This window comes from Rhodoferax sp. LS1P39, assembly GCF_056521425.1.
On record NZ_JBWMAV010000017.1, the window covers coordinates 1 to 111561 of the forward strand.

The following is a 111561-nucleotide window of genomic DNA, read 5'->3' on the forward strand; positions in this document are numbered from 1 at the left end:
CTGCGCAAGGGCACCCCGGTGCTGGAGCGGGCCGACGATGTGTTCACCAACCACATCCATGCCGACGACCTGGCCCGCGCCTGTGTCAAGGCACTGTGGCAGGGGCGGCCACAGCGCGTGTACAACATCAACGACTTGCACAATCGCCACCGTAGGCAAGCCAAACAGTCAAGATTGGATCGGCTCTAACAGTATCGGGGGTATGGCTGACTCAGACCGCAGGTGCCAAGTTCTGGCTCCAGGTCGTCACCGAACTGCGCAACGGTAGCGTACAGGACATCTTCACTGCCTGTGTCGACGGGTTCACAGGCTTCCCCGATGCCATTGAACCCGCATTTCCCAAAGCGGCGGTGCAGCTATGCATAGTGCATATGGTGCGCAACAGCCTGAACTACGCATCCTGAAAGCGCAGGAAGGAGGTGGCGCTACGGCGCATCTATACTTCCACTACCGCTGAAGAGGCCAAACTGCGCTTGGGGGAGTTCGAGACCGAGTGGGATAGCGAATACCGACCCATCGGCCAGTCCTGTCGCCGGAACTGAGGCCAACTGGTGCCGTTCTTTGACTATCCACCGGACATCCGACGGGTGATTTATACGACCAATGCTATCGAGTCGGTCAGCATGGGAATGCGCAAGCTGACCAAGCTGTTTTACTTGACTCTGCGCAACATCGGCCAAAAATGAACCATGCCCATCCGGGAATGGAAGGCAGCCGTCACCCTATTTGCCACTCAGGTTGGGGACTGCATCTCCGCTCACTGAACTCCGACCCGTTTACACAAAGATTCGGACACCCTCTACTGCGGAAATTTCGGAGATACGGCGAAACTCTTTCCGTCAACCGTTAAGCCTTCTGAAGAAAGCTTGGCAGCCGTTTTGTCACTAATGCCAGAAACCCGCGCTATCAAATCTGCCCAGTCTTTAAATCCGCCCCGACTACGCTCCAGCAAAATTTTCCGAGACATGCTAGGGCCGACACCCCGAATTCCATCCAATGCAACTATGTCAGCTTGGTTGACATCGACCTCACTCCATGCGACATCTGCATGCAGCACTAAAACAATTAAAACCGTCATACGCCACATGGCGCGCCTCCTCTTCATGTAAGGCATCGTATCTGCGTTACCGTATGCCGAAGACCAGTTAAGATCAATAGTGTAACGAAACAAGCAAAAGGTAGGTTTATGAAGATTTTAGTGACGGGGGCTGCGGGCTTCATTGGAATGACGGCGGCGCTAAAGCTGTTGGCACGTGGCGACGAGGTGGTCGGACTGGACAACCTGAACGACTACTACGACGTAAACCTGAAACACAATCGTCTACGCCGTTTGACTTTGCACGCAAGATTCCGATTCGTGCAGTTGGACATAGGTGACCGTGCAGCGATAGCGGCTCTGTTTATGGAGGAGAAATTCGATCGAGTGATCCATCTTGCCGCGCAGGCAGGGGTGCGGTACTCTCTGCAAAATCCGCACGCTTATGTAGACAGCAATTTGATTGGTTTTGTCAACATCCTGGAAGGCAGCCGTCATAGCAAAGTACAGCATTTGGTTTATGCATCCAGCTCTAGTGTTTACGGCGGCAATACCAAGATGCCTTTTTCGGAACATGACAGCGTGGATCATCCGGTGAGCCTATACGCGGCCACCAAAAAAGCCAACGAATTAATGGCTCACACATACAGCCATCTATACAACTTACCCACTACAGGCTTGCGATTTTTCACGGTTTACGGCCCATGGGGTCGGCCCGATATGGCGTTATTCTTGTTCACAAAAGCCATAATGGATAACAATCCAATTGACATCTATAACTATGGCAACATGCAGCGCGATTTCACCTATGTGGATGACATCGTAGAGGGTGTGATTCGCGTGCTAGACCGGATTGCGGAACCTGATGCCAAGTATGATGCAGCTACAGCCGATCCCGCCACCAGTAACGCACCATACAGAGTTTTCAATATAGGTAACAATAACCCTGTGCCGTTGCTCAATTTCGTTGCCTGCATTGAAGATGCACTGGGGAAAAAAGCAGAAAAGCGTCTGCTACCGCTACAAGACGGCGACGTGCCTGCAACTTACGCCAATACCGATGCCTTACGAGATTGGGTAGGCTTTGTGCCAAGTACAAGTATCCAAACAGGTATCACCAATTTTGTTACTTGGTATCGTGATTACTACCACGTATAAAAGATGGATTGACGGCGGTATTCTTCATCAGCAGAAGGTGCGACTCAAAATTCCTTCTACGCCCGCTTCGCATAAGTCCAACACCCGTTCAAAACCTTCAAAATTGCCGTAGTACGGGTCAGGCACTTCATCGGCACTCGTTTCCCGATTTAAATCTGCACTTAAAGCAAGAAACATTTTCAACTTAGGCTGTGACTCGAGCGGGCATATACGTTGCAATTCACCATAAATCGCAAAATCCATTGCAAGAATCAAGTCGAATCGCTGGAAGTCTTTCTCTTCTATAGACCGCGAACGCATTTTTTTTACTGAATAACCCCGCCGCTCCAGTACAGCAATAGCACGCGTATCCATACGCATACTATTTCTGCTTGCATGAATCCCTGCAGATTCAAAACGAATCTGCTGCGACACGCCTCCGCGCTCAGCCCGCTGGGTACCCACAATCTGAGCCATGGGGGATCTGCAAACATTGGCCGAACACACCACAAGTATACTAATCATGAAATTTTATATTGCATTCAAAAATACATTATATATTAATCAATAATATTATATCGGCCAGGAGCTATAATATCATCAGGATCCAAATTATCTTTTAAAGAACGCACCACCTTCCAATATGAAGGATCACGAGAAACAATTTCCTCCATAACATCAGCCCGCGCCCTATAAATCTCAAGCCCCTGTTCATGAATATAATTTAATAACGCATCTGCACAATGATGGGCGTTATTTACCTCAGAAATATTAGCGCGATCAAAAAGAATATTAATAATGGCAACAAATGAAGTGGCAGTTTCAATATTGATGGTCATATAAAGTGTATGCCCATATTTTTCTGCTATCCGCGTCATGCCATCAATTAAGCGCACTACAATTTTTCCATCGGGAGGCAGCGCGGGACTGATAAACATCAAGCCACAGTTAGATTGGTCCAACTGATCGGCATTAAGGTCTGTACGGGCATATTTCCACAATAAGTTTTCTATAGCAACGTCCGTAGGGACACCTAAGGCTAGCGCATGCAAAGGTCTTATTGCTGAAATGGCTGCGGCATTTGCACGTGCAAATGGCAAAAATCGTAAATTATGCATTACGGTATATCCAAAATCGAGCAATCCGTCGGTAATAATGCTTACCCTCGCAATGTGCTTCATGCGTTGCTTAATTTCCCTCGTTGCGGCAGCAACTTGCCCCGCATTACCCGTAAGGGCACCAAGGCTCGTCCATTCGTTCGGCGCAACGATTTGGAGAGCTTTTTCAGCTTCAATTAATGCTTTTCCACCGCTAAAACCACAATACTTTTCAAGATAGTTTGTCACGCCAAACATCAGGGATGCTTGACTCCGTGCTTTATTCGCAATATGCGTTACTGACGTCATCAAACCTTCTCTTTTGAGATGCCCTAATTTATCAATAAATAAGCTCAAATTCGCACTGTCGCGTAAAGCAAACGATACCGCAACTTCTTTAGGACGACGAGGAATAAGTCGGAAGCATGCACTAGTTACGATTCCATAATTGCCTTGAAAGAAAAGACCATCAAGCATAGGGCCCAGCCCAAATGGGTGACTATGGGCCAATGGTGAGTTTTCACCTAATCGTCTAAAACCAGTTTTTATTATTTGTCCGGAGCCACATACTACTTCCAAACCAAATAAGTCATCTTTACGCGGCCCAAAATAGCCAACACCACGGTCCAATGCATTGCCTATCAGGCTTGTATTCCGTGCGGAACCAGTGACGTTAAAAGTAAGTTCTGGACATTTTTTTTGCAGAAAATCGTATAACTGACCTTGGGTGACGCCAGGCTCAATTACCGCAACTGGGTTTGAAACTGATATTTTCTCCGCATTAAGAATTCGGTTCATGCCCCCAAGATCCACCAAAGAACAACCAGGTACAACAGGCGATGCCGATCCGTATCCCCAATTTAAACCACATGATATTGGGTAAAGCGGACTTCTAGTTTGGCGCGACCTAAGCACAAGCTCTTGAACCTCTTGCGTTGAGGTTGGTTTATGAACAGACAGCACTGAATGATGGTGACCAGTAACATTCTCGCTTGCTAAACCATTGAGAGGTGTGTGTAGACTCACGTCGAGTTCCCTAAATTGAGGTGTAACACGCAGCAACAAGTTGCCTACATCAGTTTACGGCAGCAGTCGTTCAAAGTTTTAGTGCCGCATAAAAAAAGGGGCCGAAGCCCCTTTTTCGTTACGAACCTTACGGTTCAAGTTATTTCGCGTTACGACGGCGACGCGATGCAGCCAAAGCTACCAAGCCCAGACCCAAGAGTGCTACGCTGGTGGGTTCAGGTACACGGTTGAAGTCAACACCACCAGAGGCGTTGTTGATCGCAGCCATGGTGCCTGCTGCATTCACAACAAAGCCATTTGTTGTGTTGGTAAAGCTGCTGAAGGCCATGTCATAGAAAGGAACTGGGTCAATGAAGAAGGTCTTACCAGCGGCGGTCAGCGCGAAATTCATCGTGGAGTTCAACGAGGTTCCAGCCAAGGGGTTGAGCGACGATACCCCCTGGATAGACACGCCAGAACCCAGCAATACAGTGTCTGCAGAGTGAGCAACAGTGCCGCTCGCAGCATTGGTGTTATCGGCTGCCGTAAACACGCTGTTGTTAGCGATACCGTTGCTAGCTTCGCCGTACAAATTGAAGCTCAAAGCGGTAACGGTATATGTGCTGCCAGGAGCCGCATAGACACCGTCAGCCAATGCCAATGTGTAACTGAATTCAGCCCACATTGCGTAGCCGACGTTGTTAGAAAGAGCCAAACCCGAGTCGAATGCACCTACGCCTTGGAAGGAGGTGAACTGTGTGTAGCCCGTACCAGTTTGGTTAATCAGGTTGGGATTCAAGGTCACCAGCGTGGAAGCCGAACCATTGATGAAGTTGGAGGTGAAGTCAGGGGTGGCGTAGCCGAACAACGAAGTGTTGACGGTGAACGTTGGTGTTGGCGCGGCTACAGCTGGCAGGGAAAAACCAGCAACAGCAACAGCTGCGGAAAGAATAGCGGCTTTAAATGCGTATTTCATGTGAACTCCTTAATTGAACAAACAAGCGACTCGATGGGAGAGTAAAAGCAATGTGTGTGCCATCTTTGTTTTTTTATGTAAATCAAAGACTTACGACTGCAAAGAGGATTCCACCCTCTCAAAGTGTAAAAAAATCCGACTCTCCCCCCATTTACGCCCCCTCCGCCATTGAAGCATTTTTTACATTCGGTCCACACAGGTGACCATAGCGATCTCACAGGAACAGTTTGAATTCCAGGTCTGTCCGCAACAGCGAACACAGCCGGGCCGGACGAAACCTCGCCGCAACAAAACGAAACTTAAAGTTCCTTAACTTGCACATCGGTCACATCGGCCAAGTCGCGGCCAGCACCTTTGGCACGACCTCTGGGTTGTTTGGCTGCAGACTGCCAGCGACTGGCGGTCTGCGATGCCCGGGTCCAGCCTGTGCGGGGATTGACCCGCATGACCCACGGCGTCAAGGGCTGGCCGGTAAGTTTGGCCCATACCGCACGCAAGCCCCATAGCACCGCCAGCGCGAATACCACCACCAACAGACAGGCGGCAAACACCAGACCCATCGCCAGTACCACCGCGCGGACAAGAAACCGCACCATGCTCGTTACAAAATCAGCCACACGTTTCTCCATCGTCTCAGGGCACAAGCCCACAGCTTAGTCTTTGTAGTTGGTGGGGGAAACCTTGAATGCAAGGACTGCCACTATTTACCTACCAAGCGCCCATAAAAAAAGCCACCTTGCGGTGGCTTTTCAAGGCGCAAAGAAAAATTACTTTGCAACAGCAGCGGAAGCAGCGTCTTTTGCAGCTTCGACAGCGGTGCCAGCAGCAGCAGCAGCGCTGGTAGCAGCAGCAGCAGCGTCGGTTGCAGCGGAAGCAGCAGCTTCGGCAGCAGCAGCAACAGGAGCAACAGCAGCTTCAACAGCGGCAGCAGCAGGTGCTTCGACAACAGGTGCGGGTTCTTCTTTTTTGCCGCAAGCAGCCAAAACAACAGCAGCCATCAGAGCCGCGAGTACAAGCGATTTGTTCATTAGAAAATTCCTTAAAGAGATAGGGAGTAGAAACAATTTCCGGAAATTGTCAGCATAACGATAGCGTTGATGCGACCGAGAGAAAGCACTCGAGTTCTTTCAACTCAGCCTTCAATTATAAGCTTCTTCTCCCGCAATGCTCAAAAACCCTTACTCGTAAATACAACATGCAAACTAAAGGCCTAGCGTGGATGACGGGAACGCCGGGCTGCTTTTGCGCAGCCATTCACCCTGCGCCTGCTGCAGCAGGACCCGCCGCTGGGCCTCTTCGCCGCAGATGCCGCTGCTGTGCTCCAGGTCCAGGCGGCGCATGGTCCATACAGGGCTATACAAGGCGCTGGGCATGTCTTGCGGATCGGCGCTGCGGCAGGCACGGCAGTCGATCAGGTGCGACCAGGTGGTGCGCCAGGCCACAAACCGGGCATGGCGGCGCACGACGGCATCAAAGGACACGGCCAACATGGTGAACTGCCGCCCTGGCCGCGCCCAGTTTTGTAAAGAAGTGCAAACCTCCCGTTCACCCAGCGGCCAGTCTTCGAAAGTCGGGTCACTCACAACGATCTCTCGCCAGCCCTCATGCGCCGCGCAGGCCAGCGCGTCGCGCACTACCTGCTGGAAAGCGACCCGACCCAGGAAGCGGCCTGTCGGGCGTTGGGGGGCGGAAGAGTCATCCATGTGAAGACCTTTCAGTGAGAGTGCACCCAGCCATTGGCGCACCACGACAGCACCAGAGAACGCGCGTCGGCACTGGCGCGGGCCAAATCTTTGGCCCCCAGTGTGCGCGCATCGGCCAGGCGGCGCATCAGGGTGGCATCACGCCCGGCGGCACGAAAGCTCTCGCCATTGATGAAGATGTGCTGCGCGTCGTAGAACATGCGGCTGCGCGGGTCCAGCGTGACGGCACCCAGCGGCTCGGACGGCTCGTTGGCCTCGAACCAGACCTGGGCCTTGGGCTCGGTGAGCACCTCGCCCAGTGCGCATTGCAGAGCGACCGGGTCGTCCAGCAGCTCTTGCAGCGCGGTCTGCGCAAAATCTTGCAGCGCTGCCGGAATGGCCCCGGGCGTATCGGTGGCGGGCTGGTCGGGGTCGCTGTACAAGGCCTCGCCAACCGCATCCTCGGCCTCTTCGGCCATGCGCTGCATGAGTTCGCGGAGCAGCTCGGCGCGCTTGGGTGCGCGAAAACCCACCGAGTAGGTCATGCATTCGCCCACCGCCACGCCGTCGTGGGCATAGCGCGGCGGCAGGTAGAGCATGTCGCCGGGCTCCAGCACAAACTCTTGTTCGGGCACAAAGTTCGCCAATATCTTCAGCGGTACGCCATCCACCAGGCTCAGATCTTTTTGCCGCCCGATGCGCCAGCGGCGCTGGCCATGGGCTTGCAGCAAGAACACATCGTAACTGTCAAAGTGCGGGCCCACGCCGCCGCCGTCGGTGGCAAAGCTCACCATCACATCGTCCAGCCGCGCGTCGGGCACAAAACGGAACTGCTGCAACAAGTCGTGCACGGCGGCGGCATGGGTGTCCACGCCCTGCACCAGCAAAGTCCAACCGGGGGTTTTCAGCGGCGGCAGGGCGCGGCGCGGCAGGGGGCCGTTTTTCATCTTCCAGCCGGCATCGGTCTGGGTAATGAGGCGCGACTCGACCTCGTCTTGCTCGGCCAGCGCAAACAGCGCGCTACGGTCCAGCAGGGCTTGGAAGCCGGGAATAGCTTGGCGGATGAGCAAAGGCTTTTTTTGCCAGTAGTCGCGCATGAATTGCTGCGGGCTCAGTCCGCCCAGCAGGGGCAAAATTTGGGTGGTGTCCACAGATATCCTTGGGTGTGTCATGTAGGCAGGTGCCTAAACTGCGACAATTCTCCTATGGAAATTACCCAACAATGTGTGGTCGCTCTGACCTGGACGCTCAAGGACACCCTGGGCGTGGAACTGGACGTGCTCGACGAGCCGGTAGAACTTCTGGTGGGCGGCGGCGATCTGCTCAAGAAGGTGGAAGAAGAATTGCAAGGCCACCGGGTCGGCGATGTGCTGGAGCTGCAGCTGGAGCCCGAGGAGGCCTTTGGCGACTTCAACGACCAGTTGATCTTTCTGGAGGCGCGCAGCCTGTTCCCTGACGTGCTAGAGGAAGGCATGAGCTTTGACGGCAGCGCTCTGCCCGAAGGAATCAGCCCCGAGGTGCCCCGCCACGGCCTGTTCATCGTCTCTGAAATCTACCCCGAGCACGTGGTACTGGACGGCAACCACCCACTGGCCGGCATGGCGCTGCGCCTGAAGCTGGCCGTGGCCGGTGTGCGTGAAGCCACTGAAGAAGAAATTGGCCGGGGCACCACCGGCACCAGCTTCTTCAACGTGTCGTCGGCTGCGCCCGATGGCGATTACCTGCACTGATTTTCAAGTCAAATAGGCCTCCAGCGCTTACTCCATAAGCGCAAGCAGCTATTTAAAACGTAGCATGCGCGTGCGTGGTGCCCGATTCCAGCACCTGCACGCAGCGCAGCCACACGGCATCGGGCGCGGCAATTTTGAAGCCGTAGAAGCCGTCCTTGGCGCGCACCACCATGGCCTGCACGCTGGATTTCTCGCCCTCCCCCAGATGCACCGATACGCCACCCCACACCTGCGGGGGCAGCGTGCTGGCGCATTGCGCCTGGAAACCGCCGTTGGAGATTTCGATCACGTCCAGGGTGTGGATTTCGGTGCCATCGCTGCGCTCCAACCGCAGCTCGGCGGGGCATTTGAGCGAATAGCGCGGATGTGCCCGCAGCGGGTGGCTGGCGTTGGCCGCCAGGGGGATGGTGGGCAACACAGGCTGGTATTCAGGCAGGTTGTAGATGGTGTGCAGCAGGGCTTTTTTGCGCTCGTCCAGCCGCGCAAAGCCCTGGGTTTGCTGGTTGAAAAAATAGTCGAGCAACTCGGGTGTCATCACCGGGTCGTTGGTGGTGAAGTAGCGGCGGCGCGGCAGCTGGATATTGGGCAGCTCCAGCTCCATGAAATAGTTGTGCAGGTTTTTGCGCTGCCGTTTGGGGCCGTAGACGTGTTTGAACAGCTGCGGCGCGGCGTACAGGTCCAGGCTGGCCCCCACGGCGGGCGCGCCGTTGGCAAAGTCGTAGCTGTCTACCGGAGTGGCGCGCAGCCGCTGAAAAAACAGCAGCGACTCGTACATCTCGATGCGGTTGGGATTCACCGCAATCACGATGTGCCGGGTATCGAAATAGGTGGCGCAATAGGTGAACATGAACTTCATCAGCGGGAACAAAATGGCCCCACCGGTCTTGCGAAAGTCCGGGTGCACGGCCAGGGCCGACACCTCGGCGATGTTGCCGCCCACTTCGCGCACCTTGTTCAAATCAAAAATCGCCTGCAGCGGAAAGCCGAACACGCTCTCGCGGATCAGCGAGATGGTGCCAACCACCTGGCCGTCGATCTTGGCGCACAGGGTGGTGGTGGTGGGCAGCGCGTGGTAGAGCGTAACGCGCATGCCACTGGGGTCCGGCTGCATGAAACCAGCGTTCACATAGGCATCGTGCAGCAGGCCAAAGCAGGCCTCCAGTTCCTCGCGGGTTTCGGCAATTTTGAGCACCAGCTTGGCATCGGGTGCGGCATCGCAATCCACAAACGAGCGGTACACCGCGAACCGCAGTGGCCGGGGTGCGGACGCAAACAGCTTGCGAATGCCCATATGCAGGACCTTGCGCACCGACGCGCCAACCGAATGGGGGGCCGCTTTTGCCATGCCTGTGTCTCCGTAAAGGGAATACTTCGGCCCCATCCTACCCAGCCCCCGCCTGCGCCGCTACCGGGAGCGCCCTTATGATGTTTGGGCAGCCCCGCCCCGCCTTTTCTTCAACCTTCCAGTAAGCACCGACTTGAACTCCCTTTTTGAGCACCGCGCCTTCATGCGCCTGTGGATCGCCCGCGTCTTCGGTACCCTGGGCAGCCAGTTGCTGATGCTGGCCGTGGGCTGGCAGATGTACGACCTGACCGGCAGCGCCTGGGACCTGGGACTGGTGGGGCTGCTGCAGTTTTTGCCCGCACTGCTGCTGTCGCTGGTGGCCGGGCACGTGGCCGACCGGGTGCACCGCGGGCGCATCGTGGCCACCTGCATGGCGCTGCAGGCGCTGGTGGCCGTGACCCTGCTGTGGGTCACGCACGAGCAATGGGTGAGCCGCGAATGGCTGCTGGCGGTGTCGCTGGTGCTGGGCGCCGCCCGCGCCTTCCAGATGCCCGCGCAGCAGGCCCTCACGCCGCTGCTGGTGCCCCCGGCCCTGCTGCCGCAGGCCATGGCCATGAGCGCGGCGGGCATGCAGGCGGCCACCATCGGCGGCCCGGCGCTGGGCGGGGCCATCTTTCTGGCCGGGGCCAGCGCGGTGTACGGCACGGGCGTATTGCTGTTTGGCGTGAGTGTGGTGCTGCTGGCGGGCCTGCGCTACGACCACGTACCGCCCCCGCACGAACCCATGACAATGCGCAGCGTGCTGGCCGGGGTGCATTTCATCTGGGAGAAAAAAACCATTCTGGGTGCTGTGTCGCTGGACCTGTTTGCCGTGCTGCTGGGTGGGGCCACGGCCCTGCTGCCGATGTTTGCCAAAGACATTTTGCACACCGGGCCCTGGGGCCTGGGCCTGCTGCGCGCGTCTCCGGCGGTGGGTGCGCTGCTGGTGTCCATTGTGCTGGCGCGCTGGCCGCTGCAGCGCAAGGTGGGCCGCACCCTGCTGCTGGCGGTGGGGTTGTACGGCCTGTGCATGCTGGTGTTTGGCGCGTCGACCAGCCTGGCGCTGTCGATGGCGGCGCTGGGGATTTCGGGCGGTGCCGACATGGTCAGCGTGGTGATTCGGCAAAGCCTGGTGCAACTGGAAACGCCCAACGAGATGCGGGGCCGGGTCAGCGCCGTCAACTCGGTGTTCATTGGCGCATCCAACCAGTTGGGCGAGTTTGAATCCGGGGCCACCGCCGCGCTGCTGGGGCCGGTGGGCTCGGTGCTGCTGGGCGGCATCGGCACGCTGGTGGTGGCCGCGCTATGGTTGAAGCTATTTCCCGGTTTGGCACAAAAGGACAGGTTACATGGACCAGGTTGATGTTGTCGTGATTGGGGCCGGCGTAGTCGGCCTGGCCGTGGCCCGGGCGCTGGCCCTGCAGGGCCGCGAAGTGCTGGTGCTGGAAGCCGCCGATGCCATCGGCACCGGCACCAGTGCGCGCAACAGCGAAGTCATCCACGCCGGTATGTACTACGCACCCGGCTCGCTCAAAGCGCAGCTGTGCGTGCGGGGCAAGCAAATGCTGTACGCCTACTGCGCCGAGCGCGGCATTGGCCACCAGCGCTGCGGCAAGCTCATCGTGGCCACCGATGCCGAGCAACTCGCCCAGCTGGAGAGCATCCGCACCCGGGCCGCTGCCAATGGCGTGGACGACCTGGTTTTGCTGGACCGCGCCGGTGCCCGCGCACTAGAGCCGCAGCTGGAATGCACCGGCGCACTGCTGTCGCCCAGCACCGGCATCGTCGACAGCCACGCGCTGATGCTTGCGCTGCTGGGCGACCTGGAGCACGCGGGCGGCATTTTGGCACTCAATAGCCCTCTAGCGCTTATGGAATCGGCGCAAGCAGCTATTATTTTGGAAGCAGTGGATGGTACCCGGCTGCAGGCCCGCACTGTCGTCAACGCCGCCGGGCTGCAGGCCCCCGCCCTGGCCCGCCGCTGTGCCGGGCTGGACGCGCGCCATGTTCCCACGCCCTACTTTGCCAAAGGCAACTACTTCACCCTGGCCGGACGGGCACCGTTCACCCACCTCATCTACCCCGCCCCGCAAGCCGCCGGGCTGGGCGTGCACCTCACGCTGGACCTGGGTGGCCAGGCCAAGTTCGGCCCCGACGTGCAGTGGGTCGACAGCCCCGACGACCTAGTGGTAGACCCGGCGCGTGGCGATGCCTTCTATGCCGATGTGCGCAAATACTGGCCCGGCCTGCCGGACGGCGCGCTGCAGCCTGGCTACGCGGGTATCCGCCCCAAGATCCAGGCCCCGTTTGAAGCGGCCAAAGACTTCCTCATCCAGGGCCCGGCGGTGCACGGCGTGCCGGGGCTGGTAAATTTGTTCGGGATCGAATCTCCGGGGCTGACGAGTTGCTTGGCGATCGGGGACTACGTCGCGCAGATGGTGTAGATCCAGAATCCAAAGAAAAACCACTGCCTGCGCTTATGGAGTAAGCGCAGGCAGCTCTATTTTCTATAGCACCAAGTCCACCATCGCGTCCCACGGAATCAGCGCACCCCGGTGCTGGATGACGCGGGCCGCCAGGCGGTTGCCTTGGGTGGCGGCGGCTTCTATGCTGCCGCCTTGCAGGCGCACGGCCAGGTAGCCTGCGGCGAAGGAGTCGCCTGCGGCGGTGGTGTCCACCACCTTTTCGACCCGCTCGGTGGCGATCTCTTGCACGCCGCTGGCGGTGCGCACCAGGGTGGCGGCGCGGCCCCGTTTGATGGCGACCTCGGGGCATGGCAGGGCCGATGCGGCTTCCACTGCGGCTTCCAGTGTGGGTAGGCCGCGCAGGGCCTGCTCGTCGTCGGCGGTGACCAAGGCCATGCTGGCCAGGGCGTAGGCGCGGTCGAACCAGGCGTGGGCCTCGGCACGGCTGCTCCACAGGCGGGGGCGGTAGTTGTTGTCGAAGACCACGCTGGCCCCGCGTGCGCGCAGGCGGGCCATCAGGGCCAGCAGACGCTCGCGGCCCTCGGTAGGCAGGATGGCCAGGCTGATGCCGCTGAGGTACAGCGCATCAATCTGGTCTGCCGCCTGCTCCAGTGGGGTGACCGGCGCATCAAAGTACGCCTTGGCCGCGCTGTGGTCGCGCCAGTAGCTGAAGCTGCGCTCACCCTGGGCATCCACCTCGATCAGGTACAGGCCCGGCATGCGGCCCGGCAGGCGCTGCACCAGGGCGGTGTCCAGCTCTTCGGCCTGCCAGCGCGCCAGCAGGCCGCTGCTCAGGCTGTCGTCGCCCAGCGCGGTGGCATAGCCGACCTGCAGCTTGCCCGCCGAACACCGCGCCAGGTAGACCGCGGTGTTCAGCGTGTCGCCACCAAAGCCTTGCTGCATGTTGCCAAAGGCCTGGCCTTGCAGCTCCAGCATGCATTCGCCGAACAGTACGACACGCGGCATGGCTTCAAGCTCCGATCAAACGCCGATGTAGGCCGTCTTCACCGTGGTGAAGAACTCTTGCGCATAGCGGCCCTGCTCGCGCGAGCCAAAGCTGCTGCCCTTGCGGCCACCAAACGGCACGTGGTAATCCACGCCTGCGGTGGGCAGGTTCACCATGACCATGCCGGCCTGGCTGTGGCGCTTGAAGTGCGTGGCGTATTTCAGGCTGGTGGTGGCAATGCCTGCGGACAGGCCAAACGGCGTGTTGTTCGACTCGGCCAGGGCAGCCTCGTAGTCTTTCACGCGGATGACACTGGCCACCGGGCCAAAGACTTCTTCGCGGTTGATGCGCATGGCAGACGTGGTGTCCAGCAGCAAAGCCGGGGCCATGTAGAAGCCTTCGGTCGTGCGCTCCAGCCGTGCGCCGCCAGCAGCCAACTGCGCGCCTTCGGCCTGGCCGATGGCCACGTAGTCCAGATCCTGCTGCAGTTGCGACAGCGACGACACCGGGCCGATGTCGATACCGGCAGCCAAAGCATCGCCGATCTTCAGCGTGGCCATGCGGGCCTGCACGGCTTCCACGAACTTGCCGTAGATGCCGTCGGTGACGATCAGGCGGCTGGACGCGGTGCAGCGCTGGCCGGTGCTGAAGAACGCGCTTTGCACGCTGAGCTCGACGGCCTGGGCCAGGTCGGCATCGTCCAGGATGATTTGCGGGTTCTTGCCGCCCATCTCCAGCTGCACCTTCTTCAGGTTCACGGCGCACTGCTGGGCGATGCGGGCACCCACGCCTTGCGAGCCGGTGAAGCTGATGGCGTTGATGCCGGGATGGTTCACCAGCGGGTCACCGATGACCGAGCCACGGCCCATCACCAGGTTGAACACGCCGGCGGGGATGCCGCTGCGGCTGATGATCTCGGCCAGCGCCCAGGCGCAGCCGGGCACCAGATCAGCGGGCTTCAAGACCACGCAGTTGCCGTAGGCCAGGGCCGGGGCAATCTTCCAGGCGGGGATGGCGATGGGGAAGTTCCAGGGGGTGATCAAACCCACCACGCCCACGGGTTCGCGGGTGATTTCCACCGCCACGCCAGAGCGGACCGAGGGCACGATCTCGCCCGTGAGGCGCAGGCATTCACCAGCGAAGAACTTGAAGATGTTGCCTGCGCGGGTGGCTTCGCCAATGCCTTCGGCACGGGTTTTGCCTTCTTCGCGGGCCAGCAGCGTGCCCAGCTCTTCGCGGCGGGCCAGGATTTCGGTGCCAATCTTGTCCAGCGCGTCGGCGCGGGCCTGCACGTTGCCGGTGGCCCAGGCGGGGAAAGCCGCCTGCGCCGCCTGCACGGCGGCGTCGAGCTGGACCGCATCGCCCTGGGTGTACTCGCCGATCACATCCGCCAGATTCGACGGGTTGATGTTGGGCGCGTAGCTGGCACCAGCGACCCAGGCACCGTTGATGTAGTTGTCGTGTTTTTGTGTCATGGGGACTTATTGTGGGCCGAGTTTCTGGATCAGCACGGCGAGTTCTTCCATCTCGGCGGGCTTGAGGTCGGTCAGGGGGGCGCGTACCGGGCCAGCAGTGTGGCCGACGATGGTGGCACCGGCCTTGATGATGCTCACGCCGTAGCCTTCGACGCGGTTGCGGATGGCCAGGTAGGGCATGAAGAATTCCTTCAACAGCTTGTGCTGCGTGGGCAGGTCATCGGCGGCCACCGCATGGTAGAAGTCCATGGCGGTTTTGGGGATGAAGTTGAACACGGCCGACGAGTACACCGGCGTGCCCAGCGCCTTGTAGGCGGCTGCGTACACCTCGGCGGTGGGCAGGCCGCCCAGGTAGGCAAAGCGGTCGCCCATCTTCATGAAGATGGAGGACATGGTTTCGATGTTGCCCACGCCGTCCTTGAAGCCGATCAGGTTGGGGCAGCGCTCGGCCAGGATGGCCAGCGAGTTGGGGGTGAGCTTGGTGCGGTCGCGGTTATAGACGATCACGCCAAACTTCACGCTGTTGCAGACCTGGGCCACGTGCTCGATCAGGCCTTCCTGGCCCGCTTCGGTCAGGTAGTGCGGCAGCAGCAGGATGCCGTGGGCACCCAGGCGCTCAGCTTCCTGGGCATGGGCAATGGCCATGCGGGTGGGGCCACCGGCACCGGCGATGATGGGCACCACGCCACGGCAGGTGTCTACTGCGGTCTTGACAACCTGGCTGTATTCCTCGCCCACCAGCGAGAAGTATTCGCCCGTGCCACCGGCGGCAAACAGCGCCGACGCGCCGTACGGGGCCAGCCATTCCAGGCGCTTGACGTAGGTCTTGGCGTTGAACTCGCCTTGGGCATCAAAGTCGGTGATGGGGAAAGACAGCAGGCCGGAGCCCATGATGGTTTTGAGGTCTTGCGGATTCATTTTTTTGGGTTCTCTCTCGTTGAAAAATCAGGTACTAAGGATGCGGCGGCTCAGTCGAGCTGGATGCTGGCATCTGCCACCACCTTGGCCCAACGGCTGCGTTCGCGGTTGAAAAATTGGTCTTGCTCGCCCGGCTGCATGGTCACCACCTCGGCCCCCTGGCCGGTCAGGCGGGAGCGGATGTCGGCGCTGCGGATCACTTTGATGAGCTCGGCATTCAGGCGGGCCAGCACGGCAGGCGGTGTGCCGTTGGCCGCCAGCACGCCTTGCCAGGTGCCGGATTCAAAGTCGGTCAGGCCCTGCTCGGCCAGCGTGGGCACATTGCCCACCAGCGGCATGCGGGTCTTCTTGGAGATGCCCAGCACCTTGAGCTTGCCGCTTTGCACATGCGGCAAGGTAGCCAGCATGCCGTTCATCAGCACCTGGGTCTGGCCGCCAATGGTGTCGGAGATGGCTTGCACGCCGCCCTTGTAAGGCACATACACCCACTTGGCACCGCTGGCGCGCTCTACCGCCACCCCGGCCACGTGGGGCGCACTGCCCATGGCGGTAACGGCAAAGTTCAGATCGGTCTTCTTCGACAGTGCCACCAGCTCTTTCAAGTTGTTGGCCGTGACGGAAGGGTGCACCACCAGCATGTGCGGCGAGTAGGCCAGCATGGTCACACCACGCAAATCCTTGCTGGGGTCGAACGCCAGCTTGGTGTAGACCGAGGGGCTGATGGCCAGCGCACCCACGTCGCACAGCAGCAGGGTGTAGCCGTCGGGTGCGGACTTGGCCACAAAGTCGGCCCCCAGGTTGCCGTTGGCACCGGGCTTGTTTTCCACGATGACCGGCTGCTTGAGCGCCTCGGACAACGGCTGGCTGATGGCGCGGGCAATGATGTCCGACGAACCGCCGGGCGGGTACGGCACGATCAGCTTGATGGGCTTGCTGGGCCAGGCCTGGGCCTGGGCCAACAGGGGTGCCGCCAGCGCCAGGGCACCGGTGGCAGACAGAATCACCTGGCGGCGGGATAGGGTCATTTGCTATTCCTTTAATAGCTGCTTGCGCTTATGGAATAAGCGCCAAGCAGTGATTTTTTATAAATTTTGAAAGCGGCTTACTTGAGCAGCAAGTTGGGCAGCCACAGCGAAAACGCGGGCACGTAGGTCACCAGCATCAGCGCGGCAATCAGGGCGCTGTAGAAGGGCAGGATGGACTTCATCACCTGCCCCACCGATATCTCGCCGATGGCACAGCCTACGAACTGCGTCGCCCCCACAGGCGGGGTGTTCAGGCCGAGTGCGCAGTTGATCAGCATCATCACGCCGAACTGGGTGGGGTCCATGCCGAACTGCTGGCAGATGGGCAGGAACACCGGGGTGCAGATCAGGATGGTGGCCGCCATGTCCAGGAAGGTGCCCAGCACGAACAGCAGCACGTTGACCATCAGGAAGATGACCCACGGCGTTTGCGTGATGGAGGCCATCATTTCGCCGGTCTTTTGCGGCACTTCGTACAGCGCCATGAAGTAGCCGAAGGCGGAAGAGATACCGATCAGCAGCAGCACCACACCGGTTGTTTTGCAGGCCTTGGCGCACGACTTGAGGAAGTGCTCCCACGACAGCGAGCGGTACACAAACACGGTGACGATCAGCGCCCACAGCACGGCGGTGGCGGCAGACTCGGTGGCGGTGAACACGCCCGACAAAATGCCCACCAGGATGATGGCAATGATCAGCAGGCCCGGAATGGCGGCTGCCAGCGAACGGGCCACTTCGCCCCAACCCGCGAACGGGCCGCGCACCGGGTAGCCGCGCTTGACGGCCACGCCGTAGGCGGCGGCCAGGTTGCACAGCGTCAAAATCAGCGCCGGAATCAGGCAGGCCACGATCAGGCCCAGCACGCTGACCGAGGCCATGCCTGCGGTGGCCAGCGTGAAGATGATGATGTTGTGGCTGGTGGGCATGAGCGCCCCGACCAGCGATGCGTGGGTGGTGACGTTGACCGCGTAGTCGGCGTCGTAGCCCTCTTTCTTCATCAGCGGAATCATCACCGCGCCCATGGCCGACACGTCGGCCAGGGGGGAGCCCGCCACGCCGCCAAACAAGGTGCAACCCACCACGTTGGACATGCCCAGGCCGCCGCGCACATGGCCGACCAGGCTGTTGGCGAAGCGCACGATGCGGTCGGCAATGCCGCCGTGCAGCATCAGCTCACCCGCAAAAATGAAGAACGGAATGGCCAGGAAGGAGAACACCTGCATGCCCCCCACCATCTTCTGGAACACCACGGCCACCGGCAAACCGGCCACCAAAATCGTGGCGACCGAGGCCAGCCCGATCGAAAACGCCACCGGCACGCCGATGAGCAGCAACAGCGTGAAGCTGATGCAAAGGACTGTTAGTTCCATGCTGGTACTACCTCTTTACCTTGCAGCAGGGCAAGAATGTGTTCTATAGAAAAAAGCACGATCAGCACACCGGCAATCACCAGCGGCAAGAAGTCCATGCCGGACGGCACGGGGAGCATGGGCTTCTGGTCGTTCCACTTCAACGTGGTCCACAGGTAGCCGCTTTGCACCATCAGCACGCCAAACAGGCCCACCAGCAGGTGGATCAATATCTCCAGCTTCAGGCGCATGCGCTCGGGCAGCAGGGTGATAATGGACTCCAGGCCGATGTGGCCCGCATCGCGCACGCCCACAGCCACGCCCAGCGCCGTGACGTACAGCACCAGCAGCATGGCCAGCGCTTCGGCCCAGGTGGGCGTGTCGTTAAAAACATAGCGCCCCACCACCTGGTACTGCACACAGACGATGATGGCGAGCAAACCGACGATGGCCAGGATCAGGCTGATCTTGGACAAGGTGGCACAAAAGCGGGTGAACATGGGGTGTCTCCGGTGGGGATCGCAGGGCCGCGCACCCACCCCGGCAGAGCGCCGGAGTGGGTGTTAGCGCAGGCTTAGTTGCTTGGGGTGTCCTGCACGGCCTTGACCAGGCGCTTCATGTCGGGGGTGGCGGCAAACTTGTCGTACACCGGCTGCATGGCGGCCTGGAACGACTTCTTGTCCACGTCGACGAACTCGGTGCCCGCCGCCTTGACCATGTCGAACTCTTTCTTCTCGTAGGCCGCCCAGGCCGCGCGGTTCACCGCGATCGACTCTTTGGCTGCAGCGCGCACCATGTCTTGCTCGGCCTTGGGCAGCTTGTCGAACAGCACCTTGGAGAACAGCAACACTTCGGGCGCCATCGAGTGCTCGGTCTTGTTGTAATACTTGGCTGCTTCAAAGTGGCGGAAGCCCGAGCCGTACGAGGGGTAGTTGTTTTCTGCTGCGTCCACCAGGCCGGTTTTCAGGGCGGTGAGCACTTCGCCAGCGGGCATGGGCGTGGGGTTGGCACCCATGGCACCGGCCACGGCCACCCACAGATCGGACTGTTGCACGCGGATCTTCATGCCCTTGGTGTCGGCAATCGACTTGACCGGCTTCTTGCTGTAGACCGAGCGCGAACCCGAGTCGTAGTAGGCCAGCAGCACAAAGCCCTGGGCTTCGCAGTCCTTGGCGATCTCTTCGCCGATGGGGCCGTCCAGCACCTTGTGCAGGTGGTCTACCGAGCGGAACAGGAAGGGCAGCACGGGGATATTGGTCTTGCCGCAGATCGAGTTCATGGGGCTGATGTTGACGCGGGTCATGTCCAGCGCGCCAATCTTCACCTGGTCGATGGTTTCCTTTTCAGAGCCCAGTGCGCCCTTGTTGAAGACCTTGATGCTGTGCTTGCCGCCGCTGGCCTTTTTGAGTTGTTCGCTCATGAACTTGACGGCGGTGACCGTGGGGTAGTCGTCGCTGTTGTGCACGTCGGACGATTTGAATTCCGTGGCCTGTGCAGATACGGCTACCAGGGCTGCGGCCATTGCCAACAGAGTTTTTTGCAATTTCATGGTGTCTCCTAATAATTAAACAAACAAAACCAAGCACCGAACGCCTTGCGCCCGGCACCAACAACTCACACGGGAAACTGGTTAAACACGGGCTCGGGCATCCCACGCACGCCGGGCTGCAGGGCAAACACGGCCCCGTTCAAACCGGGCGCAGCGGCATCCACCGTGCCGGGCACAATCGAAGCCACATACAAAATATCCAGGTTGGCACCGCCAAACGCGCACATCGACGGCTTGGCCACCGGCACCTCCAGCGACTGCAGCAGACGGCCCAGCGGGTCAAAGCGGTGCACCAGGCCGGCATCGTTGCCGCAAATCCAGTAGCAGCCCTCGGCGTCCACCGCCGCGCCATCCGGGCGACCGGGCAGCGGGGCCATGTCCACAAACACGCGCTGGTGGCTCAAGTCGCCATTCGCCGCCAAATTAAAAGCCCAGACCTTCTGCACGCTGGGGTGCGAATCCGAGAGGTAGGCGGTGCTGCCATCGGGGCTGAAAGCCAGGCCGTTGGGGGTGATCAGGCCGTCCAGCGGCAGCACGCGCAGGCCATTGCGGTCCAGGCAATACAACTTACCCAGGGGCGAAGCCAGGCCCATGTCCATCACCATGCTGCCCACCCAGAAGCGGCCCTGCGCGTCGCAGCGTCCGTCGTTGAAGCGCATGCCGGGGCCAGCGTGGGTGACGGGGGCTAGGCACTCCAGCATCACCTCGGGCGCATCCAATAGCGTTACCGCAAAAATGCCGGTTTCCATGGCGGCCACCAGTTGCCCGGCGGTGGCTGTCAGGCCGATGCAGCCCACGCGCTCGGGCAGGGTCCAGCTTTGCACTGCATCCGTCTCGGGGGCCCAGCGGCGGATTTGCCGCGCTTCGATATCCACCCAGTACAGGGCCTGCTCGGCCACCGACCACACCGGGCTTTCGCCCACGCGGTCGCGGGTGCTGGAGATAGCGCTCATGCCTCGTACGGGCCCATGCCCACAAACGCGCCACCCTGGTACAGGGCGGCGGGGTTGTTCAAATCGGGGGCGGTAGTGCGGGCGTAGACCGCCTCGCGGAACACGTCCGAGCTGTCTTGCGGCACATAGCCCACATGGCGGGCGCGGCTGTTGTCCCACCAGGTGACGGCGTTGTTGGACATGCCAAAAATGATGCTGTAGCCCAGCGCGGGCGTGGTCAGACAGGCGGTGATCAGGCGGTGCAGATCGTCAAAGCTCAAAAACGTGGCCAACATGCGGCGGTCGCGTGGCTCGATGAAGGACGAGCCAATGCGCACGCAGGCGGTCTCGATCCCGTAGCGGTCGAAGTAGTAGCGTGCCAGGTCTTCGCCAAAAGCCTTGCTCAGGCCGTAGTTGCCGTCGGGGCGGGCCGGGGCATCGGCGGTGATGGTTTCGTCCTGGCGGTAAAAGCCGGTCACGTGGTTGGAGCTGGCAAAAATCACCCGCTTCACGCCATATTTGCGGGCGGCCTCATACAGGTTGTAGGTGCCCAAAATGTTGGCCATCATGATGGGCTCGAACGGGCCGTCCAGCGACTTGCCGCCCATGTGCACGATGGCATCCACGCCCTGCACCATGGCATCCACCTGGGCTGCATTGGCCAGGTCGGCCAGCATGATTTCTTCGCCGTCGGTGGCGGCACCAAAGTCCACCACGTCGGACGAACGCAGCACGTCGCAGTTCTGCTTGAGGCTTTCGCGCAATACCTTGCCCAGGCCACCGGCGGCACCGGTCAATAAAATTTTTGCATGCAGCTTGATCACGGTAATTTTCCTGTTAAACCTGTAGAACCTGTGCGGCAGCCACTTAAAAGGGTTGCTCCGCTAGACTTTTTGAAAAGCTTTGCTAAAGTGACAGCAGCCGAGTAAACATCAGTCATGCGTTGTCAGACAACTAGGATTTTCATAAACACCCCCACCTTGAGTCAAGGCTTTTTTGATGGCATCCGTACAAACCCCTAGTTCTGCATACCCCTCGGCCCTCCTGTCCCCGGCCACCGCCGCCCGCGCCCGCAGGCCGCGCGGCCTGGTGTCGGAAATCGTCGATGCGCTGGTGCTGAACATCCGCCAGGGCCAGCTCAAACCCGGCGACAAGCTCCCCACCGAGGCCGAGTTCATGGCCCGCTTCGAGGTCAGCCGTACGGTGGTGCGCGAGGCCATCTCCAAACTGCAGGCCTCGGGGCTAGTGGAAACGCGGCACGGCATCGGCACTTTTGTGATCGAGCCGCCCGACACCCGCAACTTCAAAATTGCCCCTGAAGACTTCGCCACCGTGGCCGACGTGATCGCCCTGCTGGAGCTGCGCATCAGCCTGGAAACCGAGTCTGCCGGGCTGGCCGCCCAGCGGCGCACGCCCGCCAACCTGGCACAACTGGCGCTGGCACTGAAGCTGTTCCAGGAGTCGATCACCCACGAATCCGACGGCGTACCGGCCGACTTCCAGTTCCACATGGAAGTGGCCCGCGCCACCGGCAACCAGCACTTTGCCGACCTGATGACCTACCTGGGCACCATGATCATTCCGCGCACCCGCGTCAAAACGCTGGAGAACGTGCCCGAAGGCCGCCTGGCCTACCTGAACAAGGTGCATGCCGAACACGAGAGCATCTACCACGCCATCCGCGACCAGGACAGCGATGCCGCCCGCGCCGCCATGCGCACCCATTTGTCCAACAGCCGCGAGCGCCTGCGCAAAAGCCAGCCGGTGGACGGCGCGCCCAGCGCCTGAATTCCCGCACCATCCAAGGGTTAGTGCGAAGCCCGAATTGCGCCTCCAGTTGTAGGATGTCTGGTTAATTAATACCTACAACACCCGGAGACACCGCATGCCCCACACCGCTATTTCCCGTCGCACCGCCGCCAGCTATCTCGCCCTGGGGGCTAGCGGCCTGTGGGCAGGCCGGGCGCTCGCCCAAGCCACCGATTACCCCCACCGCCCGGTGGAGCTGGTGGTGGCCTACGGCGCAGGCGGCGGCACGGATGTACTGGCCCGCGCCTTTAGCGACTCGGCGCGCAAGCACATCAGCCAGCCGCTCACCATCATCAACAAACCCGGCGCCAGCGGCTCCATCGGCCTGACCGACGTGCTCAACGCCAAGCCCGACGGCTACAAGATCGCCATGCTGACGGTAGAGCTGACCACCCTGCCCCACGTGGGCGTGATCAAGTTCAGCCACGACGACTTCGCCCCCATCGCCTTGCTCAACGCCGACCCGGCCGCCATCACCGTCAAGGCCGATGCGCCCTGGAACACCATCGAAGAATTTCTGGCTGCCGCCAAGAAAACCCCGGGCGAATTCCGCGTGGGCAACTCGGGCGCGGCCTCCATCTGGCACCTGGCCGCCGCCGCGCTGGGCGACAAAACTGGCACCAGCTTCAACCACATCCCCTACCCCGGCGCAGGCCCGGCCGTGCTGGCCTTGCTGGGCGGGCATATCGAAGCGGTCTCGGTCAGCGCCGCCGAAGTCACCGCCCATGTGAACTCGGGCAAGCTGAAGATTCTGGCCACCATGGCCGACAAGCGGGTCAAGGGCTTCGAGTCGGCCCCCACGCTGAAAGAGCGCGGCATTGATTTGTCCATCGCCTCCTGGCGCGGCCTGGGTGCGCCCAAGAACACCCCGCCCGAGATCCTGGCCATCCTGAAAAGCACCGCCGTCAAAACCGTGGCCGAGCCCGCCTTCCGCGAGATCATGGACAAACAGAACATGGGCTTTGTGTTCGGCGACGAAGCCGCCTTCAAGGCCGTGATGGTGCGCGACAGCACCTACTTCAAGAACCTGATTACCCGCCTCAACATCAAACTGGTCTGATTTCACATACCTTTTTGGCTTCTAGCGCTTATAGGATAAGCGCTAGCAGCTATTTTTTTGATAGTGGCGGGTATTTTTGGCCGTTCACCAGCATCTTCAGGCGCGCGGCCTCCAACAGATCAATATCCAGCTTGTCGCAGAGCTGCAACAAATACAGCAGCACGTCGGCCGCCTCGGCGGCCACCTCGGCTGTTTGCGGCGCGGCCAGGTTGCGGCTTTGCTCCTCGGTCAGCCACTGGAAGTGCTCCAGCAGCTCGGCCGCCTCCACACTCAGCGCGCTGGCCAGGTTCTTGGGCGAATGGAACGGTGCCCAGTCGCGCGCGGCGGCAAAGTCGCGCAGGGCTTGGGTGAGGGAAGGGATGGTGGTCATGGAGGGCTCATAAAGTTGCGATAGTCTGGAGCCGCTGCAACACCGTGCCGGTACGCGTGCTGTGCGCCACGATGCCTGGCAATGCATTCAAAAATTCCGGGTGCGCTAGCAATGCCGCTACCTGGTTGGCAACATACCGGCGCACGTCCGCTGAGGCCCCCGCCAGCTCGGCCACCGTCTCTGCCCGGCCATCCACTACCGTGATGATGTCCTCCAGATCGTGGCTCAGGTACACATCTCCCAGCCCCCGGTCCTTGAATGCCTCGAACTTGGTGGCCAAGAAATACGGCGCGGATAGATGGCGCAGCCACACGCCCGGCTCGGGCTCGGCCCGCACCGCCGTCTCAAAACCTGCGCGGTACCAGGGATTGGCAAAGCCCATCACCTTGTCATCCAGCGGCACCAGGTCTAGCTGCATGCGCTGCCAAAACCAACGAAACGGCGGCGTGTTGTTTTCCATGGTCTGGCGAAAGCCTCGGGCCACCAGCTCCTGGGTCACCAGGTGGTAGCCCGCCAGGGTAGCTACTTCCACAATGGCATCCACATCCTCCGTAGGGCGAATGTCTGCCAGGGCAGGCTGGCTCATCAGCAGCCCGGTGGCGCAACCCCCGACAAACACCACGCGCTCACGCAACGGCCCCAGTGCTTGCGCCATGGCGATCAACAGGCCCAAATTGGGATTAGCCATGCGTGCTGGCCCCGCTCTTGCCCGCGTCGGACGGGTGGATCAGGGCGGGCAAGCGCTGGGCCGCCATGCCCCGCTCACGTGCTCGGCCTATGCGCAGGGCATCGAACAGGGCCAGCATCTCGTACAAGCGCGCGTCTTGCATGGCGGCATAGGGCACGCTGGGATGCAGAGGCACCAACCCCGTGCCGCGCACACTGCCTTCTGGGTGGGGCCACACATAGTCATCAGACCCCGGCGCGAACACCCCGGCAAATGCCGGTGCGCTGTGGCTGGTCGGCACGCCCACTGTAGGCCCCAAGGTGTCGGCAGCAAACGCATATTTGGCACCATGCAACGCAAATTCCGCCAGATTGCGCGGGTGGGCGCGGGCCGGGTTACCCGCCGCCGCATCGGCCACTGCCCCAGGCAGCGCGCGCCGGGATCGCTTTGGAAAAACATAAATGCCCCCCGCCTCCCGCACACCCTGTGGGGCTTCAGGCAAGGCAAACACCCGGTTGTCCAGCAGCAAGCCCGCATGCAAACCCCGCTTCACGCAGGCATGCACCTCGGAAGCGCTCAGGCCCAGCGCATGCGCCAGGCTGGCGTAAGTCCACCGTTGGTCCGCCCACGCCACCAGCTTGAATGCCACCAGAAAGTCTTGCGGTTTGAGTTGCATTATTCTATATTCGCGATTCAAGAATATTGAATATAGCCAAACCCGCCAGAAAACGCAAGCCCCGTGCAACCTACATGCTTGGAGTCAAACGTGGCCCGATCGCCCCCGCATCACCAGCTCCTCAAACCCCGTTTGCGCATCCATCTCGCGCGTAAACGCCCACTCGGGCAACAGCGCCAGCAGCACCTCCGCCGTGGTCCGCACCATGCAGCCTACCGCCACATGCCCACCCAGCACCGCACCGGTCGCGGTAGACAGCGCCATGTGCAGGTGCGAACAGCTGCGCTCCCCGTCAAACGCCACCGTGCCCGACAAACTGAGGATTTCCATGTCCCCCACCAGCCGCTGCGGCTGCTCCGCACCGGCAAAGCGCAGACCGGCGGTAGACAAGCTGCCGATGCCCGACAGCACAAAGGCCGCCTGGCAGTTCTGGCTGCGCACGGCGGCTTCCAGGGCCTGCCGCAGGTCTTGGCCGGGGCTGAGGCGCAGGGGGAGGGTTTGCATGGGATTTATAAGAAATAGGCTGCTTGCGCTTATGAAACAAGCACGGGCAGCTATGCTTTTTGAAGAAATATCCGCTGACTTCCCCCCGATGTACCCCATCGGTCGCAGGTAGTTTTGACCTTTTCCAACATGAAAGGCTAGCTCTTCTTGGGGACGGTCAGCAGGTCAGGAAACTGGGTTTGCAGAAATTGGCGGGTGTAGGACAGCAGCGCCTGAGCCTGCTGAAGGCATTCGCGCACCACACCGTCGCTGACGGGGTCGCCTTCGTAGTCATTGAGGTTGCGCTGCTTACGCAAGGCATCGAGCACGATGATCACGTCGTTGGGCAAACCCATGGTGAGTGGCAGGGCCTGTAGCGCGGTTTGGTGGTGGCCCGGCTGGCTGGTAGAGGTGCGGTAGCCCCGCGCCCACAGGCCCAGCATGGCGCACTGCAAAATGCATTTGTAGGCGGCATCGAAGCGGTTTTCGGCACTGAGTTGGGTAATCTGGGCATCGGCCAGATTGCGCACGGCGGCGGCAAGCAAGCGCTGCACGCCTTGTGGCGTGGCACTAAACGCCAGCAGGCGCTGAATGGCCAGTAAGTTGGTTAAGGTCATGCTCGGTTCCCATCAGAAAAATTTTGGGCTTGGCCAGCATATCGAGGACGAAGGGGTCTTGCTCGGCCCTGCGACGCTGTAGCTCAGGCACGCTGTAGACCACGGGGTTGATCTCGCGGCCCAGTTCGGCCTGTACGGGATGGGTGGCACGCACCACATCGGCAAAACCCAGGTCGCCGACGATAAACAGGTCCACATCGCTGGCGGCGCTTTCGGTGCCACTGGCGACCGAGCCAAAAATCAAAGCCAGAGTAGGGTGCAAGGGGGTCAACGCCTCACTAAGCAACTCTGCCGCACCCGTGGTTTTGCGCATCAGGCCTGCCAATTCAGGAAACACGGGGCATTGCTGGTTGGCTTGGTAGCGCACCTGGTTGCCCTGCTGTTTGCGCAGCAGCAGCCCGCCCGCCGCGAGCCGCGCCAGCTCTTTGTGCAGGGTGCCCGCGGCGGTACCGGTGAGCCGGGCCAGTTCACGGACGTGGTAGTCCGTATCGGGATGCAGCAGCAGCACACCCAACACTTTTTTTCGGTAGCTTCCAAACAGAAGGTCAGCGAGCATATGTAGCCTTAATTGCTTCAATTGTAGCAAAAAAAGATACTATCGAAGCATTAATAGCTACATAACCAGCAGCCCGCCGACCAACTCCGCTACGCCATTGCCGCCTTGCTCGCCATCGCCTTCGCCAGCCCCCCCCACTGCGCGCTGAACAGCCCCGCGTCCATGGTCTTGACGTTCTTCATGATGGGTTTGAAGCCCATGTGCGCCAGCACGTCGCGCTCCAAATCCACACCCGGGGCGATCTCGGTCAGCTCCAGGCCGTCGGTGGTGAGCTGGAACACGGCGCGCTCGGTGACGAACAGCACTTCTTGTTTTCGCAATGCTGCATCGTGGCCGTTGAAGGTGATTTGCTCGACCTTTTCGATGAACTTGCGCGACTTGCCTTCTTGCAGGATGGTGAGCTGGCCGTCGGCCACTTTCACCTGCAGGCCACCGGCGGTGAAGGTGCCGCAGAACACCAGTTTCTTGGTGGAGCGGGTGATGTTGACGAAGCCGCCGCAGCCTACCGGGCGGCCATTGAACTTGCTCACGTTCACGTTGCCCCAGTTGTCGGCCTGGGCCAGGCCCAGGAAGCTGGCATCCAGGCCGCCGCCGTCGTAGAAGTCGAATTGCAGCGACTGCTCGATGATGGCCTCGGCGTTGTAGACCACGCCGAAGTCGCCCAGCTGCGCGGGGATACCGCCGGTGATGCCGCTCTCTACGCTCAAGGTCAGTTGGTCGGACACGCCCTCTTCGGCCGCCACCGACGGCACACCGGCGGGAATGCCGATGCCGAGGTTGGTGACGGCACCGGGCTTGAGCTCCATGGCGGTGCGGCGGGCGATGACCTTGCGCTCGTCCAGCGCCATGGGCTCCAGCGAATTGAGCGGCACGCGCACGTCGCCGCAGAACGCGGGGTTGAACTGGGTGGCGATGGTCTGCATGTGGTTTTCGGGCTGGCTGACCACCACGTAGTCCACCGACACGCCGGGGATCTTCACCGCCTTGGGGTGCAGGCTGCCCGCCTGCACGATGCGTTCCACCTGGACGATGACGATGCCGCCGCAGGCCTTGGCCGCATGGGCGATGTTGATCTGCTCCAGCAGCACGCCCTCTTTGTCCAGCGTGATGTTGCCGTTTTCATCGGCCACGGTGCCGCGGATGATGGCCACGTCGATCTTGGGGCAGGGGTAGAACAGCCATTCTTCGCCCGCAAACTCCACCAGCTTCACCAGGTCTTCGGTGGACTGGCTGTTGAGCTTGCCGCCTTCGATGCGCGGGTCCACAAAAGTGCCCAGGCCCACCTTGGTCAGCAGGCCAGGGCTGCGGCTGGCGATGTGGCGGGTGAGGTGCGACAGGCTGCCCTGCGGGAAGTTGTAGGCCTCGACCTCGCCCGCAAACACCATCTTCATCATCTCGGCACCTGTCTGGCCGAAGTGGCCCGCGATGGTGCGCTTGATCATGCCGGGGTGGGCAAAGTGGACCATGCCTGCGTCCTTGCTGTTGCCCATGGCACCACAGGCCCAGGTGGTGACGTTGCGCGGGTGGCCGGTGTTCAAGAACGTGTGCTCCACGCCTTTGAGCACCTCCTCTGGCAGGCTGGAGACGGCCAGGCCGCCCAGGAAAATGGTAGCGTTGTCTTGGATGAGTGCGCCAGCTTGGGTGGCGGTGATGATTTGCATGTCAGTCTTTCAAGTATTCAGGGTTTTCGATGAGGAGTGCCATGCCTTGGCCGCCGCCCACACAGGCGGACGAGATGCCGTAGCGCAGCCCCCGGCGGCGCAGTTCGCGGGCCAGGGTGACGGTGAGGCGCACGCCGGTGGCGGCCAGGGGATGGCCCAGCGCAATGGCGCCGCCGTTGACGTTCAGCTTGTCGCGGTCCAGGCCCAGCTCGCGCTCCACCGCAATGGTTTGCGCGCCCTGGGCCTCGTTGATCTCGAACAGACCGATGTCGTCCAGCGTCAGGCCGCAACGCTCCAACAAAGCACGGATGGCGGGTGCGGGGCCGATGCCCATCAGCTCGGGCGGCACACCGGCGGCGGCAGCACCGCGCAAACGGGCCAGCGGCTGGAGGCCATTTTTGCGCACATAGGCGTCGCTGGCGACCAGCGCGCCCACCGCGCCATCCACCAGGGCCGAACTGTTGCCTGCGGTTTGCACGCCGCCGGGGTAGACGGTGCGCAAGCCCGCCAGCGCCTCGATGGGCGAGGGGCGAGGGTGGGTGTCGCGGTCCAGCTGGGCCACCTTGCGCGGCAGCTGGATACCCCGGGTGGCGTAGCCTTCGAGTTCAAATTTCTCGCTGGTGACGGGCACGATCTCGCCCGCTAGGAATCCATCCGCCTGGGCCTTCAGGGCGCGCTCGAACGACAGCGCGGCATACGCATCTACATCGGCGCGGGTGATGCCGTATTTCTTCGCCAGGTTCTCCGCCGTTTCGATCATGGTGACCGGGCCTGCGGTGTCGGTCAGGGCTTCGATCAGGAAGTCTTTGAACTCCACCGGCGCGCCCAGCCGGAAGCCGCTGCGGTGGGTGTAGGCAGCGATGGGGTTGCGCGTCATGGATTCGGTGCCCACCACCAGCGCCAGGTTGGCGTAGCCCAGGGTGATCTGGTCGGCGGCCTGGCGGAACAGCTCAAAGCCGGTGCCGCAGATGCGCTGCACCAAGATGGAAGGCGCAGCGATGGGCACGCCCGCGTACAGGCCGATGTGGCGCGGCAGCACAAAGGCATCGAAGTCGGCCTGCGCCATGGAGCCTGTGACGACCGAGTCCACATCCGCCGCAGACACACCGCTGCGCGCAAACACGGCGCGGGCCACCTTGATGCCCATGTCGGTAGGCGACACGCCGCCCAGGGGACCGCAGTAGTCCACCAGCGGCGTGCGCACGCCGTCCACAATCCACGCGTCTAATTTTGCTGAGAAGTGTTGCATGGCTTATCCCTTGCGGCTGTCGGTCACGCGCAGCACGGTGGCATAGCCGCTGTCGCCCGCTGCGCAGCCGGTGAACAGGCCCACGCCGCCGCCGCGCAGCACCAGCTCTTCGATCAGCTCGATGATGGCGCGCAGGCCGGTGGGGGCTTGCGGGTGGCCCCAGATGATGGAGCTGCCATAGTTGTTCATCTTTTCCCACGCAAAACCGGTGTCGCGGGCCAGCGCAATGTCATTCACGGCGAAGGGGTTGTGGGTCTTGATGGCGTGGATATCGCTGATGGTCAGCCCGGCGTTTTTCAAGGCGTTGAAGGCGGCGGGCGACGGCGCCATGGGCATGTAGCCGGGCTCCACGCGGGCCTGGCCAAAGCCCAGAATTTCCACTTCGATGTTCGGATTGGTGGATACGGCGCGGGCCAGCTCCCGCGTGGTGACGATGGCCCCGGCATTGCCGTCGGCCGGGTGGGTTTGGCCGCCAAAGGTCACGGTGCCGCCCGGCATCACCGGCTTGAGTTTGGCCAGCCCTTCGGCGGTGGTGGGGAAGATGCCTTCGTCGGCGCTGAGGGTGCCGGTTTGTTTGCGGAACTTGGAGTCGGTCAAGGGCACATCGGCCATGTACAGCTTCTGGAACGCGCGGTCGTTGGCCAGCGCCTGCTGGTACTGGCCGTAGCGGTGCAGCTTTAGGTAGTGCTGCTCAGCGGTGGTGATGCCGTAACGCGCGGCCACGTTTTCGCCGGTTTGCAGCATGGGGTTTTTGGCATACGGGTCATGGCCCATGTTGTCGGGCACCCAGTGCTCGCTGGTGCCGTAGCCGCCGGTGCCGCTGGAGTCGGGGTAGTACAGCACCGGGCCGTTGGACTGGCGGTCGGCCATCACCAGCAGCGCGCTGGTGGCGGTGCCGCACTGCACTTCCTGCGCGGCCATCTGCAGGGCGCGCACGCTGGTGGCGCAGGCCTGCTGGAGGGTGGGCCCGGCCACGCGGTCGATGCCCATCAGGCCGGTGACATACGGCAGGCCGTAGAAGCTGCCTTTTTGCGGATTGGTCAGGCCCAGGATGGCCAGGTCGATCTGCCCCATGTCAAAACCACGGGCGGCCAGGGCCTGCTTGCCCACGGCGGCGGCCAGCGGCAAGGCGTTCAGGTGGGCCAGCGAACCCTGCCATTTGGCAAACGGGGTGGACCAGTAAACCCCGTAGGGGATGTATGCGGACATGGCATTTCCTTGCGCCTTGGATTGGCAGTTATTGGGCAAATTTGATTATTTATCATAATCAAATTTCGACCCCAAAAAGCTAGGGAAAGCACCTACGATAGAAGCCCGAATTCCGCTTGTTTTAGTTATTTTCAATAACCATAATCCAACCAACGAAAAGCACACCATGACCATACACAACTCCGACATCTCCCTTGAAATCTGCGGCGACGAGCAAGAGATTGCCGTCATCCGCCTGACCCGTCCCACCAAACGCAACGCGCTGAACGACGGCCTGATCCTGGCGCTGCGCAACCTGCTCGACGGCCTGCCCAGCACAGTGCGGGCGGCGGTAATCGACGGCGAAGGCCCGCACTTTTGCTCCGGCCTGGACCTGAGCGAGCTCAAAGACCGCGACGCAGGCCAGGGCCTGCTGCATTCCCGCATGTGGCACGCCGCGCTGGAGCGGGTGCAGTTCGGCCCGGTGCCGGTGGTGGCGGCGCTGCACGGCGCGGTGGTGGGCGGCGGGCTGGAGCTGGCCAGCGCTTGCCACATCCGTGTGGCCGATGAATCCACCTTCTACGCCCTGCCCGAAGGCTCGCGGGGCATCTTTGTGGGCGGCGGCGGCGCAGTGCGCATCCCGCGCCTGATCGGCACCGCCCGCATGACCGACATGATGATGACCGGCCGCGTGTACAACGCGGTGGATGGCGAAAAAATCGGCATGGCCCAGTACCTGGTGCCCACCGGCGAAGCCTTTGCCAAGGCGCTGGAGCTGGCCACGCGCATCGCCCAGAACGCGCCGCTGACCAACTACGCGCTGATGCACGCCCTGCCCCGCATTGCCGAGCAACCATCGGACCAGGGCTTTATGACCGAAGCCATGATGGCCGCCATTGCCCAGAGCGCGCCCGAAGCCAAGGAACGCGTGCGCGCCTTCCTGGATGGCAAGGCCGCCAAAGTCCAGAAAGCGTAACCGTCTATGTCCGCCCCCACCTACCGCCCCCTGCGCTTCGGCGTGACCCACGTCACCACCCGTGACACGCCAGACGGCGTGCGTTATGTGCGGGCCGCGCAAGACCTGCAGCCCTACCCCACCCGCCTGACCGACCGGCTGGCGCACTGGGCGCAGACCACGCCCAACCAGACCTGGATGGCCCAGCGCGTGAAAAACGCCGACGGCAGCCTGGGCGACTGGCGCCATGTGACCTACGCCCAGGCCTGGCAATCGGCCCGCAACATCGCCCAGGCTTTGCTAGGGATGCACCTCAGCGCCGAGCGCCCGGTCGCCATCCTGAGCGAAAACGACCTGGACCACGCCCTGCTGTCCCTGGGCTGCCTGGTGGCGGGCGTGCCGCAGTGCACCGTGTCCACGGCCTACAGCACCATCAGCCAAGACTTTGACAAGCTGCGCCACGTGGTGGACACCCTCACCCCCGGCCTGGTATTTGCCAGCAGCGGCGAGCGCTTTGGCCGCGCCATCACCGCCACCATGGGCCCCGACGTGCATGTCGTGCTGGGCAGCGGCAGCATCCCGGGCCGCAACACTATTCCTTTCAGCGACCTGCTGACCACCCCGGCCACCGCCGCCGTGGATGCCACGCACGAGGCCATCACCGCCGACCACATCGCCAAGTTCATGTTTACCTCGGGCTCGACCAAGCTGCCCAAGGCGGTAGTGGTGACGCACGGCATGTGGACCGCCAACCTGCAGCAGATGAACCAATCCATGCCGGTGCTGGCCGAGGAGCCCCCGGTGCTGGTCGATTGGCTGCCCTGGAACCACACCTTTGGCGGCAACCACAACTTTGGCACCGTGATCTACAACGGCGGCACCCTGTACCTGGACGAAGGCAAGCCCACGCCCAAGGGAATGGCAGAGACCCTGCGCAACCTGCGCGAGATTGCCCCCACCATCTACTTCAACGTGCCCACCGGTTTCGAGGTGCTGGCCGAGGCCCTGCAGACCGACGCACTGCTGCGCCAAAACCTGTTCAGCCGCGTGAAGATGTTCTTTTTTGCCGCCGCCGCGCTGTCGCAACCCGTGTGGGATGCCCTGTTTGCCAGCGCCGAGCGCGAGGTGGGTGAGCGCATCGTGATGAACACCGGCCTGGGCATGACCGAGGGCACGCCGTTTTGCCTGGCCGTCAACAGCCCCAACGTCAAGGCGGGCCACATCGGCGTGCCCACCCCCGGCCTGGAGCTGAAACTGGTGCCTACCGACGGCAAGACCGAGGTGCGCTACCGCGGCCCCAACATCACCCCTGGCTACTGGCGCAACCCGGAGTCCACCCGTGACAGCTTTGACGAGGAAGGCTTTTTCTGCTCGGGCGACGCGGTGCAGTGGATCGACGCGAACGACTTACACCAGGGCCTGAAGTTCGATGGCCGCATTGCCGAAGACTTCAAGCTTAGCACCGGCACCTTCGTCAGCGTGGGCCCTATGCGCGCCAAGATCATTGCCGCCGGTGCACCCTATGTGCAAGACGCGGTGCTCACCGGCATCAACATGAAAGAAGTCGGCGCACTGCTGCTGCCCACGCCCGCCTGCCGAGCTTTAAGCGGCCTGCCCGACAGCGCCAGCATGGCCGAGGTGCTGCACAGCGCGCCGGTGCAGGCCTACTTCCAGACGGTGGTGAACACCCTGGCCGCAGGCTCCACCGGCAGCGCCACCCGCGTGGCCCGTGCCCATCTGCTGACGGAGCCGCCGTCGCTGGACAAGGGCGAGATCACCGACAAGGGCTCGATCAACCAGCGCGCCGTGCTCAAACACCGGGCCGCCCTGGTCGATGCCCTGCACGACGGCAGCCTGCCCCACACCATCCAACCTACCGGAGCCTCCCAATGAACATCCAAGGACAATCCGCCCTCGTCACCGGAGCCGCCTCCGGCCTGGGCGAAGCCACCGCCCGCGAACTTGCCCGCCTGGGTGCCAAGGTGGCGGTGCTCGACGTGAACATGGCGCTGGCCGAAAAGGTGGCGGCAGAGATCAACGGCATCGCCATCCAGTGCGACATCACCAATGCCGACAGCGTGACGGCAGCCATCGAAAAAGCCGCCGTAGCCCATGGCCCGGCGCGCATTTTGATGAACGTGGCCGGTATCGGCGGCGCCAAACGCGTGGTGCAAAAAGACGGCAGCGCCGCACCGCTGGATGCGTTTGCCAAGGTGATTGCCGTCAACCTCATCGGCAGCTACAACATGACCCGGCTGTTTGCCGCCGCCTGCGCCAAGCAGGAGCCGCTGGACGGTGGTGAGCGCGGCGTGATCATGTTCACCGCGTCGGTGGCAGCGTTCGATGGCCAGGTGGGACAGCAGGCCTACAGCGCGTCCAAAGGCGGGCTGGTCGGCATGACGCTGCCCATGGCGCGCGACCTGGCGCAGCACGGCATACGGGTGTGCACCGTAGCCCCCGGCCTGTTTGCCACGCCACTGATGCAGGAGCTGCCCGAGGCGGTGCAGGCATCGCTGGCCGCCAGCATTCCTTTCCCCTCGCGCCTGGGCAAGCCCAGCGAATTTGCCGAGTTGGCCGCGCACATCGTGACCAACGGCCACCTGAACGGCGAAGTCATCCGCCTCGATGGCGCACTGCGCATGGCCCCTCGCTAGAAATTTAAACAAAAACTGCCTCTACCGCCCATTCCCTGGGCGTAAGCAGCTACTAAATCAGGAGCATCGGTGCGGCTACCAGGCCGCACCCAGGCCTGAGCTACGTCCGCGCCAGGCGCAACCCTTTTCCCCTAACCAGAGCCCCGGAGACTTTTATGACAAAAACCACCCACCGCCTCACGCTGACCGCCATTGCCGCCTTCAGCGCCCTCGCCGCCGCCAGTGCCGTCCAGGCCCAAAGCGTCACCCTGTACGGTGTCATCGACACCGGCATCGAAACCGTGAGCAACACTGCCGCCGGGGGCACCATCACCCGCGTGCCGTCCAACACCGGCATCTTTGCATCGCGCTGGGGCATGCGCGGCCGGGAAGACCTGGGCGGTGGCCTGGCAGCCGTGTTCACCCTGGAATCGGGCTTTGCGCCCGACACCGGCGCCATGGGCCAGGGCGGTCGCCTGTTTGGCCGCCAGGCGCTGGTGGGCCTGAGCGGCGGCTGGGGCGCGGTGACGCTGGGCCGCCAGTACAGCATGCTGTACTGGTCGATGATGGATGCCGACATCGTTGGCCCCAGTGTGTTTGGTATAGGTTCGCTGGACTCCTACATTCCCAACTCCCGCCACGACAACGCCATCGTCTACCGGGGCAAGTTCGATGCCCTGAGCCTGGGTGCCAGCTACAGCCTGGGCCGCGACACGGTGAACGCCGGTCCCTCGCCCGTGGGCACCAACTGCCCCGGCGAGAGCGGTAGCGACAGCCAGGCCTGCCGCGCCTGGTCGCTGCTGGCCAAGTACGACGCCCCCAGCTGGGGTGCCGCCGTGGCCTACGACCTGCAGCATGGCCGCACCGTGGGCGCAGCCCCCGATGCCGTGTTCGGTGGCTTGAACAGCAGCGACAAAACCGATGCCCGCCTGTCCGTCAACGGCTACGCCAAGTTTGGCGATGCCAAAGTGGCCGCCGGTGTGATCCGCCGCGACAACGATGGCAGCACCACCCGCCCCAAGAGCAGCCTGTGGTTTGTGGGCGCGTCCTACGCGGTCACCCCCGCCTGGACGGTGGACGGCACCGTGGCCCGCCTGGCCTACAAGAACGTGGACAACGCCGACTCCACCCTGGTCGCCGTGCGGGCGCTGTACAAGCTGAGCAAGCGCACCACGGTCTACGGCCAGCTCGGCCACATCAGCAACCAGAGCGCCGTGGCGGTGTCCGTCAGCGGCGGTGCCACCGGTAGCAACCCGCTCGCAGGCGGCAGCCAGACCGGCACCATGTTCGGCATCAACCACAGTTTCTAAAAGCATTTGAATCGGAGACCACCATGCAACACCGTCGCCATTTCCTCCATACCGCCGCCAGCGCCGCCGCATTGGCCGCCCTGGCCCCCTTGCGTGCTTTTGCGCAGGGCGTGGACCAGGTGAAGATTTACTACGGCTTTCCGGCCGGCAGTTCGGGCGACAGCGTAGCCCGCCGCGTGGGCGAAAAGCTGGCCGGCACGCCCTACTGCAAGACCGCCGCCGTGGTGGACAACAAGCCCGGCGCGGGCGGCCGCATCGCCCTGGAAACCCTCAAGGGCGCGGCAGCCGACGGCTCGGTGCTGGCGCTGGCCCCGGTGTCGGCCATGTCGGTGTACCCGCACATCTACGCCAAGCTCAGCTACGACCCGAAGGACTTCGCCCCGGTGTCCATCGGTGCGGTGATGCACCACGGCCTGGCGGTTGGCCCGGCCGTGCCACCCACCGTCAAGTCGCTGAAAGACTTCCTGGCCTGGGCCAAGGCCAACCCCGACCAGGCCAGCTACGGCTCGCCCGGCGCGGGCAGCATGCCGCACCTGCTGGGCGCGCTGCTGGGCATCCGCTCGCATGTGGAGCTGAAGCACGTGCCCTACCGGGGCACGGTGCCGGGCATCACCGACCTGGTGGGCGGCCAGATTGCGTCTACCGTGAACCCCAGCGGCGACTACCTGGCCTATGTGAAGGCGGGCAAGCTGCGCGTGCTGGCCACCTCCGGCCCGATCCGCTCGCCCTACTACCCCGACGTGCCCACCTTTGCCGAGCAGGGCTTCCCCGACCTGGTGGTGGAGGAATGGTTTGGCTTCTACGCCCCGGCCAAAACCCCCTCCGCCACCCTGGCCCTGGCCAACGCCGCCATCACCGCTGCGCTGAAAGACAAGGTGGTGCTGGACAGCCTGGCCCTGGTCGGCCTGATCGCCCGTGGTTCCACGCAGGAAGAAATGGCCAAGTCGCAAAAGGCCGAGTTCGAGCGCTGGGGCCCGCTGGTGAAACAGATCGGGTTCAGCGCAGAGTCTTGAGTACACACCGCTGGTGACCGCCCGCCCCCACCCCAACCCTCCCCCGAAGAGGGAGGGAGCCATGCGGAGTCCGGTTGTTGCCCCCTCCCCCGCCGGGGGAGGGTTGGGGTGGGGGCCTGCATTTAAATCTGCCTTCACCGCCCATTCCGTGGGCGGTACAAGCTATCAAAACTAGAGCACGCCCATGGCCGCACTTTCCGACATCGCCTTCATCCTCAAAGACGTGCTGCAAGCCCCCGCCCAGTGGCAGGCCTTGCCGCCGTTTGCCGACACCGATGCCGATCTGGCAATGCAGGTGCTGGAGGAAGCGGGCAAGTTTGTCACCAGCGTGGTGGCACCGCTGCAGCGCGTGGGCGACGAGGTGGGTTGCCGCTTCAACGCCGGGGTGGTGACCACGGCACCGGGTTTCAAAGAGGCCTACCAGGCCTTCTGGCAAGCCGGGTGGCCATCGCTGTCGTGCGCGGTCGAAGACGGTGGCCAGGGCCTGCCTGCGGTGCTGGAGGGCGTGCTGTTCGAAATGCTGGCGGGGGCCAACCACGGCTGGACCATGGCCCCCGGCCTGCTGCACGGGGCCTACGCCTGCCTGAAGCACCACGGCAGCCAGGCGCTCAAAGATACCTATTTAGAAAAAATTGCCACCGGCGAATGGCTGGCCACCATGTGCTTGACGGAGGCCCACGCGGGCAGCGACCTGGGCCTGGTGCGCACCAAGGGCACACCCCAGGCAGACGGCAGCGTGCGGGTGAACGGCAGCAAGATATTCATCTCCGGCGGCGAGCACGACCTGACCGACAACATCGTCCACCTGGTGCTGGCGCGTTTGCCCGATGCACCGCCCGGCCCCAAAGGCCTGTCGCTGTTCCTCGTGCCCAAAGTCTTGCCCGACGGCAGCCTGAATGCCGTGGTCTGCGAGCGCATCGAGGAAAAAATGGGCCTGCACGGCAGCCCTACCTGCGTGATGCGTTTTGACGATGCCACCGGCTGGCAAGTAGGCGAGGCCAACAAGGGCCTGAACGCCATGTTTGTGATGATGAACGCCGCCCGCCTGCACGTGGGCCTGCAAGGCGTGGGCCTGCTGGAAGCGGCCTGGCAAAAGGCCGATGCCTACGCCCAAGAGCGCCGCCAGATGCGCGCGCCTACCGCCGCCAGCGGCCCCAGCTTGATCCACGAGCACCCCGCCATCCGCCGCATCCTCGCCACCCAACGCGCCTGGATCGACGGGGGCCGGGTGCTGGCCTACCACACCGCCCTGCAGCTGGACGTGGCCGCGCACAGCGTGGATGCCACCCAGCGCGCCGCCGCCCAGCGCTGGTGCGCCCTGGTCACCCCGGTGCTGAAGGCCGCGATGACCGACCAGGCCTTTGCCGGTGCCAGTGCCTGCCTGCAGGTGTTTGGCGGCCACGGCTACATCAGCGAATGGGGCATAGAGCAGATCGTGCGCGACAGCCGGGTGGCCATGATCTACGAAGGCACCAACGAAATCCAGGCCATCGACCTGCTGGTGCGCAAGGTGCTGGCCGATGGCGGTGCGGGCATCACCGCGTTGCTGGCCGAGCTGCCCGCCAGTACGCACCGCGATGCGCTCATCCAGACCACTGCCGCGCTGGTACAGGCCGCCCCCGCCGACCCCGAACTCCCCTACTGGGTGGCCGACGACTACCTGCGCGCCGTGGCCCTGGTGCTGCTGGAATCCGCCTGGAGCCGCATCAGCGCCGCCAGCACCGATGCACGCTGGGCCACCCCGGCCCACGCCTTCCGCACCTGGGTGCTACCCGAGTGCGATATGCGCCTGGCCATCCTTCAGCAGCGTTTGAAAATTTAAGCAAAAAGTGCCTCCCGTACTTATTTGACAAGCACGAGCAGCTATTCATTAAGTAGCAAACCGATTTCCCCGCCCGCAGCGTGTACAGCGATGGCCCAGGCCGCGCTGCGGGCTCCCCTGCGCCTGGCCCTTGGAGACAACACCATGACACGAAGATTCCACCCCGGTTGGATGGCGGCATCCGTGCTGCCCGCCGCACTGCTGGTCGGCTGCGGCGGCTCGGACGGCGGGCTGCCCCAGCTCTCGGCGGCCACCCCGGCCACCCTGCAATCCTGCGCCGCCCTGGCCAGCAGCCTGGCTTTGCCCAACACCAGCATCACCTCGGCGGTGGACGTGGCCGCAGGCGGCCTGGTGCTGAACGGGGTCAGCCTCCCGGCGCACTGCCTGGTCAAAGGGAAAATGAACCAGCGCACCAGCACGGTGGACGGTGCCAGCTACGCCATCGGCTTCGAGATCCGCCTGCCCGTGGCCTGGAATGGCCGCTTTCTGTACCAGGCCAATGGCGGGCTGGACGGCAGCGTGGTCACTGCCGCCGGGGCCACCAGCGGGGCCGCGCCCCTGGCACCCGGCCTGGGCCAGGGCTTTGCGGTGCTGAGCTCGGATGCCGGGCACGGCGCACCCACGCCTTTCTTCGGCCTGGACCCGCAGGCCCGGCGCGACTACGGCTACCAGGCCGTGGGCAGCCTCACCCCCATGGCCAAAAGCCTGATCAAAACCGCCTACGGCAAGGCACCCGACCGCTCCTACTTCGCAGGCTGCTCCAACGGTGGCCGCCACGCCATGGTGGCCGCGGCCCGCTACGGCGACCAGTACGACGGCATTCTGGCGGGCAACCCGGGCTTTCACCTGCCCAAGGCCGCCACCACCCAGCTCTGGAAAGCCCAGCAGTACGCCAGCATCTCCACCCTGGACAGCAACAGCCAGCCGGTGCTGACCAGCGCCGTCACACCCGCCGAATTCAAGATGCTGGGCGAGAAGATCATCGCCAAGTGCGACGCGCTGGACGGTGTGGCCGACGGCCAGGTGCAAGACACCGCCGCCTGCCAGGCCGCGTTCAGCCTGCAAAACGACGTGCCCAGTTGCAGCGGTGCCCGCGACGGCAGCTGCCTGAGCCCGGCGCAGAAAACCGTGCTGGCCAACATCTTTGCCGGGCCCAAGAACAGCAAGGGCGAAGCCCTGTACACCGGCACCTGGTTCGACCCCGGCATTGCCGGTGCCAACTTTGCCAGCTGGCACTTCGGCTCGCCCGCCACGCGCGATGCGGGCGCAGTGGCCTTCATCTTTACCACGCCGCCCAGCACCGTGGCCGCCTTTACCGCCACCACCGGCCTTCAATTCGCGCTCAACTTCAGCATGGAGACCGACTACCCGAAGATGTTTGTCACCAACAGCACCTACACCGAGTCGTCGTGGGACTTCATGGTGCCGCCCAATGAAACCAACCTGGCCACGCTGCGTAACCGGGGTGCCAAGATGATGGTCTACCACGGCGTGGCCGACGGCGTGTTCTCGCCGGTAGACACCGCCCAGTGGATGGACAAGCTGCAGACCGCCAACAAAGGCCAAGCCAACGACTTCACCCGCCTGTTCATGGTGCCCGGTATGAACCACTGCTCGGGCGGCCCCGCTACCGACCAGTTCGACATGCTGGCCCCGCTGGTCAACTGGGTCGAAAAAGGCCAGGCCCCCGACAGCGTGCTGGCCCATGTGCGCGGTGCCGGTGCCAACGTGGTCAACGCCGAACTGCCTGCTTCCTGGTCGCCCACCCGCACCCGGCCCCTGTGCGTCTACCCCAAGGTGGCCCGCTACAAAGGCAGCGGCGATGTGGAAAGCGCAGCCAGCTTCAGCTGCCAGTGAGTCATTTTTAAGCCAAATATCCCTCTATCGCCCATGGCATGAGCACAAGCAGCTATTGAATAAATAGCATGCGAGGCCTGCCATGGGTTTTCGTGCACCCCCAACTAGGAGACAACACCATGACGAGAAAATTCCACCCTGGCTTGCTGGCGGCATCCCTGCTGCCCGCCGCCCTGCTCATAGGCTGCGGCGGCTCAGACAATGGCCTGCCGCAACTGGCAGCGGCCACGCCCGGCACGCTGCTGTCGTGCAGCGACCTGGCCAGCAAGATCAACTTTGCCAACACCACCATCACCGCCGCCAGCCCGGTGGCCGCAGGTGCCGTGACGGCTGCGGGCGCGTCCGTGCCGGCGCACTGCCTGATCACCGGCAACATGTTCCCCCGCGTCAGCCCCACCGACGGCAAAAACTACGCCATCGGCTTTGAAATGCGCCTGCCCAACGCCTGGAATGGCCGCTTTTTCTACCAGGCCAATGGCGGCTCGGACGGCCTGATCCAACCCGCGCTGGGCGGCGGTGGCCCGCAGCCCCAGGTGGCGCTGCAACAGGGTTTCGCCGTCATCAGCTCGGACGCAGGCCACACGGGCCAGGGCAACCTGGCCTTTGGCATCGACTTCCAGGCCCGCCTGGACTACGGCTACCAGGCCGTGGCCAAGCTCACGCCCATGGCCAAATCCCTGATCACCACGGCCTACGGCAAAGGCCCGGACCGCTCGTACATCAGCGGCTGCTCGAATGGTGGCCGCCACACCTTCGTGGCCATGACGCGCATGGCCGACCAGTACGACGGCTACCTGGCCGGTGCCCCCGGCTACCGGCTGCCGCTGGCGGCCATCGCCAACCAGGAGCGCGCCAAGCACCTGGCCACCGTGGCCACCAACCCGGCCGACCTCAGCACGTCCTTCAGCAGCGCCGAACGGGCGACGCTGTCGGCCGCCGTGGTGGCCAAATGCGACGCGCTCGACGGTGTGGCCGACGGGATGATCCAGGACGTAGCCGCCTGCCAGGCCAGGTTCGACCTGCAGCGCGACGTACCCACCTGCAGCGGAGCCCGCGACGGTAGCTGCCTGAGCCCGGCCCAGAAGACGGCATTTGCCCCCATGTTCTCCGGCGCGACAGACGGCCAGGGCAAGAAGTTCTACGCCAGCTTTCCGTATGACAGCGGACACAACGCGGCAGATTCGTCGTTTTGGCGCTTCTTTGTGCCGCTGAACATCGACTCGGGCGCGACCGCCTTGATTTGGGGCGCGCCGCCTGCCGACCCGGCCACCTTCAACGGTGCAAGCTATGCGCTGACCACCTCGGTGGACACCAAGCTGGCCGCCGTGGCAGCCACCAACGCCACCTACACCGAGTCGGGCCTGTCCTTCATGCAGCCGGTGGAGCCTACCCAGCTGGGCAAGCTGAAGAACCGGGGTGCCAAGGTCATGGTCTACCACGGCGTGAGCGATGCCATCTTCTCGGTGGACGACACCACCACCTGGTACAACGGCCTGCGCTCGGCCAATGGCGGTGATGCCTCGAACTTCGCCCGCTTCTACCAGGTGCCCGGCATGTCGCACTGCGCGGTGGGCCCGGCAACCGACCAGTTCGACATGCTGACGCAACTGGTCAACTGGGTCGAAAAAGGCCAGGCTCCCGACAACGTGGTGGCCAACGTGCGCGGCGCGGGCAATGGTGCCGGGGCCAATCCCGACGTGCCTGCATCCTGGTCACCCACCCGCAGCCGCCCGCTGTGCGCCTACCCCAAGGTGGCGCGCTACAAAGGCAGCGGCGATGTGGAAAGCGCGGCCAGCTTTAGCTGTCAATAGGTGAAGGCCTGGGGGAGCTTGTAACGGCTGGCAAAATAGCACTATGACCGTCACCAGCCCCCCCAAATTCGCCAGTACCGTCGACAGCACCATGCTGGAGGGCCTGGTGGGCTACAACGCCCGCCGGGCCTACCTGGTCATCCTCGACGTGTTTTTGAAGCGCATGGCGGCATACGACCTGCGCACGGTGGATTTCTCCATCCTGTCGCTGATCACCCACAACCCCGGCATCACCTCGCGCCAGTTGGCCAACACCTTGAGCCTGCTGCCGCCCAATGTGGTGGGCATGGTCAACACCCTGGAAAAGCGCGGCCTGATCGAACGCCAGCCCCACCCTGTGGATGGCCGCGCCCTGGGCCTGCACCTCACGCCCGAAGGCGAAGCCCTGGTGACCGAGGCCGAAAGCACCGTGGAACACCTGGAAATCGAAGCCACCAGCAGCCTCACCACCACCGAGCGCAAAACCCTGATTCGCTTGCTGCAAAAAATATACCGGACGTAGATCAACCCTCAGCGCCCCCATTCGGGGGATGCTTTCCACCGGCCGGATTCGTATGCTGGTTCGCCACCGACAAGGAGAAGGCATATGCGCAACCCCCTCTTGCAGACCCTGGCACGCTGCGGGCCCTTCGCTGCATGGGTACTGGCCAGCGGCCTGGCCTGCGCGCAAACGCCCTACAAAGACAGGCTAAACCCCGGCACCACGCAGGCAACCTGGTTAGCCCCTGACGGCAAGCCCAAAGACTTCGCCCACTACATCCAGGACACGCAAGCCCTGATGACCGAGCGCCACTACGCGATGCCGCCGGGCTCCCCGCCCATCCCCCACGGCGAGCCCCTGGCGCAAGCCATCGGCCCACGCGCCTGGCCGCTGCAAGGCCAGAACTGCACCCCGGCCAACACCGACGGCATGCTGCTGGTGCACGGCCTGACCGACTCGCCCTACCTGATGCGCGACCTGGGCGACGAACTGGCCCGCCAGCCCATCGCCCCGGGCCGCTGCTTGCAAGTGCGCAGCCTGCTGCTGCCGGGCCACGGCACCCGCCCTGGCGACCTGGTGCAGACCGACTACGCACCATGGATTGCCGCCGTAGGCTATGGCGTTGGCAGCTTTGCAGGCGTGGCCGCGCAGGTGCACCTGGTGGGCTTTTCCACCGGCGGCGCGCTGGGCATTTACTGGGCCTACCAGCAACAAACCCAGCCGCTGGCGGCACCGCTGGCCAGCCTGGTACTGCTGTCGCCTGCGATTGAGCCCAAAAACCGGAAAGCTAAAAACCCCTTCCTGCCTTGGGCCAAAGACAAACTCTCTGGATGGATACAGGCGTGGCGCTGGCAAGACACCCATTTGGACCAGGACTTTGCCAAATACGAGTCTTTTGCCGTGCACGCGGCTCTACAAATCAGCCTGCTGGATGCCTCCCTCCGGGACCGGTTGAAAGAGGCCCCCATCCCGCTACCGGTCTATATGGCGCTGAGCTTCAATGACAACACGGTCGAATCCAGCGAAAGCATCCAGGCATTTGTCAGCACCACCGACCCGCGCAACCGCATGCTGCTGGCGGCCCATGGTGCAGATGCTGCAAGCGCACCAAAAGACCCCCTCCAGCGCATCACCGTTGTGCCTGCCGCCCTTGCATTTGCGGGTTTGACGGTAGGCGACTTCTCCCACACATCGTGGCCGGTCAAGCCGGACAACCTGCATTACGGGATCAAGGGCAACTATGCCGACTGCAAGCACTACGCCAAAGATCCAAAGCAAATAGCGCAGTTTTGCGCTTGCAGCACCCCCGCCATGCAAGTCGCCGCCTGCGCCACCCGTGCAACTTTGGCAGTGTTGTACGGCGAAGCACCCGTACCCCCAAGCTTGCCGCCCGCAACCATTCTGCGGCGGCTTAGCTTCAACCCCTACTTTGACCGCATGGCAGGGGAGATACGGATGTTTTTGACCAGCGTCGTCGCCCCTTGACCCGGGGGAGGCCCGAACCCAACACGCCTTTGGCGACCATGCCGAAGCGCACAGCCTTGCCAACAGGTGCCCTACTTCGCAAACGCACGCAGAGTAAAACGCGCTCCCAGGCCGGGTATCGCACCAGGCGGTAGCGCGGCCCCTTTTCTTTGCTGCAAAAACCATATCAGACGTAATTCAGTTACGGCGCAGACACCTCATGCATACAATGCTATTAAACTAGTAGCAATTTTGATTTTTGCGGTATAGTTGGTCCACTGCATTGGCGTGTGAGCGTCTTGCACGGCCCCAACCAATACACCGAGGAGAACACACCATGAGTTCCAAAGAAAACGTCGCCGTCCACCAATTGCTGGCCCTGCTGGAGTCCCGCTACGCCATCCGCGTGCTGTGGGCCCTGCGCGACGGCCACGCCCAGACCTTCCGCCTGCTGCAAGACAGCGTGGGCGGTGTCACCCCCAACACCCTGAACACCCGCCTCAAAGAGCTGCGCGAAGCCGACCTGCTGACCCACGGCTCCGAAGGCTACAGCGTCACCCCCAGCGGTGCCGATTTGCTCAAGCGCCTGAGCGACCTGCAAGCCTTCGCCGGCAAGTGGTCCACCGCCCAGGCCAAGAAGGTCAAGTAAACCGCTGCGGCGGTTACAAAAAAGGGGCTGGGAAGTGATTCCCAGCCCCTTTTTGCGTAGCAAACGCTATCCGGCTGGCGGCGTACCCGAGTTTTGCAACATGGTGGATACTGCTACCACGAACACCCGGGCCTGCTCCACCGCCCAGTGGGCGGTAACCGCCGTCACATCATCACCGGTGTAGTCGGCCAACAAGCGGACCTGCTCCACCTCGTTCAAGGAACGGCCCAGCGCGCGGGGCAGCAAGTTGGTTTGGATGAGTTGGTGCCCAAAGGCTGCGATCAGGCCACGGTGGGTTTTGGTGGTTTTGAAATCCACGGCAGACACCGCCAATAGCGCCGCATGCGCAGCGTCATACATGGCGTAATAGGCGCGGTTGCAAGCACCTTCAACCTCACCAGCCTCCAACAGCAGTTCTGCGCCCCCCAAGGCCCGCTCAGCTTTTTCCAGATACCGGGTGGGCGACATGGGCGCACTCACAAACGGACACCTTCTCGCCGGATGTTGTCGATCAGCGCCGGGTTGCTGAAATGCTCCGGGTAGTCCATATCGTCTTGCCACAAGGGCAAGGCCTGCACCAGGATCCCGGTGTCCAACAGCACATCAAAAGCAATCCCGGCCATGCTAATCGCCGCCTCGGTGCGTTCGCCGTGGACGCCGTGCAACACCACGGCTACGTCGGCATCGCTGTCGGGCTGGTGGGTGTGCCGCGCCCGGCTGCCAAACAAAATGGCGTAGTCCACCGGGTACACCACCGCCACACGCCCCAGAAAAGACTGGACGGCGTGGGCGGTAGCGGCATCAACCGGGGTGGCTAGAGAGGGCATGCGATAAAGCGTACCACGCCCGTCACGCCACCGCCCGCCCAAAGCTGAACTGCCCCGGTGCCTGGATCGGGTCCACGTCCACCGGAATCACATCCTTGGGCAGGAACTTGCCTTCCAGCAGCAGCTTGGACAGCGGGTTCTCGATGCGCTGCTGGATGGCGCGCTTCAGGGGGCGCGCGCCAAACACCGGGTCGAAGCCGACCTTGGCCAGCTCGGCGATGGCCGCAGGCGACACCTGCAGCGTCAGGTCCATCTTGGCCAGGCGGGCTTCCAGCACCTTGATCTGGATGGCGGCGATGGCTTCGATGTTCTTCGCGTCCAGCGCGTGGAACACCACGGTCTCGTCGATGCGGTTCAAAAATTCCGGGCGGAAGTAGTTCTTCAGCTCGTCCTGCACCGCGTCCTTGATGTCCTCGTAGTCCTGGCCCACCATGGTCTGGATGATGGGCGAGCCAATGTTGCTGGTCATCACGATCACGGTGTTCTTGAAGTCCACGGTGCGGCCCTGGCCGTCCGTCAGGCGGCCATCGTCCAGCACCTGCAGCAGCACGTTGAAGACATCGGGGTGGGCTTTTTCCACCTCGTCCAGCAGCAGCACGCTGTAGGGCTTGCGGCGCACGGCCTCGGTGAGGTAGCCGCCCTCCTCGTAGCCCACGTAGCCGGGCGGCGCGCCGATGAGCCGGGCGACGGAATGCTTCTCCATGAACTCACTCATGTCGATGCGGATGAGGTGGTCTTCCGAGTCGAACATGAAGCCCGCCAGCGCCTTGCACAGCTCGGTCTTGCCCACGCCCGTGGGGCCCAGGAACAGGAAGGAGCCGGTGGGCCGGTTCGGGTCACTCAAGCCCGCACGGCTGCGGCGGATGGCGTTGGCTACCGCGGTGATGGCCTCGTCCTGGCCGACCACGCGGTCGTGCAGCTTGACTTCCATCTGCAGCAGCTTGTCGCGCTCGCCCTGCATCAGTTTGGACACGGGAATGCCGGTGGCGCGGGCCACCACCTCGGCGATTTCTTCCGCGCCCACCTGGGTGCGCAGCAGGCGCGGGGCGCTGGCGGAGCCCTTCACCGATTCCTTGGCCTGCGTTTCCTTGAGCTGCTTTTCCAGCTCGGGCAGCTTGCCGTACTGCAGCTCGGCGACCTTGTTGAAGTCGCCCTTGCGCTTGAGTTCTTCGATCTGGAAGCGCATTTTCTCGATGTCGCCCATGACCTCTTTGGAGCCTTGGGCCTGGGCTTTCTCCGACTGCCAGATCTCGTCGTAATCGGCAATCTCCTTTTGCAGCCGAACGATCTCTTCCTGGATCAGGCCCAGGCGCTTTTGCGAGGATTCGTCTTTCTCGCGCTTCACGGCTTCGCGCTCGATCTGCAGCTGGATCAGGCGGCGGTCGAGCTTGTCCATCACCTCGGGCTTGGAATCCATCTCGATCTTGATCTTGGCCGCGGCCTCGTCGATCAGGTCGATCGCCTTGTCAGGCAAGAACCGGTCGGTGATGTAGCGGTGGCTGAGCTCGGCCGCGGCCACGATGGCCGGGTCGGTGATCTGCACGCCGTGGTGCACCTCGTATTTTTCCTGCAGGCCGCGCAGGATGGCGATGGTGGCCTCTACCGTGGGCTCGCCCACCAGGATTTTCTGGAAGCGCCGTTCCAGGGCCGCGTCTTTTTCGATGTACTTGCGGTACTCGTCCAACGTGGTGGCACCCACGCAGTGCAATTCGCCGCGCGCCAGGGCGGGCTTGAGCATATTGCCCGCGTCCATCGCGCCCTCGGCCTTGCCCGCGCCGACCATGGTGTGCAGCTCGTCGATGAAGACGATGGTCTGGCCTTCGTCCTTGGCCAGCTCTTTCAGCACGGTCTTCAGGCGCTCTTCGAATTCACCGCGGAACTTGGCTCCGGCCAGCAGGGCCGCCATGTCCAGCGAGAGTACGCGCTTGCCTTTGAGCGACTCGGGCACCTCGCCCGCCACGATGCGCTGGGCCAGGCCTTCGACAATGGCGGTCTTGCCCACGCCGGGTTCGCCGATCAGCACCGGGTTGTTCTTGGTACGGCGCTGCAGCACCTGGATGGCGCGGCGGATTTCGTCGTCGCGGCCAATCACCGGGTCTAGCTTGCCCATGCGGGCGCGCTCGGTCAGGTCCAGGCAGTATTTTTTGAGCGATTCGCGCTGGCCTTCGGCATCGGCGTTGTCCACACTTTGGCCGCCGCGCACCGCATCAATCGCCGCTTCCAGCGATTTGCGGGTCAGGCCCGCGGCGCGCACCTGCTGGGCAAAGTCGGCCTTGCTGTCGGTCAGCGCCAGCAAAAACAGCTCGCTGGAGACGAACTGGTCGCCGCGCTTGATGGCTTCTTTCTCGGCCCCCTGCAGCAGGCTGACGAAGTCGCGGCTGGGTTGCACCTGGTCTTGCCCGTGCACCGTGGGTAGCTTTTTGAGGGCCGCCTCGGCCACGCCCAGCAGGCTGGGCACGTTCACGCCTGCGCGCTGCAGCAGCGCCTGCGGGCCGTCGTCTTGCCGCAGCATGGCCGCCAGCACGTGGGCCGGTTCGATGTAGCCATGGTCGGCACCCAGTGCCAGGGTTTGTGCGTCGCCCAGGGCTTCCTGGAATTTGGTGGTGAGTTTGTCTTGTCGCATGTGGATCTCCAATGCTGTGACAGATGGGCCAGAGCTCTGCTTTTTCAAGACTCCGCGGTGGCAAAGCTTGCGCCAGATCAAACCCGGGGCTTATAAAAAATCAGCCTCCTGTGCTTATGGAATCAGCACAAGCAGCTATAAAAACAGAAGCAAATGCAAATAGACCCAAAGTCCTAAAATCCACCCATGAACATCCACCAGCTCTCGGCCCGCTACAACCAGGAGCAAGACCGCATTCTGGTACGCATCAACTCCACCGAAGGCACCGAGATGCGCCTGTGGCTGACCCGCCGCCTCACCCTGGCCCTGTGGCCCACGCTGAACAAAGCCGTGGTGGAGCACGTGGCGCGGCAAGACGGCGGCGCCAGCCACTTGCGCGACGAGGCCAGCAAGAAGATGCTGGCCGACTTCCAGCGCGAAGCCGTGCTGCGCGAGGCCGACTTCTCCACACCCTACCAAGATGCACCCGACACTGCTGCCCCTGCCGCCTTGCCCCTGGGCAGCGCCCCCCTGCTGGTGACCGAGGTGCGCATCACCCCGGTGGCCAACGGCCCCCTGAAAATCGCCTTCAACGAGCAGTTGGTGGGCCAGGCCAACGGTCGTGGCTTCCAGGTGGAGCTGGCCCCGCCGCTGGTGCACGGCCTGGTGCAGTTGCTGGAGCGGGCCCTGCAGCAGTCGGCCTGGGGGGAAGGCAGCGAGTTGCTGGGCGCACCGCCGCTGCAGGCCAGCGACGCGCCGGTGCAGGCAGACCGGCCCAAATACCTGAATTAGTTGCGGACCTGGGTGGCTATTTGTCCCCCTTTTGAGGGATGCAGGTAACTGCCAAAGTTCTATTCTTGAACCGTCCCAGGCGCTCCCTGCCGGGGCGCAGGTGCCGCCCATTGGCGCACGGGCATCTGCTCCATTTGCGCCGGATGAAACAGGAGCAACACCATGGCCACTACCACCATCAGCATGCCCTCGGTAGGCAACGTCGTGCGGGTCTCGATCCCGTCCGAAGTCCACAACGACATCGCCAAATTCCAGAAAATCCAGAAAGAGCTGCTGGGCAAACTGGGCTGTCTGGGCTGCTGCTCGGGCTGGGACATTCGCTTCAATGTGCAGCGGCAGTTTGTGCTGGATGCCAAGCTGGGCCTGCAGGAAGTGCTGCGCTGAACCCACAGCCTCGCGCCATGTTCCAGCCGCCGCCGCTGGGCGTGGGGATGGTCTACTTCCCCGCGCTGGCCCCGTTCTACGCCGACTGCGGCGGGCTGCTGGACGTGCTGGAGGTAGAGCCGCAAACCCTGTGGCACAGCGGCGTGGCCGCCCACTCGCTGATGGATGGCGCCTTTGCATCGCTGCTGCGCAGCCCGCAGTGCAAGCTGGTGCATGGCGTGGGCATGCCGCTGGCCGCGTCGGTCGATCCGGATGCGCGGCAGTTTGCGCCGTGGCGCGAGAGCATTGAGCGCCTGCAAGCCCCCTGGGCCAGCGAGCACCTGGCATTTCAGCGCGTGCCCCAAGCCGGTGGCGGCAGCGCCCACAGCGGCTTTTTGCTGCCGCCTCTGCAGTCGCAGGACGTAGTGACGCTGGCGGCGCAGCGCATCCGCGCTCTGCAGCAGCTATCGGGTGTGCCCATCGCGTTTGAAAACGGCCCCAACTACCTGCGCCCGCAGCCCGGCGAGCTGCCCGACGGCCAGTTCTACGCCCAGGTGGCCACGCAGGCCGACTGCGGCATGGTGCTAGACCTGCACAACCTGTGGTGCAACGAGCGCAATGGCCGCCAGTCCATGCATGCCGCCCTGCAGCAATTGCCGCTGGAGCGGGTGTGGGAAGTGCACGTGGCCGGTGGCGAACTGCACGACGGCTACTGGCTGGATGCGCACAGCGGCCTGGTCCCGCCCGAGGTGATGGCCGCGTGCGCCGAGTGGCTGCCCCGGCTACCCAACCTGGGGGCCCTGGTGTTTGAAATCATGCCCGACTACGTGCAGGCCCGGCAGATCGGCTGGGATCTGCTGGCCGGGCAGTTGGAGGCGCTGCAGACACTATGGCGCACCCGTGGCAGCGCCGTGGCAGCCCCCACGATTGCGGTTTTTCCGCCCGCAGGCCCCGCTGCGCTGTCACCCGCCGATTGGGAGCAGACCCTGGGTGCGCTGGTCAACGGCCGCACGCCCGAGCCCCATGCCAGCGCACTGGCCGACGACCCCGGCGTGCCCGTGCTGCGCCACCTGGTGGAGAGCTTTCGCGCGGGCACCCTGGCCGAGGGCCTGGCCCTGAGCTACCGGCTGCTGGTGCTGACACTGGGCGATGCCGCCGCGAATGCGTTGATGGCCGAATTCTGGCGCGGGCAGTGGCCGCAGCCCTTTGTGTCCGACGAGCTGCAGGCCTTCCAAAGCTTTGTGCACGCCCATCCCGAGGCCCGACAGGTGCCGCACCTGCTGCAGGTGCTGGACTACGAATGCCGCTGCGTGCGCGCCCAGTTAACCGGCGTGGAAGACTGGGCCCCGTTCGACTGCGACCCGCTGGCCCTGCTGGGGGCTCTGGCCCGCGGCACGCTGCCGTCGGATCTGGCGCACGGGGCGTTCGAGCTGCAAATTTCGCCCGGTTGACGCTTCAGGCGTTGCTGGCAGCAATGCCCCAACGCTGCAAAGCCGCATCGTCCTGCACCCGCGCATCGACCCAGCGCGCACCGTCCGGGGTCACTTCTTTCTTCCAGAACGGGGCCTGGGTTTTCAGGTAGTCCATCAAAAATTCGCAAGCCTGGAACGCCTGGCCCCGGTGCGCCGAGCTCACCGCCACCCAGACGATCTGGTCCAGCGGCTGCAGCAGGCCCACGCGGTGGATGACCTGGGCGGCGTAGATGTCGAAACGCTCCAGCGCCTGGTCTACCATGGCCTCGATCGCCTTTTCGGTCATGCCCGGGTAGTGCTCCAGCTCCAGGCTCAGCACCTCGCCCGTGACATCGGGGTGCCAGTCGCGCACGGTGCCCAAAAAGCTGACCACCGCGCCCACCCGGCGGTCGCCCTGGCGCAGTGCGGCCAGCTCGGTGCGGGGGTCGAAATCGGCGGTCTGGATGCGAACACGGGGTGAAGTCATGCGGCTATTTTGCATCCAGTACAGTGGCAGTTTTGATTTCTCGGGAGACAACTTTGACCGTTCCATACACCCTTGCCGTCCACGGCGGCGCAGGCACCATCGCCCGTGGCCAGACCGATGCCGCGCCCTACCACGCCGGGCTGCGGGCCGCGCTGGCCGCGGGCGAGGCGGTGCTGGCCCAGGGCGGCAGCGCGCTGGATGCGGTGGTGGCGGCGGTGCGGGCGCTGGAGGACGAGCCGCTGTTCAACGCCGGGCGCGGGTCGGTCTACACCTCGGCGGCGCAGCACGAAATGGATGCCGCCGTGATGGACGGGGCCTCGCTGGCTGCCGGTGCCGTGGCGGGCGTGCGCAGCTTGCGCAACCCAGTGCAGTTGGCGCGCACGGTGATGGATTCCAACTTCGTGCTGCTCAGCGGCGATGGGGCCGAGCAGTTCGCCCGCGACCACGGCTTCGAGGCCATGCCACCGGGCTACTTCCACACCGCGCACCGGCTGGCGCAGCTGCACCAGTTGCAAACCGCCGCCGGTGCGGCGATGCAGATGGACCATGCTGCGCCGCTGGACGAAACCCGCAAGTTCGGCACCGTGGGCGCGGTGGCCCTGGACAGCGCGGGCCACCTGGCCAGCGCCGTGTCCACCGGCGGCATGACCAACAAGCACCCGGGCCGCATTGGCGATTCGCCGCTGGTGGGCGCGGGCATCTATGCCAACGACCAGAGCTGCGCGGTCAGCGCCACCGGCTCGGGCGAGTATTTCATCCGCGCCTGCGTGGCCCACGACATCCACGCCCGCATGGCCTACGCCGGGGCCAATCTGGAAGCCGCCAGCCAGGCGGCGCTGGCCGAGGTGGGGCGGCTGGGGGGCGAAGGCGGGGTGATTGCGGTAGACCGGCAAGGCAACATCGCCCTGCCCTACATCAGCGCGGGCATGTACCGGGGCTGGGTGCGGGCAGGGGAAGCGGCGCAGACGCGGATTTTTGAGGATTGAGGTGTTTTTTGGGGTACTAAAAGTGCCTCTAGCGCTTGTTCCATGGGCGTGAGCCGCTCCTGTTTTTGGCTATCAAAAGGGAAGCAATCTGTGGGGCTGTACGGACGGTAGCCAATGGGGGTCGGATCATCCACGCGCGTCGAAAAATGGAGGCCAACCCTCCCGCCCAGTCGCGCGTGTGCTCCGACCCCTATTGGCGGGTTGGCGTTTACGTTTTCTGGGTGTCTGCCAGCATCCTCGGCCGGGTGATGCGCCCGGCGGCGCAGTAACTTGTTCTTTTGCGCAAAAGAAAAGTCACCAAAAGAAAGGCGCCCCAACTGTCTGCGCCCCTGCGCTAGCGCTACGGGGAACCTGCGGTGCTCGCTTTGGGCGGGGTCTGGCTAAACTCGCTGGCGCTCAAACAGACGCCAGCCCTGATCCGCCCAAAGCTGTGCTCCTCGGCGCATACAGATGGGGAACCCAGGGAGCGGGATCGGCCCGGCTGCGCCGGGCATCGCGCCTAGGGCGCGGGCTGAGGTGTTCTCAGATTTTTTGGCTTATTTTTACCCACAAAATCAGCCTCTAGCGCTTATCCCATGGGCGTAAGCAGCTCCTATTTTTTACTCTTTATTTGAGAGCAATTCCGCCTCAAACCGCTCCATCTCCTCGGCCAAAGTACCGCGGCTGCGGAAGTTACGCTGGGCTTGGTCGTACCAGTATTCGGCATCCTCCAGGTCGCCTTCCTGGATGTGGACGATGCCGTGCAGCCAGTTCGACAACGGGGAGTTGTCGGATTGGACGAGGTTGTGGGCTTGGGTCCAGCGGTTAGCGCGCAGGTGGGCTAACACCTGGGCCAGTTGGTCGTGCAGTGCGGTCATGGGGGACTCCTCCACCGCAAGCTTACGCCCGCAACGCGTCCAGCAGCTGCTCGAAGCTGCCAAACAAGGCATTGCCGGGCAGCAGGCGGCTGCCGGATGCGTCGGTGCGCACCAGGGCGGGCACGCCACTGGCACCCAGGCTGCGCATCAAGCCTTGGGCGTGTTGCAGGCGCAGGGTGTTGGCCTGGCGCAGGTCGGCATCGGCGGCGACCAGGCGGTCTGCGGCGGCGGCCAGGTCGGCACCACGCAGCAGCTTTTCCACCACGGGTACGGCGGTGGTGTCCAGGCCATCGACGTAGCGGGCTTCCTGCAAGAGCTTCAGGGCTTGCAGCTCGCGTGCGGGCTCGGTCAAGGACAGGGCGGTGAGCGCCAGGGTGGCGGTGCTGGAGTCGAACGGGCTGCCGTGCCGGCCCAGCACCTGGGTGCGGTAGGCCTGGGTGAAGGGCTGGCCGGTGAGTTTGGCGATGCGCGTGTCGTTGGACCAGGCGAAGTCGGCAAAAGCCGCATCCATGGTGCGTCCACCGCCTGCGAACAGGCCGGTGGGGGCCAGCGCCAGGGTGAAGCCAGGGTGTTGCCCGAGTTGCTGCATCACTGGCGAAGCGCCGTAGCACCAGCCGCACAGGGGGTCAAAAAGATAGGTCAGGGTGGTGGGCATGGTGCTATTTTCTCGCTCGATCAGGGTTGCAGGCTTTTCGCGCCCGCGTTGGCGACCGCGCCGTCGTCTGCGGGCATGGCACCGCTGGCACCGATGGCGCCGACGATCTGGTTGTTGGCCACCAGCAGCACGCCGCCTTCTACCGGGAAGGCACCGGGCACGGCCAGCAGGTTGAGTTTGTTGTTGCCCAAGATCTGCTCTTCGATGGCTTTGGTGGGGGCTTTGATGCCGTTGGCGGCTTTGGCTTTACCGATGGCGGCATCTACCGTGCCGATGGGGGCCTGGTTGGCGCGCTCCAGGTAGACCAGGTTGCCGCCGGAATCGACCACGGCGATGGTCAGCTCCAGGCGCTTTTTGTGCATTTCGGCGGCAGCGGCCTGGGCGACTTTTTTGGCAGCGTCCAGGCTGATGGGCGCGCCGTAGGGCAGGTTTTGGGCGAAGGCGGTGGCGGATACCAGGGCCAGGGCGGCAAGGCCGAAACGGATCAGGGTGGGTTGCATGGTGTCTCCGGGGTGTGGATGAAAAGGGTTAGCGGGTCTTAGTTTATTGATTCGAAAAAATAGATAAACACCTAGAATTGCAAATATTTGTTGCACTATTCGGGTAAATAGATGGACCGTTTTACCGCCATGCAGGTCTTTACCGAGGTGGCCGACCGCAGCAGCCTGACCGAGGCCGCCACCGCGCTAGACATGTCGCGGGCCATGGTGTCGCGCTACCTGGAAAGCCTGGAAACCTGGCTGGGCGTGCGCCTGCTGCACCGCACCACGCGCCGCGTCAGCCTTACCGATGCGGGCGCCGAAGCCCTGGAGCATTGCCGCCAGGTGCTGGCACTCACCAGCGATGTGCAGGCCTTGGCAGGCCAGCGCAGTGCCGCACCGGGCGGGCGGCTGCGCATCACCTCCAGCGTATCGTTTGCGCAGGCCTGGCTGTCGCGGGTGCTGGCCGACTTTTTAGTGCAGTACCCGCAGACGCAGATCGAGATGATTGCGCTGGACCGCGCGGTGAACCTGGTGGAAGAGCGCATCGACCTGGCGGTACGCATCACCAACACACTGGACGACGGGCTGGTGGCGCGCCGCCTGGCGGACTGCCGCTCGGTGCTGTGCGCTGCGCCTGCGTACCTGGCGCGGCGCAGCCCGCCGTTAGTGCCCGCAGATTTGCGCGGCCATGCCTGCCTGACGCACGCGCGGGTGGGCCAGAGCGAGTACCGCCTGCACTACCAGGGTGAGACTGTGCGGGTGCCGGTGAACGGGCCGTTCCAGAGCAACGAAACCACGGTGTTGCTGCACGCAGCCCTGGGCGGTGCGGGTATCGCCATGCTACCCAGCTACCTGGTGAGCGAGGCCTTGCGCGAGGGGCGGCTGGTACGCCTGTTGCCCGACTGCGAGCCCGAAGTGCTGGGCATCCACGCCAGTTATTTGTCGCGCAAGCACCAGCCGCTGCTGCTGCGCACCTTGCTGGATTTTTTGGCGGCACGCTGCGAGGGCGCGCCTTGGGACCATGATCTACCGGCGGCTACGGCACGGGCACGTACATTGCGCAAGAAGTGAGCGGGCCACTGCTACGGCTGCATCAGCCAGGCCGGATGCCCCTCAAGGCATCCGTGGAACTGGCTTTGCCAGGCCACCAGATGCGCCCCCTGCAAGGGGGTTGGCGAAAAGCGCTTGCGCTGCAGCCTGGGGGTGTGCCTTATTTCTCGGCAAAAGCCCGTTCCACCACAAAGTGACCGGGGGTGGAGGTGTTGCCTTCCTTGAAGCCGCGCTCTTCCAGCATGTGCTTCAGGTCCACCAGCATGCCGGGGCTGCCGCAGAGCATGACGCGGTCGATGGCCGGGTCGAACTCGGGCAGTTCCAGGTCGGTGAACAGCTTGCCGTTGTGCAGCAGCTCGGTGATGCGGCCCATGTTGCGGTAGGACTCGCGGGTGACGGTGGGGTAGTAGCGCAGCTTGCTGCTGACCATTTCGCCCAAAAATTCATGGGCAGGCAAATGCTCGGTCAGCAGGTCGTGGTAGGCCAGCTCTTCAACCTGACGCACGCCGTGGACCACGATGACCTGCTCGAAGCGCTCGTAGGTTTCGGGGTCGCGCACGATGCTCAGGAACGGAGCCAGGCCGGTGCCGGTGGACAGCAGGTACAGGTGCTTGCCGGGCAGCAGGTAGTCGGTGACCAGGGTGCCGGTGGGCTTTTTGCCGACAATGATCTTGTCGCCCACCTGGATGTGCTGCAGCTTGGAGGTGAGCGGGCCCTCGGGCACCTTGATGCTGAGGAATTCGAGGTGCTCTTCGTAGTTGGCGCTGGCAATGCTGTAGGCGCGCAGCAGCGGTTTGCCGTCTTCCTTGCGCAGGCCGATCATGGTGAAGTGGCCGTTGCTGAAGCGCAGCGACGGGTCGCGCGTGGTCGTGAAGGAGAACAGGCGGTCGGTCCAGTGGTGCACGCTCAGCACGGTTTCTTCGTTGAAAGCACTCATGTTTGGTAGCTAGGAAGGTTAGTGAAAATGGAGGCTATTTTCCTACAGCCGCCCGCACCGCCTGTCTATGGGCGATTCCACCTTGCGCGGCCCAGGGTAAATCTAAAAGAAATAAGCTTCTACCGCTTATTCCATGGGCACAAGCAGCTACTGAAATTGTAGCAATCGGGTTTTTCAGGGCTCTGGCGGACTGGAAGTACGCGCCAGTTGCAGTGCAAAAAAAGCCAGCAGCAGCAGCAAAAAAGCCACGCGCGGCACATCCATCACGCTGCTGACCAGGCCCACCAACAACACCCCGCACAGCGATGCCGCCAGGTAGGGTGCCAGCGGCTGGCGGCGGGCGGCGCCCAGCACCAGTTGCCACAGGGCGGTGCCCACCAGCGCAGCCCACAGGATGAAGCCCAGCACCCCGCGTTCGACCAGCACTTCGAGGAACAGGTTGTCGATATGCCAGGGCAAAAAGTAAAAGCGCGCCGCCGGGAACCAGTGCGCCAGATTCTGCGCAAAGTCGCCGTTGGACAGCTGCTCCTGGCCATTGGTGCTCTGCAGGCTGATGGAGCGGAAATCGGCATGCGCGCCCGCGCCCAAAACCGCCGCCGAAAACATGCCCAGGCGCGGGGCGTACCACGGCGTGTCCTTGAAACGGGGCCCCTGCAAAGGCACGGTGATGCGCTGCCAGGGGCTGGCGGCAGGGTCATCCACCGGTTTCAAGGGCAAATAGGCGCTTTGGCAGCGGGCCGGGTACAGCAGGTGGCGTTCGCACAGTTGCAGGTACACGCCAGTGGGCGCATCCACCCGCACCTGCACGCTGGCCCGGTAGCGCGCACCGGGCACGGGGCGCACGCGCTGGGTGGCGGCATACAGGCCTTCCAGGTAGTCGTCGGTATCGGGGCCGGACACGCGCATCACTGGCGGCTCTGCACCCTGCCCGCTTTGGCCACTTTGCCAGGCCACGTGGCCAGACCATTCGCCCTCGGGATAGCTGCGGGCATAGTGCGACGGCAGGCGGCCCAGGCCGATACCGGCGAACCCGTCCACCGGGTCCTGCAGCAGGTCCAGGCCGCGCTGCCAGTGCGCCATGCGGCTGCCGAAATCGCGCTCGGTAGTGGTCAGGCGGCTGGCCATGAAGCTGCCACCGTTGAGCACGCCTACCACCTCGGCCACCAGCACCACCCCCAGCGCCCAGGCGGCCTTGGCACGCCAGCCCCGGGGGCGGCGGCGCTGCCACAGGCTGACAGCCAGTGCGCGCAGGTCCAGGCCCGCCTTCTGCACCCACAGCAACAGCCCCAGCAGCACCAGCGGGGCCAGCATCGACAAATAAACACCGCGCGAAAAGGTGGTAAGCCCCGCATAGGTCACCAGTACAGCCAGCAGCGCCCCCCAGGCCCACTGCCAGGGCCGCCGGGCACTGCGCAGGGCCCAGGCCACAAACGGCGTGGCCAGCGCCATATAGGCATCGATGGCCGCACCGCCCACGTGCATTTCCCAGAACAGCGCGGTGGTGCGGTATTTGCTGGTGAAGTTGAACCAGCCCGGAAAAGCCGCCCGCTCCCACAGCACCACCAGAACCACCACCACCAACCCCACCAGCATGCCCACCGCCAGGCTCTTGCAGCTTTGCACCACCGACTGGCGCAGTGCGTCGGCCAGCAAGGGTAGACACAGCGTGGCCCAGAGCAGGCTTTTGGCGGCACGCAGGCTATTCATCGGGTCGCCGTAGCCCTGGAACATGTCCCAGGTGAGGCCACCCGCATCCAGCAGCCCCCTGACCAGGGAGAGCAGGCTGGCGACGGCGAACAAGGCCACCAGGGCGGTGCTGAAAGAAATGCGCTGGGGCGCGTCGCCATGGGACTGGCGGGCCCGCTGGACATAGCCCGCCGCCAGCACGGCCAGCAGCAGCAGATCGAACTCTTCAAAAACCAGCCAGCCGGTCCAGGGCGCAAAGTTCAGAAACGGCAGGCAGGCAGGCACGGCGAACAGCCAGATGCCGGGCAGCCACAGGGCCACCATGGCCGCCACGTAGAAGCCCGCCAGGGCGAGCATGGGCGACACCGGGTGCGCCAGGGCGAGGCAAAGCCCCGCCAGGCCACAGGCCAGCGCCAGCAGCGCCGAGAGGACCCGGCGCGGGTCCACCTTTTAAACCAGCACTTCCACGCAGGCGGGGTGGCCCAGGAAGTTTTGCGGACTGGCGCTGGCACCGTAGGCACCCGACTGGAACACCACCACCAGGTCACCCTCTTGCGCCGTGGGCAGCACCATGCGGTCGCCCAGCAGGTCCAGCGGAGTGCACAGCGGGCCGACCACCGAGGCGGGCTCCACATCCGCCGCGCCCATGCGGTTGCCGATGGCCACGGGGTAGTTTTTGCGGATCACCTGGCCGAAGTTGCCCGAGGCCGACAAATGGTGGTGCAGGCCGCCGTCGGTGACCAAGAACACCTGGCCGCGCGAGATTTTTCGGTCCACCACGCGGGCCACGTACACGCCCGCCTCGCCCACCAGGTAGCGGCCGAGTTCGATGACGAAAGACGCTTGTGGCAGCTCGGTCTTGGCGCGCTCGGCCAGTGCGGCCAGGTTGTCGCCGATGGGCTGCAGGTCGATGCGCTGCTCGCCCGGAAAGTACGGAATGCCAAAGCCGCCGCCCAGGTTCAGGAATTTCACCGGCAGCGGTGTGGCCTCGGCCAGGCGCACGGCCAGCGCGTAGGATTTTTGCTGGGCTTCGCAGATCGACTCGGGGCGCAGGTTTTGCGACCCGGCGAACAGGTGGAAACCTTCGAATGCCAAGCCCGCGCTGCCAATGGCGGCCATCAGCTCGGGCATTTGCTCCACGTCCACGCCAAATTGCTTGGGGCCACCGCCCATTTTCATGCCCGAGCCCTTGAGCTCGAAGTCGGGGTTGACGCGCACAGCCACGCGGGCGGCCAGGCCCAACTCGTTGGAGATGCCTGCCAGCAGGCCGACTTCGCGCATCGACTCCAGATTCACCAGCACGCCCGAGGCCACGGCCTGGCGCAGCTCGGCATCGCGCTTGCCCGGCCCGGCAAAGCTGATCTCTTGCGGATCGGCACCGGCATCCAGCGCCACTTTCAACTCGCCCGCAGAAGCCACATCGATGCCATCCACCAGCCCGGCCATCAGCCCGACCACCGCGGGCATGGGGTTGGCCTTCATGGCGTAGTGCAGCTTGACGCTGGCGGGCAAGGCGGCGCGCAGCTCGGCCACACGCTGGCGCAACTGGGCGCGGTCGTAGGCGTAAAACGGGGTTTGGCCCACGCGCGCGGCCAGTTGGGTCAACGGAATGCCGCCCACGACGAGCTCACCGCCCTGCACGGGGAATTGGCTTAAAGGGGCGTGGACGGGGATTACACGGTCGGTCATGGGGGTCATTCTTTAGCTAAGGTGGCGCTCGGCCCAGTCGGTGGACAGCCATTTGCGATCGATCTTGCCGTTGGGGTTGCGCGGCAGCGGCCCGGCCACCACTTCCACGTGGGCGGGCAGCATGTAGGCGGGCATGCGGGTGCGGCACTCGGCCAGCAAGGCGGCGGTGTCCAGCGTGCCATCGACGGCATCCACCGGGGCGGTGGCAATCACCTGGATGGCCTGGCCCCAGGCCGGGTGCTCCACGCCAAAGGCCACGCATTCGCCGACCAGCTTGGTGGCGTACAGCACCTCTTCCACCTCGGTGGGGCTGACGCGGTAGCCCGAGGATTTGATCATCTCGTCGCGGCGGCCAATGAAGTACAGAAAGCCTTCCGCATCCATGCGCACGGTATCGCCCGAGAACACGGCGTATTCGGGCAGTTGCAGGCCGCTCTGGCGGCCCGGCACGTCGGCGGCCAGCAGCTTGTAGCGTTCGGCGGTTTTCTCGGCATCGTTCCAGTAGCCCAGGCCAACCAGCGCGCCGCGGTGTACCAGTTCGCCCGGCTCTTCCGGGGCGCAAGGGCTGCCGTCTTCGCGCAGCACCAGGATTTCGGCGTTCGGGATGGCCTTGCCGATGGAGTCGGGGCGGCGGTCTACCTCGCTGGGGGGCAGGTAGGTGGAGCGGAAGGCTTCGGTCAGGCCGTACATCAGGAAAGGCTGGCTGTGCGGCGCACGCTGGCGCAGCAGGTCCAGCGTCTCACGCGGCATGCGGCCACCGGTGTTGGCAAAGTAGCGCAGCTTTTCGGCAATGGCGGCTGGCCAGGCGGACTGGGTGAGCTGGATGTACAGGGGCGGCACGGCGGTCAGGCCGGTGACGCCTTCGCGCTCCATGGCCTTGAGCACGTCGCGCGGCATCAGGTAGTTGAGCAGTACCACGCGGGCCCCCACGTGGAAGGCGGTGGTGAGCTGGCTGAAGCCTGCGTCGAAAGACAAAGGTAAGGCAGCTAAAAGGGTGTCATCGCCGGTGTTCTCTAGATAGCTAGCTACACTTTTTGCACCAGCGACCATGTTGCGGTGGGACAGCACCACGCCCTTGGGCCTGCCGGTGCTGCCCGAGGTGTACAGGATGGCGGCCATGTCGGTGTCGATCACCCGGTGCCCGGCACGGGACGGGGCGGCCAGCAGCTCGCTCCACTGGGACTGGGGCAGCGTGGGTAGCGCCTGGGGTGCGGCATCGGTCAGCACGATGTGGCGCAGGTCCGGGCACTGGCCCAGCACGCCCGCCAGCAGCGCCAGGCGCTCGGGCGAGGTCACCAGCACGCGCACATTGCAGTCTTGCAGGATAAAAGCCACCTGCTCGGGCTTGAGCAAGGGGTTCAAGGGCACAAACACGGCACCGGCGGCGGGCGCGCCAAAGCTGGTGATCACCGTTTCAAAGCGCTTTTCCAGGTAGATCGCCACCCGTTCGCCCCGGCCCAGTCCCAAGGCCATCAAACCGGCCGCGCACTGCCCCACCGCCGCGTCCAATTCGCTGTAAACCATGGACACCGCGCCATAGGTCAGCGCACGGTTTTGCGGAGCACGCTGGGCGGCACAGGCAATGAGTTCATGCAAAAGTGTGGATTCACGCATAGGGGTCACGCAAGAAAAAAGAGGGAAAAGCGCCAAAAACAACCGTTAAAAGTATCGCACAGGGGCCTCCAGACCAAAGCGGCAGGCACCCATCCTAAAATGCGGCCTTCTCACTAGCCGCCACCACCCGTGCCTCGGATATGCCAGGCCACGGGTCGCCCCTCCTGCCAGGAGGACGCTGCCATCTTGGGGGTGCAATTGCTAACAACACAACAGGGGTTCTCATGGATGTGACACAAGAGGTCAAGGCGGTTCTGGACGAAGTGCTGAGCCTGAATGGCCGCAGCGCCGCTTTTACCCGCGAAACCCATCTGCTGGGTGCCATTCCCGAGCTGGACTCGATGGCCGTGGTGTCTCTCATCACCCGCCTGGAAGAGCATTTTGGCCTGACGGTGGACGACGACGACATGGACGGCTCAACCTTTGCGACCGTGGGCGCGCTGGTCGATTTCGTCGACGCCAAACTCGCAGGCTAAGGGGCCAGGCATCCGATGGACGCTTTCTTCTTGCCCGTCGGATCTGGCCAGCGCTTCGCCATCTTCCACCCGGCCCAAGGCGGCACCACGCGCGGGCTGGTGGCCTACGTGCACCCTTTCGCCGAGGAAATGAACAAGTCGCGCCGCATGGCCGCCTTGCAAGCCAAAGCATTGGCCGCCCACGGGTACGCTGTATTGCAACTGGATTTGCTGGGCTGCGGCGACAGCTCGGGCGACTTCGGCGACGCCTCCTGGCAGGCCTGGGTGGACGATGTCGTGCTGGCCTGCCAGTGGCTGCGCCGCCAGGGCGATGCCCCCCTGTGGCTGTGGGGTTTACGCGCCGGTTGCCTGCTGGCGGCCCAGGCCGCAACCCGACTGGACGAGCGCTGCAACTTCCTGTTTTGGGCACCCACGCCTGCAGGCAAGCCGCTGCTGCAACAATTCTTACGCCTCAAAGCCGCAGGCGATCTGGCCAGCGGCAATGCCAAAGCCGTGATGGACGGGCTGCGGGGGCAACTGGCGGCAGGCACGCCGGTAGATATCGCCGGGTACAGGCTGTCGGCAGCGCTGGCCTCGGGTTTGGAGCTAGCCACACTGGCCCCACCCGCAGCGCCAGGTCGGATGGAATGGCTGGACCTGTCCACCCAGGCCGATGCCAGCCTGTCCCCCGCTACCGCCAAACCCTTACAAGCCTGGCAGACCGCCGGGTTTGCCGTGCGCAGCCAGGTCGTCATGGGGCCGGCGTTTTGGCAGACCAGCGAGATTGAAGAAGCACCGGCCTTGTTGACCGCGACACTTTCCGCGCTAGATCCACCCAGCTCCTCTGCCGTATCTACATGAACGAACACGCTTTGCTTTTTCCTTGTGGGCAAGAAACGCTGGTGGGCGTGCTGAGCCTACCCGCTGCGCCCATGGACACGGGAGTCGTCATCGTGGTGGGAGGCCCCCAGTACCGGGTGGGCAGCCACCGGCAGTTTGTCTTGCTGGCCCGCACGCTGGCCGCCGCTGGCTATGCAGTCTTGCGTTTTGACTACCAGGGGATGGGCGACAGCGACGGGCCATACGGCGACTTCCTGACCGCCAGCCCCGGCATCCGTGCCGCCATGAACAGTCTGCAAACCCGTGTGCCGCAGGTAACAAAGTTTGTCTTGTGGGGACTGTGCGATGCGGCATCCGCAGCGTTGCTATACGTGCACGAAACAAAAGACCCCCGCGTGGCGGGCCTGTGCCTCCTGAATCCCTGGGTCCGCTCCGAAGCCAGCTTGGCACGGACCCAGATCAAGCACTATTACACCCAGCGCCTGATGCAACGGGCGTTCTGGACCAAATTGCTGAGCGGCAAAGTGGCGCTGGGAGCGCTCAAAGGTTTGGCGCAGAACGTTCGGCTTTCCAGGGCTAAAGTCGCGTCAACGCACGCGGAGCAGCGGCCATTTCAACAGCGCATGGCGGCAGCATGGATGGATTTCGGCGGGCGTATTCTTTTATTGCTCAGTGACAATGATTACACCGCCAAAGAATTTCTGGAGTACGCTTCTAAGGATACGAACTGGCACGATGTTTTCCGCCATATGCACCTGGAACGGCATGACATCCCTCATGCGGACCATACTTTTTCCGATCCTGCTGCACAAATGCAGGTTGAAAGATTGACCCTGCAGTGGATACAAGCAGGCCAACCCTATTAACCGGATAATAAAATGTTTAAATTAATTCCAGTTATATTCGTATTCTTCTCCAAAATGGCATTAGCCCAACTTGGCGAATCCGAATGCGGCCCCTTGACAAATGGCTATGGCCCTTACGATTACCGAACAAGCAAAGGGCAAATTTTGAGTACCGTGGAAAGTTTTCACTTTACAACCAAAGTGGAAATGCTCATGAAAGCCGACACTGGCTATCTTGGAGCGGACATAGACTATACGCTGCGTGCATTCCCAAACCACCATCGTGCATTAATGTCGGCCATGCGGTATGGCGAAAAAACAAAATCAGAAAAACCGCCCAATATGCGGTACTCTATATCGTGTTATTTCGACCGCGCCATCAGGTTTCGCCCAGACGATGCGATACCACGGATGATTTTTTCCATGTACTTGGCAAAAAATGGTCGAACACCAGAGGCCCTACAGCAATTAGACATTGCAGCGGCGGGCGCAGAGGGCAAAGAAAACCCCTTCACCCACTTCAACTTGGGCCTGAATTATTTTGATTTGAAAGAATACGATAAATCTGAAATTCAAGCGCACAAGGCATATGCATTGGGATTTCCCCAGATGGTATTGAAAGAAAAGCTAAAAAGCGTTGGCAAGTGGACGGAGCCAGCCGTTGAGGCCCCCACTACCGGCACATCAGCCCCCACACCACCCCAATAAATTCCGCGAGAGCATTTTTTTGCCAAGTCATTCAGATGAGTTCAATGGTTTGCACAGACCATTGCCGCGCGGTCCGGTACTCGATTGGAACAGTTTCGGGCGCATGGATGTCCCGGATGTGCACAGTGTTGAAAACCTGAAACACAAAGTACTCACCACCAGTGGGCGCGCCGCTATCCACCAAGCGTTGCTACAACTTGATCTACCGGCATACAGTTCAGTCCTGGTCCCCACCTACCACTGCCCGACCATGGTGGCACCGGTTCTGTTGGCCAATTTGAACGTAGCTTACTTTGGATTGCTACCTAGCGGCTTGCCACACCTTGATGCCATCGAGGAGTCAACGGCTCAAAAGTGCAAAGCCATGCTGGTGCCCCACTATTTCGGACTGGCCAAATCATTGAGAGAAGTACGCGAATGGTGTGATGTCCGGGGAATTGCGCTAATTGAAGATTGCGCCCACTGCTATTTCGGCCAAGCCGGCGAGCGCGCTGTAGGCGAGTGGGGGGATTTTTCCACGGCGAGCCTGTCAAAATTTTTTCCACTACCCGAAGCAGGTTTGTTGGCTTCGGCACGCAGATTGATCAGGCCTTTGAATTTGGAAAAACCTTCTTTGAAGGCGCAGATCAAAGGCTGCGTAGATGTCATAGAACTCGCATCGCGTTACCACCGCTTTGCAGGTATACGGCCGTTTTTGGCATCATTCTTCAAATTAAAAAATATTCGCGGCCAACAATCCGAAGTGTCAGACATCGTTAAAAACCCGGAAGCTGCAGAGATGATGCGGGATTGCGATATGGCCCGTATCAACCAAACGCCGCTGTGGGCCGCGATAGCGCTAAAAATTGCCTTACCCCGGGGTCGCATCATCCTTCAGCGGCAGATAAATTTTGCCCGTTATGCGACATATTTTTCCAATATTTCGGGGGCAAAACCGTTATTTCCCATTTGTGCAGACTCCGTCGCATCTGCAGCACCTTATGTTTATCCATTATGGGTTGACGACCCAGACTCCGTTTACCAAGCTCTCAGAGCCATGAAGCTGCCGGTATTCCGATGGGATCGGATCTGGCCTAAGTCACCGTCTCTTCCGGGTGATATTGGTCCGCTTTGGAGCCACCATGTATTGCAGCTTCTTTGCCATCAAGATCTCGACACCACGGATATAGACCACACAGCACAAGCAGTACTGCATTTATTAAAAACGCAACAGGCGAACCGCCATCCCGTTAGCACATAACGCCTTTTCAAGAGACGCCATGCCATCCCACAAAATCCACTGGCAGAATTTTCCCGCCAGCGCGCTTCCCTCAATGCCAGATTTGCGACCCGAATGGGATCGCCTCAATGGAGAACGCGCGGACCTGCCTTTCATGACAGCTGCCGCCGTTTGCTCCGCTCTCCAGATATTCGGATCGGGTATGGAAAGGCTGCTGATTGGACGAGAAGCCGGCGCAGTGGTTGCCATGCTTTTGGTAACACCTAGCGGCTCGTTCCAATGGCGGACCTTCCAGCCGTCCCAACTCCCGCTAGGGGTATGGGTCGCTGCCAAGCACCTCTCAACCACACACGTTGCGCGCAGTGTGTTGCGTGGCCCTTTAAGGCTTTGTCTAGGTTTTTCCCTGACACAGGTAGATCCGCTGCTCGCCCCTCGAGAAGACGACGATTCGGACTCAAAACATATGGATTACATCGACACAGGATGGATAGATATCGAGGGGACGTTTGAAGATTATTGGGCTGTGCGCGGTAAAAATCTGCGCCAAAACATGCGCAAACAGCGCAACAAACTAGCGACCGAAGGCACCCACATTCACATGCGGACACTCACTGCGCCCGAAGACATGCCAGGTGCCATTGCGCGTTATGGAATATTGGAGAGCTCTGGATGGAAAGCCTCGGAAGGCACGGCAATTCACCCTGACAATCCACAAGGACAGTTTTACGTTCAGCTACTACAAAATGCAGCAAAACACGGACAAGCGGTGGTTTACGAATACTTCTTCAACGAGAAGACAGTGGCACTTAACTTATGTGTGCAACGTTCAGGAACCTTGGTGGTTTTAAAAACGACCTACGACGAAACCATTAAAAATTATTCTCCTGCATTTCTACTCAATCAGGATCAGGTAGAACAAGTATTTGGCCAAGGCATCACAAAACGGCTCGAATACTACGGTCGCATGATGGAATGGCATACCCGCTGGACGGAAAGCAAACGCACCTTATACCATTTAACATGTTATCGATGGGCCTGGCTTAAACAGTTGGCTGAACGTAGACGTAAGAAAATCGAGGAATCTCCTAAACCAACGGCTACCGCTGAAACTGACAACACCCCTGTTACGCCTCCTGCATCGGAAGCTCATTCATGATTACAGTCATCATTCCTTATTACCAAAATAAACCTGGAATACTTGGCAAAGCGCTGAAGAGTATCTCAGCGCAAAAATCGGTTCCCATGCCGGTAAGGGTATTAGTCGTAGATGACGCATCCCCAGTATCTGCCGAATCCGAATTAAAAAGTATTGGTCCGATCGACTGCAGCGTGCAAATCGTGTTGCAGCCCAACGGAGGCCCTGGGGCCGCCCGCAATACCGGCCTCAACCAAGCCCCAACCGGAACGCGTTACATCGCGTTTCTTGATTCTGACGATGAATGGTCCGACGACCACCTATCGCGCGCCGTCGAAGCACTGGGCGCAGGATACGAATTTTATTTTACGGACCACTACCAACTCAATTCGACTGTTGGGGCATTCGCTCGGGCCGGTCGCATCCAACCCAATGCACACCCACAGGTGCCTGGCACCTCAGCCGGCTTACACGCGTACCAAGGTGACTTGCTGGATCAAATCATACGTGGCAATGTGATTGGGACGTCCACCGTGGTATATGATTTTCTACGATTTCCTAAAAATCGCTTTAAAGTCGAGTTTACCAATGCTGGTGAAGATTACTTATTCTGGATGGATATTGCACACAGCGGTGCAAAAGTAGCTTTTTCGAGCCAATGTGAAGCCCATTATGGGTCCGGCGTAAATGTCTATGCCGGAACAGGCTGGGGGAGTGAGAAGCATTTGCTCCGGGTGCACAATGAAATCAAATATAAAAAATTAACCTGCGAGTTATTCCCGGTTACCGAACCACAGCGCGCTCATATTCAAAACAACTTGGATACGTTACGCACCTCTTTCGCGCAAGACTTGCTCCATCGCATCATCCACCGAAAGAAATTACCACTTGGCCTTCTAAAAGACCACTTTCAATTGGACCCGTTAAGCTTTTCACACCTACCCAAAGCATTGGGAAACGCAATTTTCAAAAGAAAATAAAATTATTCTTCAATAGAAAAGCCGCTTGCTGGATCTCAGCAAGCGGCTTTTAAGTTTTCATGGTGGAGCTGGGGGGATTTGAACCCCCGTCCGCAAGCCTTCTTCGAACAGTTCTACATGTGTAGCCGTCTGGTTTAAGTCTCGCCTTTTGCATCGCGCAGTGGCACGCTATGCAAAACGCCAGTAACCTATTTTCTCGGAGCCCACTAAGTTACCCAGTGAGCGCCCAGCCAAATGAAGTTACCCCGCAGCCTGGACGGTGTAACCTTGCGGCTCCACCACCCTTGCCCAGCCTATTGGCTTGCTGTTGCGAGGCTCACGCGCAATTAAGCGGCGAGTGCGAAACGTTCGTCGTTTGCAGTTAGGTTTTTTCTGCTGTTTTACGAGGTGACAGAACCTCGACATGCCCTGCTGCGCGTCCGAACCCACGTCGAAACCAGTGCAGCCCCAGACTTGTATTTTACCCGGCTTATGGCAGCCAGTGCAGCAGCTCCATCGGAGTCTGGATGGTGGCGTGGGCACCCCATTGAGCGATGTCGGCATTGGACCCCAGGTAGCCATAACCAGCCGCAACCGTAGCCATGCCTGCTGCCAAGCCCGCAAGGACATCCCGCTCGTCGTCACCGACATACATGCAATGCTCCGGTGCCAGGCCCAAGCGCCTGGCCGCTTCAAACAGCGGCTCTGGATGGGGTTTGGCATGGGGGGTAGTATCGCCCCCGACAATCGCGCCCGCCGTGGCAAACAAAGGCATGGCCTGGGTCAGGGGCAAGGCGAACCGCTCTGATTTGTTCGTCACCACGCCCCAGGGGATCTGACGTACGACCAGTTGGGCCAGCAACTCAGGCACCCCGTCAAACGCATAGGTTTCCTGCGTCAGACGGCGTTCGTAGTTCACAAAGAACTCTTCCTTCATGGCGGCGAAATCGGGATGGTCGGGCTGCATCCCGAAAGCCACACCGAGCATGCCCCTGGCACCCGCACCCACCATCGGACGGTAGAGGCTGGGTGCAAAAGGCGGCAAGGAGCGGTCGGTGCGCATTTTGTCGGCCGCGCCCGCAAGGTCCGGTGCGCTGTCCACCAAGGTGCCATCCAAATCGAACAATACAGCGCGGATATCCTGGAATGCGGGATGCATGCGCGCGGTCACAGCTTTTGGGTCGCAAACATGTAGTTCACGCTGGTATCGTTACTGAGCCAGTACCGCTGGGTAATGGGGTTGAATTCCAGGCCACGGGTGTGCTGCAGCGTCAGTCCTGCAATGCGGCAGTGCCCGGCCAATTCACTGGGGCGGATCATCTTGGCGTACTCATGCGTACCACGAGGCAGCATGTTGAGGAGGTATTCCGCACCCACGATGGCCATGAGAAAAGCCTTGGTACTTCGGTGAATGGTCGAGAAAAACACCCATCCACCGGGCTTGACCAAGGCGGCACAGGCCTTGACCACCGATGCGGGGTCGGGGACGTGTTCCAGCATTTCCATGCAGGTCACCACGTCAAAGCTTTCGGGTTGCTCTGCTGCGAGTTCTTCCGCGCTGATTTCACGGTACTGCAGATGCGGTGTCTGGGCTTCCAGAGCATGGAGTTGGGCGACTTTCAGCGCCTTGGTGGACAAATCGATGCCCAGCACTTCGGCACCCCGGCGGGCCATAGAGTCGGCCAGAATGCCGCCGCCACAGCCTATATCCAGCACCCGCTGGCCCTGCAAGGGCGCGATGCCATCGATCCAGTTCAAACGCAGGGGGTTGATCTGGTGCAACGGACGAAACTCGCTGTCCAGGTCCCACCATCGGTGCGCGAGTTCGGAGAATTTGGCCAATTCGGCGGGGTCGGCATTCAAGCTTGGATTCATCCCCGGATTTTCGCAGATTGCACCAGCCGCCTGCTCCGCGATGGCATGAAACCCCACATAAAAAAACCCCGTGGGCTAAGGCACACGGGGCTTTTTGGGGAGCCAGACGGATCTGGCATCCAGCGCAAGAATTACTTGTTACGCGTACCAACCACTTCGATTTCTACGCGGCGGTTCTTGGCACGGCCTTCGGCGGTCTTGTTGTCAGCAACAGGTTGCTTCTCGCCCTTGCCTTCGGTGTACACGCGGTTCTTTTCGATGCCGGAAGACACCAAGTAAGCCTTCACGGCTTCAGAACGGCGAACCGACAGCTTCTGGTTGTATGCATCGCTGCCCACGGAGTCGGTGTGACCCACGGCAATGATGACTTCCAGGTTGATGCCCTTGACTTTGCTAACCAGGTCGTCCAGCTTGGCTTTGCCTTCTGGCTTCAGCACAGACTTGTTGAAGTCAAAGAATGCATCTGCTGCGTAGGTAACCTTTTCGGCAACCATGGGAGCAGCCACAACTGCAGGTGCAACAGCCGCAGCGGGTGCAGGAGCAGCAGGTGCAGCCATAGGTGCTGGAGCAGCAGGTGCGGGAGGAACAATAGCGCCGTCGCAACCTGGAGCTGCAGTGGCAGGGGTCCAGAAGTTGTCACGCCAGCACAGTTCGTTGGTGCCGTTCTTCCAGACCAACTCGTTGGTGCCGTTCTTCCAGTTGTCAACGGTTTGAGCGCCCGCGGCGGTTACAAGCGCTGCGGAGGCAAACAACATTGCCACTTTATTCAATTTCTTCATGGTTCTCCTCTTGGGGAAAAAGCCGCAGCAGCGCTGCGAAACGGGACGTTTACAGTGACCATCACTGCATACGTTCGTTGAATTGTGCCACAGGGCTAAGGGGAAACGAGTAGGACAGCAGGCATGCACGACGGTATACGCTGGCATTAAGGAACATGTGTTGCTGTGTGGCTACAGTCACTTGGCCCTAAAATAGTTGACCTCCGCTGTATGACGTTTGCCTCTCTATGACCCAGTTCGCCAAAGAAACCTTGCCTATCAGTCTTGAAGAGGAAATGCGCCGGAGCTATCTAGATTACGCAATGAGCGTGATTGTGGGCCGGGCCCTGCCGGATGCGCGCGACGGCCTCAAGCCAGTGCACCGGCGCGTACTGTTCGCCATGCACGAGCTCAACAACGACTGGAACCGCGCTTACAAGAAGTCGGCCCGTATCGTGGGCGATGTGATCGGTAAGTACCACCCCCACGGCGACAGTGCAGTTTATGAAACCATCGTCCGTATGGCGCAGGATTTTTCCCTGCGCCATATGCTGGTCGATGGCCAGGGCAACTTCGGCTCGGTCGATGGCGACAACGCCGCCGCCATGCGTTACACCGAAATCCGCATGTCCAAGATCGCCCACGAGTTGCTGGCCGACCTGGACAAGGAAACGGTCGATTTCGGCCCCAACTACGACGGCAGCGAGCAAGAGCCGTTGGTCATGCCAGCCCGCTTTCCTAATTTATTAGTCAACGGCTCCTCCGGCATTGCCGTGGGCATGGCCACCAACATCCCGCCACACAATCTGAACGAAGTGGTCGATGGCTGCCTGCACCTACTGCGCAACCCGCAGGCCACGGTGGACGAGCTGATGGAGATCATCCCCGCGCCCGACTTCCCCACGGCCGGCATCATCTACGGCATCAACGGCGTGAAAGACGGCTACCGCACCGGCCGTGGCCGCGTGGTGATGCGCGCCAAGGTGCACTTTGAAGACATCGACAAGGGCCAGCGCCAGGCCATCATCGTCGACGAGCTGCCCTACCAGTGCAACAAGAAGACCCTGCAAGAGCGCATGGCCGAGCTGGTACATGAGAAGAAGATCGAAGGCATCAGCCACATCCAGGACGAGTCCGACAAGTCGGGCATGCGCCTGGTGATCGAACTCAAGCGCGGCGAAGTGCCTGAGGTGGTGCTGAACAACCTGTACAAACAGACCCAGCTGCAAGACACCTTCGGCATGAACATGGTGGCGCTGGTCAACGGCCAGCCCAAGCTGTGCAACCTGAAGGACCTGATCGAGGTCTTCCTGGAACACCGCCGCGAAGTCGTCACCCGCCGCACCATCTTCAACCTGCGCAAGGCCCGCGAGCGCGGCCATGTGCTGGAAGGCCTGGCGGTGGCGCTGGCGAATATCGATGACTTCATCGCCATCATCCGCAACGCACCCACGCCACCCGTGGCCAAGGTCGAGCTGATGGCCCGCCCCTGGGACAGCAAGCTGGTGCGCGAAATGCTCACCCGCACCCGCGCCGACGGCGGCATGGTGAATGTGGACGACTACCGTCCCGACGGCCTGGACAAAGCCCTGGGCATGGGCAGCGACGGCCTGTACCGCCTGTCTGAAGTCCAGGCGCAAGAAATTTTGCAGATGCGTCTGCAACGCCTGACCGGCCTGGAGCAGGACAAGATCGTCGCCGAATACAAAGAAGTGATGTCCGAGATCGAAGACTTCCTGGACATCCTGGCCAAGCCCGAACGCGTCTCGGCCATCATTGGCGAAGAACTCACCGCCATCAAGCTGGAATTCGGCCAAACCAAGCTGGGCGCACGCCGCAGCCAGGTGGAATACAGCTCGTTTGACCTCAGCACCGAAGACCTGATCACCCCCACCGACATGGTGGTCACGCTCTCGCACAGCGGCTACATCAAGAGCCAGCCCTTGAGCGAATACCGGGCACAAAAGCGCGGCGGACGCGGCAAGCAGGCCACGGCCACCAAAGAAGACGACTGGGTGGACCAGCTCTTTATCGCCAACACGCACGATTACATCTTGTGCTTTTCCAACCGGGGCCGCCTGTACTGGCTCAAGGTCTGGGAAGTGCCGCAGGGCTCGCGCGGTTCGCGTGGCCGCCCCATCGTCAACATGTTCCCGCTGCAAGAAGGCGAAAAGATCAACGTGGTGCTGGCGCTGACAGGCGAGAAGCGCACTTTTCCCGCCGACCAGTACGTGTTCATGGCCACCAGCATGGGCACGGTCAAGAAAACCCCGCTCACCGACTTCAGCAACCCGCGCAAGGCCGGCATCATCGCCGTGGACCTGGATCCGGGCGACTTCCTGATCGGCGCGGCCCTGACCGACGGCAAGCACGACGTGATGCTGTTCAGCGACGGCGGCAAAGCCGTGCGCTTTGACGAAAACGATGTGCGCCCCATGGGCCGCAACGCCCGTGGTGTGCGCGGCATGATGCTGGAAGAAGGCCAGGGCGTGATCGCCATGCTGGTCGCCGAAGACGAACTGCAAAGCGTGCTCACCGCCACCCTGAACGGCTACGGCAAACGCACCAGCATCACCGAATACACCCGCCATGGCCGTGGCACCAAGGGCATGATCGCCATCCAGCAAAGCGAGCGCAATGGCCGCGTGGTGGCCGCCACCCTGGTGCATGCCGACGACGAAATCATGCTGATCACCGACAAGGGCGTGCTGGTGCGCACCCGCGTCAGCGAAATCCGCGAACTCGGCCGCGCCACCCAGGGCGTGACCCTGATCGGCCTGGACGAAGGCTCCAAACTCAGCGGCCTGCAGCGGATTGTGGAAAACGATGCCATCGCAGCCGCCGCCGAAGCCGAAGCTGGTGAGGCGGGTGAAGCAGGCGACGATGCAGGCGACGACGACACAACCCCCGACACCCCCGCAGCGTAACAACGCCATACTATAAATTTAGGAGCTACTCACGCTGATGGAATAAGCGTGAAGTGCCTAAAAACCTTAAAGCATTGCATGACACGCCCCTATAACTTTTCCGCAGGCCCCGCCGCCATCCCTGAATCCGTGCTGACCCAGGCTGCGGCCGAAATGCTGGACTGGCACGGCAGCGGCATGGGCGTGATGGAAATGAGCCATCGGGGCAAAGAGTTTTTGTCGATCTACGCGCAAACCAAGGCCGACTTCCGCGCCCTGATGGCCGTGCCACCCGAGTTCAAGATCCTGTTCATGCAAGGCGGTGGCCTGGGCGAAAACGCCATCGTGCCGCTGAATCTGTCGCGTGGCGGCAAGGTCGATTGCGTGGTCACCGGCAGCTGGAGCAACAAGTCACAAAAAGAAGCCCGCAAGTACGCCAGCGTGCACACGACTGCCAGCACCGAAGCCATCGGCTACACCCGCCTGCCCGATCCGGCCACCTGGGACCTGAGCGCCGATGCCAGCTACGTGCACATCTGCGGCAACGAAACCATAGACGGCGTGGAATTCCAGACCCTGCCCGACCTGCAAGCCCTGGGCTCCAAGGCCCCGCTGGTGGTCGATTTTTCGTCCCACGTGGCCTCGCGTAGCATGGACTGGAGCAAGGTCGGCCTGGCCTTTGGCGGCGCGCAAAAGAACCTCGGCCCCGCCGGCCTGACCGTGGTGGTGGTACGCGAAGACCTGTTGGGCCACGCCCTGGACATCTGCCCCAGCGCCTTCAACTACGAGACGGTGGCCGACAACCAGTCGATGTACAACACGCCGCCCACCTACGCCATCTACATCGCCGGGCTGACCTTCCAGTGGCTCAAGCACCAGACCGAGGGCGACCTGCACGGCATTGCCGCCATGGAGCACCGCAACATCGCCAAAGCCGAGCTGCTGTACCGCGCCATTGACCAGTCGCAGCTCTACTTCAACAAGGTGGAGGCCGACTGCCGCTCGCGCATGAACGTGCCCTTCTTCCTGCGCGACGAGAGCCGCAACGATGCGTTTTTAGAAGGTGCCAAGGCACGCGGCTTGCTTCAGCTCAAGGGCCACAAGTCGGTCGGCGGCATGCGGGCCAGCATCTACAACGCCATGCCCCTGGCGGGCGTGCAGGCGCTGGTGGACTACATGCACGCATTTGAAAAGAGCCAAGCCTAAGCCATGACCGCCCCAACACCGCCCGCCGCCACCCCTGATCTGGCCGACCTGCGCGTCAAGATCGACCAGATCGACCAGGAGCTGCTCGCCCTGCTGAACCGCCGCGCCCATGTGGCCGAGCAGGTGGGCGACATCAAGCGCCGCGAGGGCTCGCCCTTTTTCCGGCCCGACCGCGTGGCCCAGGTCATCGAGAAAATCCAGCAGGCCAACCCTGGCCCGCTGAAAAACCAGCATGTAGCCGCCGTGTGGCGTGAAATCATGTCGGCCTGCCTGGCACTGGAAGCGCCCCAGCGCGTGGCCGTGCTCGGCCCGGAAGGCACCTTCACCGAGCAAGCCGCCGTCGAATTCTTTGGCAGCGCCGCCGAGCTGCTGTACTGCGCCAATTTCGACGAAGTCTTCCACACCACCGCCGCAGGCACGGTGCAGTACGGCGTGGTGGCCATCGAGAACTCCACCGAAGGCGTGGTGGCCCGCTCGCTGGATCTGTTTTTGCACTCGCCGGTGCACGTGGTGGGCGAAGTCAGCCTGCTGGTGCGCCACAACCTGCTGCGCCAGACCAATTCGCGCGACCACATCGACGTGGTCATGGCCCACCCCCAGGCGCTGGCCCAGTGCCAGGGCTGGCTGAGCCAGCACCTGCCCCACGCCGAGCGCCGCGCCGTCTCCAGCAATGCCGAAGGCGCGCGCCTGGCGGCTACCAACCCGGCCTGGGCGGCCCTGGCCAGCGAACGTGCCGCCTCCCAGTTTGGCCTGCACATCGTGGCCCACGCGGTGCAAGACGATGCCTACAACCGCACCCGCTTCGCCGTCATCTGCCTGCCGCAAACCCTGGCCACGCCGCCCGCGTCGGGCAAGGACTGCACCAGCCTGGTGGTATCCGTGCCCAACAAACCGGGTGCCATGCACGATTTGCTGGTGCCGCTAAAGACCAACGGCGTGTCCATGACCCGCTTCGAATCCCGCCCGGCCCGCACCGGCCAGTGGGACTACTACTTCTACATCGACCTCGACGGCCACCCCTCGCAGCCCCACGTGGCCAAGGCGCTGCAAGAGCTGCGCGCGCTGTGCGCCTTCTTCAAGGTACTGGGCACCTACCCGGTCGGCTCCTGAAAGCAGCGCCCATGTTTGAACAACTCGGACTGATAGGCTGCGGCCTCATGGGTGGCTCGTTTGCACTGGCGCTGAAAAACGCCGGGCTGGTCAAGCGCGTGGTGGGCTACAGCAAGTCGCCCTCCACCACCAGCAAGGCACGCCAAATGGGCGTGATCGACATCGAAGCCCCTTCGGCCCTGCTCGCCGTGTCGGGTGCCGACATCGTGTTGCTGGCCGTGCCCGTGGCCGCCACCGAAAACACCTTCAAGGCCATCAAGCACCTGATCACCCCTACCACCCTGGTGATGGACGTGGGCTCCACCAAGCGCGACGTGGTGGATGCCGCCCGCCGGGTGCTGCGCGAGCAGGTGGGCTCGTTTGTGCCCGCCCACCCCATCACCGGCAGAGAAGTCTCGGGCGTGGAATTTGCCGACCCGAACCTGTACACCGGCAAAAACGTCATCCTGACCCCCATCGAACGCACCCTGCCCGCGCAGTTGGCCCAGGCCCAGGCGGTGTGGGCGGCGCTGGGCTGCAATGTGCTGCAAATGACCCCCGAATCGCACGACGCGGCCTTTGCCGCCGTGAGCCATCTGCCCCACCTGATCGCCTTTGCCATGATGCACGGCCTGGTCAGCCAGCCGAAAGGGCAGGAATACCTGGCCCTGGCCGGGCCGGGCTTTCGCGACTTCACCCGCATTGCCGCGTCCGACCCGCACATGTGGCGCGACGTGCTGCTGGCCAACAAAGAGGAAGTGCTGGCCCAGTCGCAAATCTTCCAAAAGACGCTGCAGACCATGGAGAGCATGCTCACCAGCAACAACGTGGACGGCCTGGTGCAGATGCTGGAGCTCGCCAGCGACAGCCGCGCCGACTGGAGCATGGCCTCCCTCAAGCCTAAAAATTAATGTTCGCCACCCCTTTTCTCGACCTCCCTCCCCTCGACAGCGCCAGCGGCACCGTGGTGCTGCCGGGCTCCAAAAGCATCTCCAACCGCGTGCTCTTGCTGGCCGCCCTGAGCGGCGGCACCACCCGCGTGCACGACCTGCTGGACTCCGACGACACCAAGGTCATGCTGGCCGCGCTGGCCACGCTGGGCTGCGGCATCCGCCACACGGGTAACACGGTAGAGATCGACGGGCTGGCCGGGCAGTTGAAAACCACCCAGGCCGATTTGTTCATGGGCAACGCGGGCACCGCCATCCGCCCGCTCACCGCCGCGCTGGCGGTGTTGGGCGGTGATTTCACGCTGCACGGCGTGCCGCGCATGCACGAGCGCCCGATTGGCGACCTGGTCGATGCGCTGCGCCAGCTCGGCTGCCAGATCACCTACACCGGACAAGACGGCTATCCGCCCCTGCGCATCGGCCAACCCCAGCTCACGCTGATGGCCCCCATCCGCGTGCGCGGCGATGTGTCCAGCCAGTTTTTGACCGCCCTGCTGATGGCCCTGCCGCTGGTGGCCAAACAAGATGTAACCATCGACGTGGTGGGCGAGCTGATCTCCAAGCCCTACATCGAGATCACGCTGAACCTGCTGGCGCGCTTTGGCATCACCGTGCGGCGCGAGGGCTGGGCCCGCTTCACCATTCCCGCCGGTAGCCGCTACCAGTCGCCGGGCGACATCCATGTCGAGGCCGATGCCTCGTCTGCTAGCTATTTCATAGCTCTTGGCGCTCTTGCTACGGGCGGTAGTGGCACTTTTGACTCCAAAGTCCGGATCGAAGGCGTGGGGGCAGCATCCATCCAGGGCGATATCCGTTTCATCGAAGCCGCCGAGCACATGGGCGCGCAGGTCGTCAGCGGCCCGAACTGGCTGGAAATTAGCCGGGGCAGTTGGCCGCTGAAGGCCATCGACCTGGACTGCAACCACATCCCCGATGCCGCCATGACCCTGGCGGTGATGGCGCTGTACGCCGATGGCACGACCACGCTGCGCAACATCGCCAGTTGGCGCGTCAAGGAAACCGACCGCATCGCGGCCATGGCCACCGAATTGCGCAAGCTGGGCGCCACGGTGGAGGAAGGGCAGGATTTCATCCGTGTGACACCTCCCAGCGCCTGGAAAGCCGCCAGCATCCACACCTACGACGACCACCGGGTGGCGATGTGCTTCTCGCTGGCGGCCTTCAACCCGGCCAAGATTCCGGTGCGTATCGAAGACCCGAAGTGCGTCGCCAAGACCTTCCCCGATTACTTTGAGGCCTTGCTGGCACTGTCGCACACCGCCACCGCCCACATCCCCGTGCTCTGCATCGACGGCCCCACCGCCTCAGGCAAAGGCACGGTGGCAGCGGCCCTGGCCACGCGCCTGGGCTACCACTTTCTGGACTCGGGCGCGATGTACCGCATCACCGCGCTGGCCGCCTTGCGGGCGGGTTTATCCATCTCCAGTGCCGATGAAGCCGCCATCGCCACCCTGGCCCAGACCCTGCCCGTGCGTTTTGTAGACGGCAAGGTCTGGCTGGGCGACTCTGACGTGTCGGAGGCCATCCGCACCGAAGAAGCGGGCATGAACGCCTCCAAAGTCTCCGCCCTGCCTCGGGTACGCCTGGCTTTGGTGGACCTGCAGCACAGTTTTCGGCGCCTGCCCGGGCTGGTGGCCGACGGGCGCGACATGGGCACCGTGATCTTCCCCGATGCCCCCTTGAAGGTGTACTTGACCGCCACCGCCGCCAAGCGCGCAGAGCGGCGGTATAAGCAGTTGATTTCAAAGGGAATTTCGACTACACTCGAAGACCTTCGCGCTGACTTGGAAGCGCGCGACGCACGGGACTCCTCCCGTGTGGCTGCGCCACTCAAGCCCGCACAAGATGCCTTGCTGCTGGACAACTCTGATATGTCGATCGAAACATCGGTCGACCAGGTGTTGCTGTGGTGGCAAAGCAAGCAGCCGTTTGGCCATAGCTAAACGGCAAACCCAAGAGCCCACTCTGCTGCCTCAGCCGAGTGGTTTTTAACCCTGTAACCCCGGTGGTCCCCGACCGCCAAACCGCCACACCAGACCCCAACGCAGGTGCAATTCCGCACCCGCCAACCCTGTGCTGTGGACTAGGAAAACCATGTCAGAATCATTTGCAGACCTCTTTGCCGAATCGCTAACCCGCACGGAAACGCGCATTGGTGAAGTCGTCACCGCCGAAGTCATCCGTATCGAACACAGCTTTGTGGTCGTTAACGCTGGCCTCAAATCCGAAGCCTACGTGCCGCTGGAAGAATTCAAAACCGACAAGGGCGAAGTGGAAGTCCAAGTTGGCGAATTCATTTCGGTTGCCATCGTGGCCATCGAAAACGGCTACGGCGACACCATCGTCAGCCGTGACACCGCCAAGCGCCTGGCTTCCTGGATGTCCCTGGAGAAATCCCTGGAATCCGGCGAGTTCGTTACCGGCACCACCTCCGGCAAGGTCAAGGGCGGCCTGACCGTTCTGGTCAACGGCATCCGCGCATTCCTGCCCGGTTCGCTGATCGACACCCGCCCCATCAAGGACTTGTCTCCCTACGAGAACAAGACCATGGAATTCAAGGTCATCAAGCTGGACCGCAAGCGCAACAACGTCGTGTTGTCGCGCCGCGCTGTGGTCGAAGCGTCGATGGGCGAAGAACGCGCCAAGCTGATGGAAACCCTGAAAGAAGGCTCCGTGGTGCACGGCGTGGTCAAGAACATCACCGAATACGGTGCGTTCGTGGACCTGGGCGGCATTGACGGCCTGCTGCACATCACCGACATGGCATGGCGCCGCGTGCGTCACCCCTCGGAAGTGGTGACGGCTGGTCAGGAAATCACCGCCAAGATCCTCAAGTTCGACACCGAAAAGAACCGTGTCTCGCTGGGTCTGAAGCAAATGGGCGACGACCCATGGATGGGCGTGAACCGCCGCTACCCCCAGTCGACCCGCCTGTTCGGCAAGATCACCAACATCGCTGACTACGGTGCATTTGTGGAACTCGAACCCGGCATCGAAGGCCTGGTGCACGTTTCCGAAATGGACTGGACCAACAAGAACATCGCTCCCGCCAAGCTGGTTTCGCTGGGCGACGAAGTCGAAGTCATGGTTCTGGAAATCGACGAAGACAAGCGCCGCATCAGCCTGGGCATGAAGCAGTGCAAGGCCAACCCATGGCAAGAATTCGCGCAAGACACCAAGCGTGGCGACCGCGTCAAGGGCCCGATCAAGTCGATCACCGACTTCGGCGTGTTCGTGGGCTTGGCTGCCGGTATCGACGGCCTGGTGCATTTGTCTGACCTCTCGTGGAACGAAACCGGCGAAGCCGCCGTGCGTAACTACAAGAAGGGCCAAGAAGTCGAAGCCATCGTGTTGGCCGTGGACGTGGACCGCGAACGCATCTCTTTGGGCATCAAACAGCTCGACAGCGATCCGTTCACCACCTTCACCACCATCAACGACAAGGGCCAGATCGTGACCGGCAAGGTCAAGACCGTGGATGCCCGTGGCGCTGAAATCGACCTGGGTGAAGACATCATCGGTTACCTGCGCGCTTCCGAAATCAGCCGTGACCGCGTCGAAGACGCTCGCAACGTGCTGAAAGAAGGCGACGAAGTCACCGCTGTGGTGGTCAATGTGGATCGCAAGACCCGCAACATCCAGCTGTCGATCAAGGCCAAGGACGCTGCCGACCAAGGCGAAGCCATGGCTGCACTGAGCCAGGCTTCGGCCCGCGAAAACGCTGGCACCACCAGCCTGGGCGCATTGCTGCGCGCCAAGCTGGACAACAACAATTAATTTGTTGCTGACATAGCCTAGTGCCAGGCCGATCCGACTCGCAGGGGCGAGCGGGTCGGCTTTATTTATAAGCCAACAGGCTTTGCGCAATCCTCTCCACCCCCGGGTGCATTACGCAAATCTTTTTGAAACCACACCCCTCCATGACCCGATCCGACCTTGTTGAAGAACTGGCCGCCCGATTCAGCCAGCTGACCCACCGCGATGCCGAGCATGCCGTGAAAACCATCCTGGATGCCGTCGGGGATGCGCTGGTGCGTGGCCATCGGGTGGAGATACGCGGTTTTGGCAGCTTCTCCATCAACCGCCGCCCGCCGCGCATGGGCCGCAACCCGCGCAGCGGCGAAAGCGTGGCCATCCCCGAAAAGCGCGTGCCCCACTTCAAACCCGGCAAGGCACTGCGCGAAGCCGTAGACCTGCACACCGCCGAGATCGAGGCCCGTGAGTTGCGTGAATCCCGCGAATGAGGTTTTGGCCTAGATAGAATGCCCAGACGATGGAGGACACCCATGAAGAATCTGGTCCGGCTGCTTAAGTGGTTACTTAAGGCAGCCATTTTTTTTACCCTGTTTGCCTTTGCGCTGAACAACCAGCAAGACGCGGTGGTGCACTTCTTTTTTGGTACGCAGTGGCGCGCCCCCATGGTGCTGCTGATTCTGAGCGCCTTCGCCGCCGGGCTGGCCCTGGGCATTTTGGGCATGGTGCCGCGCTGGTGGAAGCACCGCGTGGTCGCCATCAAGGCCCAGCAGCCCGTGCCGGTGCCCGCCCCCCTCGACACCCCCCGCACGGAGCCCATCGCCCCACCCCATGGACTTTGACCTCAGTTGGATTTTGCTGGGCCTGCCCATCGCCTTTGTACTCGGCTGGCTGGCATCGCGGTGGGACTTTCGGCAGCTGCGCCTGGACAACCGCCTGGCCCCCAAGGCCTATTTCAAGGGCCTGAACTACCTGCTCAACGAGCAGCAGGACAAGGCCATCGATGCCTTCATCGAAGCCGTGCAAAAAGACCCCGACACCTCGGAGCTGCACTTTGCCCTGGGCAATCTGTTCCGCCGCCGGGGCGAAACCGAGCGCGCCGTGCGCGTGCACGAACACCTGCTGTCGCGCGGCGACCTGAGTGCTGCCGACCGCGACCGCTCGCAGCACGCGCTGGCGCAAGACTTTTTGAAAGCCGGTTTGCTCGACCGGGCCGAAGAGGCCCTGCGCAAGCTCGAAGGCACGGCTTTTGAAGCCCAAAGCCGCCTGGCCCTGCTGTCCATCTACGAGCGCTCGCGCGACTGGCCCGATGCGTCCGAGATCGCCCACAAGCTGGAATCCGCAGGCCAGGGCAGCTTCAGCGGCCGCCAATCGCACTATCTGTGCGAACAGGCCGCCGCCCAGCCCGAAGCCGCCCAGGGCCTGCTGGAAAAAGCCATCGCCGTCGCCCCGCAAGCCGCCCGCCCACGCATCGACCTGGCCATCTTGCAGCACCAGGCAGGCCAGCTGGATGAGGCCTTTAAAACCCTGCTAGCGCTGGCTGAATCAGCACCAGCAGCTATACCTTTGGTAGCAGAGCGGATTGCCACCATTGCCACCGCCGCCGGGCTCACCGACCCGGCCCTGGCGCTGCTGGAGGCCAGCTACACCCACAGCGCCTCGCTGGACGTGCTGGAAGCCATCCTGACGCTGCAACTGCGCAGCGGCACCCCCATGGCCGAGGTGCGCATGCGCTACATCCAGCACCTGGAGCGCGAACAGTCCCTGGTGGCCGCCGCCCGCTGGATTGCCGGGGAAAAGCTGGAGCACGAAGAATTCCACCCCCAGATCCAGCGCGCCCTGGACCATGCCGCGAACCCCTTGAAGCGTTACCGCTGCGCCGCCTGCGGGTTTGAGGCCAAGCAGCATTTTTGGCAATGCCCCGGCTGCCAGGCCTGGGACAGTTACCCCGCAAGACGCGTAGAAGAACTATGACAAAACTAGCTAATCTTTCCCGAGACCAAATGGCCCAGGCCCAGGTGCTGGTGGTCGGCGATGCCATGCTGGACCGCTACTGGTACGGCGCGGTGGACCGCATCAGCCCCGAAGCGCCGGTGCCGGTGGTGCGCGTCACCCGCGAAGAAGAGCGCATGGGCGCGTCGGCCAATGTGGCCTACAACATCGTGTCGCTAGGCGCACAGGCTTCCCTTTTGACGGTGGTGGGCGACGACGATGCCAGCCACAAGCTGGAGAAGCTGGTCGCCCAGACCGGCATCCGCCCCTACTTTGGCCGCGATGCGGAGCTGCAAACCACGGTGAAGCTGCGCGTGATTGGCCGCCAGCAGCAGCTGCTGCGCATGGACTTCGAGAACACGCCGAAAAGCGAAATCCTGGCCTCGCAGTCGGCCACCTTTGCCACCCTGCTGCCCGCGCACCAGGCGGTACTGTTTTCCGACTACGGCAAGGGCGGGCTGGCCCATGTGGGCGACATGATTGCCCTGGCCCTGGCCAGCGGCAAAAAGATCCTGATCGACCCCAAGGGCAGCGACTATTCGCGCTATAGCCAGGCCAGCGTCATCACACCCAACCGCGCCGAGTTGCAGCAGGTAGTGGGCAGCTGGAGCAGCGAAGAGCAGCTGCGCACCAAGGCGCAGAATTTGCGCAAAGAGCTGCAGCTCGAAGCCCTGCTGGTCACCCGCAGCGAAGAAGGCATGACGCTGTACGACGATGCCGGTGAGCTGCACGCCAGCGCCCAGGCCCTGGAAGTGTTCGACGTGACCGGCGCGGGCGACACGGTGATTGCCACCATGGCCGCCCTGGTAGCCGCGGGCCTGAGCCTGCGCGAGGCCATGCCGCTGGCGAACCGGGCGGGCAGCGTGGTGGTCGGCAAGTTCGGCACCGCCACCGTCAGCTATGAAGAATTGTTTGTGAAGGATTTGTTATGACCCGCATCGTCGTCACCGGAGCCGCCGGTTTCATCGGCAGCAACCTCGTCAAAGGCCTGAACGCACGCGGCATCACCGACATCATTGCGGTGGATGACCTGACCCAGGGCGACAAATACCGCAACCTGGCCGACCTGCAGATTGCCGACTACGTGGATGCCGATGCCTTCTACGAGCGCTTTGCCAAAGGCAGCTACGGCAAGGTCGAGGCCGTGTTCCACGAGGGCGCGTGCAGCGACACCATGGAAATGAACGGCAAGTACATGATGGACAACAACTACACGCTGTCCTGCAAGCTGTTCGATGCCTGCCACTCCCAGGGCACGCGCCTGCTGTATGCCTCGTCGGCGGCCACCTATGGAGGCTCGGCATCGTTTGTCGAAACCCCCGAGTTCGAGCGCCCGCTCAACGTCTACGGCTACTCCAAGCTGCTGTTCGACCAGCGTATGCGCCTGCTGTGCGGCACGTCATTCGACCGCAACCCGCACCAGGTGGTGGGTTTCCGCTACTTCAACGTCTATGGCCCGCGCGAGCAGCACAAGGGCCGCATGGCCAGCGTGGCGTTTCACCAGTTCAACCAGTTCAAGGCAGACGGCAAGGTCAAGCTGTTTGGCGAATACGGCGGCTACCCGCAAGGCGGGCAGATGCGCGATTTTGTGTTTATCGACGACGTGGTGGCGGTGAACCTGTGGTTCTTCGACCACCCGGAGAAGTCCGGCATTTTCAACCTGGGCACCGGTAAGGCCCAGCCCTTCAACGACATCGCCCACGCCGTCGTGAATGCGCTGCACAGCCAGCCCGTCAGCCTGGCGGATGCCGCCAGTACCGGCCTGCTTGAATACGTGCCCTTCCCCGACGCGCTGCGCGGCAAATACCAGTGCTACACCCAGGCCGACCTGACGGCGCTGCGCAGCACCGGCTGCGACCACGCGTTTGCCGACGTGCACACCGGGGTGACGCGCTACGTGCAGACCTTGTTGCAAGGCTGAGCCATGTACGCCGCCTCGGTCCCCGTCTTCCAGCGCTACCTCGGCCAACTGGCCAGGATGGTGGATGCGGGCGCGGCCCAGGGCTGCGACCTGCAGGCCCGGCTGGTGCCCGACATGCTGCCGTTGGGGCTGCAGATCGACATTGCCACCCAGTTCAGCCTGCGCGCCTGCGCCACCCTGGCCGGGCTGGAGGTACCACCTTTTGGCCAGGGCAGCGCCACGTTTGCCGACCTGCATGCCCGCATCGCCCGCGCCCAGGCCTTTCTGGCCGCGCTAACCCCGGCGCAGATGGCCGGTAACGCCCAGCGCCTGTGCACCGACCAGGCGGGCCAGGCCACGGTGACGCTACCGGGCGAGGCCTTTCTATCGCAGTACGCCCTGCCCAACTTCTTTTTCCACCTCACCAGCGCATACACACTGCTGCGCCAGCAAGGCGTGCCGCTGGGCAAGGCAGACTTTGACGGCTGGCACCAATACGGGTAAATTGCTATTTAATTGGTAGCTTTTCACGCCCATGGAATAAGCACGAACTGCCTTTTTCAGTAGGAGTATTTTGCTATGGAAACCTTCACTACCCTGGCCAGCATCCTGGCTGTGTTGTTTATCGGCGTGATCAGCCCCGGCCCCAGTTTTGTGCTGGTGGCGCGCACCGCCATTGGCAGCTCGCGCCAGGCCGGGGTGGCATCCGCCCTGGGCATGGCAGCCGGTGCCTGCGTGCTCAGCGTGGTGGCCTTGCTGGGGCTGCACGCGCTGCTGCAACAGGTGCCGCTGGCCTACTGGGGGCTGAAATTGGTGGGCGGCGTGTACCTGCTCTACCTGGGTTTCAAGATCTGGCAAGGGGCCAAGACACCGCTGGTGCTGGCCGACACAGGCCCGCTGACCAAAGCGGGGGTGCTGCGCCACTTCTTGATCGGCGCGGGCACCATGGTCAGCAACCCCAAGGCGGCGGTGGTGTACGGCGTAATCTTCGCCGCGCTGTTGCCGCACACGCCGTCGCTGGCGCTGAGCCTGGCCCTGCCGCCCAGCGTGTTTGTGCTGGAGGCCAGTTGGTATCTGCTGGTGGCGCTGGCCCTGTCGTCGACGCGGCCCCGGCAAACCTATTTGCGGGCCAAGACGGCGATCGACCGGGTGACCGGGGCGGTGCTGGGGCTGCTGGGCACCAAGCTGCTGCTGTCGTCGTCACAGTAGCCGCGCATAGCAGTTCAGCATCTACGCCATTATCTGCTACTGAATAAGTAGCTGCTTGCGCCTATTCCATCAGCGCAAGCAGCTCTTTTGATACCTCATTTTTTGGCTTTGAGTTGCGCACCGCAGGACTCGCGCACCACCAGGTGCGTGGCCACCACTGGCTGCGGGCTGTTTTGTACGTCTTCGCCGCGCAGCAGGGCGCGCAGCATGGCCATGGCTTCGCGGCCCAGGGAAATGGTGTCGGAGCGCACGGTGGTCAGCGGTGGCGACGCAAATTCGGCCATCGGTATGTCGTCGTAGCCCACCAGGGCAATGTCTTCGGGTACGCGCAGCCCCGCTTCTTTCAACGCCTTGATGGCTCCGAAGGCGATGGTGTCGTTGCCTGCAAACAGGGCGGTAAACGGCACCTTGCGGGCCAGTAGCTCCTGCGTGGCGCGGTAGCCGCTGGCGGCGCTGATGTCGGCGTAGGCGCACCAGGCGGGGTCGATGGGCAGACCGTGGTCGGCCATGGCTTCGCGCCAGCCGCGCTCGCGCTCGTTGACGGCCAGGTACTCGGGCTGGGCGAAATTGACGAAGGCAATCTGCGTGTGGCCCAGGGCGATCAGGTGGTTGACAGCCAGCTTGGCAGCCAGCGAGGTGTCGTTGCCGGTGGTGTGGTAGCGGCCCACATCGGGCATGCCGGTGCCAAACACCACCAGCGGAATGCCCGCGTCGGCAATGCTGGAGAGGTATTCGCGACCCGCCAGGCTGGGATTGACGACGATCAGCCCGTCGATACGGCGGCTGCGCACCAAGTCCACAAAGGCCCCGGGCTCGCGGCCCTCGTCGTCGCTGGACTCGATCAGCATCTTCAGGCCAAAGCGGTGGCACTCCTCGTTGATGCTGGCCACCAGGTGCGCCAAAAACACGTCCACATACAGGTGCGAGGCTTTGGGGATCACCAGCGCCACGGTGCTGGTGGAGCCACCGGCCAGCGTGCGGGCGGCGGCGTTGGGCTCGTAGCCGATCTCGCGGGCGGCGGCCAGCACCTTCTCGCGGGTGGCTTCGCTGATGCCCTGGTCGCGTACGTTGTTCAACACAAAAGACACGGTGGTGCGCGACACCCCGGCGCGGCGCGCGACCTCGCTGCTGGTGGGGGGAGATTTGAGGGAAGCTTTCATGTAAGGGGTCGATCGTAGCGGATGCACAGGCTTGTTACGAATTTCTACACTTAAAGAGCAGTTGGGCTGCAAAACCCGTATTTTCCCTAGTACTAATCCGCGTCAGTAAATTTATCATCCAATTACTAACCCGCGTTAGATACCTAAAAAAGGAGACTCCGTGACCATTCCCGCTCCGACTGCACCGCACGCGCTCAGCCCCACCCGGCGGGCCGAAACCCTGACCGCCTGGGCGCTGGTGCTGCCCGCCTTTATCGGCTTCGCGGTGTTCTACGCCTGGCCCACGCTGCGCGCCATCGAGATCAGCTTTACCGACTGGAACCTGCTGCGCGAACCCAAGTTTGTCGGCCTGGCCAACTACGCCACCATGCTGGAAGACGGCAAGTTCTGGCAGGGTATGAAGCTGTCGGCCTACTACGTGGTGCTGAACATTCCACTGCAGGTGGTGCTGGGCCTGTTTCTGGCGGTATCCATGGACCGGCTGACCAAGTCGCTGTTCGTCAAGTCCATCGTGCTGCTGCCCTACCTGCTGTCCAACGTGCTGGTGGCGATGATGTGGCTGTGGATGCTGGACCCGCTGCTGGGCCTGGTCAACAGCCTGATCGAAGGCGTCGGCCTGGAGCGCCAGCCCTTCTTTGGCGGTGCCGACCAGGCGCTGCTGACAGTGGCGGCGGTCAACATCTGGCGGCACATGGGGCTGGTAGCCATGCTGTTTCTGGCCGGGCTGCAAAACATCCCCCGCAACCTGTACGAGGCCGCCGCACTGGAGGGAGCCAGCGAGTGGCAGATGTTCTGGCGCATCACCTTGCCGCTGCTGCGCCCGGTGATGGTGTTTGTGCTGGTGACCAGCGTGACGGGCTCGTTCCAGATCTTCGACACCATCGCCGTGACCACCAACGGCGGCCCGCTGGACTCGACCCGCGTGATCGTGCACTACATCGTGCAAAACGCCTTCAGCTTCTACAAGATGGGCTATGCCTCGGCCATGTCGATGACGCTGTGCGTGGTGATGATGATTTACACCGTGTTCCAGATGCGGGTGATGAAGGCTTCCGAGAACGACCTGGCTTGACTGACAAGGTAACCCCATGAACACCATCGTATCCCCCGCTGTGGCCGATGCCACACCCCACCGCATCCGCATCTTCACCCCCGGCCGCATTGCCGCCTGGGTGGCGCTGGCCACCATGCTGGTGATCACCCTGGCCCCGCTGTGGATGGTGGTGAAAACCGCGCTCATGCAGTCGGCCAACCTGTACACCGAGTCGGCCCAGTTTCTGCCCTCCGAGCCCACGCTGGCCAACTTCCAACGCGTGCTGGGTTTCATGACCGCCGATGAAAGCCGCGCCCTGGGCGGCTCGGGGGCCGAAATCAACTTTCTGCGGGCGCTGGGCAACTCGGTGCTGTTCACCGGCATCATCGTCTGCACACAGGTTTGCTTTGCGGCCATGGCGGCCTACGCCTTTGCCCGGCTGCGCTTTCCAGGCCGCAACGTGCTGTTTGCGATGTTTGTGGGCTCGATGATGGTGCCGGGCGTGGTCACCTTCATTCCCAACTTCATCCTCATCAAAGACCTGGGCCTGCTCAACACCATGGTGGGCATGGTCGCGCCGTTTTGCCTGATGCAGGGGTTCTCGGTGTTTTTCTTGCGGCAGTTTTTTCTGTCGATCCCGCGTGATCTGGAAGAGGCCGCGCTGCTGGACGGGGCCTCGTACACCTACATCTTCACCCACGTGGTGCTGCCGCTGAGCATCACCCCGCTGGCCACCATCGCCATGCTGACCGGCATCAATATGTGGAACGAATTCTTCTGGCCCTACCTGGTGGCCAAAGACGATGCGCAGCAGGTGCTGCCGGTGGCCCTGCAGAGCTTCAAGTCGCAAACCGCCCAGGGCCAGCCCGACTGGACCGGCCTGATGGCCGCCACCGCCATCACCGTGATGCCCACCATTTTGCTTTTGGTGGTCCTTGGCCGCCGAGTAGTGGAATCCGTCCAGTTCAGTGGCGGAAAGTAGTTAGTCGTTTTCTCAACCAACCATAACGGAGACAAGCATGACCCTCAAACTCAGCACACTCGCAGCCGCCGCCCTGGCCTGTATCGGCAGCGCCCACGCCGTCGAAGTCAAATACATGCTCTGGGATTCGAACCAGATGCCCGCCTACAAACAGTGCGCCGCCGACTTCGAGAAAAAGAACGCAGGCATCACCATCAAGATCACCCAGTCCGGCTGGGACAACTACTGGACCGCCATCTCCACCGGCTTCATCTCCGGCACCGCGCCCGATGTGTTTACCGACCACCTAGCCAAATACCCCGAGTTTGCCAAGAACAACCAGCTGGTGGATCTGGCCCCGCTGATCCTGCGCGACAAACTGGACACCACCGCCTACACCAATGGCCTGTATGAAACCTGGGGCCGCGACGGCAAGCAATACGGCCTGCCCAAAGACTGGGACACGATTGGTTTCATGGTCAACATGGACATGGCCAAAAAAGCCGGTGTCACGCTGGCCGAGCTGCAAGCCATGACCTGGAACCCCAAGGACGGCGGCAGCTTCGAAAAAATCGTGCGCAAACTGAGTGTGGACGCGGCGGGCAACAATGCCACCGCAGCCAACTTCGACAAGAAAAAGGTCGCCGTCTACGGCTACCAGAACCCCGGTGCGGGCGGCATGATGGGCCAGACCGAATGGGGCCACTTTGCTGTCTCCAACGGCTTTAAGTACCAGGACAAACCGTGGGACCCCAAGTTCTACTACGACAGCCCCAAACTGGCCGAAACCCTGGATTATCTGGCCGGACTGCCGGGCAAAGGCGTATCGGCCAGCCTGGAAAACACCAAATCCCTCGGCCCCGATGCCATGTTCATCGCCAAGAAGGTCGCCATCGTGCCGCAGGGCTCGTGGATGATCACCTACTTCAAAGACAGCGCCAAGTTCGACAACGCCTGGGTGCCCCTGCCCACCGGCCCCAGCGGTACCCGCGCCACCATGCTCAACGGCCTGGCTGACTCCATCTGGGTGGGCTCCAAGGTGCAGGCCGAGGCCTGGAAATGGGTCAAGTACCTGGGTTCGACAGATTGCCAAAGCGTCGTAGCGGGCTACGGCGTGGTGTTCCCCGCCATCAAGGGCATGGCGGAAAAAGCCATGGAGGCACAAAAGACCAAGGGCGTGGATTCCTCCGCTTTCCTGACCATGGCCAAGTCCAAAACCTACCTGCCCCCCATTGCAGACAGCGGCTCCGAAATCGACGAAGTGATGAAAGCCTCGATCGAAGGCGTGCTGATGGGCAAATCGGATGCCACCAGCGCCCTCAAAGCCGCCAACGCCAAAGTCAACCAACTCGCTAAGAAATAAGCACCCCCCCAGGCTACGCACTTCCCCGGGCTCGGCTTGGAAAGCCGAGAACGCAAGTCTCCGCCAACCCCCTTGCAGGGGGCGATACCAGTGGCCTGGCAGAGCCAGTTCCACGGTATCTCTGGTGAAGACACGTTCTGTACCCAGGCGTGCGTAGCCACCCACACACCACCCACTAGAGACTCGCCATGACACGCCGCATCAAGATCACCCTCATCGGGGCTGGCAGCATTGTTTTCACCCGCAACCTGCTGGGCGATATTTTTTCCTACCCCGAGCTGGCCGATTGCGAAGTGGCCTTGCACGACATCGACGAACACCGCCTGCGACTGGCCGAAATGGTGGCGCAACGCCGGGCCGCCGCCCTGGGCGTAAAACCCCTGATCACGGCCAGCACCGACCGCCGCCGCGCGCTCGACGGCGCACAGTTCGTCATCAGCACCATCCAGGTCGGCGGCTACAAGCCCGCCACCGTAACCGACTTCGAAATCCCCAAGAAATTTGGCCTGGAGCAGACCATTGGCGACACCTTGGGCATTGGCGGCATCATGCGCGGCCTGCGCACCATCCCCGTGCAGTTGGCCATGCTCAAGGACATGGAAGACGTGTGCGCCCCCGGTGCCATCCACCTGAACTACGTCAACCCCATGGCCATGATCACCTGGGCGCTGAACCAGGCCAGCAAGCGCATTCCCACCGTGGGCCTGTGCCACAGCGTGCAGCACACCGCGCACGAACTGGCGCACGATCTGGGCATTCCGGCCGAAGAGATCGACTACACCTGCGCGGGCATCAACCACATGTCGTTCTACACAAAGTTTGAGCACAAGGGGGTCGATCTGTACCCACGCCTGCGCCAGATTTATGCCGACGGAAAAGCCCCCGACTGGAACCGCGTGCGGTATGAAATGCTGAACCAGCTGGGCCACTTCCCCACCGAGTCCAGCGAGCACTTTGCCGAATACGTGCCATGGTTCATCAAAAAAGGCCGCGAAGATCTGCTGGCCAAATACAACATTCCGCTGGACGAATACCCTGGCCGCTGCCAGATTTTTGAACACGCCTGGCCCTACATCGAGCGCGAGCTGCAAGCCCCCGGCACGCAGGACGTGCAGGCCCTGAAAGCCGAGCTGGAAGCTGCCAACATCCATGTGATGCCGCGCAACATCACCGAAGCCGCCCGCCTGCTGGAGGGCCTGAACGCGGTCAACCGCTCGGTCGAATACGGTGGCCAGATCATCCACTCCATGGTCAGCGGCACGCCGCGCGTGGTGTATGGCAATGTGCTCAACCACCACCTGATCGACAACCTGCCCCAGGGCTGCGCGGTGGAAGTGCCCTGCCTGGTGGATGCCAACGGCGTGCAACCCACCCGCGTCGGCAAGCTGCCTATCCAGCTGGCGGCGCTGATGCGCACCAACGTCAACGTGCAAGAGCTGGTGGTGGCCGCCATCACCGAGCAGAAGCGCGAACACGTCTACCACGCCGCCATGCTCGACCCGCACACCGCCGCCGTACTCGACTTGGCGCAAATCCGCGCCATGGTCGATGAACTGCTGGTGGCGCACCGCGCCTTCCTGCCCGACTACCTGCAAGCTTAAAAAAAGAGGCACCACCATGGCCAGCATTGAACTTCGCGCCGTCAACAAAACCTATGGCAACGACGTGGCGGTGATCCGCAACGTCGACCTGCACATCCAGCAAGGCGAGTTTTGCGTCTTCGTCGGGCCGTCGGGCTGCGGCAAGTCCACACTGCTGCGCATGGTGGCCGGACTGGAAGACATCACCAGCGGCGACCTGCTGATCGACGGCCAGCGCATGAACGACACCCAGCCCGCCAAACGCGGCGTGGCCATGGTGTTCCAAAGCTATGCGCTGTTTCCGCACATCACCGTGTACGACAACCTGGCCTTCGGCATGACGCTGAACAAGGTGGACAAGACCGAGATCCGCCGCAAGGTGATGGAGGCCGCCAAGGTGCTGCAACTGGAGCACCTGCTGGACCGCAAGCCCAAGGCCTTGTCCGGCGGGCAACGCCAGCGGGTGGCGATTGGCCGCGCCATCGTGCGCGAGCCGGGTGTGTTTTTGTTTGACGAGCCGCTGTCCAACCTGGATGCCTCGCTGCGGGTGCAAACCCGTTTCGAGATTGCCAAGATCCACCGTGACTTCGGCAAGGCCAGCACCATCTACGTGACCCACGACCAGGTGGAAGCCATGACCCTGGCCGACCGCATTCTGCTGCTCAACGCCGGGCCGGCCGTGCTCACCGAGGGCAGCGTGGCCCAGTGCGGCAGCCCGCTGGAGCTGTACCACCGGCCCCGCAACCTGTTTGTGGCGGGCTTCATCGGCTCGCCCAAGATGAACTTCCTGGAGGGCCGCCTGGTCGAGGGCCGCAGCGACATCGCCAAGGTGCAGCTCACCGGCGGTGAGGTGGTGGAAGCCATGGTGGACGGCAGCGCGCTGCAGCCCGGCCAGCCCGTCACCATCGGCATCCGCCCCGAGCACACCCTGCTGGGCACCGCCACCCAAAGCATCACGCGCCAGGTGCACTGGCAAGAGCGCCTGGGCGAGTCCACCTATTTGTTTCTTGACAGCGGTGTAGCCAACCAGCCCCTGGTGGTCAAAGCCCCCGGCCAGTTCCACGCCGACCCCGGCCAGCGCGTGGCGGTATCGCTGCCCGCAGCCGCCATGCATGTGTTTGACGACAAGGGCCACGCGCTGGAGCGCCGCATCCCCATTGCCGATATGTTGATTCCCCACGCCGCCTGACCGAAAAAATGACCGCTGAATTCCTCCTCCTGCACAGCCGCCACAGCTCCCTGGTGCTCGAATGCCCGCCTGGTGAAGCACCCCTGTGGCGCTACTGGGGCCCGCGCCTGCCCGATGGCAACACCCCGGGCCAGGCGCTGCGCGGCACCCGCCCGCTGCCGTCCTTCATGCTCGACTTCGACCAGCCGCTCACCGTGCTGCCCACCTTCGGCGTGGGCTGGTTCGGCCAAAGCGCACTGCTGGCGCACCGGGCCGGGCTGGACTTCGCCCAGGCCATCACCCAGTGCGAGGTGGAATGGACCACCCCCGGCAGCGCCCTGGTGCTGCACCTCACCGACGCGGTAGCGCAGCTGCGCTTTAACGTGTCGATGGCGCTGGACGCAAATACCGATGTGCTCACGCTGCAGACCACGCTGACCAACCTGGGCGATGCGGACATCGACGTGCAATGGCTGGCCGCAGGCACCCTGCCCCTGCCCGGCGACGCGGCCACCGTGCGCTCGTACGCGGGCCAGCACAACCACGAATTTCTGCTGCAAACCGACACCCTGGGCCGCAACCAGTGGCGGCGCGAAAACCGCCGGGGCCGCACCTCGCACGACTGCTTTCCCGGCGCGGTGGTCACCACGCCCGGCAGTACCGAGCACACCGGCCTGGTCTTCGGCGCGCACCTGGCCTGGTCGGGCAACCACCAACAAACCATCGAGTGGCTGCACGACGGCCAGTACCAATGGCAAATGGGCGAGTGGCTGGCCCCCGGCGAAGGCCGCCTGGCCCCCAACGCCAGCCTGCACACGCCCGAGATCATCGCCACCTGCTCCACCGGGGGCCTGAACGGCCTGGCCGCCAACTTCCACGCCGCCCTGCGCGCCCGCATGGCCTGGCCCGGTGGCGAAATGCGCCCGCGCCCGGTGCACCTCAACACCTGGGAGGCGTTTTACTTCGACCTGGTACCTGGCGACGTCATGGCCCTGGCCGATGCCGCCGCCAAAGTGGGCGTAGAGCGCTTTGTGCTGGACGACGGCTGGTTCCACCGCCGCCACCACGACCGCGCTGCCCTGGGCGACTGGTGGCCCGATGCCGACAAGTTCCCGAGCGGCCTGGGCCCGCTAGTGGCGCACGTCAATGCGCTGGGCATGGAGTTCGGCCTGTGGGTCGAGCCCGAAATGATCAACCCCGACAGCGAGCTCTTCCGCACCCACCCCGACTGGGCGCTGCAAATCGCCGGGCGCCCGCTACTCACCGCCCGCAACCAGCTGGTGCTGGACATCTCGCGCCCCGAAGCGGCCGACTATTTGTTTGCCAAGATCGATACCCTGCTGGCCGCCCACGCCATCCGTTACCTCAAATGGGACCACAACCGCGACCTGACCACCGCCGCCCTGGCCGGTGGCATGGGCAGCGCAGGCTACCGCACCCAGGTGCATGCGGTGTACGCGCTGATGGCACGCCTGCGGGCGGCCCACCCGGAGGTGGAAATCGAAAGCTGCTCCGGCGGCGGGGGCCGCATCGACTTTGGCATCCTGCGCTATACCCACCGCGTGTGGGGCAGCGACTGCATCGACGCGATGAGCCGGGTGCAGATCCAGCACGGCTTTGGCCAGTTCTTCCCGCCAGAAATTCTGGGCTCGCACATCGGCACCGCCCCGGCCCACACCACCGGCCGTTGCCAGTCCCTGGCCTTCCGCGCCGCCGTGGCCCTGACCGGCCACCTGGGGGTGGAGCTGGATGTGCGGCATCTGGACGAATTCACGCTTACCGCCCTATCCGACTGGATAGTTTGCTATAAAAATTGGAGAGTCCAGCTCCACCATGGCCGCGTCTGGCGTGGCGAGGCTGCCGACGGCCTGGTCTGGCAAGCCCATGGCGATGCGGAGGACCTGCTGCTGCTGGTCTACCGCTGCCAGCCCACCAGCCACCGCTACACCCCGCCGCTGCGCCTGCCCATGTTGGACACCGCCGCCCGCTACCAAGTGGAGCAGCTGGTGCCCATCGCAGGCGAAGGGGCGGTGCAATCCCCCGCGCCGTTCTTCACGGCTCTGCAAAACGGCGGATTAGCCCTAGACGGTGCCTGGCTGGCCCAGGCTGGCCTGCCCATGCCACGCGCCACGGCAGAGAGCTGCTTCATCGTGCGTTTGAAAAAGGTGCTGCCATGAACATCCTGGTCACCGGCGGTACCGGCTACATCGGCAGCCTGACCAGCCTGCGCCTGCTGGAAGCCGGGCACCGCCCGGTGCTGCTGGACAACCTGTGCAACAGCAACCCGGCGGTGCTGGACCGCATCGCCACGCTGGGCGGCAGCCGCCCCCAGTTTGTAGAAGGCGATGTGCGCGACCGCGCCTTGCTGGAGCGCCTGCTGGCCGAGGCGCAAATCGATGCCGTCATCCACTTCGCCGCGCTCAAGGCCGTGGGCGAATCGGTGGCCCAGCCGCTGGCCTACTACGACAACAACGTCAACGGCACCCTGGTGCTGCTGCAGGCCATGCAGACCGTGGGCGTGCGCAACCTGGTGTTCAGCTCGTCGGCCACGGTGTACGGCGCGGCAGAGCAGATGCCGCTGTGTGAGGACGCCCCCCTGTCGGCCACCAACCCCTACGGCCAAAGCAAGCTCATGGTCGAGCACATGCTGCACGACCTGGCCGTAGCCGACCCGCGCTGGTCCCTCACCGCGCTGCGCTATTTCAACCCGGTAGGTGCCCACCCCAGCGGCCTGATGGGCGAGCACCCCCAGGGCGTGCCCAACAACCTCGTGCCCTACATCGCCCAGGTCGCCGTGGGCCAGCGCGCCAGCCTGCGGGTGTTTGGCAACACCTACCCCACGCCCGACGGCACCGGCGTGCGCGACTACATCCACGTGATGGATCTGGCCGACGGCCACCTGGCCGCCCTGCAGCACGGCGTGGGCCGGCCCGGCCTGCACGTCTTCAACCTGGGCAGCGGCCAGGGCCACAGCGTGCTGGAAGTGCTGGCCGCCTTTAGCCAGGCCTGCGGCAAAGACCTGCCCTATGACATCGTGCCCTGCCGCCCGGGCGACGTGGCCAGCAGCTGGGCCGACCCCGAGCGCGCCCGCAGCGTGCTAGGCTGGCACACTAGCCGCAGCCTGGCCGATATGTGCGCCGACACCTGGCGCTGGCAATCCTCCCACCCCCAAGGCTACCCCGTATGAGCACCACCCCTTTGGATACCGCCGCGTTTGACGTGGCCGAGCACTCGCACCGCCGCTTCAACCCCCTCACCGGCCAGTGGGTGCTGGTGTCGCCGCACCGCGCCAAGCGCCCCTGGCAGGGCCAGCAGGAGCAGGCCGACACCGCAGAGCGCCCGGCCTTTGACGCCAGCTGCTTTTTGTGCGCAGGCAACCTGCGCGTCACCGGCGAGCGCAACCCCGCCTACACCGGCACCTTCGTTTTCACCAACGACTTTGCCGCCATGATGCCCAGCGCCCCGGACGCACCCGCCGAGGCCGACCCGCTGTTCCAGGCCCGCACCGCCCGCGGCACCAGCCGGGTGATCTGCTTCTCGCCCGACCACGGCAAAACCCTGCCCGAGCTGCCGCTGGCCGCCATTGGGGAAGTCATCAATACCTGGTGCGCGCAGAGCGCCGAGCTGGGTGCCACCTACCCCTGGGTGCAGGTGTTCGAAAACAAGGGCGCGCTGATGGGCTGCTCCAACCCGCACCCGCATGGCCAGCTCTGGGCCACCGACTTCATCCCCAACGAGCCCGCCGCCGAAGACCTGCGCCAGCGCGCCTGGCACGCCGAACACGGCACCCCCCTGCTGCTGGACCTGGCCGCGCGCGAAGCCGCCGACGGCAGCCGCGTGGTGGTGCAAACCGACCACTGGCTGGCCATCGTGCCCTTCTGGGCCACCTGGCCGTTCGAGACCCTGCTGCTGCCGCGCTTTGCGGTGCAGCAGTTGCCCCAGCTCGATGCCGTCCAACGCGCTGACCTGGCCCTGGCCATCCAACAGCTCACCTCGCGCTACGACAACCTGTTCCAGTGCTCGTTTCCGTATTCCATGGGCTGGCACGGCGCGCCTTTCGATGGCAAAGATGCCACGCCATGGCAGCTCCACGCCCATTTCTACCCGCCACTGCTGCGCTCGGCCAGCGTGCGCAAGTTCATGGTCGGCTTTGAAATGCTGGCCGAAGCCCAGCGCGACCTGACCCCCGAGCAAGCCGCCGCCCAACTGCGCGCCGTCTCCGACGTTCACTACCGCAATGACAAAGTAGCCCCATGACCGCCACCCTGCAAACCCGCATCGACACCGCCTTCACCCAGCACTTCGGCCACGCCCCCACGCTGCACGTGCGCGCTCCCGGCCGGGTCAACCTGATCGGCGAGCACACCGACTACAACGACGGCTTTGTGCTGCCCTGCGCCATCGACTTCGAAACCCGCATCGCCGCAGGCCCCAGAAGCGACCGCCAGGTGCGCATCTGCGCCTGCGACTACGGTGACGCGCTAGACCAGTTCGACCTGGATGCGCCCATCACCCCACGCCCCGACGCGCAGTGGGCCAACTACGTGCGCGGCGTGGTGCAGGTGCTGCTGGCCAAGGGCCTGACCCTGGGCGGCATGGACCTGGCGATTGCGGGCAATGTGCCGCAGGGCGCGGGGCTGTCGTCGTCGGCATCGCTGGAAGTGGCGGTCGGCCAAGCCTTCAACGCGCTATACAATTCAGAGCTGCTCACGCCCACCGATATTGCGCTGGCGGCCCAAAAGGCTGAAAACAGCTTTGTCGGCGTGAACTGCGGCATCATGGACCAGCTGATCTCGGCCTGCGGCGAAGCCGACCACGCCCTGCTCATCGACTGCCGCAGCCTCAGCACCCAGGCCGTGCCCGTGCCCGCCGGGCTGGCGGTGATGATCGTGCACTCCCACGTGCAGCGCGGCCTGGTCGGCAGCGAGTACAACACCCGCCGCCAGCAGTGCGAAGCGGCAGCAGCCCACTACGGTGTCAAAGCCCTGCGCGACATCGACATCGCCCGCCTGGAGCGCGATGCCGCCGGGCTGGACTCCGTGGTGCTGCGCCGCGCCCGCCACATCGTCAGCGAAAACCAGCGCACCCTGGATGCCGCCCAGGCCCTGACCACCGGCGACCTGCAGCGTCTGGGCCAGCTCATGGCCGCCTCGCACGACTCCATGCGCGACGACTTTGAGATCACCGTGCCCCCCATCGACCACCTGGTCGCCATCCTGCAAGCCGCCATCGGCCCCCAGGGCGGTGCCCGCATGACCGGCGGCGGCTTCGGCGGCTGCGTCGTCGCCCTGCTCCCCGAAGCCGTAGTCCCCACCGCCCGCGCCGCCGTAGCGGCACAGTACCGCGCGCCCAATGGGGATGCGGCCACGGTGTACGTGTGCCATGCGTCGGCGGGGGTTGGGGTGGTGTGAGCCTGGCGGGGTCGGAGCCTGGCGGGGTCGGAGCCTGGCGGGGTCGGAGCCTGGCGGGGTCGGAGCCTGGCGGGGTCGGATCACGATTGCGCGCTGCCCCGCTGGTTTTCATACGGCTGCTGACCCGCATTCGTGCTCCGACCCCTCCTGGCGGGTTGGCGTTGACGGCGGTCCGGGGTTTCATAAGCATCCCTGGCCGGGAATTGCGCCCGGCGGCGCAGTCACTTGTTCTTTTGCGCAAAAGAAAAGTAACCAAAAGAAAGGCGCCCCAACTGTCTGCGCCCTCCGCTGGCGCTACGGGAACCTGCGGTGCGCGCTTTGGGCGGGGTCTGGCTAAACTCGCCTGCGGCTCAGACAGACGCCAGCCCTGATCCGCCCAAAGCTGTGCTCCTCGGCGCATACAGATGGGGACCCCGGGGAGCGGGATCGGCCCGGCGGTGAGCGAATATTAAATGCCCAAAAGACCGTTCATGCATAACTTATGGGCACAAGAAGCTACTATTTTTATAGTGAAAAAGCATGGCAATCTAGGACTGCACGCACGGACACCAATGTGATTGACTTACGCAGCACCGAGCACAAGTTTTGGAAAGCCTTCATACCGCCGCTGATACCCGGGCTCGGTAGGCGAACCTTTAAACAGCGTACCTTTCGGTTCGATAAAACTGTTTACCAAGCGCTTCGGTTCTTCATGCCAGCCAATGTTGAAAGCACACAGCTTGGGAAAAAACTGTAAATGGCTGTAGGGCAGATTGTCGTGAATCCAGTACGCGAGCGCACGCCAGTCGGTGCTTGGGCTGGCCCAGTCCGTGAACCACGGAATGACAATACAGGCCGTTGCGCCGCTGAGGCCTTGCGAGTCGCGTTTATCCCAAATATGTGCTGCGTAGTTGCTCTCGTTCGAGCCGCAGTTGTGTCCCTTCTCGTTTCCTAGCTGGTTGATAGCTGGTGAACGGTATGCGGAACGGATAGCCAACCGGCCAAAAGTCGCTTGCAATGGCTCAAGGAGTTCTTGGCACAATTTCCGGCCCACGTTCAACGCCAAATCAGGGTCTTCAGGGATATTCGGTTTGCCGTAAAAGTTTGCGATCTCGCTATACAGAAAGTCGCGCATAAAAAAATTGGGCGAAAGGCGCTCGCGACCAAGTTCCTCAAGTGATTTCACGGACTGCGGTGTGCGCATAGCTCTCCTATATGCTGCCAAACATTGCTTTGATTATTGCGGTTCGTTCTAGGCTTGAAATTTTTCGGTTTTCGCGAATGGTCGATAGCCATAACAATTCCGGAAAAAATAGCAGAAGGGACGTAGCACTATAGCCCGGCAACTACCTGTGGCCTGGCGAGCTTGGCACGGTCCAATAGGAATCCAGCATCTCCAAAGCCACGACCCATTCGCGACCGGCGCGATGCCCGGCGTAGCCGGGCCGATCCCGCTCCCCGGGGTCCCCATCTGTATGCGCCGAGGAGCGCAGCTTTGGGCGGATCAGGGCTGGCGTCTGTCTGAGCCGCAGGCGAGTTTAGCCAGACCCCGCCCAAAGCGAGCACCGCAGGTTCCCGTAGCGCTAGCGGAGGGCGCAGACAGTTGGGGCGCCTTTCTTTTGGTTACTTTTCTTTTGCGCAAAAGAACAAGTGACTGCGCCGCCGGGCGCAACTCCCGGCCGGGGATGCTGGCAAGCACCCAGGATCGCCAACCCGCCAAAGGGGTCGGAGCACGAATGCGGGCAAAACGGCTACCCGAAAACCCCCCTCTCTGCGCGCAATCGTGATCCGACCCCATTGGCTACCACCCGTGCGGTCGGACCAGATTGCTTCTCTTTTGATAGTAAAAAATAGGGGCTGCTCGTGCCAATACCATAGGCACAAGCAGCCAATTTGGTATCTAAAAACAGACCAAAAAATCTAAAACGGCCAACCTGCCGATGCCACGGGCCCCAACAGCCCCCAACCTCACCCCCCCGATTTCACCGAGCAGGTATTCCACCCAAACAGGGCATACGGCGGGCACCAGCCGATCAGGCCGGTGGCCAGGGGGACGACACCGATCCAGCCCCACAGGCCGACGGTACCGGTGGCGGCCAGGGCGACCAGGGCGGCCCCGGCGACGATGCGCAGTGTGCGGTCGATGCCGCCGACGTTGGTTTTCATGTCCGGTCCTTTCATGGTGAAGACACCGGTATTGGGCTACCAGACCGGGGAGCAGTTTCTGATCCAGATCATGAAAACGCGAGACAAGGCCGGATCAATCGGCGGCGGCCACCCCATCCATCCGCAACCCCTTGGGCAGCGGAAACTTCACCGTCTCCTCAATCCCCTCCATCTTGCGCACCGACACCGCGCCCAGGGCGCGGATGCGGTCGATGACCTGCTGGACCAGCACGTCGGGGGCGGAGGCTCCGGCGGTCAGGCCGACGCGGGTTTTGCCTTCGAACCAGGCGGGGACCAGCTCTTCGGCGTTGTCGACCATATAGGCCTCAGTGCCCAGCTTTTCGGCCAGCTCGCGCAGGCGGTTGCTGTTGGAGCTGGTGGGGCTGCCGACCACGATGACGATGTCCACCTGCGGGCTCATGATCTTGATGGCATCTTGCCGGTTTTGCGTGGCGTAGCAGATGTCTTGCATCTTGGGGGCGCGGATCAGCGGGAAGCGGGCTTTGACGGCGGCCAGAATCTCGGCGGCATCATCCACGCTCAGGGTGGTTTGCGTCACCACGGCCAGTTTGTCGGTCTGCAGCGGCTGGGCGTGGGCCACGTCGGCCACGTCTTCCACCAGGTGGATGCCGCTGTCCAGCTGGCCCATGGTGCCCTCCACCTCGGGATGCCCCTTGTGGCCGATCATGATGAACTCATAACCCTCTTTATGCAGCTTGGCCACCTCGACGTGCACCTTGGTGACCAGCGGGCAGGTGGCATCGAAAATCTGAAAACCGCGCGCCCGCGCCTCCTGCTGCACCGCCTGGCTCACGCCGTGGGCCGAGAACACCAGGGTCGCGCCGGGGGGCACGTCGTCCAACTCTTCGATGAAGATGGCCCCGCGCGACTTCAGGTCGTTGACCACGTAGGTGTTGTGCACGATCTCGTGGCGCACGTAGATGGGGCGGCCGAACTTGGCCAGGGCCTTTTCGACGATCTCAATCGCGCGATCGACCCCGGCGCAGAAGCCACGCGGCTCGGCCAGGATGATTTCCTGCGGGCTGCTCACAGCACACCAATCAGTTGCACTTCGAACGTCACCGGCTGGCCGGCCAGCGGGTGGTTGAAGTCGAACAAGACCGCGTCGGCGCTGTCGCCATTGCCTACCTGCTGCACCGCACCGGCGTAGCTGCCCAGGCCGTCGGGCGTGGGGAACTGCACCACATCGCCCACGTGGTACTGCTCCAGCGGGTCGCCCATCTGGTTGAGCAGCTTGCGGGCCACCCACTGCTGCATGTCGGGCTGGCGCTCGCCAAAGGCCTCCCCGGCGGGGATGTCGAACGAGGTGCGCGTGCCCTCGGACAGGCCCAGCAGGCGCTGCTCCACCGCGGGCGAGAGCTGGCCGGTGCCCAGCGACAGGGTGGCGGGCTTGTCGTTGAAGGTGTTGATGATGTCGCCCGTGGGGCCGCCGAGGCGGTAGTGCAGGGTCAAAAACGAGCCGGGCTGGACGGTGGGGAGGGAAGTAGATGGCATGGGGAGTCTCAATAAGCTGGGCGCTATTGTAAAAGTGCGCCCGGTCTGCCCCCTAAAAGCGGCTGGATGGCCCCACGTCAGGCATCCATGCGCTGGCCGCCGCGGAATCGGTGCTCCTGGCCCGCGCGCGGGGCCAGGAAGATGCTTTGGCCGATCCCCAGATCCAGTTCACTCTCGGTGCGCACCGTCATCGTGCCCACACCGCGCACATCGGCATGGACGATGCAATCGGCACCCAGCTGCTCGATGTGGTGTACGGTGGCGGGCCAGCGCCCCTGGGTGGGGCTGATGTCGATGTGCTCGGGCCGCACACCGTAGACCTCGCAACCCATCTCCCGGGCGAATTCGCCTTGCACCAGGTTCATATTGGGCGACCCCAGAAAACCGGCCACGAAGGGGGTCATGGGGCGGCGGTACAGGTCCATGGGTGGCCCAACCTGCTCGATATGGCCCTTGTTCAGCACCACGATCTGGTCGGCCATGGTCATGGCCTCGACCTGGTCGTGGGTCACATAGACCATGGTCGCGCCGATCTGGCGGTGCAGGTCGGCCAGCTCGACCCGCATCTGGCCCCGCAGCGAGGCATCCAGGTTGGACAAGGGCTCGTCGAACAGGAACACCGCCGGGTCGCGCACGATCGCCCGGCCAATCGCCACGCGCTGGCGCTGCCCGCCGGACAAGGCCTTGGGCGTACGGTCTAGCAGGTGGCCAAGTTGCAGGATGTCGGCCGCCTTGCGCACGGCAGCGTCAATCTCGGCCTTGGGCTTCTTGGCGATGGTCAAACCAAAGGCGATGTTCTGCGCCACCGTCATGTGCGGATACAAGGCGTAGGACTGGAACACCATGGCGATGCCGCGGTCGGCGGGTTCGAGGTGGGTCACATCCCGGCCACCGATCTGGATCGTGCCTTGGGTCACCGATTCCAGCCCGGCAATCATGCGCAACAAGGTGGATTTTCCGCAGCCCGAGGGGCCGACCAGCACCGTGAACGAACCGGCAGGAATGTGCAGGTCTATGCCGGGGATGATGACCACGTCGTTGCCGTAGGACTTGTGGACTTGGGATAAGCGAACGTCTTGCATGGAAGGTTCTCGCATTTCAAAAAAAGGGGACTGGGTGTAGGGATGTGGAGGGCTCAGCCCTTGACACCGGTGGACGCAATGGAGGCGATAAAGGCGCGCTGCAGGCTCAGGTAGAACAGCAGCACCGGCACCGTGATGACGGTCAGGTAGGCCATCATTTCGCCCCAGGCGATGTTGAGCTGGAAGAAGTACTGCAGGCCGACCATGATGGGCCGGTAGTCTTCCGACTGCGCGGCCATCACCGGCCACAGGTACTGGTTGTACATGGCCAGAAACTTCAAAATGGCGGCGGTGGCAAACACCGGCCCGGCCAGCGGCAGGATCACCCGGCGGTAGATCTGGAAGTAGCCCGCGCCGTCCACGCGGGCAGCCTCCACCAGTTCCTTGGGCAGGTCGCGAAAGTACTGCACGAACAAAAAGATCGTCAGCGCGTCGGAGATGAACGGGATGATCTGCACATGGTAGGAGTTCAGCCAGCCCATAGTCAGGCCCTGTTCGCCGATCCATGGCAGGTTGTTCACCACCAGCAACAGCGGAATCGCGATCGACTCGAAGGGCACGATGAAGGTTGCCAGCACCACCGCCAGCAGCACGCTTTTCCCCGGAAATTCCAGGAACACGAAGGCGAAAGCCGCCATCGAGCACACCGCCAGCGACAGCACCATGGTGATGGCGGTCACCATCACCGAGTTGAAGATGAAGTGGCCAATGGGCACGCGCTGGAAGGCGGCGCGGTAGTTGTCGAACGAAATGTCACCCACCGGCAGAAAGGCGCGCAACGAGCTGGCGTCCTGCAGTAGCTGCAGGTCGGGCTTGAGCGACGACACGATCATGAACACGATCGGGAAGATAAACACCAGCGCAATCCAGGTCAGCAGGGTGTAATTCAGCGCCTTGGCGGCGAGCGAGGGCATCAGGGAGCGGCTCATGGCGTGTTTCCTTTCACTTCTTTTCACGGGTCAGATAGCGCTGGCCCAGCGAGATGGCCAACACAAACAGGAACAGAAACACGCTGATCGCGGAGCCCCCGGCAATATCCTGCTTGCCGTAGCCGCGCTGCACCGCCTGGAACACCAGCGACTGGGTCGAGTCCAGCGGCCCGCCACGCGTCATCACGTCGATTTGCGGGTACAGCGTGAAGGCCTGCATGGTGATCACCACCATCACCAGGATGGCGGTATTGCGCAGCCCCGGCCAGGTCACATAGCGGAACACCTGCCACCGGGATGCACCTTCGAGCGCGGCCGCTTCGTACAGCGAGACAGAAATGGTCTGCAGGCCCGACAGCCAGACGATCATGTGGAAGCCCACCCCCTGCCAGACCGACATGGCCATGATGGCCCACAGCGCCGTGCCGGGCTGGCCCAGCCAATCCACCGGCTTGAAGGCACCAAAGGTGAGGTGCCCCAGCAGCGAATTCAGCAGGCCGGTGTCACCGGCGTAGATAAAGCGCCACAAAAACGCCACCACCACCATCGAGATCACCACCGGCATGAAGAAGATGGTGCGGTAGATGTTGATGCCACGCAGGGGTTGGTTGATCAGCAGCGCCAGCAGCAGCGCAAAAAAAGCCTGTACCGGAGCCACCACCACCACGAACTGCACCGTGTTGACCAGCGCCTTCATAAAGATCACATCGCTGGCCAGCACGTACAGGCGGCTGTCACCCGTCCAACCGACGTGGAACCACTCGCGCATGCGGTTCAGGTGCGGGTAGTCGGGGTTGTCGCGGGTGTAGGTGCGCAGGCTGGGGTATTGCAGGCTGCCGTCGGCCTCGTGCGCCACCTGGCCTTGCGCATCTTTTTCGGGCTGCAGCGTCAGCACGCCCAGGCCCAGGATCTGGCGGTAGTTCTCCAGGCCCACGTACTGTGTCGGGTTGGGCGACACCAGGCGCTGGTTAGTGAACGACATGGCAAACGCCAGCAGAAATGGCAGGATCAAAAACAGCGCCATCAGCAACATGGCCGGTGAGACCATGAGCAGGCCCGAACGCCGCGCGCGCGCGGCCCCCGGGGCAGAGGTGGGGGTAATGGGAGCGCTCATGGCCTCGGGTCCTTGTGCGGCGCTGGGGCTCAGCGGTAGTTGTTGTTTTTCTTCAGGTCGGCATCGATGGCGTCGGCGGCGTTGTCCAGCGCGTCGGCCACCTTGCCACCATTGGCAATATCGGACAGCGCCTTCTCGAACTCACCGGAGGCGGCGGCATAGCCGGGTGTCGAAGCCCGCAAGGTCGCCTGCTTGGCCGACAGCGCGAAGAACACCTCCATGGCGCCGCCCTTGGCGTAGTTCTTGGTCATGGCCGCGGCCTCTGGGGTGGAAGGGACCAGGCCGATGCCGTCCGAAAACGCAGCCAGGTATTTGTCTTTCAGCGCAAAGGCGATGAAGGCGTTGGCACCCTGGGCGTTCTTGGTGCTCGCCGACACACCGAACTGCCACGACGCAGCACCGATCTTCGGGCCCTTGCCAAAATCCGGCGCAGGCAGGAACACCAGGTCATCCCCAAACTTTTTCAGCGCGGGCAACGCGGCCCAGTTGCCGTTCCACTGCAGCGCGTACTTGCCATCCAGAAAGCCCGTTTCACGGTCTGCACCGTCCTGCGAGGTGCCAGGGGTGAGCTTGCGCGTAAACAGGCTCTGCCACCAATTGCCGAACTCCAGGCCCGCCTTGCCATTCAGCGTGCCATTGGCCTTGGGGACCGAAGCGTTCAGCAGATCGCCACCGCTGCTTTGCAGGAACGGCCCGAATGCGTACGAATACCACTCGCCCTTCCAGGCCAGGCCCAGATCGATCGGGTACTGGAACTTGTCGCTCTTTTGCAGTGTGACCAGGGCGGCATCGAACTCGGCCTTGGTCCAGGGCTTGTCCAGCGTCGGGATGCGGATGTTGTGGGCCTGCAGCACCGATTTGCGCGCGAACATGGCGCAGGCGGCATCCCACAGCCCCACCGTGTACACCTTGCCGTTGTATTTGCCGATGGTGCCGGGCAGGAACTTGCTGATCGCCGCGGGCGGCAGCGTCAGCGGTTGCAGGTATTTCGACCAGGCCCAGTTGGGCATGACGGGGCCGTCCACGTCCAGGATGTCGGGCAGCTTGCCCGCCACCGCAGCGGCCACCACCGAGGTGTTGTAGGCCTCTTGCGGGAACTGCTGCAGTTCCACCTTCCACTGCTTCTGGCTGCCGTTGAAGTCCTTGATGATGCCCGCCATCAAATCCTTCTCGGTCGGGTTGCCCGCCCCGTGGTACCACATGGACAAGGTGGTCTGCGCATAGCTGGCGCTGGCGGCGCAGGCGGCCAGGCCTGCAAGAACGAGACGGCGGCTGACGGTGTGGCGAAGGGTCATGGAAAGCTCCGGTTGGGGTGGATGATGGTCAATGACAATGTTGTCATTTGGCCTGAATTTTAGAAATCAAAGCAGAATCCATCCAATCCATGAAAACCCTAATACCCAAAAATTTTCCAGTTTTCCCTCTGAAAATCCAAAAAAATAAAATTTCCATACCAAGGTATTGACACAACCCCATCTAAAAAGGCAAAGTACTAACGTTGTCATTTAAAAAGTAAACCATGGCTACCATCATTGATGTCGCGCAACTCGCGGGCGTATCGATCAAAACCGTATCCCGGGTCGTCAACCGCGAAGGCTCCATCCGCCCCGAGACCATGGAGAAGGTTTCGCGGGCCATCGAAATGCTCGGGTACGAGCCGCACCACGGCGCGCGCCTGATGCGCTCCGGCAAGTCCGGGCAGATCGGCTTCATCACCGGCTTGTTCAGCGATGCCGAGGTCGGCTCCACCCGGGCCGGTCTGTCCGAGCTGCACATCCTGCGCGGTGCCCAGCAAGCCTGCCGCCAGGCGCGCAAGACGCTGCTGGTGGCCGACATGGGCGGCGACCAGAACACCGTGGAGGCGCTGCTGAAAACCTTCACGTCCTACCGGGTCGAGGGGGTGATTTACGCGGCCTCTTACCACCAACAGGTGGTGCTGCCCAAGCCCAAAGACACGCCGCTGGTACTGGTCAACTGCTTCGACCGGCTCGGCACACCGGCGGTGCTGCCCGACGACGCACTGGGCCAGACGCGGGTGGTCGACCACCTGGTCGCTTGCGGCCACCGCCGCATCGGCTACGTCGGCATCGACGAAGACATGGTGGCCGGGCGGCTGCGCAAGGCCGCATTCGTGGCCAGCTGTGCACGCCACGGCTTGGCCGCGGAGGACTGCCCGGTACGCATCGGCTCCAAGCTGGAGCCCGGTGGGCCATTCCTGCCGCTGCAGGCGGCGTTGCGCAGCCTGGTAGCCCAGGTGCCACGGGTGACTGCGCTGTGCTTCGGCAACGACATCATGGCGCTGCACGGCGCGCGGCTGCTCGACGAGCTCGGCGTGCGCGTGCCACAGGACATGGCCCTGATGGGCTTTGACGATGACCACGCCATCTGCGAGGCGATACGGCCCCAGCTCAGCACCGTGGCCCTGCCCTACTTCGAGATGGGGATTGCGGCGGTCGAGCGCCTGCTAGCCACCGGTACAGCACCCAGCGAACCCTGGCAACTGGTCGCAGGCGGCATCGTCGAACGCAATTCCACCCCGCCGCTACCGCACTCCACCACCTCCATATGACCTCTGACATGCACCGCCCACGCTACCACTTCACCGCCCCCCACCACTGGATCAACGACCCCAACGGCCTGTGCTTCCACGGTGGCCGCTACCACCTCTACTACCAGTACAACCCGAACGCCAACCAATGGGGCGACATCCACTGGGGCCACACCAGCAGCGCCGATCTGGTGACCTGGCGCGACGAGCCCCTGGCCCTGGCCCCCACGCCAGACGGCCCCGATGCCGGTGGCTGCTTTTCCGGCAGCTTCGCGCTGGTCAATGGCCAGCCCACGCTGTACTACACCGGCTTCACACCCGAGCGCCAGGTGCAGTGCACCGCCACCAGCGACGACCTGCAACGCTGGACGCTGCAGCCCGAGCGCACCCTCACCACCCCGCCCGAAGGTGTAGAACCACATGACTTCCGCGACCCCTACGTGTTCCAGCACGCCGGGCATTGGTACATGGTGGTGGGTGCGTCGCTGCACCACGAGCGCGGCCAGGCCCTGCTCTACCGCAGTGAAGACGGCAGCGCCTGGGACTACCGTGGCCCGCTCTACACCGCGCCCACCCTGGCATGGGGGCGGATGTGGGAATGCCCGAACTTCTTCCCCCTCGGCGACAAATGGGTGCTGACCGTATCGATCTGGCTCGGGCTGGGCGTGCACTGGTTCGTGGGCCGCTTCGAGAACGAGGTTTTCATCCCCGAATCTGAAGGCGTGCTCGACCCCGACAACGGTGCCTTCGCGCACCTGACCATGGGCGGGCCCGACGGGCGGGCGCTGCAGTGGGCCTGGATGAACGAGCAGCGCGAGCAAGAACGTATCGATGCCGACGGCTGGGCCGGTGCCATGACCGTGCCACGCGTGCTGTCGCTGGACCCGCGCGGCCGCCTGAACCTGCGCCCGGTGGCCGAAATCTCCCAGCTACGCCAGGCACCCATCGCCATACACACCACCGGCGCGGCGCGCGGCGTGCTGCGCACCTTTGCAGGTCGGCACCTGGACATCGAGGCCACTTTCACGATGCGCAGGGTGCGCGACCAGCACAAGCTCGGCCTCACCCTGCTGGCCGCGCCCGATGGCAGCGAAGCCACCCGCATCGTTTTCTGGCCCGACGCGCGCCGCCTCAGCATCGAGCGCGGACGCAGCTCCACCGACAGCAAGGTGCGCCGCCAGGATGTGCACGCCCAGCTCGACCTGGACCCGGGCGAACACCTGCATTTGCGCGTGCTGCTCGACGCCAGCGTGCTGGAGGTCTATGCCAACGACCGCCTGTGCCTGTCCACCCGCGTCTATCCGCACAGCGAACACAGCGTAGAAGGCTCGGCCTTTGCCGACGGCGATGTGGACCTGGAGCTGCAGGCCTGGAGCATGGGTAGCATCTACGCGGGCCCGCGGGGCATATAGAACCGTCCTCCGGGCGGATGGCATGGGAGTCTCGGTAAACTGGGTGCTGTTGCCGCGCTCTTTCCCAAGCTTTCCCCATGCCCCTCAAAGACCTCCCCCCGGATGCCCGCCCGCGCGAAAAGCTTTTGGCGCGCGGCGCTGCTGCCCTGAGCGATGTGGAGCTGCTGGCCATCCTGCTGCGCACGGGTATTGCGGGCAAGGGCGTGCTGCAGATGGCGCAAGAGCTGTTGGACTTACCCGGCAGTGGAGGCTTTGACGGCATTGCCGGGCTGCTCCACGCCACGGCAGACGATTTGAAGCGCATCAAGGGCCTGGGCCCGGCCAAGCGGGCTGAGATCGTGGCGGTGCTGGAGCTGGCCCGGCGCGCCATGGCGCAAAAGCTGCAAGAGCGCGACGTGTTCAACGACCCGCAGGCGCTCAAGCACTATGTGCAGCTGCACCTGGCAGGCAAGGCCCACGAGGTGTTTGCGGTGCTGTTCATGGATGCCAGCTACCGGCTGCTGGCCATGGAGGAGCTGTTTCGCGGCACGCTCACGCAGACCAGCGTGTACCCGCGCGAAGTGGTGCTGCGCGCCCTGCACCACCAAGCCGCCAGCGTGGTGCTGGCGCACAACCACCCCAGCGGCTCGGTGCAGCCCTCGCCCGCCGACGAAGCCCTGACCCACAACCTGCGCGCCGCGCTGGCGCTGATCGACGTGCGGGTGCTGGACCACATCGTCGTGGCTACCGGTGAGGCGTTTTCCATGGCCGAAAAAGGCATGCTCTGATGAAGATCACCTCGCTGCAGGATCTGAAAAAGATCCAGAAATCCATTGCCGAGGCCGCCGCCCTGCAGGAAGCCGCACGCGTGGCCCAGTTGGAGGCCCAGCGCCGCCTGGCCGCCCAGAAGAACCTGTTTGTGCAGGCCGCCGGGGCCGTGCACCGCCTGCCCGACAAGCGCCAGGCGCAGCTGAAGAAGCAGCCGCCCGAGCCGATTGCCACCCAGCTGAAGCTGGACGAGCAGGCCGTGCTGGTCGAGGCCATCAGCGACGGCTTCGATGCCAGCAGCCTGCTGGAAACCGACGACTCGCTCAGCTACCGCCGCCCCGGCATCGGCATTGACGTGCTGCAGCGCCTGCGCAAAGGCGAATGGGCCATCCAGCGCCAGCTCGACCTGCACGGCCTGCGCAGCGACGCGGCGCGCGATGCCTTGTCGGGCTTTATCCGCGATGCGCACAAGCACGGCATCCGCTGCGTGCGCGTGGTGCACGGCAAGGGCCTGAGCTCGCCCGGCAAAACCCCGGTGCTCAAGGGCAAGGTGCGCAACTGGCTGGTGCAGAAGAACGAGGTGCTGGCCTTTGTGCAGGCCCGGCCCATGGAAGGCGGCGCGGGGGCCCTGCTGGTACTGCTGCAACCCGGCTAAACAATTTACGACAAATCGGCCTCTAGCGCTTATTCCATAAGCGCAAGCAGCTACTAAAACTATAGCAATCGGATTTTAAGCAGAAATACCCACCACCAGCGATGCCGCGTAGCCCGCGCTGGTGCTGCCGGTCACCGTGGCCATCTGGGTGCTGGTGCCGTCGCTGAACACGTTGTCTCGGGCAAAGCTGGTGGCGGCCAGGTTGGCCACGCTGGTCGCATAGCCGGTGGTGGCGTAGACGGCGCTGCACACGTCGGTGGGCAAGGCAATTTGCGAGGTGCGCACCTGGTCGCCTACAGAAGTGTTGCTGATGGCGGCGGCCAGGCTGGCATACACCTCGAAGTGGATGTGCGGCATGCGCCCGCTGTAGCAGCCGGGGAAGGCGGTGGTGAAGGTGACGCTGCCATTGCTGTCGGTCACCTGCACGCCGCGCAGGTAGTTCTCGGTGGGCAGGTCGTACATCGAGTATTTGCCGTCGCGGTCGCAATGCCACAGGTAGATGGCGTAGCCCGCCAGGCTGGCGCAACTGGCGCTGGTGTTGACGAGCGTGAGCGTGACCGTCAACACGATGCCCGCAGCCGTGGTGGTGGAGCTGACGATGCTGGAGCGGATGTCGCTGCGGTTGATACCCGACAGCAGCAAGGCGTTTTGCACGCTGCCATTGGCGCTGTTGGTGCCGTCGCCAGGGTACGGGCCTGCGGTTTCGCTGTTGATGTTGCTGCAGGAGCTGGCCGTGGTGGTGGTGCCGGTTGTGGTGGTGGTAGCCGCCGTGCTGTCGCCGCCGCCGCAGGCCATCAGGCCCAGCGGGGCCACGCTGCCCACGGCCAGCCAGCGCAGGGCGCGGCGGCGCTCGGTCAGCATCTGGCCCAGGGTGTGCAGGTCGTGGGCTAGGCCATGGTCGTGTTGTTGTTGGTGTTCGATGGGCATGTTTTCTCCTTCGTGGGTGGTGAATTCAGAGTGGGGATTCAAGGTGCCAGGCGCACGGTGCGCAGTTGCAAGGTGCTGCCGCTGAGCAGTCCCTCGGCCTGCACCGGGATGCCGACCAGCGTGTCGGGGCTTTGGGCAAAATAAGTTTTGCTGTCCCAGGTGGCGGGGATGTCGCCCTGGGCGGTACGCAGCACCAGGCTGCGGGTGGTGGTGTTGACGCTGAGCACGCTGCCCTGGCGCTGCACCACCGCGTCGGCTGCCACCACCAGGCTGCAGGCCACCTGGGTGGCGGTGACGGGCTGACCGGGTGCTTGCACCTGGCCTTCGACGCGCACCGACACATCGCTGGCCAGTGGCACGCCCAGGCAACTGCTGGCAATGGTGGCCGACGCGGCTTGCACGTCCACGCCGCGCAGAATGAATCGCACGCTAGTGGCCGTCCACTCGATGCCGCTGGTCACACCCATCAGCACCGTGGTGCCGCCCAGGTCGTCGTTGCCCGCCGTGCCGCTGCGCACGCTGGCGGCACTGGCCAC

At 62.9% G+C, this 111561-nt stretch carries 107 protein-coding genes, 1 other RNA gene and 3 pseudogenes (1 of these 111 only partly in view); 57 read left to right on the top strand and 54 right to left on the bottom strand.

The annotated features are described in order from the left end of the window. Both AC097O_RS21055 and AC097O_RS21060 read left to right on the top strand, forming a co-directional pair. A pseudogene (locus AC097O_RS21055) lies at nt 1-189 on the top strand (hypothetical protein); the annotation flags it as partial. Beyond that, a pseudogene (locus AC097O_RS21060) lies at nt 168-764 on the top strand (transposase); the annotation flags it as partial. The pseudogenes AC097O_RS21055 and AC097O_RS21060, both read left to right, overlap by 22 nt. Before the next feature lie 35 nt (nt 765-799). On the opposite strand, the gene AC097O_RS21065 reads toward AC097O_RS21060, so the two are convergent. Beyond that, the gene (locus AC097O_RS21065) at nt 800-1087 is read right to left on the bottom strand and encodes a ComEA family DNA-binding protein (RefSeq protein WP_479594862.1); all 288 of its coding nucleotides are present in this window, start codon (nt 1085-1087) and stop codon (nt 800-802) included. 99 nt (nt 1088-1186) lie between these two features. Here AC097O_RS21065 and AC097O_RS21070 point away from each other — a divergent pair, with 99 nt between their 5' ends. Then, nucleotides 1187-2194, top strand: a complete 1008-nt coding sequence (locus AC097O_RS21070; RefSeq protein ID WP_479594864.1) for an NAD-dependent epimerase — start codon at nt 1187-1189, stop codon at nt 2192-2194. Nucleotides 2195-2221: 27 nt separating this feature from the next. Here AC097O_RS21070 and AC097O_RS21075 read toward each other — a convergent pair whose 3' ends face one another. From AC097O_RS21075 to AC097O_RS21105, 7 genes are all read right to left on the bottom strand, one after another. Then, a complete protein-coding gene (locus tag AC097O_RS21075; protein ID WP_479594866.1) occupies nt 2222-2698 on the bottom strand; it encodes a low molecular weight protein-tyrosine-phosphatase in 477 nt (158 codons plus the stop codon). A gap of 35 nt (nt 2699-2733) precedes the next feature. Further along, nucleotides 2734-4296, bottom strand: coding sequence for an FAD-binding oxidoreductase (locus AC097O_RS21080; protein WP_479594868.1), 1563 nt, complete (start codon nt 4294-4296; stop codon nt 2734-2736). Between the two features lie 139 nt (nt 4297-4435). Continuing rightward, on the bottom strand, nt 4436-5251 hold the full coding sequence (gene pepA / locus AC097O_RS21085; RefSeq protein WP_479594870.1) for a flocculation-associated PEP-CTERM protein PepA: 816 nt from the start codon (nt 5249-5251) through the stop codon (nt 4436-4438). A gap of 299 nt (nt 5252-5550) precedes the next feature. Further along, a complete protein-coding gene (locus AC097O_RS21090) occupies nt 5551-5868 on the bottom strand; it encodes a hypothetical protein (RefSeq protein WP_479594872.1) in 318 nt (105 codons plus the stop codon). Nucleotides 5869-5951: 83 nt separating this feature from the next. Beyond that, complete coding sequence (locus AC097O_RS21095; RefSeq protein WP_479594874.1) at nt 5952-6239, bottom strand: hypothetical protein; 288 nt, start codon at nt 6237-6239, stop codon at nt 5952-5954. A 214-nt stretch (nt 6240-6453) separates the two neighbouring features. Beyond that, nucleotides 6454-6954, bottom strand: a complete 501-nt coding sequence (locus AC097O_RS21100) for a hypothetical protein (protein WP_479594876.1) — start codon at nt 6952-6954, stop codon at nt 6454-6456. Nucleotides 6955-6965: 11 nt separating this feature from the next. Beyond that, a complete protein-coding gene (locus AC097O_RS21105; protein WP_479594878.1) occupies nt 6966-8084 on the bottom strand; it encodes a JmjC domain-containing protein in 1119 nt (372 codons plus the stop codon). Between the two features lie 54 nt (nt 8085-8138). On the opposite strand from AC097O_RS21105, the gene AC097O_RS21110 reads away from it, so the two are divergent. Continuing rightward, nucleotides 8139-8663 carry an FKBP-type peptidyl-prolyl cis-trans isomerase gene (locus AC097O_RS21110; protein ID WP_479594880.1) on the top strand — a complete coding sequence of 175 codons (525 nt, stop codon included), beginning with the start codon at nt 8139-8141 and terminating at the stop codon, nt 8661-8663. Nucleotides 8664-8715: 52 nt separating this feature from the next. On the opposite strand, the gene AC097O_RS21115 is transcribed toward AC097O_RS21110, so the two are convergent. Beyond that, complete coding sequence (locus tag AC097O_RS21115; RefSeq protein ID WP_479594882.1) at nt 8716-10008, bottom strand: GNAT family N-acetyltransferase; 1293 nt, start codon at nt 10006-10008, stop codon at nt 8716-8718. A 133-nt stretch (nt 10009-10141) separates the two neighbouring features. Between AC097O_RS21115 and AC097O_RS21120 the strand changes: the two genes are divergently transcribed. Together AC097O_RS21120 and AC097O_RS21125 are read left to right on the top strand one after the other, a co-directional pair. Then, nucleotides 10142-11350: an MFS transporter gene (locus AC097O_RS21120; protein ID WP_479594884.1), complete on the top strand. Its 1209-nt coding sequence runs from the start codon at nt 10142-10144 to the stop codon at nt 11348-11350. Further along, a complete protein-coding gene (locus tag AC097O_RS21125; protein WP_479594886.1) occupies nt 11337-12431 on the top strand; it encodes an NAD(P)/FAD-dependent oxidoreductase in 1095 nt (364 codons plus the stop codon). The genes AC097O_RS21120 and AC097O_RS21125 overlap by 14 nt, the downstream gene beginning before the upstream one ends. Nucleotides 12432-12494: 63 nt before the next feature. Here the strand turns inward: AC097O_RS21125 and AC097O_RS21130 are convergent, their stop codons facing one another. From AC097O_RS21130 to AC097O_RS21170, 9 genes are all read right to left on the bottom strand, one after another. Continuing rightward, nucleotides 12495-13418, bottom strand: coding sequence for a sugar kinase (locus tag AC097O_RS21130; protein WP_479594888.1), 924 nt, complete (start codon nt 13416-13418; stop codon nt 12495-12497). 15 nt (nt 13419-13433) lie between these two features. Next, entirely contained in the window at nt 13434-14873 is a 1440-nt protein-coding gene (locus AC097O_RS21135) for an aldehyde dehydrogenase family protein (RefSeq protein ID WP_479594890.1), read from the bottom strand. Nucleotides 14874-14879: 6 nt separating this feature from the next. Then, entirely contained in the window at nt 14880-15791 is a 912-nt protein-coding gene (kdgD, locus tag AC097O_RS21140; RefSeq protein WP_479594892.1) for a 5-dehydro-4-deoxyglucarate dehydratase, read from the bottom strand. A 50-nt stretch (nt 15792-15841) separates the two neighbouring features. Next, complete coding sequence (locus AC097O_RS21145; RefSeq protein WP_479594893.1) at nt 15842-16816, bottom strand: Bug family tripartite tricarboxylate transporter substrate binding protein; 975 nt, start codon at nt 16814-16816, stop codon at nt 15842-15844. A 77-nt stretch (nt 16817-16893) separates the two neighbouring features. Further along, the gene (locus AC097O_RS21150; RefSeq protein ID WP_479594895.1) at nt 16894-18186 is read right to left on the bottom strand and encodes a TRAP transporter large permease; all 1293 of its coding nucleotides are present in this window, start codon (nt 18184-18186) and stop codon (nt 16894-16896) included. Further along, complete coding sequence (locus AC097O_RS21155) at nt 18177-18665, bottom strand: TRAP transporter small permease (RefSeq protein ID WP_479594896.1); 489 nt, start codon at nt 18663-18665, stop codon at nt 18177-18179. The genes AC097O_RS21150 and AC097O_RS21155 overlap by 10 nt, the downstream gene beginning before the upstream one ends. A gap of 74 nt (nt 18666-18739) precedes the next feature. After that, on the bottom strand, nt 18740-19714 hold the full coding sequence (locus tag AC097O_RS21160) for a TRAP transporter substrate-binding protein (protein WP_479594898.1): 975 nt from the start codon (nt 19712-19714) through the stop codon (nt 18740-18742). Nucleotides 19715-19779: 65 nt separating this feature from the next. Continuing rightward, nucleotides 19780-20667, bottom strand: a complete 888-nt coding sequence (locus AC097O_RS21165) for an SMP-30/gluconolactonase/LRE family protein (protein WP_479594899.1) — start codon at nt 20665-20667, stop codon at nt 19780-19782. Beyond that, nucleotides 20664-21470: an NAD-dependent epimerase/dehydratase family protein gene (locus AC097O_RS21170; protein WP_479594901.1), complete on the bottom strand. Its 807-nt coding sequence runs from the start codon at nt 21468-21470 to the stop codon at nt 20664-20666. Before AC097O_RS21170 ends, AC097O_RS21165 begins: the two co-directional genes overlap by 4 nt. 175 nt (nt 21471-21645) lie before the next feature. On the opposite strand from AC097O_RS21170, the gene AC097O_RS21175 reads away from it, so the two are divergent. Then, on the top strand, nt 21646-22434 hold the full coding sequence (locus AC097O_RS21175; protein ID WP_479594904.1) for a FadR/GntR family transcriptional regulator: 789 nt from the start codon (nt 21646-21648) through the stop codon (nt 22432-22434). A 97-nt stretch (nt 22435-22531) separates the two neighbouring features. Next, nucleotides 22532-23515: a Bug family tripartite tricarboxylate transporter substrate binding protein gene (locus AC097O_RS21180; RefSeq protein WP_479594905.1), complete on the top strand. Its 984-nt coding sequence runs from the start codon at nt 22532-22534 to the stop codon at nt 23513-23515. A gap of 49 nt (nt 23516-23564) precedes the next feature. Here the strand turns inward: AC097O_RS21180 and AC097O_RS21185 are convergent, their stop codons facing one another. From AC097O_RS21185 to AC097O_RS21230, 10 genes and pseudogenes are all read right to left on the bottom strand, one after another. Next, a complete protein-coding gene (locus AC097O_RS21185) occupies nt 23565-23885 on the bottom strand; it encodes a nucleotide pyrophosphohydrolase (RefSeq protein WP_479594907.1) in 321 nt (106 codons plus the stop codon). A gap of 7 nt (nt 23886-23892) precedes the next feature. Further along, nucleotides 23893-24573, bottom strand: a complete 681-nt coding sequence (locus tag AC097O_RS21190) for a hypothetical protein (RefSeq protein ID WP_479594909.1) — start codon at nt 24571-24573, stop codon at nt 23893-23895. Next, nucleotides 24566-25228: a hypothetical protein gene (locus AC097O_RS21195; protein WP_479594910.1), complete on the bottom strand. Its 663-nt coding sequence runs from the start codon at nt 25226-25228 to the stop codon at nt 24566-24568. Before AC097O_RS21195 ends, AC097O_RS21190 begins: the two co-directional genes overlap by 8 nt. Nucleotides 25229-25312: 84 nt before the next feature. Next, nucleotides 25313-25732: a PPC domain-containing DNA-binding protein gene (locus AC097O_RS21200; RefSeq protein WP_479594912.1), complete on the bottom strand. Its 420-nt coding sequence runs from the start codon at nt 25730-25732 to the stop codon at nt 25313-25315. Between the two features lie 137 nt (nt 25733-25869). Further along, nucleotides 25870-26328: a DNA-binding protein gene (locus AC097O_RS21205; RefSeq protein ID WP_479594914.1), complete on the bottom strand. Its 459-nt coding sequence runs from the start codon at nt 26326-26328 to the stop codon at nt 25870-25872. After that, complete coding sequence (locus AC097O_RS21210; RefSeq protein ID WP_479594916.1) at nt 26282-26884, bottom strand: nucleotidyltransferase domain-containing protein; 603 nt, start codon at nt 26882-26884, stop codon at nt 26282-26284. The genes AC097O_RS21205 and AC097O_RS21210 overlap by 47 nt, the downstream gene beginning before the upstream one ends. An 89-nt stretch (nt 26885-26973) precedes the next feature. Further along, nucleotides 26974-28545, bottom strand: a complete 1572-nt coding sequence (locus AC097O_RS21215) for an acyl CoA:acetate/3-ketoacid CoA transferase (RefSeq protein ID WP_479594918.1) — start codon at nt 28543-28545, stop codon at nt 26974-26976. A 1-nt stretch (nt 28546) separates the two neighbouring features. Beyond that, nucleotides 28547-29794, bottom strand: coding sequence for a thiolase family protein (locus tag AC097O_RS21220; protein WP_479594920.1), 1248 nt, complete (start codon nt 29792-29794; stop codon nt 28547-28549). Nucleotides 29795-29797: 3 nt separating this feature from the next. Then, nucleotides 29798-30175, bottom strand: coding sequence for a hypothetical protein (locus AC097O_RS21225; RefSeq protein WP_479595055.1), 378 nt, complete (start codon nt 30173-30175; stop codon nt 29798-29800). A gap of 99 nt (nt 30176-30274) precedes the next feature. Further along, nucleotides 30275-31003 (bottom strand): annotated as a pseudogene (locus AC097O_RS21230) (thiolase family protein); the annotation flags it as partial. A gap of 166 nt (nt 31004-31169) precedes the next feature. Here AC097O_RS21230 and AC097O_RS21235 point away from each other — a divergent pair. The 11 genes from AC097O_RS21235 to AC097O_RS21285 all read left to right on the top strand — a co-directional run bounded on the left by AC097O_RS21235 (nt 31170) and on the right by AC097O_RS21285 (nt 44977). Further along, nucleotides 31170-31958 carry a crotonase/enoyl-CoA hydratase family protein gene (locus tag AC097O_RS21235; protein ID WP_479594922.1) on the top strand — a complete coding sequence of 263 codons (789 nt, stop codon included), beginning with the start codon at nt 31170-31172 and terminating at the stop codon, nt 31956-31958. Nucleotides 31959-31964: 6 nt separating this feature from the next. Then, entirely contained in the window at nt 31965-33830 is a 1866-nt protein-coding gene (locus AC097O_RS21240; RefSeq protein WP_479594924.1) for a feruloyl-CoA synthase, read from the top strand. Beyond that, nucleotides 33827-34591 carry an SDR family NAD(P)-dependent oxidoreductase gene (locus AC097O_RS21245; RefSeq protein ID WP_479594926.1) on the top strand — a complete coding sequence of 255 codons (765 nt, stop codon included), beginning with the start codon at nt 33827-33829 and terminating at the stop codon, nt 34589-34591. Before AC097O_RS21240 ends, AC097O_RS21245 begins: the two co-directional genes overlap by 4 nt. Nucleotides 34592-34746: 155 nt before the next feature. Further along, nucleotides 34747-35880: a porin gene (locus AC097O_RS21250; protein WP_479594927.1), complete on the top strand. Its 1134-nt coding sequence runs from the start codon at nt 34747-34749 to the stop codon at nt 35878-35880. Between the two features lie 23 nt (nt 35881-35903). Beyond that, nucleotides 35904-36893, top strand: coding sequence for a Bug family tripartite tricarboxylate transporter substrate binding protein (locus tag AC097O_RS21255; RefSeq protein WP_479594929.1), 990 nt, complete (start codon nt 35904-35906; stop codon nt 36891-36893). Between the two features lie 184 nt (nt 36894-37077). Further along, nucleotides 37078-38715, top strand: coding sequence for an acyl-CoA dehydrogenase family protein (locus tag AC097O_RS21260; protein WP_479594931.1), 1638 nt, complete (start codon nt 37078-37080; stop codon nt 38713-38715). Nucleotides 38716-38859: 144 nt separating this feature from the next. Continuing rightward, entirely contained in the window at nt 38860-40572 is a 1713-nt protein-coding gene (locus tag AC097O_RS21265; RefSeq protein ID WP_479594933.1) for a tannase/feruloyl esterase family alpha/beta hydrolase, read from the top strand. Between the two features lie 119 nt (nt 40573-40691). Next, nucleotides 40692-42383, top strand: coding sequence for a tannase/feruloyl esterase family alpha/beta hydrolase (locus AC097O_RS21270; protein ID WP_479594935.1), 1692 nt, complete (start codon nt 40692-40694; stop codon nt 42381-42383). A gap of 43 nt (nt 42384-42426) precedes the next feature. Continuing rightward, a complete protein-coding gene (locus AC097O_RS21275) occupies nt 42427-42885 on the top strand; it encodes a MarR family winged helix-turn-helix transcriptional regulator (protein ID WP_479594937.1) in 459 nt (152 codons plus the stop codon). An 84-nt stretch (nt 42886-42969) separates the two neighbouring features. Continuing rightward, nucleotides 42970-44349 carry an alpha/beta hydrolase gene (locus AC097O_RS21280; protein ID WP_479594940.1) on the top strand — a complete coding sequence of 460 codons (1380 nt, stop codon included), beginning with the start codon at nt 42970-42972 and terminating at the stop codon, nt 44347-44349. 316 nt (nt 44350-44665) lie between these two features. Beyond that, a complete protein-coding gene (locus tag AC097O_RS21285; RefSeq protein WP_315190280.1) occupies nt 44666-44977 on the top strand; it encodes a winged helix-turn-helix transcriptional regulator in 312 nt (103 codons plus the stop codon). A gap of 66 nt (nt 44978-45043) precedes the next feature. On the opposite strand, the gene AC097O_RS21290 is transcribed toward AC097O_RS21285, so the two are convergent. The 3 genes from AC097O_RS21290 to clpB are packed head-to-tail and all read right to left on the bottom strand — an operon-like array spanning nt 45044 to nt 48427. Continuing rightward, nucleotides 45044-45445 carry a HEPN domain-containing protein gene (locus AC097O_RS21290; RefSeq protein ID WP_479594943.1) on the bottom strand — a complete coding sequence of 134 codons (402 nt, stop codon included), beginning with the start codon at nt 45443-45445 and terminating at the stop codon, nt 45044-45046. Nucleotides 45446-45453: 8 nt separating this feature from the next. After that, a complete protein-coding gene (locus tag AC097O_RS21295) occupies nt 45454-45804 on the bottom strand; it encodes a nucleotidyltransferase family protein (RefSeq protein WP_479594945.1) in 351 nt (116 codons plus the stop codon). A gap of 22 nt (nt 45805-45826) precedes the next feature. Continuing rightward, nucleotides 45827-48427 carry an ATP-dependent chaperone ClpB gene (gene clpB / locus AC097O_RS21300; RefSeq protein WP_479594947.1) on the bottom strand — a complete coding sequence of 867 codons (2601 nt, stop codon included), beginning with the start codon at nt 48425-48427 and terminating at the stop codon, nt 45827-45829. 186 nt (nt 48428-48613) lie between these two features. On the opposite strand from clpB, the gene AC097O_RS21305 reads away from it, so the two are divergent. From AC097O_RS21305 to AC097O_RS21315, 3 genes are all read left to right on the top strand, one after another. Continuing rightward, the gene (locus tag AC097O_RS21305; protein WP_479594949.1) at nt 48614-49198 is read left to right on the top strand and encodes a hypothetical protein; all 585 of its coding nucleotides are present in this window, start codon (nt 48614-48616) and stop codon (nt 49196-49198) included. Nucleotides 49199-49360: 162 nt separating this feature from the next. Continuing rightward, nucleotides 49361-49582, top strand: coding sequence for a hypothetical protein (locus AC097O_RS21310; protein ID WP_479594951.1), 222 nt, complete (start codon nt 49361-49363; stop codon nt 49580-49582). Nucleotides 49583-49599: 17 nt separating this feature from the next. Then, complete coding sequence (locus AC097O_RS21315; RefSeq protein WP_479594953.1) at nt 49600-51012, top strand: MbnB/TglH/ChrH family RiPP precursor modification enzyme; 1413 nt, start codon at nt 49600-49602, stop codon at nt 51010-51012. 4 nt (nt 51013-51016) lie between these two features. Here AC097O_RS21315 and AC097O_RS21320 read toward each other — a convergent pair whose 3' ends face one another. Then, nucleotides 51017-51499, bottom strand: a complete 483-nt coding sequence (locus AC097O_RS21320; RefSeq protein ID WP_479594955.1) for a molybdenum cofactor biosynthesis protein MoaE — start codon at nt 51497-51499, stop codon at nt 51017-51019. Nucleotides 51500-51552: 53 nt separating this feature from the next. Between AC097O_RS21320 and AC097O_RS21325 the strand changes: the two genes are divergently transcribed. Further along, nucleotides 51553-52485, top strand: a complete 933-nt coding sequence (locus AC097O_RS21325) for an isoaspartyl peptidase/L-asparaginase family protein (RefSeq protein ID WP_479594957.1) — start codon at nt 51553-51555, stop codon at nt 52483-52485. A 599-nt stretch (nt 52486-53084) separates the two neighbouring features. Here AC097O_RS21325 and AC097O_RS21330 read toward each other — a convergent pair. Genes AC097O_RS21330 through AC097O_RS21340 form a run of 3 tightly spaced genes read right to left on the bottom strand, consistent with a single transcriptional unit; the run spans nt 53085 to nt 54497 of the window. Then, complete coding sequence (locus AC097O_RS21330) at nt 53085-53342, bottom strand: hypothetical protein (RefSeq protein ID WP_479594958.1); 258 nt, start codon at nt 53340-53342, stop codon at nt 53085-53087. Between the two features lie 22 nt (nt 53343-53364). Beyond that, nucleotides 53365-53997 carry a DsbA family protein gene (locus tag AC097O_RS21335; RefSeq protein WP_479589415.1) on the bottom strand — a complete coding sequence of 211 codons (633 nt, stop codon included), beginning with the start codon at nt 53995-53997 and terminating at the stop codon, nt 53365-53367. 20 nt (nt 53998-54017) lie between these two features. Then, nucleotides 54018-54497: a GlcG/HbpS family heme-binding protein gene (locus AC097O_RS21340; protein ID WP_479594960.1), complete on the bottom strand. Its 480-nt coding sequence runs from the start codon at nt 54495-54497 to the stop codon at nt 54018-54020. Between the two features lie 111 nt (nt 54498-54608). Here AC097O_RS21340 and AC097O_RS21345 point away from each other — a divergent pair, with 111 nt between their 5' ends. After that, on the top strand, nt 54609-55550 hold the full coding sequence (locus AC097O_RS21345; RefSeq protein WP_479594961.1) for a LysR family transcriptional regulator: 942 nt from the start codon (nt 54609-54611) through the stop codon (nt 55548-55550). A 139-nt stretch (nt 55551-55689) separates the two neighbouring features. Here AC097O_RS21345 and AC097O_RS21350 read toward each other — a convergent pair whose 3' ends face one another. The 4 genes from AC097O_RS21350 to AC097O_RS21365 form a co-directional block, all read right to left on the bottom strand. Further along, nucleotides 55690-56466: a ferredoxin--NADP reductase gene (locus AC097O_RS21350; RefSeq protein ID WP_479594963.1), complete on the bottom strand. Its 777-nt coding sequence runs from the start codon at nt 56464-56466 to the stop codon at nt 55690-55692. A 174-nt stretch (nt 56467-56640) separates the two neighbouring features. Further along, nucleotides 56641-58599 carry a hypothetical protein gene (locus AC097O_RS21355; protein ID WP_479594965.1) on the bottom strand — a complete coding sequence of 653 codons (1959 nt, stop codon included), beginning with the start codon at nt 58597-58599 and terminating at the stop codon, nt 56641-56643. Nucleotides 58600-58602: 3 nt separating this feature from the next. Beyond that, nucleotides 58603-59841: a pyridoxal-dependent decarboxylase, exosortase A system-associated gene (locus AC097O_RS21360; protein ID WP_479594967.1), complete on the bottom strand. Its 1239-nt coding sequence runs from the start codon at nt 59839-59841 to the stop codon at nt 58603-58605. A gap of 12 nt (nt 59842-59853) precedes the next feature. After that, nucleotides 59854-61455: an acyl-CoA ligase (AMP-forming), exosortase A system-associated gene (locus tag AC097O_RS21365; RefSeq protein WP_479594969.1), complete on the bottom strand. Its 1602-nt coding sequence runs from the start codon at nt 61453-61455 to the stop codon at nt 59854-59856. Nucleotides 61456-61679: 224 nt separating this feature from the next. Between AC097O_RS21365 and AC097O_RS21370 the strand changes: the two genes are divergently transcribed. From AC097O_RS21370 to AC097O_RS21400, 7 genes are all read left to right on the top strand, one after another. Then, entirely contained in the window at nt 61680-61931 is a 252-nt protein-coding gene (locus tag AC097O_RS21370) for a phosphopantetheine-binding protein (protein WP_315190340.1), read from the top strand. A 30-nt stretch (nt 61932-61961) separates the two neighbouring features. Further along, a complete protein-coding gene (locus tag AC097O_RS21375) occupies nt 61962-62771 on the top strand; it encodes a hydrolase 2, exosortase A system-associated (RefSeq protein WP_479594971.1) in 810 nt (269 codons plus the stop codon). Continuing rightward, on the top strand, nt 62768-63616 hold the full coding sequence (locus AC097O_RS21380; RefSeq protein WP_479594973.1) for a hydrolase 1, exosortase A system-associated: 849 nt from the start codon (nt 62768-62770) through the stop codon (nt 63614-63616). The genes AC097O_RS21375 and AC097O_RS21380 overlap by 4 nt, the downstream gene beginning before the upstream one ends. A gap of 12 nt (nt 63617-63628) precedes the next feature. Beyond that, the gene (locus tag AC097O_RS21385) at nt 63629-64303 is read left to right on the top strand and encodes an ABC transporter permease (protein ID WP_479594975.1); all 675 of its coding nucleotides are present in this window, start codon (nt 63629-63631) and stop codon (nt 64301-64303) included. A gap of 103 nt (nt 64304-64406) precedes the next feature. Then, a complete protein-coding gene (locus AC097O_RS21390) occupies nt 64407-65543 on the top strand; it encodes a DegT/DnrJ/EryC1/StrS family aminotransferase (RefSeq protein ID WP_479594977.1) in 1137 nt (378 codons plus the stop codon). 19 nt (nt 65544-65562) lie between these two features. After that, on the top strand, nt 65563-66678 hold the full coding sequence (locus AC097O_RS21395) for a GNAT family N-acetyltransferase (protein WP_479594979.1): 1116 nt from the start codon (nt 65563-65565) through the stop codon (nt 66676-66678). Further along, a complete protein-coding gene (locus AC097O_RS21400; protein WP_479594981.1) occupies nt 66675-67637 on the top strand; it encodes a glycosyltransferase family 2 protein in 963 nt (320 codons plus the stop codon). The genes AC097O_RS21395 and AC097O_RS21400 overlap by 4 nt, the downstream gene beginning before the upstream one ends. 60 nt (nt 67638-67697) lie before the next feature. On the opposite strand, the gene ssrA is transcribed toward AC097O_RS21400, so the two are convergent. The 4 genes from ssrA to ompA form a co-directional block, all read right to left on the bottom strand. Next, nucleotides 67698-68086: a transfer-messenger RNA gene (gene ssrA, locus AC097O_RS21405) on the bottom strand. A 20-nt stretch (nt 68087-68106) separates the two neighbouring features. Continuing rightward, complete coding sequence (locus tag AC097O_RS21410) at nt 68107-68775, bottom strand: HAD-IA family hydrolase (protein ID WP_479594983.1); 669 nt, start codon at nt 68773-68775, stop codon at nt 68107-68109. A gap of 8 nt (nt 68776-68783) precedes the next feature. Continuing rightward, entirely contained in the window at nt 68784-69491 is a 708-nt protein-coding gene (gene ubiG / locus AC097O_RS21415; RefSeq protein ID WP_479594986.1) for a bifunctional 2-polyprenyl-6-hydroxyphenol methylase/3-demethylubiquinol 3-O-methyltransferase UbiG, read from the bottom strand. Between the two features lie 131 nt (nt 69492-69622). Then, entirely contained in the window at nt 69623-70270 is a 648-nt protein-coding gene (gene ompA, locus AC097O_RS21420; RefSeq protein ID WP_479594989.1) for an outer membrane protein OmpA, read from the bottom strand. A gap of 227 nt (nt 70271-70497) precedes the next feature. Here ompA and gyrA point away from each other — a divergent pair, with 227 nt between their 5' ends. From gyrA to AC097O_RS21485, 13 genes are all read left to right on the top strand, one after another. Further along, nucleotides 70498-73176 (top strand): DNA gyrase subunit A, encoded by a 2679-nt coding sequence (gyrA, locus tag AC097O_RS21425; RefSeq protein ID WP_479594991.1) that lies wholly within the window; start codon nt 70498-70500, stop codon nt 73174-73176. A gap of 78 nt (nt 73177-73254) precedes the next feature. Continuing rightward, complete coding sequence (gene serC, locus AC097O_RS21430) at nt 73255-74361, top strand: 3-phosphoserine/phosphohydroxythreonine transaminase (protein ID WP_479594994.1); 1107 nt, start codon at nt 73255-73257, stop codon at nt 74359-74361. Nucleotides 74362-74364: 3 nt separating this feature from the next. Next, nucleotides 74365-75471: a prephenate dehydratase gene (gene pheA, locus AC097O_RS21435; protein ID WP_479594996.1), complete on the top strand. Its 1107-nt coding sequence runs from the start codon at nt 74365-74367 to the stop codon at nt 75469-75471. Between the two features lie 11 nt (nt 75472-75482). Next, on the top strand, nt 75483-76361 hold the full coding sequence (locus AC097O_RS21440) for a prephenate dehydrogenase (protein ID WP_479594998.1): 879 nt from the start codon (nt 75483-75485) through the stop codon (nt 76359-76361). Beyond that, nucleotides 76361-78364 carry a bifunctional 3-phosphoshikimate 1-carboxyvinyltransferase/cytidylate kinase gene (locus AC097O_RS21445; RefSeq protein ID WP_479595001.1) on the top strand — a complete coding sequence of 668 codons (2004 nt, stop codon included), beginning with the start codon at nt 76361-76363 and terminating at the stop codon, nt 78362-78364. The genes AC097O_RS21440 and AC097O_RS21445 overlap by 1 nt, the downstream gene beginning before the upstream one ends. A gap of 151 nt (nt 78365-78515) precedes the next feature. After that, nucleotides 78516-80198 carry a 30S ribosomal protein S1 gene (gene rpsA / locus AC097O_RS21450; protein WP_092761519.1) on the top strand — a complete coding sequence of 561 codons (1683 nt, stop codon included), beginning with the start codon at nt 78516-78518 and terminating at the stop codon, nt 80196-80198. A gap of 143 nt (nt 80199-80341) precedes the next feature. Continuing rightward, a complete protein-coding gene (locus tag AC097O_RS21455; RefSeq protein WP_295960997.1) occupies nt 80342-80665 on the top strand; it encodes an integration host factor subunit beta in 324 nt (107 codons plus the stop codon). 42 nt (nt 80666-80707) lie between these two features. After that, nucleotides 80708-81016, top strand: a complete 309-nt coding sequence (locus AC097O_RS21460; RefSeq protein WP_315186431.1) for a lipopolysaccharide assembly protein LapA domain-containing protein — start codon at nt 80708-80710, stop codon at nt 81014-81016. Then, nucleotides 81006-82148, top strand: a complete 1143-nt coding sequence (gene lapB, locus AC097O_RS21465; RefSeq protein ID WP_479595003.1) for a lipopolysaccharide assembly protein LapB — start codon at nt 81006-81008, stop codon at nt 82146-82148. Before AC097O_RS21460 ends, lapB begins: the two co-directional genes overlap by 11 nt. A 29-nt stretch (nt 82149-82177) precedes the next feature. Continuing rightward, nucleotides 82178-83098: a D-glycero-beta-D-manno-heptose-7-phosphate kinase gene (gene rfaE1 / locus AC097O_RS21470; protein ID WP_479595005.1), complete on the top strand. Its 921-nt coding sequence runs from the start codon at nt 82178-82180 to the stop codon at nt 83096-83098. Beyond that, on the top strand, nt 83095-84087 hold the full coding sequence (gene rfaD, locus AC097O_RS21475) for an ADP-glyceromanno-heptose 6-epimerase (RefSeq protein WP_479595007.1): 993 nt from the start codon (nt 83095-83097) through the stop codon (nt 84085-84087). Before rfaE1 ends, rfaD begins: the two co-directional genes overlap by 4 nt. A gap of 3 nt (nt 84088-84090) precedes the next feature. Next, on the top strand, nt 84091-84570 hold the full coding sequence (locus tag AC097O_RS21480) for a DUF1993 domain-containing protein (protein ID WP_479595008.1): 480 nt from the start codon (nt 84091-84093) through the stop codon (nt 84568-84570). 75 nt (nt 84571-84645) lie between these two features. After that, nucleotides 84646-85275: a LysE family translocator gene (locus AC097O_RS21485; protein ID WP_479595010.1), complete on the top strand. Its 630-nt coding sequence runs from the start codon at nt 84646-84648 to the stop codon at nt 85273-85275. 95 nt (nt 85276-85370) lie between these two features. On the opposite strand, the gene AC097O_RS21490 is transcribed toward AC097O_RS21485, so the two are convergent. Continuing rightward, entirely contained in the window at nt 85371-86435 is a 1065-nt protein-coding gene (locus tag AC097O_RS21490; RefSeq protein WP_479595012.1) for a LacI family DNA-binding transcriptional regulator, read from the bottom strand. 160 nt (nt 86436-86595) lie between these two features. On the opposite strand from AC097O_RS21490, the gene AC097O_RS21495 reads away from it, so the two are divergent. From AC097O_RS21495 to galK, 9 genes are all read left to right on the top strand, one after another. After that, nucleotides 86596-87507, top strand: a complete 912-nt coding sequence (locus tag AC097O_RS21495) for a carbohydrate ABC transporter permease (RefSeq protein WP_479595014.1) — start codon at nt 86596-86598, stop codon at nt 87505-87507. Nucleotides 87508-87523: 16 nt separating this feature from the next. Next, nucleotides 87524-88450, top strand: a complete 927-nt coding sequence (locus tag AC097O_RS21500; protein WP_479595016.1) for a carbohydrate ABC transporter permease — start codon at nt 87524-87526, stop codon at nt 88448-88450. 37 nt (nt 88451-88487) lie between these two features. Beyond that, complete coding sequence (locus tag AC097O_RS21505; RefSeq protein ID WP_479595018.1) at nt 88488-89792, top strand: ABC transporter substrate-binding protein; 1305 nt, start codon at nt 88488-88490, stop codon at nt 89790-89792. Nucleotides 89793-89980: 188 nt separating this feature from the next. Beyond that, nucleotides 89981-91393 carry an alpha-galactosidase gene (melA, locus tag AC097O_RS21510; RefSeq protein ID WP_479595019.1) on the top strand — a complete coding sequence of 471 codons (1413 nt, stop codon included), beginning with the start codon at nt 89981-89983 and terminating at the stop codon, nt 91391-91393. A 16-nt stretch (nt 91394-91409) separates the two neighbouring features. Then, the gene (locus AC097O_RS21515) at nt 91410-92561 is read left to right on the top strand and encodes an ABC transporter ATP-binding protein (protein ID WP_479595022.1); all 1152 of its coding nucleotides are present in this window, start codon (nt 91410-91412) and stop codon (nt 92559-92561) included. 8 nt (nt 92562-92569) lie between these two features. Further along, entirely contained in the window at nt 92570-94717 is a 2148-nt protein-coding gene (locus AC097O_RS21520; RefSeq protein WP_479595023.1) for an alpha-galactosidase, read from the top strand. Then, a complete protein-coding gene (gene galE, locus AC097O_RS21525; protein ID WP_479595024.1) occupies nt 94714-95727 on the top strand; it encodes a UDP-glucose 4-epimerase GalE in 1014 nt (337 codons plus the stop codon). Before AC097O_RS21520 ends, galE begins: the two co-directional genes overlap by 4 nt. After that, nucleotides 95724-96797 (top strand): UDP-glucose--hexose-1-phosphate uridylyltransferase, encoded by a 1074-nt coding sequence (locus AC097O_RS21530; RefSeq protein WP_479595025.1) that lies wholly within the window; start codon nt 95724-95726, stop codon nt 96795-96797. Before galE ends, AC097O_RS21530 begins: the two co-directional genes overlap by 4 nt. Further along, a complete protein-coding gene (gene galK / locus AC097O_RS21535; RefSeq protein WP_479595026.1) occupies nt 96794-97951 on the top strand; it encodes a galactokinase in 1158 nt (385 codons plus the stop codon). Before AC097O_RS21530 ends, galK begins: the two co-directional genes overlap by 4 nt. A gap of 562 nt (nt 97952-98513) precedes the next feature. Here galK and AC097O_RS21540 read toward each other — a convergent pair. The 8 genes from AC097O_RS21540 to AC097O_RS21575 all read right to left on the bottom strand — a co-directional run bounded on the left by AC097O_RS21540 (nt 98514) and on the right by AC097O_RS21575 (nt 106031). Next, nucleotides 98514-99134, bottom strand: coding sequence for a hypothetical protein (locus tag AC097O_RS21540; protein ID WP_479595027.1), 621 nt, complete (start codon nt 99132-99134; stop codon nt 98514-98516). A gap of 764 nt (nt 99135-99898) precedes the next feature. After that, nucleotides 99899-100096 carry a DUF2892 domain-containing protein gene (locus AC097O_RS21545; RefSeq protein WP_315201774.1) on the bottom strand — a complete coding sequence of 66 codons (198 nt, stop codon included), beginning with the start codon at nt 100094-100096 and terminating at the stop codon, nt 99899-99901. A gap of 94 nt (nt 100097-100190) precedes the next feature. Further along, on the bottom strand, nt 100191-101147 hold the full coding sequence (gene ispH / locus AC097O_RS21550) for a 4-hydroxy-3-methylbut-2-enyl diphosphate reductase (protein ID WP_479595028.1): 957 nt from the start codon (nt 101145-101147) through the stop codon (nt 100191-100193). Then, on the bottom strand, nt 101144-101611 hold the full coding sequence (locus AC097O_RS21555) for an FKBP-type peptidyl-prolyl cis-trans isomerase (protein ID WP_479595029.1): 468 nt from the start codon (nt 101609-101611) through the stop codon (nt 101144-101146). Before AC097O_RS21555 ends, ispH begins: the two co-directional genes overlap by 4 nt. A gap of 77 nt (nt 101612-101688) precedes the next feature. Next, nucleotides 101689-102693, bottom strand: coding sequence for an ABC transporter ATP-binding protein (locus AC097O_RS21560; RefSeq protein ID WP_479595030.1), 1005 nt, complete (start codon nt 102691-102693; stop codon nt 101689-101691). A gap of 53 nt (nt 102694-102746) precedes the next feature. Continuing rightward, nucleotides 102747-103622 carry a carbohydrate ABC transporter permease gene (locus tag AC097O_RS21565; protein ID WP_479595031.1) on the bottom strand — a complete coding sequence of 292 codons (876 nt, stop codon included), beginning with the start codon at nt 103620-103622 and terminating at the stop codon, nt 102747-102749. Nucleotides 103623-103635: 13 nt separating this feature from the next. After that, complete coding sequence (locus AC097O_RS21570; protein ID WP_479595032.1) at nt 103636-104736, bottom strand: carbohydrate ABC transporter permease; 1101 nt, start codon at nt 104734-104736, stop codon at nt 103636-103638. Between the two features lie 29 nt (nt 104737-104765). Continuing rightward, nucleotides 104766-106031, bottom strand: a complete 1266-nt coding sequence (locus AC097O_RS21575) for a sugar ABC transporter substrate-binding protein (protein WP_479595033.1) — start codon at nt 106029-106031, stop codon at nt 104766-104768. Nucleotides 106032-106255: 224 nt separating this feature from the next. Between AC097O_RS21575 and AC097O_RS21580 the strand changes: the two genes are divergently transcribed. The 4 genes from AC097O_RS21580 (at nt 106256) to AC097O_RS21595 (ending at nt 110098) form a co-directional block, all read left to right on the top strand. Further along, nucleotides 106256-107305 (top strand): LacI family DNA-binding transcriptional regulator, encoded by a 1050-nt coding sequence (locus tag AC097O_RS21580; protein WP_479595034.1) that lies wholly within the window; start codon nt 106256-106258, stop codon nt 107303-107305. 8 nt (nt 107306-107313) lie between these two features. Then, on the top strand, nt 107314-108696 hold the full coding sequence (locus tag AC097O_RS21585; protein ID WP_479595035.1) for a glycoside hydrolase family 32 protein: 1383 nt from the start codon (nt 107314-107316) through the stop codon (nt 108694-108696). 77 nt (nt 108697-108773) lie between these two features. After that, nucleotides 108774-109463, top strand: a complete 690-nt coding sequence (gene radC, locus AC097O_RS21590) for a RadC family protein (RefSeq protein WP_479595036.1) — start codon at nt 108774-108776, stop codon at nt 109461-109463. Next, nucleotides 109463-110098 carry a Smr/MutS family protein gene (locus AC097O_RS21595; RefSeq protein WP_479595037.1) on the top strand — a complete coding sequence of 212 codons (636 nt, stop codon included), beginning with the start codon at nt 109463-109465 and terminating at the stop codon, nt 110096-110098. The genes radC and AC097O_RS21595 overlap by 1 nt, the downstream gene beginning before the upstream one ends. A 75-nt stretch (nt 110099-110173) precedes the next feature. Here the strand turns inward: AC097O_RS21595 and AC097O_RS21600 are convergent, their stop codons facing one another. Both AC097O_RS21600 and AC097O_RS21605 read right to left on the bottom strand, forming a co-directional pair. Further along, on the bottom strand, nt 110174-111025 hold the full coding sequence (locus AC097O_RS21600; protein ID WP_479595038.1) for a dioxygenase family protein: 852 nt from the start codon (nt 111023-111025) through the stop codon (nt 110174-110176). A gap of 38 nt (nt 111026-111063) precedes the next feature. Next, on the bottom strand, nt 111064-111561 hold the 3' portion of the coding sequence (locus AC097O_RS21605) for a DUF5666 domain-containing protein (protein WP_479595039.1). It continues 975 nt past the right edge of the window; the window shows 498 of its 1473 coding nt (coding positions 976-1473); the start codon falls outside the window, past its right edge — the gene reads right to left on this strand; it ends in the stop codon at nt 111064-111066.

What these genes read in the sequence shown, in the direction of transcription:
- AC097O_RS21065 (WP_479594862.1), bottom strand. Translation starts at nt 1,087, where the DNA reads ATGTGGCGTATGACGGTTTTAATTGTTTTAGTGCTGCATGCAGATGTC.
- AC097O_RS21070 (WP_479594864.1), top strand. Translation starts at nt 1,187, where the DNA reads ATGAAGATTTTAGTGACGGGGGCTGCGGGCTTCATTGGAATGACGGCG.
- AC097O_RS21075 (WP_479594866.1), bottom strand. Translation starts at nt 2,698, where the DNA reads ATGATTAGTATACTTGTGGTGTGTTCGGCCAATGTTTGCAGATCCCCC.
- pepA (WP_479594870.1), bottom strand. Translation starts at nt 5,251, where the DNA reads ATGAAATACGCATTTAAAGCCGCTATTCTTTCCGCAGCTGTTGCTGTT.
- AC097O_RS21100 (WP_479594876.1), bottom strand. Translation starts at nt 6,954, where the DNA reads ATGGATGACTCTTCCGCCCCCCAACGCCCGACAGGCCGCTTCCTGGGT.
- AC097O_RS21110 (WP_479594880.1), top strand. Translation starts at nt 8,139, where the DNA reads ATGGAAATTACCCAACAATGTGTGGTCGCTCTGACCTGGACGCTCAAG.
- AC097O_RS21115 (WP_479594882.1), bottom strand. Translation starts at nt 10,008, where the DNA reads ATGGCAAAAGCGGCCCCCCATTCGGTTGGCGCGTCGGTGCGCAAGGTC.
- AC097O_RS21125 (WP_479594886.1), top strand. Translation starts at nt 11,337, where the DNA reads ATGGACCAGGTTGATGTTGTCGTGATTGGGGCCGGCGTAGTCGGCCTG.
- AC097O_RS21130 (WP_479594888.1), bottom strand. Translation starts at nt 13,418, where the DNA reads ATGCCGCGTGTCGTACTGTTCGGCGAATGCATGCTGGAGCTGCAAGGC.
- AC097O_RS21135 (WP_479594890.1), bottom strand. Translation starts at nt 14,873, where the DNA reads ATGACACAAAAACACGACAACTACATCAACGGTGCCTGGGTCGCTGGT.
- kdgD (WP_479594892.1), bottom strand. Translation starts at nt 15,791, where the DNA reads ATGAATCCGCAAGACCTCAAAACCATCATGGGCTCCGGCCTGCTGTCT.
- AC097O_RS21145 (WP_479594893.1), bottom strand. Translation starts at nt 16,816, where the DNA reads ATGACCCTATCCCGCCGCCAGGTGATTCTGTCTGCCACCGGTGCCCTG.
- AC097O_RS21150 (WP_479594895.1), bottom strand. Translation starts at nt 18,186, where the DNA reads ATGGAACTAACAGTCCTTTGCATCAGCTTCACGCTGTTGCTGCTCATC.
- AC097O_RS21155 (WP_479594896.1), bottom strand. Translation starts at nt 18,665, where the DNA reads ATGTTCACCCGCTTTTGTGCCACCTTGTCCAAGATCAGCCTGATCCTG.
- AC097O_RS21160 (WP_479594898.1), bottom strand. Translation starts at nt 19,714, where the DNA reads ATGAAATTGCAAAAAACTCTGTTGGCAATGGCCGCAGCCCTGGTAGCC.
- AC097O_RS21165 (WP_479594899.1), bottom strand. Translation starts at nt 20,667, where the DNA reads ATGAGCGCTATCTCCAGCACCCGCGACCGCGTGGGCGAAAGCCCGGTG.
- AC097O_RS21175 (WP_479594904.1), top strand. Translation starts at nt 21,646, where the DNA reads ATGGCATCCGTACAAACCCCTAGTTCTGCATACCCCTCGGCCCTCCTG.
- AC097O_RS21180 (WP_479594905.1), top strand. Translation starts at nt 22,532, where the DNA reads ATGCCCCACACCGCTATTTCCCGTCGCACCGCCGCCAGCTATCTCGCC.
- AC097O_RS21185 (WP_479594907.1), bottom strand. Translation starts at nt 23,885, where the DNA reads ATGACCACCATCCCTTCCCTCACCCAAGCCCTGCGCGACTTTGCCGCC.
- AC097O_RS21190 (WP_479594909.1), bottom strand. Translation starts at nt 24,573, where the DNA reads ATGGCTAATCCCAATTTGGGCCTGTTGATCGCCATGGCGCAAGCACTG.
- AC097O_RS21195 (WP_479594910.1), bottom strand. Translation starts at nt 25,228, where the DNA reads ATGCAACTCAAACCGCAAGACTTTCTGGTGGCATTCAAGCTGGTGGCG.
- AC097O_RS21200 (WP_479594912.1), bottom strand. Translation starts at nt 25,732, where the DNA reads ATGCAAACCCTCCCCCTGCGCCTCAGCCCCGGCCAAGACCTGCGGCAG.
- AC097O_RS21205 (WP_479594914.1), bottom strand. Translation starts at nt 26,328, where the DNA reads ATGACCTTAACCAACTTACTGGCCATTCAGCGCCTGCTGGCGTTTAGT.
- AC097O_RS21210 (WP_479594916.1), bottom strand. Translation starts at nt 26,884, where the DNA reads ATGCTCGCTGACCTTCTGTTTGGAAGCTACCGAAAAAAAGTGTTGGGT.
- AC097O_RS21215 (WP_479594918.1), bottom strand. Translation starts at nt 28,545, where the DNA reads ATGCAAATCATCACCGCCACCCAAGCTGGCGCACTCATCCAAGACAAC.
- AC097O_RS21220 (WP_479594920.1), bottom strand. Translation starts at nt 29,794, where the DNA reads ATGCAACACTTCTCAGCAAAATTAGACGCGTGGATTGTGGACGGCGTG.
- AC097O_RS21235 (WP_479594922.1), top strand. Translation starts at nt 31,170, where the DNA reads ATGACCATACACAACTCCGACATCTCCCTTGAAATCTGCGGCGACGAG.
- AC097O_RS21240 (WP_479594924.1), top strand. Translation starts at nt 31,965, where the DNA reads ATGTCCGCCCCCACCTACCGCCCCCTGCGCTTCGGCGTGACCCACGTC.
- AC097O_RS21245 (WP_479594926.1), top strand. Translation starts at nt 33,827, where the DNA reads ATGAACATCCAAGGACAATCCGCCCTCGTCACCGGAGCCGCCTCCGGC.
- AC097O_RS21250 (WP_479594927.1), top strand. Translation starts at nt 34,747, where the DNA reads ATGACAAAAACCACCCACCGCCTCACGCTGACCGCCATTGCCGCCTTC.
- AC097O_RS21255 (WP_479594929.1), top strand. Translation starts at nt 35,904, where the DNA reads ATGCAACACCGTCGCCATTTCCTCCATACCGCCGCCAGCGCCGCCGCA.
- AC097O_RS21260 (WP_479594931.1), top strand. Translation starts at nt 37,078, where the DNA reads ATGGCCGCACTTTCCGACATCGCCTTCATCCTCAAAGACGTGCTGCAA.
- AC097O_RS21265 (WP_479594933.1), top strand. Translation starts at nt 38,860, where the DNA reads ATGACACGAAGATTCCACCCCGGTTGGATGGCGGCATCCGTGCTGCCC.
- AC097O_RS21270 (WP_479594935.1), top strand. Translation starts at nt 40,692, where the DNA reads ATGACGAGAAAATTCCACCCTGGCTTGCTGGCGGCATCCCTGCTGCCC.
- AC097O_RS21275 (WP_479594937.1), top strand. Translation starts at nt 42,427, where the DNA reads ATGACCGTCACCAGCCCCCCCAAATTCGCCAGTACCGTCGACAGCACC.
- AC097O_RS21280 (WP_479594940.1), top strand. Translation starts at nt 42,970, where the DNA reads ATGCGCAACCCCCTCTTGCAGACCCTGGCACGCTGCGGGCCCTTCGCT.
- AC097O_RS21285 (WP_315190280.1), top strand. Translation starts at nt 44,666, where the DNA reads ATGAGTTCCAAAGAAAACGTCGCCGTCCACCAATTGCTGGCCCTGCTG.
- AC097O_RS21290 (WP_479594943.1), bottom strand. Translation starts at nt 45,445, where the DNA reads ATGTCGCCCACCCGGTATCTGGAAAAAGCTGAGCGGGCCTTGGGGGGC.
- AC097O_RS21295 (WP_479594945.1), bottom strand. Translation starts at nt 45,804, where the DNA reads ATGCCCTCTCTAGCCACCCCGGTTGATGCCGCTACCGCCCACGCCGTC.
- clpB (WP_479594947.1), bottom strand. Translation starts at nt 48,427, where the DNA reads ATGCGACAAGACAAACTCACCACCAAATTCCAGGAAGCCCTGGGCGAC.
- AC097O_RS21305 (WP_479594949.1), top strand. Translation starts at nt 48,614, where the DNA reads ATGAACATCCACCAGCTCTCGGCCCGCTACAACCAGGAGCAAGACCGC.
- AC097O_RS21310 (WP_479594951.1), top strand. Translation starts at nt 49,361, where the DNA reads ATGGCCACTACCACCATCAGCATGCCCTCGGTAGGCAACGTCGTGCGG.
- AC097O_RS21315 (WP_479594953.1), top strand. Translation starts at nt 49,600, where the DNA reads ATGTTCCAGCCGCCGCCGCTGGGCGTGGGGATGGTCTACTTCCCCGCG.
- AC097O_RS21320 (WP_479594955.1), bottom strand. Translation starts at nt 51,499, where the DNA reads ATGACTTCACCCCGTGTTCGCATCCAGACCGCCGATTTCGACCCCCGC.
- AC097O_RS21330 (WP_479594958.1), bottom strand. Translation starts at nt 53,342, where the DNA reads ATGACCGCACTGCACGACCAACTGGCCCAGGTGTTAGCCCACCTGCGC.
- AC097O_RS21335 (WP_479589415.1), bottom strand. Translation starts at nt 53,997, where the DNA reads ATGCCCACCACCCTGACCTATCTTTTTGACCCCCTGTGCGGCTGGTGC.
- AC097O_RS21340 (WP_479594960.1), bottom strand. Translation starts at nt 54,497, where the DNA reads ATGCAACCCACCCTGATCCGTTTCGGCCTTGCCGCCCTGGCCCTGGTA.
- AC097O_RS21345 (WP_479594961.1), top strand. Translation starts at nt 54,609, where the DNA reads ATGGACCGTTTTACCGCCATGCAGGTCTTTACCGAGGTGGCCGACCGC.
- AC097O_RS21350 (WP_479594963.1), bottom strand. Translation starts at nt 56,466, where the DNA reads ATGAGTGCTTTCAACGAAGAAACCGTGCTGAGCGTGCACCACTGGACC.
- AC097O_RS21360 (WP_479594967.1), bottom strand. Translation starts at nt 59,841, where the DNA reads ATGACCGACCGTGTAATCCCCGTCCACGCCCCTTTAAGCCAATTCCCC.
- AC097O_RS21365 (WP_479594969.1), bottom strand. Translation starts at nt 61,455, where the DNA reads ATGCGTGAATCCACACTTTTGCATGAACTCATTGCCTGTGCCGCCCAG.
- AC097O_RS21370 (WP_315190340.1), top strand. Translation starts at nt 61,680, where the DNA reads ATGGATGTGACACAAGAGGTCAAGGCGGTTCTGGACGAAGTGCTGAGC.
- AC097O_RS21380 (WP_479594973.1), top strand. Translation starts at nt 62,768, where the DNA reads ATGAACGAACACGCTTTGCTTTTTCCTTGTGGGCAAGAAACGCTGGTG.
- AC097O_RS21385 (WP_479594975.1), top strand. Translation starts at nt 63,629, where the DNA reads ATGTTTAAATTAATTCCAGTTATATTCGTATTCTTCTCCAAAATGGCA.
- AC097O_RS21390 (WP_479594977.1), top strand. Translation starts at nt 64,407, where the DNA reads ATGGATGTCCCGGATGTGCACAGTGTTGAAAACCTGAAACACAAAGTA.
- AC097O_RS21395 (WP_479594979.1), top strand. Translation starts at nt 65,563, where the DNA reads ATGCCATCCCACAAAATCCACTGGCAGAATTTTCCCGCCAGCGCGCTT.
- AC097O_RS21400 (WP_479594981.1), top strand. Translation starts at nt 66,675, where the DNA reads ATGATTACAGTCATCATTCCTTATTACCAAAATAAACCTGGAATACTT.
- AC097O_RS21410 (WP_479594983.1), bottom strand. Translation starts at nt 68,775, where the DNA reads ATGCATCCCGCATTCCAGGATATCCGCGCTGTATTGTTCGATTTGGAT.
- ubiG (WP_479594986.1), bottom strand. Translation starts at nt 69,491, where the DNA reads ATGAATCCAAGCTTGAATGCCGACCCCGCCGAATTGGCCAAATTCTCC.
- ompA (WP_479594989.1), bottom strand. Translation starts at nt 70,270, where the DNA reads ATGAAGAAATTGAATAAAGTGGCAATGTTGTTTGCCTCCGCAGCGCTT.
- gyrA (WP_479594991.1), top strand. Translation starts at nt 70,498, where the DNA reads ATGACCCAGTTCGCCAAAGAAACCTTGCCTATCAGTCTTGAAGAGGAA.
- serC (WP_479594994.1), top strand. Translation starts at nt 73,255, where the DNA reads ATGACACGCCCCTATAACTTTTCCGCAGGCCCCGCCGCCATCCCTGAA.
- pheA (WP_479594996.1), top strand. Translation starts at nt 74,365, where the DNA reads ATGACCGCCCCAACACCGCCCGCCGCCACCCCTGATCTGGCCGACCTG.
- AC097O_RS21440 (WP_479594998.1), top strand. Translation starts at nt 75,483, where the DNA reads ATGTTTGAACAACTCGGACTGATAGGCTGCGGCCTCATGGGTGGCTCG.
- AC097O_RS21445 (WP_479595001.1), top strand. Translation starts at nt 76,361, where the DNA reads ATGTTCGCCACCCCTTTTCTCGACCTCCCTCCCCTCGACAGCGCCAGC.
- rpsA (WP_092761519.1), top strand. Translation starts at nt 78,516, where the DNA reads ATGTCAGAATCATTTGCAGACCTCTTTGCCGAATCGCTAACCCGCACG.
- AC097O_RS21455 (WP_295960997.1), top strand. Translation starts at nt 80,342, where the DNA reads ATGACCCGATCCGACCTTGTTGAAGAACTGGCCGCCCGATTCAGCCAG.
- AC097O_RS21460 (WP_315186431.1), top strand. Translation starts at nt 80,708, where the DNA reads ATGAAGAATCTGGTCCGGCTGCTTAAGTGGTTACTTAAGGCAGCCATT.
- lapB (WP_479595003.1), top strand. Translation starts at nt 81,006, where the DNA reads ATGGACTTTGACCTCAGTTGGATTTTGCTGGGCCTGCCCATCGCCTTT.
- rfaE1 (WP_479595005.1), top strand. Translation starts at nt 82,178, where the DNA reads ATGGCCCAGGCCCAGGTGCTGGTGGTCGGCGATGCCATGCTGGACCGC.
- rfaD (WP_479595007.1), top strand. Translation starts at nt 83,095, where the DNA reads ATGACCCGCATCGTCGTCACCGGAGCCGCCGGTTTCATCGGCAGCAAC.
- AC097O_RS21480 (WP_479595008.1), top strand. Translation starts at nt 84,091, where the DNA reads ATGTACGCCGCCTCGGTCCCCGTCTTCCAGCGCTACCTCGGCCAACTG.
- AC097O_RS21485 (WP_479595010.1), top strand. Translation starts at nt 84,646, where the DNA reads ATGGAAACCTTCACTACCCTGGCCAGCATCCTGGCTGTGTTGTTTATC.
- AC097O_RS21490 (WP_479595012.1), bottom strand. Translation starts at nt 86,435, where the DNA reads ATGAAAGCTTCCCTCAAATCTCCCCCCACCAGCAGCGAGGTCGCGCGC.
- AC097O_RS21500 (WP_479595016.1), top strand. Translation starts at nt 87,524, where the DNA reads ATGAACACCATCGTATCCCCCGCTGTGGCCGATGCCACACCCCACCGC.
- AC097O_RS21505 (WP_479595018.1), top strand. Translation starts at nt 88,488, where the DNA reads ATGACCCTCAAACTCAGCACACTCGCAGCCGCCGCCCTGGCCTGTATC.
- melA (WP_479595019.1), top strand. Translation starts at nt 89,981, where the DNA reads ATGACACGCCGCATCAAGATCACCCTCATCGGGGCTGGCAGCATTGTT.
- AC097O_RS21515 (WP_479595022.1), top strand. Translation starts at nt 91,410, where the DNA reads ATGGCCAGCATTGAACTTCGCGCCGTCAACAAAACCTATGGCAACGAC.
- AC097O_RS21520 (WP_479595023.1), top strand. Translation starts at nt 92,570, where the DNA reads ATGACCGCTGAATTCCTCCTCCTGCACAGCCGCCACAGCTCCCTGGTG.
- galE (WP_479595024.1), top strand. Translation starts at nt 94,714, where the DNA reads ATGAACATCCTGGTCACCGGCGGTACCGGCTACATCGGCAGCCTGACC.
- AC097O_RS21530 (WP_479595025.1), top strand. Translation starts at nt 95,724, where the DNA reads ATGAGCACCACCCCTTTGGATACCGCCGCGTTTGACGTGGCCGAGCAC.
- galK (WP_479595026.1), top strand. Translation starts at nt 96,794, where the DNA reads ATGACCGCCACCCTGCAAACCCGCATCGACACCGCCTTCACCCAGCAC.
- AC097O_RS21540 (WP_479595027.1), bottom strand. Translation starts at nt 99,134, where the DNA reads ATGCGCACACCGCAGTCCGTGAAATCACTTGAGGAACTTGGTCGCGAG.
- AC097O_RS21545 (WP_315201774.1), bottom strand. Translation starts at nt 100,096, where the DNA reads ATGAAAACCAACGTCGGCGGCATCGACCGCACACTGCGCATCGTCGCC.
- AC097O_RS21555 (WP_479595029.1), bottom strand. Translation starts at nt 101,611, where the DNA reads ATGCCATCTACTTCCCTCCCCACCGTCCAGCCCGGCTCGTTTTTGACC.
- AC097O_RS21560 (WP_479595030.1), bottom strand. Translation starts at nt 102,693, where the DNA reads ATGCAAGACGTTCGCTTATCCCAAGTCCACAAGTCCTACGGCAACGAC.
- AC097O_RS21565 (WP_479595031.1), bottom strand. Translation starts at nt 103,622, where the DNA reads ATGAGCCGCTCCCTGATGCCCTCGCTCGCCGCCAAGGCGCTGAATTAC.
- AC097O_RS21570 (WP_479595032.1), bottom strand. Translation starts at nt 104,736, where the DNA reads ATGAGCGCTCCCATTACCCCCACCTCTGCCCCGGGGGCCGCGCGCGCG.
- AC097O_RS21575 (WP_479595033.1), bottom strand. Translation starts at nt 106,031, where the DNA reads ATGACCCTTCGCCACACCGTCAGCCGCCGTCTCGTTCTTGCAGGCCTG.
- AC097O_RS21580 (WP_479595034.1), top strand. Translation starts at nt 106,256, where the DNA reads ATGGCTACCATCATTGATGTCGCGCAACTCGCGGGCGTATCGATCAAA.
- AC097O_RS21585 (WP_479595035.1), top strand. Translation starts at nt 107,314, where the DNA reads ATGCACCGCCCACGCTACCACTTCACCGCCCCCCACCACTGGATCAAC.
- radC (WP_479595036.1), top strand. Translation starts at nt 108,774, where the DNA reads ATGCCCCTCAAAGACCTCCCCCCGGATGCCCGCCCGCGCGAAAAGCTT.
- AC097O_RS21595 (WP_479595037.1), top strand. Translation starts at nt 109,463, where the DNA reads ATGAAGATCACCTCGCTGCAGGATCTGAAAAAGATCCAGAAATCCATT.
- AC097O_RS21600 (WP_479595038.1), bottom strand. Translation starts at nt 111,025, where the DNA reads ATGCCCATCGAACACCAACAACAACACGACCATGGCCTAGCCCACGAC.